Source organism: Thermodesulfovibrio aggregans (assembly GCF_001514535.1).
GTDB classification, from domain to species: Bacteria; Nitrospirota; Thermodesulfovibrionia; order Thermodesulfovibrionales; family Thermodesulfovibrionaceae; genus Thermodesulfovibrio; species Thermodesulfovibrio aggregans.
The window spans coordinates 298583-403720 of sequence record NZ_BCNO01000002.1 but is presented as its reverse complement, the minus strand read 5'-3'; the positions used below and the strand labels follow the sequence as shown (position 1 = coordinate 403720).

Here is a 105138-nt window from a genome sequence, read left to right as displayed (position 1 = left end):
GTTGCGAGCCTACCTATGAGGAATTGAAACCCCGGGCATAAAACCGAACCTGATCCAGAGTTAAGCCAGTTGCGAGCCTACCTATGAGGAATTGAAACAAGAACTCTAAAACAAATTCTGGTAAGCCTTCATTTGTTGCGAGCCTACCTATGAGGAATTGAAACTTGTAGATACGGGGAGAACGGATACAAGTATAGGGGGTTGCGAGCCTACCTATGAGGAATTGAAACATTTAAGATATGCAGACAGCTTAGAAAAAAAGGTATTAGTTGCGAGCCTACCTATGAGGAATTGAAACCTCATATTGGAGTAGAAGGAACTGTAAATTGGCATTGTTGCGAGCCTACCTATGAGGAATTGAAACCGAAATCCATTGCATAACTTTTGTGCATATTGGATAGGTTGCGAGCCTACCTATGAGGAATTGAAACACCTTGAACCAAAACCAGACATAGTTCCATTGTGGAGTTGCGAGCCTACCTATGAGGAATTGAAACCAATAACAGTCACCATTTTTACTCAACTTACCAGAAAAGTTGCGAGCCTACCTATGAGGAATTGAAACTGGCAGCAATGACGAGGCTGATGAGCAGGCAGGAAGTTGCGAGCCTACCTATGAGGAATTGAAACTAACCCTCTTATAATTATTTGAACGCATAAAGTTCTGTTGCGAGCCTACCTATGAGGAATTGAAACCACCATCCCATAGAAGATTTCCCAGAACAATCGCTATGTTGCGAGCCTACCTATGAGGAATTGAAACTCACTTTACCACCAGCCCGAGAAATATACTGTTTTGCACGAGTTGCGAGCCTACCTATGAGGAATTGAAACGCAGAAAGAGATGAAAAGCTCGGCAATGTTCTCAAGTTGCGAGCCTACCTATGAGGAATTGAAACATGAGATGCTTGAGGATTTTGAAGCTCAAAGACTCGGTTGCGAGCCTACCTATGAGGAATTGAAACAGATAAAAAAAGCAACAGTGGAGATGGCAACCTCCATGAACTCATCTTCCGCTTTAACAGCAGAAGGTTCAGCCAGCCTGGCCTGTTGCTTATATATATTATACCACTATACCACATTTTAAGTTGCGAGCCTACCTATGAGGAATTGAAACACAAAGAAGCGTATCAGTATGCACCTGTTGAATTTAAAGTTGCGAGCCTACCTATGAGGAATTGAAACCCCAAAAAACTCCTCCAACACTTCCATAGCTTTCTCGTTGCGAGCCTACCTATGAGGAATTGAAACCTTGAAGGGGGGTCTGAAAAACCTCAAGAATTACTTGTTGCGAGCCTACCTATGAGGAATTGAAACTTTTTCAGTTTGCTTCGCTGTATGCAGTATATATAAGTTGCGAGCCTACCTATGAGGAATTGAAACACACATAAAAATAACACTCATCAGATATACATACAGGTTGCGAGCCTACCTATGAGGAATTGAAACTCCAACTCCGCACCACCTATCGCATCCTCAACCAACGTTGCGAGCCTACCTATGAGGAATTGAAACTTATCTAAAACATATTTTTGCGATATAAATGGTAAAGTTGCGAGCCTACCTATGAGGAATTGAAACTTATTCTAGTGATTCATATTACTGCGATTGTAGTGGGGTTGCGAGCCTACCTATGAGGAATTGAAACCAAGCAGGGTCTATATAAAGTTGATGTTCTTAAGAAGTTGCGAGCCTACCTATGAGGAATTGAAACTGGCTGGACTTCTTTCTGGGGTCCAGCCGTTATTTGCGTTGCGAGCCTACCTATGAGGAATTGAAACAATAAAAAACTTCTTGATATTATAAATAAAGTAATAAGTTGCGAGCCTACCTATGAGGAATTGAAACACTCATCACCAAAAAGCTTATGCTCAATCCTGAACAAGTTGCGAGCCTACCTATGAGGAATTGAAACCGAACTGCAAGCGTTCATTTTTGCATCAACGATATGATGGTTGCGAGCCTACCTATGAGGAATTGAAACTTTTTTGTTCCGTTGGTGCTTTTGGGTATATTTTTGAGTTGCGAGCCTACCTATGAGGAATTGAAACTATTGCACTGAATATTGGCTTTCTGATAGGTTAGCAGTTGCGAGCCTACCTATGAGGAATTGAAACGGAACATCAATTACATCAGGCGCGTAATAATAGAAACAGTTGCGAGCCTACCTATGAGGAATTGAAACGCTTTATACCTGAAGGCAAAACTGGGATAATCGGCGTTGCGAGCCTACCTATGAGGAATTGAAACATTTGATAACGCAAAATGGGGTTGTTCCAGGGTTTTTGTTGCGAGCCTACCTATGAGGAATTGAAACGCAATTATAGTGGGGGTAAAATGAAAAAAATAATAACGTTGCGAGCCTACCTATGAGGAATTGAAACATCAAACTTCAAGTAATACTTTAACTGGTTCTAATCAGTTGCGAGCCTACCTATGAGGAATTGAAACCAATCTGGGTTTCCCTTCTATGACTGCATGCTCTGCAGTTGCGAGCCTACCTATGAGGAATTGAAACAAAGAGTAATGAAAACAAAAAAAGGCAACACTCTTGGTTGCGAGCCTACCTATGAGGAATTGAAACGGGTCACAGGCGAAGCGAGAGCCAATGTTCGGGTTCACGTTGCGAGCCTACCTATGAGGAATTGAAACCTGCTAATCTACGACCCCCTTCTGCCATTGCACCCGTTGCGAGCCTACCTATGAGGATTGAAAATAGCCTATTTAAAGGAGGCTTAAAAAATGCCAAGACCAGATCCAGGAACATTTGTGGATGGGGATTATTTTCAGTCCAAGCGCTTAATGTTTCTTTTTACTCATTTTTATGAACCGCCATGTTTTGAATGCAAGTATTTTGATGAAGAAGCGTGGACATTCTATGACATCAAAAGATGCGATGCTTTTGATGAGATTCCTGATGAGATATGGTCAGATAAAAATGACCACAAAAACTCCTACCCTGGGGATAGGGGGATTAAGTTTGAGGAATACTTATAAGTTAAAAATTTTTCAGGCAAGCTTTCCTGTGAGTAATTAAGAACTAATATACTAAAAAATAAAAGCCAAGCGAGCTTAATTGAACGGAAAAATCCAGAAGCAATTGATAGGAGCTTAAAAAATTTATGTCATAAAATAAAAGCGAAAAAAAGGCAAAAAATCAAAGAGCAAAATAAGGTGACTGGAGAAATTAAAACCATATTTGATTACGATCCCACACCAGAGGAGGCAAGAAGTGATACGAAAGAAGAATATTTTGAAATTCTCTCTCGACTAAAGAATCCTGCCAAAACTGCAACTCTTGATCTTTTTTATTTATTCATGGGAAGGAAGGGTTATATCAGAGCAAAGAGATATCTTAAAAAGGCATTCGATGAAAGAGCTGAACGCCAAGCAATAGTTAGAGATTACTTTGGCGATATAATTCCAAGTGATGAACATTAAGCTGAAATTGATAGAGCCTGCAAAATACTAAGCGACATTCTATAGCCCACCTTTTAGAATCACATTTTAGAAGATTTTGCAACACTCTGAAAACACAAAATGTAAACTTCAAATATCAAGATAGAGTTTGCTAAGACCGTTGAGTGACAATAAAAAATCAAAATCACTGATAAAAAATTTAAAGCTAAAAAACTCTCAAATCTCAAGTACTAATAGTCTCAGGACATCAATTCTCATGACATCAATTCTCATGACATCAATTTTCCGAATCCATGCCGCCATTGGAGTCGAGGGCTTTATTTCGAGAAATTCAAAGTCCAAGATTTTGAGAGTGCTAACTAATATTTGAAAAATTAAAGGCTCAAGTTGTATGGCAACTGTGTTTAAATTATGTTATTCTTAAAGATGCCCTTTATTATCGTTATGTTACTGAGCATTTTAGTCGGGTACGTAATTGGTGGATTGGTATTAATCATAATACCAATAATTACAGCGTGTTTTTTTATTTACTTCTTTGGCAAATCTGCTTTGCAAAAGTACATTAAAAAACATAGAGAAAGAAAAAGGCTTAAAAAACTTCTCAAAGAAAGACTTAGGTATCTTCCATAAATTGTTATAAATACCTATCAAGTGCTTCTGCCTGTAATGAGTCTCGCATTTGTCACTCTTACCAGTGCACTGATTTCATGTTCCCTCGCAACAAATATGGAAATACAAAATAAAATAATCAATCTCATCAAAAATCGCCTCTAAGGGCTTTTACATAGACCTCTCTCAAATGCTCAGGAAGAAGCTCAGCTGGGTAACTTCCGTCAGCAATCTTCTCAAAATGCCACCACCACCTTTTGAGGTCTTCATAATCCCTCTGATGGGGCATATCAGCATCACTTTTTATAGCATTTATGATAGCCTTTTTATCCAGCTCTTTCACTCTTTCGTCCTCATCAAGCCCAAGCTCATGAATCCTATCCCTAACTACGAGCCAGGCTGGTGCAGTATGATAAAAAAACGCATAATCCATGTCTTCTTCTGGGTCTATGGCCCGCTCCCAGTCTCTAAGCAGCTCTTCGTATTCATTTGATTTTGATGATCCCATCTCTTTTATCCCCTTTTATTTTTTGTTCAAAGCTCTTCTCTTGGTCTAATCTGTAAAAGCTTTTTTTGCAAGAACATCATTACCGCTTACCACTATTTTATCATCTTTACTAAACACATTTTAAAAGACCGGCTTAATTTCAGTCTTAAGCCTATTTTTAATAGTGGTAATGTCAATAACTTTGTGTAAATTCATAAATAGGTGTATTCCTCCATTTTTCGTTTAAATGGCTTATCACTGCAAAAACTATTCTTTCAATACTTTCAACATTATTAAAACAACTCATAGTTCTCGTTCTTCGCCTTACTTCCCTAAATGCCCTCTCTATTATGTTTGTTGTCCTTAACTTCTTCCATAATGCCTTAGGTGTCTTGTAAAAAGCTGTCAATTGCTCCCAGTTCTTCCTTATACACTCTGCTGCTTTAGGATAAAGTCTGCCCCACTTGCTCTCCCATAACTGAAAATTTCTCTTCGATGAAATTTCTTTACATCCTCATCAAGACTTTTTGCTATGTTTGATATTGTTTGAGCTGATACTTCTCCAATAAGTGGTTTTAAGGCTTTAGCTGTAAGTCGTGTTGATGCTCCATAAATAAATATCTGCTTTAGTATCTCATCTATCTGGCTTTGCCTTCTTATGTATCTGGGAATTATCTTACTTTGAAAACCTGTCTCTCTTAGTCTGGGCATGTTAATCTGAAGTTTTCCATCTTTCAGGATTATGTATCTCTTCCAGTATCCATTCCTACGGTAAACTCTCTCTGGGGTTCTTTCATATTTTTGAGCCCCTGTAAGTGCTGTTATCTCCTCTTGTAATGCTAATTCAATAAACTTTTTCTTCATTAACTTCATTTTTTGTTCAAATTCTTCCCAGAAGGATTCATTAAAATTACTGTTGAATTCTTTCCATAAATCTGGTAATCTTAAATTAGTTAAAGGTTTTTCTTTCATGGGTGTATTCCTCCTTTCTTTGTTTGATTTTTGGTTAAATTAATGGAGGATACACCCTCTTTTATTGCTCTGTCAATTTTACACATAAAAAATTTTACACTACCTTTAATAGTGTTATTCTTGACTTTCATAAAGATAAGCATATATCATTATTTATGAATAAAAAAATTGCTTTCATATACGATGACATCTTCTTAAAACATGATACTCCTGCAGACCATCCTGAATCAAAAGAAAGACTTATTGCCATAGTCAACAATCTGAAAAAAGAAGAACTTTGGGATAAACTGATTCATATCAAACCAAGAAAAGCAACAGAGAAAGAATTGGCTTTGGTTCACGAACCTCACTATATTGAAAAAATAAAAAAATCTCTTCCCGGCTATTTAGACCCTGACACATATCTTTGTGAACATACTTATGAAGTTGCCTGCTATGCAGTAGGTGCTGTTCTTGATGCTATTGATGGAGTTTTAAATAAAGATTTTGAAGGTGCCTTCTGTGCAGTAAGACCCCCGGGTCATCATGCTGAGATAGATAGTGCAATGGGATTTTGTATTTTTAACAATGTTGCTGTTGGTGCAGCCTATGCAAAGACAAAGGGAATTAAAAAGATTTTTATAGTTGACATTGATGTTCATCATGGTAATGGAACTCAGCATATATTTGAAGATGACTGCTCTGTTTTTTACTTTAGTTCCCATCAATTTCCTTTTTATCCTGGCACAGGTAGAGAACTTGAAATAGGAAGGGGTGCAGGAGAAGGATGTACTTACAATGTACCTTTAAGGTCCGGTTCAGGCACAAAAGAATATTTGACAGTTTTTCAGGATATACTGCCACAGAAAATAAGAGAGACAAAGCCTGAACTAATACTTGTATCAGCAGGCTATGACATGCATAAAGATGATCCCATGAGCTATATAAATGTTACAACCGAAGGAGTAAGAAGTATAATTAGAAGCATTCTCAGGTCTTCCTATGCACCCAAGATATTTGTTCTTGAAGGTGGCTATAATCTTCAGTCTCTTTCAGAATGTGTCAAAGTCACTCTCGAAGAGATGCTAAGTTAGTTTTTCCATAGAAACAGTCCTGTGTCTTCATCAAATCCCCGTTGGAATGAATTACCTTCAAATTCAACAATCTCAAACTCAAAAGCAAAAACCTCTGCCTCATAAAGATGTCCTCCAATGCATGTAAAGTCTTCCTTTGAAAGAACAATGTGTAGATGCAGGAAAGGTTCACCATCTTTTATTGAGATGTTGCCTTTTAGTGAGAGTATTTCCATTGGTTCATTAAATTCCTGAGAAATGTACTTCTTTTCGCTTTGGTTATAATAACCAATTTTGGCTTTTTTTACAGCTCCTATTCCGCTAATTAGCCCGGAAGTTATTGAATTTTCTTTTAAAAACTTTGTAATTGTTGATACGATTTCATCACCTTTGAAAAGTCTGCCCTGAATTATTCTTTTTACAGAAAAAGTTTTATTCATATTTCCTCCTATTTAGCTTTATGGATACCTATTGCTATATTCAAGTCTTTCCCAAGCTTTTCTATATCAGCTGCTGCCTTTGCTGTCTGCTCTACAGTAATTGTAATCTCTTTTATTCCTTCTGCAATGCTTCCAATATCCTGTGTAATATGGTCTGTAACTGAGCTCATTTCCTCTGTTGCTGATGCAATTTGCTGTATCATACCCTGAAGTTCCTGTGCCTTGCTAAATATCTGCCCGAGTATCTCAGCTGATTTGTTGCTAAGCTCAACTCCACTTGCCACCTTCTTTGTTGCATCTTCCATAGAACCTTCTGCCACATCTACCTCTGTCTGTATCCCCCTTATCATCTCTGCTATCTCATCTGTTGCTTTGGCTGTTCGCTCCGCAAGTCTGCGAACTTCATCTGCTACAACTGCAAAGCCTCTTCCCTGTTCACCTGCTCGAGCTGCCTCAATCGCAGCATTCAATGCCAAAAGATTTGTCTGGTCTGCAATGTCTTTTATCACTGTTACAATCTCGCCAATCTGACGGGAACGGTCACCCAAGACATTTATCACCTCTGAAAGTTTCTGTATGGCACCCTCTATAACTTTTATCTCATTAGCTGTGTTCATTGTCATGTCTCTTCCTTCTTTTGCTACATTGGCGGTTGTGACAGATACTTCTGCAATGTTTGATGCATTCTTTGCTATGTCAACAACAGTCTGACTCATTTCCTCTGCAGCAGAGGCAATCTGACTGGCACGCTCTGTCTGTAATTTAAGATTTCTTGATATTTCCTCTGTTGTTGCAGAAAGCTGTTCTGAAGATAATGCAAGAGCTTCTGATATTCTTTTTGATTCTGCAAAGAACTTCCTTCGTTTTAGAATAATATCCTGTAAAATCTGGCAGGCTTCACCAAGTTCATCTCTGCAGTATACATTAATATCCACTGTAAAATCTCCTTTGTTAAGAGTGCCAAGAACTGATTTAAGTTCAATAGCTGATTTTCTGATAGATTTAAAAATAAAAATAGCAAGTGGAAACCCAATTAATATTGCAAAAATTGCTATTGCTGTAATTAAAAGGCAAACGGTTTTTATTGGGACTGAAATTTCTTCATCTTTTAATGATTGTGTTTGAACAAAAGCAAAAACACCTAATATAGCAATTAAAATAAGAAAAAAAATAATGATTCCAAATCCTATCCCAAGTTTTTTACCAATAGTCAGGTTTCTGAACATTATCCCTCCTCACGCTACGTAATGAATCTATTATTTGATTCTTTCTGCAAGTACTTCCAAGGAGTGTTTTACCTCTATCTGAAGACCTTCTTTATCAACACCTCCTCTTATCTGCATTACGCAGCCAGGACAGTCTGTGCATACAAGTTTAGCTTCAGTTTTTTTAATGTTTTCAAGCTTTCTTCTGAGTATTGTTCCTGATATTTCAGGGAATTTCAATGAATAACTTCCACCCATTCCACAGCATGTATCGGATTCAAACATTTCAACAAGTTTAAGCCCTGCAGTGAGAAGGCTTTCTCTCGGCTCCTGAGATATGTTGAGACTTCTGATTAAATGACAGGGGTCATGATAGGTAAATGTTATTTCTGGTGATTCTTTAAATTTTATCTTACCTTCCTTGATTAGACTATTTATGAGTTCAGAGGCATCCTTTACTTTCTCTGAAAGTTTTTCCGCTTTTTTAATTATTTCTTCACCGTAGTTTTGCTCTTTCAGATCTTTAATAAACTGCTTCTTTAGTGCCACAGTACATGTTGGACAGGCAGATACAACATAATCTGCATCCATACTTAAAAGTGCCTCTACATTTTGTTTTGAGTTGTTTGCTGCCACATCCATCACACCTGAGTATCTTGCAGGTGCACCACAACAGGTCTGTTCCTCTGGAAATACTACCTCTATGCCTGCAGCATTAAGCAGTTTAACAAGAGCTTCTCCAATTTCAGGATAGGCGAAATCAATAAGGCAACCTGCAAAAAATACTGCTTTCTTTTGAGATCTGGGTTGCTCAATCTTTTTAAATCTATCTCTAAATGGAACATCAGCAATTGCAGGCAAACTTCTTTCCTGAGTTAACTCAGACAAGAAGAAGGGTAGATGTCTTATAAATCCACTCTTTTCAAAGGGTTTCTGAAGCTTTGATGCTGCCCTGAGTATTGAATGAAATAGTTTTCTATTGTTAACAACAGAGTAAATTGCCTTTGTTGTAAAGCTTAATCCTTCTTCTTTTGCAAGTCTTTTCCTTATTTCAAGAATAAGTTCAGGAATGTTTATCTTACCCGGGCAGACTTTTACGCAGTTTCCACATTGAATGCAAAGACCCTGAATATCTTTAGATGCCTTAAGTCCTTCTGTCCATGCAGTAAGAATCGTTCCAATCCCGCCTGTATAGACTTTTCCAAATACATGTCCACCAATGAGCCTGAATACAGGACATACATTGAGGCATGAAGCGCAACGTATGCATTGTAGAGTTTGTTTGAAAACAGGGTCTTTTGCTATGGCACTGCGGTTATTGTCAAAAAGTATTATATGAAACTCCTTTTGTGAGCCATCTATGTGTATATAGGGTCTTGTTACAAAAGATATGTAACTTGTTATCAGCTGGGCTGTTGCACTTCTTGGAAGAGCTTTTATAATTGGGAATATATCTTCAACTTTAGCAACGAGCTTTTCAACTCCTACAACAGCAACATGAATTTTAGGTAAAGCCATTGTCAAACGGGCATTGCCTTCATTGGTGAATATAACGAGTGTTCCTGTTTCTGCAATAGCTATATTTGCTCCTGTAATACCCATATCGGCAGCAAGAAATTTTCTTCTCAAATGTTTTCTAGCAAATTTAACCATCTGGGCAATATCTGGCTCAACAGGTTCAACTTTTTTAGTAAAAACCTCAGAAACATCGTACCTTGTAAGATGTATTGCAGGAAGTACCATGTGAGAAGGTCTCTGCCCGGCAAGCTGAATTATCCATTCACCAAGGTCTGTTTCATCTACCTCAATTCCCTGTTCTTTGAGATATTTATTTAAATGTATCTCCTCTGTTGCCATTGATTTTGATTTAACAATGCTTTTTACATTGTTTTTCTTTGCCAGTTCAATTATGTAGTTTCTCACTTCATCAGGGCTTTTTGTGTAGAAAACCTTTGCTCCATTTGCCTGAGCTGCCTTTATAAATGTCTGCACAACTTCATCAAGATGCTCAGCAACATAGGCTTTTGCAGAGGCTATTTTTTCTCTTAGCTGTTCAAAATCAAGTCCTTCATAGGCTCGGGCTCTACTTACAGCATAGGCTTCTGAAAACCTCGTTAATGCCCCTCCTAAATTTGCATTTGATAAAGCCTTTTTTATCTCTTCTCTAATCATCTATGACCTCCTAAAAGTTATCAACACAAAGGATAATAACCCTTTCAGGTCCGTGTACTCCGATTGTAAGAACTCTTTCTATGTCAGCGGTTCTGCTAGGTCCGCTTATTACTGTCATGTAAGGAATTTTATTGATTTCTATTTGTCTAAACAATGATTCCATATCAGGTAGAATTTTTCTCATTGGAAGTACTGCTATATGAATTTCAGGTAATGTGGAACAGAGCCTCTTTGAGATATTCTCTGATATTTCAACAAGGCTTCCTGTCTCTGCCACTCCAAAATCCACCTGATTTATCCCAATCTTTGCTGATGCTGCTGAATTGAGATCTATATTAAATTCAATCTGGGGCAGTTCTTTTTGTAATGTATCTTTATCAACTCCTTCAAGGAACTCGGAATCACACCATACAACTCCCTTTGAAATCTTATTCGGAGTATTCTGTTTTATGAAATCCTTTATGAAATCAAGAGCCTCTGCTTTACTGCTAAATTTGTGAACTTCTGCATTTATTGCCTCTGCTTTTTGCTTGAAAAGATCAAACACTTTATCCCTCCTCTTTTTTATATGCTTGTGCAAGTAGATTAACTGTGTGCAAGACTTTACAGTCTCCCTGCCATCTGTGCAATCCCTCAAAAAGCTCCATCATGCAGGCAGGACAGCCTGTGCATACAGCATCTGCTCCTGTTGCCTTTATATCCTCTACTTTAGCTTTTGCAATTTTCAAGGCTGTATCTGCATGAGTCAAGTGATAACTTCCTCCACTACCACAGCATGCGTCGGGTTTTTTCATCTCAACAAGAGTAACTCCAGGAATCATTTTGAGCAACTGTCTTGGTTCATTAAATACTTTCATTGATTTTTTAAGATGACAGGAATCGTGATAGGTAACTTTTAGCTCAACCTTTCCCTTTGGTGGCTCAAATTTGATAACTTTAAGCAGAAATGTTGATATATCATAAACTCTTTCAGCCCATTTTTTTGCTTTTTCTTCATATTCTGTTCCCTCAAGAATAATCGGGTATTCATGCTTTAAAGCGCTTCCACAGGAACCACAGACTGTTACAATGTATTGTCCAGCAGTTTTTTCAAATATGTCAAGATTTTTCTTTGCAAGTTCCCTTGCTGTTTCAATGTCTCCATGAACCATAACAGGCATTCCACAGCAGTTCTGTTGCTTTGGAGTAATTGATTTAACTTTGTTTTTCCTTAAAACAAAGAGTAAATCTTCTCCCACATCAGGATAAAAATAGTTAACAGAGCAACCTGTAAAGAATACTGCAGTTGCCTGAGAATTCTCTACATCTATAACTTCAGAAACTCTATCCCTGAAGCTTTCCTTACTTAGTTCCGGTAAAACAAAGTCTTTATCAAATCTTTTCCCAAACTGTCTCAAAAATCCTCTGGGTGCACGGGCTTTCTCTCCTTCTTTTGTAAGAAAAAATCCCTGCATGGCAGCAAAGGCTTTCATTCCCTTGTCAAAAAGCTCTGGATTTTTCAGCAATCCAAAAAGTGCCTTTTTAACAAAAGGAATACCCTTTTTTCTTGCAATGGCAGCTCTAAGTCCGAGAATGATTCTGTCAAAACGAACTCCAGATGGACATGCCATCATGCACGATTTACATACAAGACAGTTAAAGATAAGTTTTACAAGAATTTCATCATCTATGTTAATTTTATCATCAAGAATAGCTTCTCCAAGTGCAATTTTTCCGCGAGCAACAGAGGACTCTTTTTTTTCAACATTGTAAATTGGACATGCGGACATACAGTTTCCGCATTTCATGCATCTTATCAACTCTCGTTTGAGAGTTTCCACATCATCAAATACTGTTTTTGCTGCAGTAGCAGGCATTTTAGTCCTCCATAGGAACGAGTTTACCAGGATTGAGTATGTTGTCAGGGTCAAGGGCTTGCTTGATTCTGCGCATAGTTTCAATCCCTGAGCGTCCGATTTCATTTTTAAGATACTTGAGCTTTGCCACACCAATTCCGTGCTCTCCAGAAAGTGTTCCACCAAGAGAAAGTGCCACTTCAAAAATTTCATCTACTGCTTTATGTACTCTTTCCATTTCTTCTTTATTCATTGGGTCAACAAGAAGTGTGGGATGAAGGTTTCCGTCACCGGCATGTCCAAAAGTGCCAATCATGAGGTTGTATTTTTTTGCAATATTCTGCACTGCAACAAGCATATCTACAAGCTTTGTTCTTGGAACTGTAGCATCTTCAAGTATTGTTGCAGGTTTTACCTGAGCAAGCGCAGGAAGTGCTGCTCTTCGAGCTGCCCATAGAGAGTCTCTTTCAGCATCAGTTTCTGCGATTTTGTATGTTCCGTTATTTTGTTTTATTATTTCAACGCATTTTTCAGCTTCCCACAATACAGAATCCTGCCCCATCCCATCAACTTCTATGAGTAAGAGAGCTTCTACATCAGTTGGAAGTCCTACTTTTGCATAGTTTTCTACTGTCTGAATGGTAACCTTATCCATTATTTCAAGAGTGGCGGGGATTACATGATTGCGAACAATATCTGTAACGGTTTTACCTGCGTCTTCAAGTTTACTGAAGAACGCTATCATTGATTTACGATATTTTGGAGCTGGAATTAGCTTACAAATTATCTCTGTTACAATACCAAGTGTTCCCTCAGAACCAACAAACAGATGGGTAAAATCATAGGCAGTTACATTCTTTACTGTTTTTCCACCAAATCTGAATATCTCACCGGTAGGCATTACAACTTCCATTCCCATTATGTAATGCTTAGTGACGCCATACTTTAATCCTCTCAGTCCACCTGCATTCTCGGCTACTGTGCCTCCAACTGTAGCTGTTGCCATTGAACCAGGATCTGGTGGATAAAGAAGTCCGTATTTTGCCACAGCATTGTTCAGCTCTGCCACAACCACACCCGGTTGAACTGTAGCTGTAAGATTGTCCGGATCTATCTCAATAATCCTGTTCATTCGCTGAAAACCTATGACAACACCTTTGCTTAGAGGAACAGGACCTCCGCTTAAAGAAGTTCCAGCACCTCTTGGATAAATTGGTGTTTTTGTTTGTCTTGCAAGAATGACAAGTTCCTGCACCTGTTTTGTATTTTCAGGAAAAACAACCACCCCGGGAATTTCCCGAGGAATCCCGGGGGTGGCATCATAACTATATGAGATAAGTTCAGCCTTATCAGTAAGAACATTTTCAGGTCCAAAAATATTCTTACACTTATCTATAAAAGTTTTATCAATCATCTTATAGCTCCCCTACCTACTACTCTTGATAGAATGACTATAAATATGGATACTGCAAAAGTTATTATTAGATAGTTAAGTCCCTCTGTAGAAGGAGTTGCTGCTGCAGGTTTTGCTGCCTGTGCAGCTGCCTGGACAACCTGCTCCCATTGTGGTATCATCCATGTAAATACATACGCCTGAAGCATTGCCAATACACCCATGAGGAAAGTAAGTATTATGGAGTGTTTAAGAGTAAATCTGAAGATATCACCTTCATGTCCGACATAACCTGTTGCTGCAGTTGCTACTGCGATAGACTGGGGAGAAATCATTTTACCAAAAACTCCACCGGAAGAGTTTGTTGCAACAGTTAGCACAGGGTCTATTCCAATCTGACGGGCTGTAACTTCCTGAAGCTTTCCAAACAAAGCATTGGAAGACGTATCTGAACCGGTCATGAAAACACCAAGCCAGCCAAGAAATGCTGCAAAGAATGGGAAAATTACACCAGTTGATGCAAAGGCATAACCAAGTGTAATAGCCATTCCTGAGAAATTATAAAGATAGGCAAATCCAAGAATTGTTCCAATTGTTACAATAGGCCATTTAAGCTGATTTAGGGTTTTCCCTGCAACTCTGAGAGCAGTTCCAATTGATGCTCCCATTACAGGAATTGAGAGTATTCCTGCAAAGAGTATTGCTGTTCCAGCTGCAGAGAGTATGTTAAAAGCATAAACTGCGGCTTTTGGTTTTCCAAGATGATCAATTACTTCCTTGTCAAGCCCTGTGATAGGGAATTTAAAAGTGGCTATCTGGTCAAGATAAGCTTTAACTGGCTTTATACCCCATGCAGCAACGAAAATTGAAAGAAGTATAAATGGTGCCCAAGCTCTGAATACCTGACCAGCAGTATATTCAAGCTTTGCCTTTCCCGTTGCCGCTGCCTCATGTTCAAAGGTCCACGATTCCTTTGGATGCCATATTTTAGCAAATACTACTGTTGCAATAATTGATACAATTGCTGAAAGTATATCTGGCAGGTAAGGACCAATATAGTTTGAAACTAAAAATTGTGTTAACGCAAAAGAACCTCCACTTACTAAAAGAATGGGCCAGATTTCAACAGCTTTTTTCCATCCAGCCATAACAACAGCCATATAAAATGGGACTATTATGCTGAAAAATGGAAGTTGTCTTCCAACCATCTTACTCATTGCCATCATATCAACGCCAGAGACTGCTGAGCCGACAACAATAGGAATTCCAATTGCACCGAAGGCAACAGGTGCCGTATTTGCAATAAGACAGATACCTGCAGCATAAATAGGATTGAATCCCAATCCGGCAAGCATTGCTGCAGAAATTGCAACAGGTGTTCCAAATCCTGCAGCTCCTTCAAGGAATGCACCGAAAGAATAAGCAATAATTACTGCCTGAACTCTTCTGTCATCAGAGATTGCAGCAAGAGAGTTTTTGATAATCTCAAACTGCTTTGTTTCAACAGAAAGATTGTAAATATAAACTGCTGTAACAACAATCCAGCAAACGGGCCACAGACCAAAAAGAAAACCATTAAAAATTGAGAATAAAGAAAGATTCACCGGCATTCCATAGGCAACAATAGAGATTAAAACAGCAATAGCTACCGCTGAAATTGCTGCCCAGTGCCCTTTCATTCTTTTGTAGGCAAGTGCCCAGAAAAGATAAAGAATAGGCACTGCCGCAACCAGAGCACTTAAGGCAAGGCTACCCAATGGATTGATGTCCATTTTCCAGGGCATAGTTTAACCTCCTTGAAAAGTTTTTAATAAATTATCCACAATTTGCAGGGTATTGTAAATCAGAAAAATCCTACATGCTTGTAGGAAAATTCCTACAAGGCAAGAAGAAACTCAAGAATTGCCTTTGAAGTATGAAGTCTGTTTTCTGCCTGCTCTAATACAACGCTCTGAGGTCCGTCAATCACTTCATCGGTTATTTCTTCTCCTCTGTGAGCTGGCAGACAGTGCATCACTATTGCATCAGACTTTGCTCTCTTCAGAAGTTGACTGTTTACCTGAAAATCTTTCAATTTTCTTTTCTTTTCAACGTTTTCCTCTTCACCCATGCTTAGCCATACATCTGTATAAATTACATCTGCCTCTTTAACTGCCTCTTCTGGATTGTTAAAGAGTTTTACTTCAGTATGAGTTTTTGCTTTTTCAATTACTTCTTCTGAAGGCTCATATCCTTCAGGCGTTGCCACATGAATTTTAACTCCTGTTAAAGTGCTTGCTTCAATTAAAGAGTTCGCCACATTGTTTCCATCACCAACATAAGCAAGTTTTATTCCCTCAAGTCTACCCTTTTTCTCCAGAATTGTCATCATATCTGCCAGTGCCTGACAGGGATGGTGTTCATCAGTCAAAGCATTTATAACAGGGACTGTAGAGTATTTTGCAAACTCTTCAACTATTGCATGAGAAAAAGTTCTGATTACAATGCCATCAAGATATCTTGAAAGCACCTGAGCAGTATCTTTTATTGTTTCTCCCCTTGAAAGCTGAAGTTCCTTTGAACTTAAACATAGGGGATGTGCTCCTAACTGATAAATTGCCACTTCAAAGGAAACTCTTGTTCTTGTTGAAGGTTTTTCAAAAATCATACCAATGCTTTTACCAATGAGAGGACACTTTGAAAAATCTTTATTTGATTTAAACTCAATTGCTCTATTTATAAGTGAGATAAATTCATCTTTACTTAAATCAAGCACTCTGAGATAGTCTCGCTTCACTTTATAGCCTCCTTAAGTGCTTTATCAAAAATAGAGACTGCCTCATCCACATCGTCCTTTTCAATTATCAAAGGTGGAGTAAATCTTATCACAGAGCCATCTCCTGCAAGTCCTATTAAAAGTCCCTTTTCCAGACATTTTTCAACAATCGGGACTCCACTGTCTGTAAGCTCTATGCCAATTAAAAGTCCTATACCTCTTATTTCTTTAATTATTTCTGGATATTTTTCCTTCAAGCCATTAAGCTTTTTCATAAAATACTTTGAAATTCTCTGGCAGTAGTCAAGAAGATAACCATCTTCAAGAATTGTCTCAAGAGTTGCCACTGCAGCTGCACAGGCAACAGGATTTCCACCAAATGTGGAAGCATGAGTTTTTGGGGCAAATGCCTGAGCAATTTCTTCCTTTGTAAGAATTGCTCCAATTGGAAGTCCTCCACCAAGACCTTTTGCAAGCGTCATAATGTCCGGTTCAATTCCAAAGTGCTCATAGGCAAAAAGTTTGCCAGTCCTTCCAATTCCTGTCTGAACTTCATCCAAGATAAGAAGAATCTTATATTTGTCGCAGATTTCACGAACCTCTTTAAGATAGTTTTTATCAGGAATGTTAACTCCGCCCTCTGCCTGAATTGGTTCAAGAATTACAGCACAGGTCTTATCTGTAATTGCCTTTTCTATGGCTTCTACATCATTAAAGGGAACAAACTTTACCCCTGGAAGCAATGGTTCAAAGCCATGATGATACTTTTCCTGCCCTGTAACCGAGAGACTTCCGAAACTTCTTCCGTGAAATGAGTTTTCTGCTGCGATAAATTCATGGCGTTGCTCACCAAATTTATTTTTCATGTATATTCTTGAGAGTTTCAACGCACCTTCATTTGCTTCTGTCCCGGAATTACAGAAAAAAACTCTATCTGCAAATGAGTTTTCAATTAAAATTTTAGCGAGTTTTACCTGAGGCTCTGTATAGTAAAGATTTGATACATGAATCAATCTCTGCACCTGTTTTTGCACTTCTAATACCACTTTTCTTGGACAATGTCCAAGCACATTTACCGCAATACCTGCAAGACAATCTATATATTCCTTTCCATTAATGTCCCATACTCTTACACCCCTACCCTTTCTCAAAACAACAGGAAATCTTTTATAAGTTGGGATTAAATATTTTTCACTGAGTTCTATGACCTCTTTTGCTTCCATAAAGCTTTATAATACCATAAAAAAGCCTGTTAATGGTATAATTTTAGATTAATGAAAAAAGAAATTAGAAAAAAAATGCTTGAAATGAGGAATAAAATTGAACAGGAGATAAAAATTAGAAAGGATGAAAAAATTGCTTTAAAATTCATTGATTTCATGAAACAAAGGCATATAAAAACAGTGCTTCTATATGCCTCCTTTGGAAGTGAGGTTGATACATGGAGAATTTTTGAACAATGTAAAAAACTCTCAATAAAAACAGCTTTTCCAAAGGTAAAGGAAAAAACTTTAGAAGTTTACTGGGTAAAAGATATCTCTCAACTGGCAAAAGGATATAAATCAATCCTTGAACCCTTTAACGCTAAGAAAGCTGAACTTGATGAGATTGAGGTTATTGCAGTGCCCGGATTAGCTTTTGATAAAAAATGTTTTAGAATTGGATATGGTGGTGGGTTTTATGATAGGCTTCTTGCCAACAAAAAAGGATTGTCAGTTGGATTAGCCTATGAAGAGCAAATTTTAGATGAGATACCTATAGAAAACCATGATATAAAGGTTGATTTTATAATAACTGATGAAAGGGTGATAAACTGTGTTTGACAGAGAAAAGATTAAAAAAGGTGTAAGACTTATTATTGAGGGAATTGGAGAAAATCCTGAAAGAGAAGGACTTGTTGAAACTCCTGATCGTATTGCAAGAATGTATGAGGAAATTTTTAAAGGACTTGAACCTCCTGAGGAGGAGTTGCTCAAATGCATTGAGGGAGAAACTCACGACGAGATGGTTCTTCTAAGAAATATACCATTTTATTCTGTTTGTGAACACCACTTTTTACCTTTTTTTGGAAATGCACATATTGCCTATATTCCCGATGGCAGAATAGTTGGATTAAGTGAGCTTCCTCGTGCTCTTGATTATCTAGCAAAAAGACCCCAAGTTCAGGAAAGACTTACCAAACAACTGGCGGACTTGATAGTGGAAAAGATAAAACCAAAGGGATGCATGGTAGTTATTGAAGCAGAGCATTTATGCATGAGTATGAGAGGGATAAAAAAACCAGGTGTAAAAACAATTACCTCTGCAGTAAGAGGTATTTTTAGAAAAAGTCAGACAACCAGACAGGAAGCATTAGAATTGATAAATAAGGATAAATAAATGAGCGCAGTAATTATTGATGGCAAAATGCTTGCAAATAAGATTAAAGAGGAACTAAAAAATGAGGTATCTGAACTGAAAAATAAAGGCATTAAGCCATGTCTTGCTGTTTTGCTTGTTGGGGAAAATAAGGCAAGTCAAAAATATGTTTCTTATAAGGAAAAAGCCTGCAATGAACTTGGGATTGAAAGCCAGGTTTACAAACTTCCTGAAAATACAAATGAATCAGTTTTAACTAATATCATCAATGAATTAAATGAAAATCCTAAGGTAAATGGAATACTCGTTCAATTACCACTTCCAAGACATTTAGCTGAGCAGAGAGTTTTACAAAAAATAGATCCATTTAAAGATGTAGATGGTTTTACTCCATACTGTCTTGGAAGACTTTTGATTGATAATCCACTGTTTATTCCGTGCACACCAAAAGGCGTTTTAAGAATGATTGATGAATATAAAATTACTCTTGAAGGGAAAAATGCTGTTGTAATTGGAAGAAGTATTATTGTAGGGAAACCTCTTTCTTTAATTCTATTAAGAAGAAACGCCACGGTTACAATCTGCCACAGTAAAACAAAAGAGATTCAGGAGATAACAAAAAAAGCTGATATTTTATGTGTTGCCATAGGCAAAGAGCGTTTTATCAAGGCTTCAATGGTAAAGGAAGGTGCTGTTGTAATTGACATTGGAATAAATGTTACAGCTTCAGGAAAAGTTGTAGGAGATGTTGATTTTGATGCGGTTAAAGAAAAAGCCTCTTACATTACACCTGTTCCAGGAGGAGTTGGACCAATGACAATAGCTATGCTTATGGAAAATACGATTTATGCGGCAAAGCTTCAGAGAGGACTGCTGTGATTGTAAGTAACAGGAAAGATTTAAAAGAGATTGAAAAATATATTGAAAATCTTGATAAATTCTTTCTTATTGGCTGTTCCGAATGCGCCACTTTATGCGGCACAGGTAATGAGGAAGCGATTTTAAATTTAAAACAATGGCTTGAAGACAATCATAAAAAAGTAACTGGATGGATGATTGCAAAAACAGGCTGTCAGATTCTTGGAACTAAAAGAGAACTCTCTCAATACAAAGAGGCTATTGAGCAAGCTCAATGCATAATGGTTCTTTCCTGTGGTGCAGGAACGCAAACTATTACAGAACTTTTTGAAGAAAAACCAGTTATTCCATTAAATGATACACTTTTTATTGGTAACATGCGGAGATTCAGAGAATTTGAGGAAAGATGTCGTGCCTGCGGTGAATGTTTTCTTGCCATAACAGGAGTGTGCGTTGTAACTCTCTGTCCAAAATCAATGCTCAATGGACCATGCGGAGGATACAAAGAAGGCAGATGCGAAGTTAATCCTCTGAGAAAGTGCGCATGGATAATTGCATATGAAACTTTGGAAAAAAGAGGACTTATGGAAAAATTTTATGAAAATATCCTGGGTCCAAAGGATTGGTCAAAGGCTAATTCACCAAGACAGCTTAAAGCCTCTACAGGCTATTCAAAATCCAAAACAGAAGATCCAAAGGAGAAATAAAATTGAGCAATCTCAAAAAGAAATTAGTTAATGGAGAGTTTGTAGTTACTGCAGAACTTACACCTCCTAAGGGACCTGAAATAAATCAGATGATAGATAAATTAAAGGAATTAAAACCATTAGTTGATGCCGTAAACTTTACTGATAATCCTTCTGGCAAAATGCGTATGTGCTCTCTTGCCGCCTGTAAAATTTCTTTAGATTTAGGTTTTGAACCTGTGCTGCAAATGACCTGCAGAGACCGTAACAGAATTGGTATTCAATCAGATCTTCTTGGTGCTCATGCTTTAGGAATAAGAAATCTTCTCTTAATGACAGGAGACCATCCAATCTTGGGAGACCAAAAAGAAGCAAAACCTGTTTATGACATAGACTCTTCAATACTGATTAGATTGATAAATAATCTTAACAATGGATTAGACATAAATGGAAATAGATTGAATGGAAAAACTGAATTTTTTTATGGAGGCGTGGTAAATCCAAATGCAGAACCACTGATACCTCAACTAAAAAGATTTGAGCAAAAGCTTAAAATGGGTGCAGAGTTTTTTCAAACACAGATGATATTTGAAATTGAAAAACTTGAGAAATTTATGGATTACGCACAAAGGTTTAATACAAAGGTAATTGCAGGTGTTGTTATTATAAGAAGTAAAAAAATGTTACATTATCTTAACAGTAAAGTGCCAGGTGTTAGTGTGCCAAAATGGCTGATAGACAAAATCGAAGGATTCAATGATGAAGATGTAGAAAAGTTTGGGATTGATTTTACAGCAAAATTAATTTTAAATATTATGGAGAAAAAAATCTGCCATGGAATTCATCTAATGGCATTTTCAAAGGTGGAAGAAGTGAAAAATTTGCTAAATTACATTAAAATTTAAATATGGGACTCGTTGGTACAACCTCTTTAGGAGACTATCTTGTAAAGAAAGGTTTAATTACTGAGGAACAGCTTTTTAATGCCATAAGAGTCCAAAAATTAGAAAAAATCAGGATTAGTGAAGCTCTTATAAAGTTAGGATATGTCTCTGAAAATGAAATTTACTCTGCATTAAGCGAAATATATGAATATCCTGTAATAAATCTGACAGAAGAATTAATAGATAAAAAAGCCTTAAAATTAGCGCCAGAGGAATTTATAGTAAAGTATAAATTTATTCCTTTCAGCAAAACAGAAAACACTGTTAAAGTAGCAATCTCTGATGTGGCTAATGTGAATTATATAAAATCCATTTTATCCGGATTTAATATACAAATCTACCTTGTAAAAAATTCTGAGTTAACAAAGCTGATTCATAGCCTGTTCGATACAGAAGTAGAAGAAGACACCCTTGGAACTTTATTAGACATTGCTGTTGCTGAGGCAACTAAAGATGAAGAAATTGAGACAAAGGAAGAACCTGTCGTCAAAATAGAAGGTCCAATAATAAATCTTGCCAATGAGATTATCATAAATGCCTTAAAAAAGAGAGCATCTGATATTCATATTGAACCTCATGAAAAAGGCGTTTTTGTAAGATACAGAATAGATGGGGTACTTCATAATATTTCAAATCTTTCACCTAAAATAAAAAGTCCACTAACGACAAGATTTAAGATAATGGCACACCTTGATATTTCGGAAAGAAGACTCCCTCAGGATGGAAGAATTAGATTAAAATTCTCAGGTAGAGATATTGACTTCAGAGTATCAACTCTTCCAGTCATTCATGGAGAAAAGATTGTTTTAAGAATTCTTGAAAAGGGGTCACTACAGCTTGATTTAACTCGCCTTGGTTTTGAAAAAAGATCATTAGACTTTTTTCTTGAAGCTCTAAATAAACCTTATGGAATGATTCTTGTAACAGGACCTACGGGTTCGGGAAAAACAACAACTCTATACTCTGCTTTGCTAAAACTAAACAAACCAGAAGTTAACATCATGACCGTTGAAGATCCTGTGGAGTACAGTTTCCCGGGAATAAATCAGGTTCAGGTAAAAGAAGAAATTGGGCTTACCTTTGCTTCTGCACTCAGAGCATTTCTCAGACAGGACCCTGACATAATAATGGTTGGTGAGATTAGAGATTTTGAAACTGCAGAGATTGCCGTAAAAGCTGCCCTTACAGGGCATCTAGTCCTAAGTACACTTCATACGAACGATGCACCAAGTACAATCACAAGACTTGTAAACATGGGAATAGAGCCATTTTTGATATCTTCATCTGTAATTTTGATTGTAGCTCAAAGACTTGTAAGAAAACTATGTCCTCATTGTAAAAAAGAAGAATCATATTCGAAAGATTATCTTATTAAAGCTGGCTTTCCAGAGGATAAAATTGACCAGATTAAAATTTATGGACCTAAAGGTTGCAATCAATGTAATAACACAGGTTATTCAGGAAGAGTTGCCCTCTATGAGGTAATGCCTATCAAAAATGAGATAAAAGAGCTCATACTAACGGGTGCTTCTGAAGCAGAGATAAAAAAAGAGGCATTAAAACTCGGTATGATAACCTTAAGACAGAGCGGAATCCATAAAGTTATGCAGGGAATTACTTCTATTGATGAAGTCATGCGAATAACCTTTGAGGACTAATATGTCTGAAACCATATACACAGATTATTTGATTATTGGAAGTGGAGTTGCTGGCTTGAGAGCAGCAATTGAACTTGGGAAAAAAGGAAATGTAATTGTAGCAACAAAGGATTTACCTACAGAAAGCTCAACTGAATATGCTCAGGGTGGCGTGGCAGTTGCTTTAAGCGATGAGGACGAGATAGGGATTCATTTTGAGGATACAATCAAAGCTGGTGATGGATTATGCAATGAAGAAGCAGTTAGAGTACTTGTAAGTGAAGGACCAGAAAGAATTATAGAACTTATTAATTGGGGAGCTGAATTTGACAAAGAAGGCTCCCGTCTAGCTTTTACTCTGGAAGCTGCTCATTCAAGAAAAAGAATTCTTCATGCCCATGGAGACTCTACAGGAAGAGAAATAGAGAGAGTTTTGATAAATAAAGTTTCCACTTTAGACAGAGTCATTAAAGCTTCCTTTACAATGGCAGTTGATTTAATTATTGAAGAAGGAAAATGCATAGGAGCACTACTTCTTAAAGGGGATAAAATCATAAAATGTTTTTCTAAGGCAACTGTGCTCGCCACAGGTGGTGCAGGTCAGGTTTATTCAAGAACAACCAATCCGAAAGTTTGTACCGGTGACGGGATGGCAATGGCATTTCGTGCAGGTGCTTATTTAAAAGATATGGAATTTGTTCAGTTTCATCCTACAGCACTTTATGCTCAGGAGGTTCCTGCCTTTCTTTTAAGTGAGGCTATGCGGGGAGAAGGTGCTCGTTTGAGAAATATTCACGGAGAAGAATTTATGAAAAATTATCATCCCCTTGGAGAGCTTGCACCAAGAGATGTTGTTTCAAGGTCTATAATATCTGAAATGGTAAGAACAAAGGCAACCCATGTATATCTTGATATGACTCATCTTGATGCAGAATTTATTAAAAAACGATTTCCTACAATATATTCCACCTGCCTTAGATTCAATTTTGACATAACAAAACATTGGATTCCTGTTTCTCCAGCAGCCCACTTTATAATGGGAGGAGTTGAAACAGATACCCTGGGCAGAACAAATATTGAAGGATTATTCGCAGCAGGTGAAGTAGCATGCACAGGAGTTCATGGAGCTAACAGGCTTGCAAGCAATAGTCTTCTTGAAGGACTTGTTTATGGATACCGTGCTGCATGCGGAGCAATACAATACGTTGAGGGTTCACAGGATAAATTCAGCTCTTCTATCTTTGAGATTCATATAGATAAACAGGGCATCAATAGAGCAGAAATAAACAAAATGAGAGAAGAACTAAGACAAACAATGTGGGAAAAGGTAGGTGTAATAAGATGTGGTGAGTCCCTCGGTGTAGCAAAAGCTAAAATTATTCCATTTTATGAAAAACTTGCTGGAAGATTTTTTATTGATCCCTATGCTATAGAACTCAAAAATATGGTAATGGTTGGCTTGATAATTACAGAAGCAGCTTTAGAGAGAAAAAACAGTGTTGGTGCCCATTACAGAACTGATTATAAAGAAAAGCTTCCAGGATGGGAAAAACATCTGAGAATTAGAAAAAAAGATACAACAATTGAGGTATTTTAATCTTATGAGAAAAACTAAAATTGTCTGCACAATAGGACCTTCATCTGAGCAGAGAAAAATAATTCATCAGATGATAGAAAATGGAATGGATGTGGCAAGGCTTAATTTTTCCCATGGAAATTATGAATGGTTTGAAAATATTGTAAAAATAATTCGTGAAGAAGCAGGTAAATTAAATAAAGCAGTAGCAATCATAGGGGATCTGCAAGGGATCAAAATTAGAATAAGTGATGTTGAAAATGACGAGGTAGAACTTAAAGAAAAGCAAACAATAGAGATTTATCCTGGCAGTGAACTTTCAAATAATAATAAAATTTTCATCTCCTATCCACTTTTACTTGAAGACATTAAACCTGGTGAAGATATTTTAATAGATGATGGACTTCTGAAAATTAAGATAATTGAAAAACATAAAGATAAACTAATTGGTAAAGTCATAGAAGGAGGAATTCTAAAATCAAGAAAAGGAGTCAATCTTCCATTTACAAGAACTTCAATAAGTTCACTTACTGAAAAAGATAAATCTGACCTTGCCTTTGCAATAAAACTTGATATTGACTATGTTGCGGTATCTTTCGTAAGGAGTGCTCAGGACATTGAATTAATTAAAAAATGGGCAAAGACTCAAAATATTAATCTACCACCATTGATTGCAAAAATAGAAAAGAAAGAAGCACTTGAAAACATATATGAAATTCTTGATGTCACCGATGGAATAATGGTAGCAAGAGGAGACCTTGGAGTTGAATTGCCTCCAGAAGAAGTTCCATTTTATCAAAAGATGCTCATAGATATAGCAAATCAAAGAAAAAAAATTGTTATAACAGCAACCCAGATGCTAGAGTCAATGACTGAACACTCAAGACCAACGAGAGCTGAAGCGAGTGATGTTGCAAATGCTGTAATTGATGGAACAGATGCACTTATGCTTTCTGCAGAAACAGCCACTGGACGCTATCCTGTGCAGGCAGTGAAAACAATGAGTTCAATTATAACTTTTACTGAAAAAAATCTTTCAGACAAAATTATTAGTGCTTTTAAAGTCAGTAAATATTTTCCTGAAGCAATCGCATCGGGAGCGGTTAAGGTAGCCCAGGATATTGAAGCAAAGGCTATAGTAGTATTCACCCATTCAGGATTTTCAGCGCTTCTTATCTCCAAACTAAGACCATCAATGCCTGTGATTGCATTTACACCAGATGAAAAAGTATGGAAGAGACTTTCTCTTGTGTGGGGTATTATTCCAAAACACATACCTCAAAAAATTGATATGATAGACAATTTATTTTTAAATAAAACTGAAAGAGAACTAAAAAAATTAAACCTTGTTAAAGAGGGGGATGCAGTTGTATTTGTAGCAAGCTCACCTTTCTTAGGCAATAGAAATGTAGTGAGACTCCATAAAGTAGGGGATCCTTTATAAAATTAAATCTGAATATGGATAGTTTTTAAGATATGTAATAAATTCCTCAACAGCTGGAGAAAGAATTGTATTTTTAGGTAAAACAATGTAAAAATCTCTTGTTATTCTTCCCTCTTTTAGTTTGAGAACTCTAAGATTGCCACAGGATAATTCTTTACGAATAGCCCATTTTGATACTATTGATAACCCGATCCCTCGTTCTACTGCCTCTTTAATACAACCTGTGCTTCCAAGAATGAGCGATATATGCAAATCAGAAATACTTAGTCCATGTTCTGCTAAAAACTTCTCAATTATAACCCTGGTGCTTGATCCTTCCTCTCTTATTACAAAAGGCTCTTTCACCACATCATATATTGAAACTGATTTCTGGTTACTTAGAGGATGCTCTGAAGAGCAGATTACACATAATTCATCAGATATTATTGGCTCAACAACAAATTTACTTTTACCAGGCATTTCAGAAATTATTCCAAAGTCTATCATGCTTGAACTAAGCATTTCTAAAATTTTTTTTGCATTCCCTATTGATACACTAACTCTAATTTTTGGATGCCTTTTTTTGAAATCAACAGCTACTGCAGGTAAAATGTAGTTACCTACAGTGGTGCCTGCTCCTATTTTTACACATCCCTTTATCAAACCTGTTATTCTGCTAATCTCCTTTGCAGCTTCAGCATAAAGTGTTAGAATCTGCTTTGCATATTTATAAAGTATCTCACCTGCTGGAGTAAGTGTTATACTTCCAGAAGAACGATCGAATAGTTTTGTTTCATACAGCTCTTCCAATGCCTGAATCTGAAGACTGACAGCAGGTTGTGTAAGATGAATAATTTCGGAAGTTTTTGAAAAACTCTTTGTTTCAGCTACTGTGCAGAATACTTTTAACTTATGGTCTTCCATAAACAAGTTAATTTTAACATAAAAAATTTTTATAGGCAAGACAAAATATACCTTGCACTTGACATAATATACATTCTTTATTCTATTATAAAAATAAAATAATAGGGGGGTTAGGTATAATGGAAAAAGATAAAACTAAACTTATTCAGAGATTCAGAAGAATTGAAGGACAGATTAGAGGACTGCAAAGGATGATAGAAAGTGGAAGAGCCTGTGAAGAAATCATAACTCAGTTTGCTTCAATTAATGGAGCTCTGAAAAGTGCTGGATTTTTTATTGTTATGTATTATCTCAATGATTGTTTAACTCGTAAAGCAGACTCAGTTGAAAATATTGAAAAGGAAATTGAAAAGGTTATAAAAACCTATATTTCTTCTATGTAAGGAGGTGTAGGCTGTGCCTATTTATGAGTATAAGTGTAAAGCCTGTAATAGAACTTTTCAAGTATTAAAACCTGTTAACAAAAGAGATGAAAGGGAGAAATGTCTAAGCTGTGGAAGTACTAATACTGAGAGATTGATTTCTCAATTTATGAGTAACACTCTGTCATGTAATTCTCTTAATTATGCAGGTGGTTGAAAAATAAGATAATCGGCAGGTTGCCGTAGGAGGTTAAAGATGAACATATCAAGGAGAGGCTTTTTAGCCTTATCAGGAGCAGTCTGTGGCTCCTTAATTTTAGGGAATGAAGTAGAGGCTCGAGAGGGTAAATATGCAACTTTGATTGACCTTACAAAATGTGATGGCTGCAAAGATGAGCCCATTCCAAGATGTGTAAAAGCCTGCAGAGATTATAACAAAGATAGATTTCCCCAGCCTCAAAAACCCATTCAGCCTTACTGGCCAAGAAAGACCTATGAAGACTGGTCTGAAAAAAGAGACAAAATTGATACTTTAACACCCTATAACTGGATTTTTGTTCAGAAAGTAGACATTGATGGTCAGGAAATTTTTATTCCAAGAAGATGTATGCATTGTGATAATCCACCATGTGTTAGAGAATGTCCATTTGGAGCACTTACAAAGCAACCGGAAGGCAACTCTGTTATCAACGATAAAATTTGCTTTGGTGGTGCAAAATGTAGAGATGTATGCCCCTGGCACATTCCTCAAAGGCAGGCTGGAGTTGGTATATATCTAAAAATTCTTCCCAAGTATGCAGGTGGTGGTGTAATGTATAAATGTGATTTATGTAAAGATAGAATTAAACAGGGACAGGAGCCTGCCTGTGTTATTGCCTGTAGAGAAAGATTAGGGAATCATGCAGTTTTTACCTTTGGTGATAGAAAAACTATTTATGAACTTGCTTACAGGAGAGCTAAAGAAGAAGGACTTTACATTTATGGAGACAACCAAAATGGAGGAACTTCAACTCTTTATCTTTCAAAAGTCCCATTTGAAAAAATAGATAGTGCATTAAAGCAGAATAAAGAGAGATTTCAAATGCCTGTAAATGTGGAAAACAAAATAGAATCGAAATTTAATCCAATTGGAAAACTGGTTCTCGTTTCAGGATTTCTCTCAATGGCTGGTGCTGTAATAGGAGCGATTTTTTCTAAAAAATCAAATAAGGAGGAGACTGATGAAAAATAAAATAAAAAGACACAGTATTATTGAACTCATTGAACACTGGAGCATAGCTTTATCTGGAATAGTCTTACTATTTACAGGACTTGGATGTCTTCCTCTTTATAAAAGATATTACATAACTGAAATTCCCGGATTTGCATGGACCGCTGACTTTTACTATGTCACCACAGTTCATTATGTTGCCTCTGCTGTTTTTGTTGCTGCTGTAGTTTTTCACATTTTCTATCATGGCTTAAGAAAAGATTTTGCTCTCTTACCTAAAAAAGGTGATTTATCTCAAAGTATCAAAGTACTTGCAGCAATGATAGGAATTGGCAAAGAACCTCCGTCAGACAAGTATTTACCAGAACAAAGAATTGCCTATGTTGGCATCGGATTAGTAATTTTAATTTTAACAGTAACAGGCATTATAAAAGTTCTTAAAAATCTTGAATGGCTAATTCTCTCACCTGAGATAGAATCAATTAATACGCTGATTCATACTCTTACTGGATTTTTGTTTATGATTGCCTTAATTATTCATGTTGGAACAGTTGTCCTGTTCAAATCAAACTGGCCCCTTCTTAAAAGCATGTTTACAGGATGGATAGATGAAGACTACGTTAAACACAGACATTCAATATGGTATGAAAAAATTAAGATGCACTGATTTTAGGCAAAGAATAAATTTTTCTGTTTTTATCAGGGGTTTTATGGAAGATTAACAGAGTTTTTAACAAATTTTGTTTAAAACTAAAGAAACCATTAAATAGCAAGGAATTTCTTTTTAATGACCTCTCTGATTTGTTCATCAGAGGGGTCTGGTTCAGATAGAAATAATTCAATTAACCTTACTGAGTTATTTGAAAGACAATTTGGACATCTATCTTGAATATGAATGGCAAAGCAATCCATACAAAAAAGAGCCGACCTAAACGGTATCAGGCATTTGCCAAATTTTTGTTTTATTGTGCATCTCTCTTCTATTTCATAAACTTTTGCTTCCATGACCTATTATATAACATATGTTGCAATAAAGTAACTAAAATTTTTAAAATATATATCATGCGCCTGTAGCTCAGTCGGATAGAGCAACTGCCTTCTAAGCAGTGGGCCGGGGGTTCGAATCCCTCCAGGCGCGCTGGCGGATGTAGCTCAATGGTTAGAGCACTGGACTGTGGCTCCAGGTGCTGCGGGTTCGAGTCCCGTCATCCGCCCCAAAATTTTAAAAGTGGTTTTCAATGATAAAAGTCAAAGAATTAATGAATACCAATCCAGTTACTCTAAATCTTCAAGATAAAATTCAAATAAGGGTGTTCTTAATTGTCGGACCAATTTAAGCAGTTGCAGGACTTTTTGGATTCTTTTATGTTTTGCAATCTGGTGGATGGCAGTGGGGTGAGTCTCTTTCAGCAAAAAGCATTCTTTATATGCATGCAACAACCGCATGCCTTACAGGAATAGTACTTGCACAGGTTGCAAATGGCTTTGTATCACGCTCTTTCAGAGAATCAGTCTTTAGAATAGGAATGTTTTCAAACAAATTCCTCTTAGTTGGAATAGCCTTTGAGATTGTTTTACAGCTCTTCATTGTTTATCATCCATTGGGAAACAGTATATTTTCAACCTACCCGATTCCATTAAATGTATGGCTTATTTTAATACCTTTTGCTTTTGCATTGTTTGCTGCTGAAGAGATAAGAAAACTGAGCAATCTCTCTGCATGATATGTTTCTTTTTCTATCTATTTTTTCTTTATACAGTTTAATAGAATCTTCAACTTCTTTTAACCCTTCAGCATATATGTATCTTAAATATCCTTCTGTTCTATATGAGGTAATAGCTCGCAATCTTTCTTTGAGGGTTAAAAAATAGCAGTAATAGAAGAGGTCTTCGTCTGGAATATAACCGTTTTTATAAATAGCTTCATTTACTCTGTTAAGAAAATAATACTGCTCAGAGGGTGATAACTCATTTAAAAACTTTTTTGCCACTTCTCTGTCAAAAACTTCAGCCATCTTTAACTTATTATATCAAATCAATTGTAAAAATCTTACAGGAAATCCTATTATTAATTCATGCCAGATGAGATAAACATAGTATTCACATCCCATAGAGTTGAATTTTTGCCATCAATGACCAAATTTATGGAGCAGAGTGATTTAATAATTCTTGAAGAAGCCCCAAATAATGGATTTGTGAAAATGCTTAAACGAGAAATATCTATTGAAGAGTATCTTGAAGATGAAATTTTTGAATTTCCCAAATTTAGTTACAGTTTCTATAAAATCCTTCAAGACCTTTACACAAAGGAAAAGGTAATTTTACAAATAGAACCCTACATGGAAAGACTCTTAAAAATTTATGATATGTTTTCAGAGGGTAAAAAACCTGAGGATATAGAGGCAATACCTGAATTAAACGAAGTCTATGAAATTGAAAAGAGGGCTACAAAAGAATTGATAGATTTTTATGAAGCATCAATAAGCAAGTCCTTTATTGAAATCATTGAGATTGTAAAAAGATTTGCCAGAGCTGATGCTCAGAGATTTCGCTTACGAGATAAACTTAGGGCTCATGCAATTATCAGTTTACTGCCCAAAAAGGGTAAAGTTTTCATAGAAGCAGGGGCTATTCATCAGTATTTAAGCAAAGTGCTTTCGAAAAAATTAACCGATTGTTGTAAAGTGAATAAGGTTTTTTCACTGGAAGATAAAGTAAAAGAGTTGACCAATAAAAGATGGCTTTTCCCACCCGGAGACATTCTTACACTTAGATATATTTTTGAGAAAAAGGAAAATGAAGAGGTGGAAAATCTACTTTCAGCAAGGTCATTGATATACATAATGCTCATTGAGAAGGAAGAGATACTTCCAGATGAGCAAAATAAATTTCCCCATCTTTTAGATGAAATTGAAGTTGTAAATTTAGTCAACAAACTCTCATTTAATGATTGCGAGATGCTTTACAGGAAAATAAGATTTAAAAATAAAGATAAAGCCAGAGAGATTGTCAGTAACTTTGTTTTATCAAAACAGCAGCCAGCAAAGCACGGGTAACATCTGCCATGAAAGAAAAATTAAGTTTATCAGGAGTATCCTGTGATGTATGATAATAGGGATTTCTGAACATGGCTGTATCAGTGAGCATCACAGCCTGAAATCCTGCATCCCAGAAAGGCGCATGGTCACTGAATCTTGTTTCCAGAGATAACCAGCCATTCATGGGTGCCTTGTAAGTAATGATATTTAATGAAGGAACTTGATTTTTCGCCTTTTCAAAAACTTCAAGCATAGGCTTGGATTTGCTATTTCCCACAACTCCTATGAAATTTCCCACATCAGGTCCTTTTACAAAGGCTGGAAGTTTCTGAGAATCTTTAATTTCTGAATAGTATCCTACTGATTCAAGAATTATTGCCTTATATCTGTACCCGAGTTTTTTAAATTTTTTTACAAAATGACTGCTTCCGATTATAAATTTCAAATCAAAAGCCTGCGGCTCTTCAAGAGTAAAAGCAACAAATTTTATATCTTCTACCAGTGGAGTTTCTCTTACAATCCTTGCAACTTCAAGCATAACAGCCACTCCACTTGCATTGTCATCTGCTCCCGGACTACCCATTGCAGAGTCATAATGAGCTCCTATTAGTAACCATTCCTTAGAGGAACCGATTCCTTTCAAAGTTGCAACTATATTCTTATAAACCTTACCCTGATAACTAAATTCGTCAATGTCAACTAAATAACCATACTCTTTAAATTTCTCCTCAATGTAGCTTGCTATCATCAAAAGTTCATTGTAGTTATAACAGCCATGTCTTGGAATAGATATTTTTTTAATGATATTTTTAAGATTTTCCTTGTCTAATTTTTGTAGAATCTGCTCAATGTTCATTAGTCTTATGCAAAATCAAAGCTTTTTTGATGTATTATACTCTGTTTATGTTCAAAGACTCTGTCTTTTTCAACAATGTGTAAAACCTTCCAGCCTCTCTCTGAAAGCATCTCAGAAATAAATCTTCTATGACAGCGAAAGAAAAGCTTTTCAGCACAGAAAAATAGAGATAGACTGCTCCTGGCAATTTCTTCAAGCTTTTCAATTCCCTTTTTAAACTCCTCTGTTTTCATGTAAGCCTCATAGCCACCTTTTCTGAACCCGCCAAGTTCTCTGCCAAGATAGATATACTCAAATCCTTCTTTTTTTAAAATCTCATCTAAACTGTCTTTACTGAAGTGGGGAAACCTTTTTGATGCGGGAAAACTTCGCACATCTATTACAGTCTTTATATTGTAAGTTTTTAAAATATCTATGAATTCCTCTACTGAACGATTGCTTGTGCCAGCTGTATAAATAAGCTTTTCAGACAATTTTTATAATAGCTTCATCAAGAGATTTTACTCTCTTAGGTGAAGGAGTCTCATCTGGATAGCCAATTCCTATACAGGAAATTATTCTCAAATTTTCAGGAATATTGAGAATCTCTCTTACATAGTTTTCCCTTTCTCTGTTTTCAGGATGATAAATTGCACCCCAGCAAGCACCCAATCCAAGAGAGTGTGCTTCAAGTAAGAGAGCCATAATCGCACATCCCATATCTTCAAGCCAGTGATTGCTTTTCTTTTCATCAGCAAGTGCCACAACCACATATGGTGCACCTTCAAGAAACTTTGTAAAAGGTTGTGCTTTACTTAGTTTTTTAATTATTTCTTTATCTTTGACGACTATGAATGACCAGGGCTGAGAATTTCTCGCAGAAGGTGCATATAGAGCTGCCTCAATGCATCTCTTTATAAGCTCTTCTGGAGGTGTCTCACTTTTGTATTTCCTGATGCTTCTCCGTGACTTTATTATTTCAAAAATATCCTTCATGGAAAAATTATATCATAACTCATTATGGAAATTTCCATTAATATAGTCAAGGAACAAATCATTTTTAAAAAATCTTTTTTTGAATTGCAATTATTTAATAAACAAATAAAACAGAAATAGGGAGTTGTGTCCTTTGAACATTTCAGCAGAGATATTGAGTGATTGAAGGATTTTCTGATTAGGGGTAAAATTTCTCAACAAACTAAGGTGTATAAACTGCTTCAATACGGGAGCGAGTACCCTGAGGACCTTCTGCTACAGAAATTATCAAGTAAATGTCACCTTTACCACTGTCTTTAGAAGGAGCAACTCCTGGAACTGGAAATCCTGGTGGAGTCTGATAACCCACAAAACATATTTCAATTTTATTTTCAAAGACTCCACTGGTTTCAGAAAGTCTGAATTTTAAAGGTGGTAGATTATCAAGACAATCCCCAGGCTTAAAGCGTCTAGAATCTAAAGAGTTTATTACCATCACAGCATAATTTGCACCACCAGCAGCAGCATCTCTTATAGAGGCATATGTCTTTATAGTTTGAGAACTGCCAAGAAGTTTTGTTAGTGCAAAATAAAGCCCTGCCAGTGCTAACAGTGCAAAAAGCGCAATCATTATTGCAGAGACAAGAGAGACACCTTTATTGTTCATTGATAGTTTCTTAATGGAATGTCCTGCTCTATTACCTTCCATCTATACCACCTCCCTGTATTATTCCACCATGCAGTATCTATAGTCGGACCTCCTCCGCAGTCTGTGCTGAACTGTGGTTGAGCTGAAGAAGTATCCTGCCTTCCACCAACCTGAAGAATAAGACAGATGCGAAACAGTTTAAGATTATGCTTTTCAATATTATCAGAAGAAACACTATCCTGATAACTAATTGAACTTCCGCTCTGAATCCCCGCTCTGACTTTAAAACCATTCGGAAAAACGCAGGAAATAACAGGCTGATTTGCCTGATACCCCGGTTTTCCTTGAGTACCTAAGGTTTTTGCTAAATTGTAAGTTCCTGGAGCACATTCTTTTGGGAGGTTGTCCTGTGTAAGTGAATAAGTAACTATAAAAGATTGAGGATATTGATAGTCGTTCCTTTTGGTTGCATAGAATGCAATTGTATTTTTGTATTGTTCGTCACAATAAATTACATCTATTCCACATTGACAGAGTGAACCTCCCTCACACTTGTTTTTTTTATCTGATGGATTGAGTATAACATACCAGTAATCTTTAGGATTTAAATCACAGTATTCACCCATATAGTTTTTACTTTCTGTATTTTCATCTAAAATTGCACTATGCAATTTATATTTTTCTTCGTCTTTCTCTTTTACCACTGCTGCCCAGCATCCAGACCTTTCTTCTTCTCTTGTAGCAAGAGATGGAAAAACTAAAGTATTATCGATAATTTTTGTCTCTGAATTCAGTGTATCTATATCTATCCCAAATCCAGCAGATTCAACATCCTTTAAAAGCTGATTTATAAGCACGGCAACATCCTGCTCATGCTTGGCAACGAGGTGTCTTGTTACATTTTCTTTTGCAATAAAACGATAGGCAGTCAGTATCCCACCTGCAAGAATTCCCATTATGGCGATAACAATCAAAATTTCAATAATTGAGTAACCTTTTTTCATGTTATCCCTTAATTACTAAATTGGTTATAATTTTAAACTCATTAGTAAAAGGTTCAAAATACCATACCATGACTGATGCTGCTTTACCTGTTTGTGAAAATTTAACAACATTCAAACCAACATAAATTCTTTTACCCGAAAATCCCTCATATGTACAGACAGGAAGAGTATTTGGACAATTACTACCTCTACAATTGCATTGTGCATCTGGATTATCTGCTGATGGATATAGTCTTAAATTTGAAGAGAGGTTACCAATTGGATTTGATGGTGTTGGAGAACCTATGTTATAAAACTCTGTTTCAGTCTCAAAAAAATTGCACGAAGTGGCACTACACTCAACGCTATTCCATGAGGAATTATTTGCGTATAGAATTGATTCATCTTGAGATGGAAGACTCTCAATGTACGCAGTAAACTGTCTTGCTATTTCAGTTGCTCTGTCTTTCATTTTTGCTCTTATAGAAAATTTATTGTATTCAAGAATACCTTTTAAAAGCCCGAGCATAACTATAAGCGTAATGATCATTGCAATCAGTAATTCAATAAGTGTGAAGCCTTTGTTGCTTAACTTTTTATTCAATTCTTGTCCTACCATAGCGGCTTATTTTTATATCTTTTGTATTGTTGTTTGTGTTCTTTAGTGTGATAGTACCTTCTGTGGTTCCCAAAGCACAATTAGCACCTCTTGGATAACCCCTCCTGTCAAAAACAAAAGTTTGGGGCGCTGTTGCGCATGTTATTCCTTCAATAAAATTAACTGTATTAATTATTTCATCTCCATCAGAGTAGCTACAGTTGCCATCAAAATCTTTAAATAAAGTATAGTTATTCAATGTTATTCTAATACCATGAGGTTCTTTTGCTATTGCCTGCGATCTTATCCAGCCTATTTCATCAACAAGCATATTTGCCTGTCTCATCAGTTCCCTGTCTGCTTTGTATTTTGTATAAAATGATACTGACACAGCCATAAATATGGATAGTATGGCAATAACTATTAAAACCTCAAATAAACTGAATCCGTTTATTTTTCTATCCATGAGATAAATCTCCCTGAACCTCCAGTTCCTCCTGACTGGATAATTTCAGGAAGTTTTGCTGTAGAAAGTTGAATAAATTTCTTTATTTCCCCTTCTGGAGTTGCTAATATCTGAAATGGATTGCCAAAAGGTGGAGAACCAGCACCTAATGTTATTTTTGGAAGCATCGTTACAGTCTCGCCAACTGCTATATTACCCTGAACAGCTTGACTTGAATAAACAGCAGGAATTGGATTAGCAGTGCAAGTTTTATAATTTAAAGTTATAAGTTTTGTTATGCCACCTGGTATACATATATCATTTGAGGGCTCAAAGCTCAAGGCATCAAGTATGCCTCCATAGATAAGTGGTTGAGAGAATATGGCTTCTTTTGGATTTGTTAAAGTTATATAACATCCTGTTGGTACTTCCTCATAGTAAGTTAAAGGAGTTGTCTTATAAGCAACATCAACAAGTCCACATGAAGAGGCATTGCACTCACATATTTTTCTAATTTCGGTAATTTTTGCCTGAACTGTGAGATTGGTAGTGTTTGTGAAGTTTCCAACAGTAAATGTTGTGGTACATGAACCATTCCAGCATGGGTCCTTGTATCCTATAAGATAGTTTGTGTATCCGATTGATCTATCTGCATCTGTGAGATATCTGCCTGTACCAAAGAATACCCAGAATTTACCGTTTTCATCTTTTGTAAATGTTGGAGCTGCAAAAATAGGTGCACCAACTGTAACAGCTCTTGATAGGGTTGCATTCGCCAATCCATTTTTTATAACCAATCTATAAAAGTTTCCAGAGTTCATTGTATATGTGCCAAAGTAAATTGCATCATCAGAGTAGTCAAAGTCTGCGTCAGTGGGCATTAAATCTCCTATTGCTGCATTAAGTCCTGATTCTACTATGATAGGTTGTCTTGCATCAGACCCATCATTTAAGTTGAAGAAGTAAAGTTTAGCAGTTGTAAATTGTGTTCCTCTCGGGTCTTTTGGTCCTGTTCCTGCTACCACATACCAGTTATTTCCTATTTTTACAACTGCAGGGAATGAAAGAGTAAGAGTATTATCTGGAAGAGTTCTTTCCCACTTTAATGAGGGATTTGTGGGATCGGTTATATCAAGAACAAAAATGCTTGATGAATACTGGGGATTATTCTCTGGAAGAGCTTTACCACCAAAACCCATAACGCCCAATAGAAGTGTTCTCCATTCTCCATTTACTTTAGCATCAAAGACAAATGTTCTGTAATCAACAGTTGGTACGTGACAGTCTTTGAATTCCTGTTTTCCATACCATGCGAGATAGGGCAAAGCATTTCTTGGAATGAATGCCCACTCTTCTTTGCCAATTTTATCTGTTCCATCATCATCAGGAGCATTCTTCAGTTTTGCAGGTTGAGATAAACTTGGCTGACTTACTATAGTTCCAATTCTGAAAGCATGAAGCATTCCGTCATTTGCACCTACAAAAAGAATTGACGGACGATTTCTGTAATTATCTCCATTGATGAACGCTGCGTAAGAGGTATCACCATATTTTTTATGATATATGTTTACAGGTTGATTTGATACAACTGTAGGACTTGAATGAATGATATCTCCAAGTTTCCATGTTTTTGTTCCTGACATACCAGGACAGATCTGATTAGTTGATAAATTTATCTCACGGGGACGATTAACAAAGGGAAGTCCAGAACAGCCTGAGACACCACTTACATTTTCACCTCTCAAATATCTTATTAAACATGATGCCTTTGTATCACTATCTATAGAACTATCAACAGCCTGCCAGATTGGACGAAGCGAAGATGCTACTGATGTTGTAAAATCTGTCAAGCCAGAACCAGTATTGTATTTTATTGTTCTACTGTCTGGATTAACATTGCAAAGCCAGCAACTGCTATCAAATACTGGTTTTATTTCAGTAAGTTCTTTCGTTGTTTCAAGAGTGCAGGCATTAGAGCCTGACTCAGTTTCTCCCTCTAAAACTGCAACCTTTGTTTCCTGTTCAACTGTTATGAATTTAATTATTTTGTCAAAAGTACTTCCCAGGACATCAAGAATCTTATTTATGACCGTATCTTCTCTTATATTCTGTCTTAGATCAACCCACAGGGAACGTAAAAAACCTAACCAGCCTAACTCCTGTCCTTCACTAGTCTGATATCTTGGATAGTAGTATGGTTGAATCAGAAGTGATGAAAAACCTGTTTGTGAAGAGATAGTAGCAACGGTAGCACCTGAGGATGCCCTGCGGAGAATGTCAGTTAAAGCATTTAATAATGCAGTTCTCAGAGTATTGGCATCATCGGCTTCATAAAAGTTATAAGGCAATCCATCTTTTGTTGTATTGTTGTAAGTATCCCATTCAGCACATTTAGAATTCCAGGAGCCTGAAGGATTACATTGAGGTAAGGGATATGTAATTTTTCTGCTGTTTTGAGGATAATTTGTAAATGGATATGGCCAGCCATTTGCATCACTATCTTCAAAGCCTCCAAAAATGGCTGTAGTAATCATTGCCTGTCTTCCTTCAAGTTTAGTTTGAGCCTCAAGGTCTCCAAAAGCATATATAGCATAAGTATAAACTGTTTGTTTACCCAGTAAATCATCTCTTAAATCATTAAGATGCATAGTTCTTGCAGGCACGACTGGATCAACATTTCCATTCCAGGCTCCATCAGAAAGTAAAAGAACAAAAGACTTTCTGCACCAGACCGGAGTAGCATTATTTCCACTTCCATCATAATAAGGGTCAACATTTCCATTGCCTCGGCTTATATAAGCACTATTTGCTGCATAGGAATGGTCATTGCTTTGTTTAAAATAATCATAGGCTTCCCATAATGCTTCGCCTGTAGGAGTTCCGTAGTAAGGAGTTTCATTATTAATTGCGCTAATTAAATTCGATATTGTTGCATTTTTCCCAACTTTTATTTGTCCCTCTCTATCATCGCTTGCAAAGACCATGAATTCCATAATTAGTTTACATTTTTCATTTATCTGACCATTTAAATCTGTTGTATCACAGAAATCATGAATTATTCCCTTTATTGAGTTTGGGTCTGAAGCTCTAATTTGAATGTTTGCGTTAGATATTGTTTTATTTCCAAGAGGACATTTACCATTATAGTTTTCAATAGTAATATTTCTGTTAGTAGTTACATTTGCTGAAATGGTAAATGTACATTTTAAATTCTCGTCATTAATTGTATATTCAGCTCCTTCGCTGTCAAGAAAAGTGTTCCCTCCAGAACTGCTGGATCTTCCCCCTGTTAAAACCTTTCTTGCAATGTCAATTCTTGTTGTGGTTATCCAGTTTAGAAGATTTCCTGATATACATGAAGAACTTCCTATTTTGTTTGAGCAATCACACTGTTTCTCTGTAAAATTATTTGATGAGTACTCATAACACTTATTAGGCTCAAAATACCCTGAATATGTTTGAGATGGATTATATTTCCAGGTTGTTGATGATGTTGCAGTGCTCGTACCACAATCTGCTACTTTATTAGTATATCCTTTAAAATCACAATTTACATATGTTGGGAATTGCATTGAACCTGAAAAATCCATTACAAATAATACATCTGGTTTAACATCCTGCGATATAGAAGGTGGTGTGTAGCAATAATTGATCATCTGTACATCTCCAGAGGTGGAACCTTTCATAAAAATAAATGTCACTATTAGAAAAAATATGAGAAAATGTAGTTTCTTCATTTTTAATCCCACCACCCTAATACAATGATTTTTACGATATTATTTCCTGAATCCCTTACGATTTCGATAACTCTAGCATATTTTAAATTTTCAATTGGAATTTTTTGCCCTGTTGAAGTTAAAACTTCAATGTTTGTATTTAATATTATTCTTCTATGCTTATTTATTATTAAAGAGTTCCCTTTCACCTCAAAATTGCCTTTATAATCTTCTGCAAAGGCAATATTAAAAAAAATTATTGTTGAGAGAATTATTAATAATTTAATTAGCATATTCATATTAAAATTATAGCAATTTTTTCTTCAACAATCGTGAGAGTTTTGTGAGAGTTTTAATTTGACATTTTAAGTCAAATACTGTGAAAATTTAGTTATGAAGAAGTCAGAAAAACAACTTAAGAAAGAAGAGATTAAACAACTGATTATTGCAGAACTCCCAAAGTTAATGAAAAGAGATGCTCAAACGAGAGAGTTAATTTACAACCTTATGAAGGAGCGTTTTGCTGACAAAAGGCAGACTGAGGACCGCTTTGAAAAGATCTTAAGAGAATTACAAATCCAGAGAGAAGAAAGTGAGAAAAAATGGGCTGAGTGGAACAGAAAATGGGAAGAAAATCAGAAAAAATGGGAGGAAAATGAAAAAAAGTGGGAGGAAAACCAGAAAAGATGGGAAGAAAACCAGAGAAAATGGGAGGAAAATCAAAGAGTGATTAATTCAATCCTGCAGGAAATAAAACTTCTTCATAGAAAACACGACTCTTCAATAGGTGCTCTCGGAGCAAGATGGGGTCTAATTGATGAAGCAACCTTTAGAGAGGCAATGAAAGGAATACTGGAAGAAAATTTCCCAATCAAAGTAACAAGATACTGTAAGAAAGACACAGAAGGCGAAGTATTTGGAAGACCAGACCAAATAGAGCTTGATTTGATAATCAGAGATGGTGAAGTAATTGTAGCAGAGATTAAATCTTCGACAAGTAAAGGCGATGTGGCTACTTTTTTGAGAAAACTAAATTTCTACGAGAAAAATGAAGGGAAAAAAGTACACAGAAAAATCATAATCTCGCCAATGATTGAAAATGCTGCCAAAGAATTTGCCTTATCCTACGGGATTGAAGTTTATGGTTATCCTGAAGAGGTTGAGTTTAAAGAAATGCAGAGTTCTAATTAAATATATCCTTCAAGGGGAATTTTAAACCTTTTATAATCTCAGACTCAATCACATCTTCTTCGTAATAGGTGCGTCTAAGTTCATACTGCCCTGGCTCTCTTAAAACATAGACTTCTATCAATTTATCCTCTGGAGCTACAATCCAGTATTCCTTTACCCCGAATTTTGCATATAATTTCTTTTTTTGAACCAAATCCCTGTAGGTTGATGCTTCAGAGAGTATCTCTATTACAAGGTCTGGTGCTCCCTGAATGTTTTTTTTCTCCTATGATAGAAGCTCTTTCCTTTGATATGAAGAATATGTCAGGCTGAACAACATTTTCATCATCGAGGTAAACATCGCAGGGTGCATCAAAAACCTCACCAAGAGAATTTTCAGTAACATATCTTTCAACTAAAAATTCAATTTTTCTTGAAATTCTCTGATGTTTAATATTCGATGAAGGTGTAATGATTAAATCTCCTTCAATGAGTTCATGTCGTAATTCATCTGGAAGGTTAAGATAATCCTGATAGGTGAATTTTTTCTTTTTTAAGACTGCCTCAGCCATAGTTTAATCTAATATTTAAATGCCTAAAAAATCAAAAGAACTATAAAATGCTCACCCTTTGCTCTGTATTTTAGCTGTAGTTTACTGGTTCTACAGAGATACTCAGCGATCTGTAAACCCAATCCAGAGCCCTTAACAATTTCTGTGAAGTCATTTCTAATCGCAACTGCATTTCTGAAAATTTTTATGTGAATCATTTTTTCTGAATATCTAAATGCATTATCAATCAGCAAAAAAATTATTGTCTCAACCACTTCTGGATTATTATTGAGATAGACTTCTCTTTTACTGAAAAGGAGTTTTTTATCAGTTTCAAATTTTGAAATTACTGTTTTTATCAATTCCTCTAAGTTAATTTGTTGTTTCGATTTAGAGATTTTAGGTAATTTTTTTACTGCTTCAATAGTTTTTTGTATCTCCGCACCAATGGCATTACAACTTTTTTCCATTCTTTCAAGAACTCTGCTTTCTGGCTTTATTTTTAGTATTTCTATGTTTGTATTCATCGTTGAGAGAAAATTACCAATTTTATGGGATAAAACAAAAAAGAGAAATCTCAAAAACTCCTCATGTTCCTTCTCTTTTCTGCTTATTACATTGAGAATCCTGTAGAAAAGATAGCTTAAAACAAGGATTAGTAAAACTTCCCATATAAGTATCGTCTTAGAATACTTATTAAATCTCTCTTTAGCATAACTTTCTTTTAATTGTTCTGGATAGGGGATTTTGGAGAGAATTTCTTCTTCCTGTTGCTGTTCTTTAAAAAAGTTTATCGTTATAAAGTTAATAACAGAGAAAATGAGTACCACAGAAGTTGCGAATATGATGAATATTTTTAATTGAAAACTCAATCCCTTAATTCTCCTTCCAGCTTATATCCTCTTCCTTTATAGGTTTTAATACAGTTATAGGGCAGAATTTTTCTCAGCTCTTTTATATAAGTTCTTACCACTTCATCACCAACTGCCTTTCCACCCCAGACATAGTTCAAAATTGTATCACAGCTAACAATCTCGCCTTTTCTTTTTATCAACAAAGTTAATAAATCCCAGGCTGTCTTCGAAATCTTTATTTCCCTGTTATTTTTAAGTATTATTTTTGCATCAATATTGATAGTAATATCTCCAATGGTAAATACAGTCTCTCTTTGAACTCTTTTACTTAATGCCCTGACTCTGAGCAGCAACTCCTTTGGTTCAAAAGGTTTTGTAAGATAGTCATCGGCTCCCCGAAGGAAACACTCCTCTTTGCTGGTAAACTCGGTTTTAGCTGTAAGAATTAAAATTGGCGTGTTTACTCTGTTGTCTCTAAGAAATGTAATTAAATCCTCTCCACGAGTGAAATTTAACATAAGGTCAAGAATAATTACATCAAATTCATAAACCTTAATTATATTGGGAAGTTTTCTTTCATCATAAATCCATAATGTATCAATACCATTAAGTCTGAAATAATCCTCTATGCTTTCACCGAGGACTTTATCATCTTCAATCAGAAGAACTTTCATCAAATGAATATTACAACAAATCAAAAGCTTTTTCAATAAAAAAGGGGCAGACATTCTCATGCCTGCCCCTCTGGAGAATCCGTAAATATTAGTACATATCAGGTGATGGCATTGGAGGTTTCTTTTCTTCCTCTGGAATTTCAGCTACAAGCACTTCTGTTGTAAGCATTAATCCTGCAACAGATGCAGCATTCTGAAGAGCTGTTCTTGTAACTTTTGTTGGATCAATAATACCTGCTTCCATCATATCAACAAATTTTTCCTGATATGCATCGTATCCAAAGTTAATGTTGGTGTTTTCCTTTACTTTTTCAACAATGAGTGTTGCCTCTACACCAGCATTTGATATAATCTGCTTTATTGGCTCTTCAAGAGCTTTCTTGACAATCTCAATACCAAGCTGCTGATCGTGATTTTCAGCTTTTAAATTCTCAAGAGCTTTCTGGCATCTCAGCAATGCTACTCCACCACCGGGTACAATTCCCTCTTCAACTGCAGCTCTGGTTGCATTCAGTGCATCCTCTACTCTTGCTTTCTTTTCTTTCATTTCTGCTTCAGTTGCAGCACCTACATTGATTCTTGCAACTCCACCTGCGAGTTTTGCAAGTCTCTCCTGAAGTTTTTCACGATCATAGTCAGAAGTTGTCTCTTCAATCTGAACCTTTATCTGTTTAATTCTTCCCTGAATCTTCTGAGGATCTCCTGCTCCCTCTACGATTGTGGTATTGTCTTTATCAACAATGATTTTCTTTGCTCTTCCGAGATCATCAATCTTTACGTTTTCAAGCTTTATTCCAAGGTCCTCTGAAATTACTGTTCCACCTGTGAGGATAGCAATATCCTCAAGCATTGCCTTTCTTCTCTCTCCAAATCCAGGTGCTTTGACTGCACAAACCTGAAGCACTCCTCTGAGTTTGTTTACAACCAATGTTGCAAGAGCTTCGCCCTCTACATCTTCAGCAATAATTAAAAGAGGTTTGCCCATTCTTGCGATCTGCTCAAGAATTGGGAGCAAATCTTTCATGCTGGAAATCTTTTTGTCGTGAATTAAAATGAAGGCATCCTCAAGAACACACTCAAGGCGCTCAGGATCAGTTATAAAGTATGGGGAAATATATCCACGGTCAAACTGCATTCCTTCAACTATATCAAGGGTTGTAGCCATTCCCTTTGCTTCTTCAACAGTGATAACACCGTCTTTTCCAACCTTGTCCATTGCCTCAGCAATAAGTTCACCAATTGAAGCATCATTGTTTGCTGAAATAGTTCCTACCTGTGCAATCTCTTTTTTATCTGCAACAGGTTTAGAAATCTTTTTGAGTTCTTCAACTACTGCCTCAACAGCTTTGTCAATTCCTCTTTTGAGATCCATTGAATTGGCACCGGCTGAAACATACTTGAGACCTTCTTTGTAAATCGCATAGGCTAATACAGTTGCAGTTGTCGTTCCATCACCTGCCACATCAGAGGTCTTGGAGGCAACTTCTCTGACAAGCTGTGCACCCATGTTCTCAAAAGGATCTTTGAGGTCTATCTCTTTAGCAACTGTAACTCCATCTTTTGTTACATTGGGAGAACCAAACTTCCTCTCAATTACTACATTTCTTCCTCTTGGTCCCAATGTTGCTTTTACAGCATCAGTAAGAATTGTAACACCTTTAAGAATAGCCTGTCTTGCTGCATCACCAAATATTAACTGCTTTGCTGCCATATCATCCCCTCCTTTTTTTTATTTTTCTACTATTCCAAGTATTTCTTCTTCTTTGATAATTAAGTACTCAACATCGTCAATCTTGATTTTTGTGCCTGCATATTTGTCAAAAAGAACAGTATCACCAACTTTTACTTCTTTTACCTCAGAGCCAACCTCAAGAACTGTACCCTTCTGGGGCTTTTCTTTCGCCACATCAGGTACATAAATTCCTCCAGGTGTCTTTTCAAGTTCTTCTGATGCGAATTTTACAACTACTCTGTCTTTTAGTGGCTTAATCTTCATATCCTCCCTCCTTTATTATTATTTTAGTGAGTTATTAGCAACTAACCTTACCGAGTGCTAATATAACCTGAAATTGAATCTCCAATCAAGGCTAAATAAGACAATTTATAAGCAATTTTTGATTAATTTTTCGTAATATCGCTATTTTTTATCAATTTTCGTTATATTTCTTTGAAATATTAATGAATTTTAAACAACATAAAATTCCCCTATCAGAAAGTTTTAGCATTTATCCATGTTATAATAGTTTTAATCGGATGGACTTTTTCAAAATTAAAAAAACATACTACTCTGCAAAAAGGTTTCAAGAGATAGTCAATGTCTTTATAAAACATGGATTCGGTCAGATAATTGACCAGATTCATCTTGGTAGATTCATAGCTCTAAAGAAAAGAATAAAAACCTTTGGAAGATGGCCCTATTACAAAATCACTGCTCCGGAGAGATTAAGAATAGCTTTTGAAGAGTTAGGCCCAACTTTTATAAAACTTGGACAACTTCTTTCATCTCGTCCAGACCTTGTGACCATTGCCTATGCACAGGAATTTAAAAAACTTCAGGATAGAGTCGCTCCATTTGAGTCAGAAAAAATCTATGAAGTAATTGAAAAAGAGCTTGGAGTAAGTATTGAAAAAGTCTTTCACAGTATTAATCCTGAACCAATTGGCTCTGCATCTATTGCCCAGGTTCATGAAGCTGTTTTGAAAGATGGGAAAGAAGTTATTGTAAAGGTAAGACGTCCTGGAATAAAGCAACAGATTATGCTTGATCTTACAATACTTCATAATCTTGCAAAACTCATTGAAAAATACATTCCTGAAAGTAAAATTTTTGATCCTATCGGTATTGTTGAAGAATTTTCGCGGGCTATTACAAAAGAGATAGACTTTAGAAGAGAAGCATCCAATGCAATAGTTTTCAGAGAGAATTTCAAAGACAGCCCGAATGTTTATATTCCCTATGTGTTTAAAGAGTTTACTACTGAAAAAATTCTTGTTATGGAAAAAGTGAAAGGAGTCAGAATAGACGATGTAGAATCACTTAATAAAAAGGGATTTAACATTGAAAGACTCTTAAATAATTTGATAGAGATGTATTTCAAACAAATTTTTGATCACGGCTTTTTCCATGCTGATCCTCATCCTGGTAATATTCTTGTGATGGACAACTCATCTATAGCTTTAATTGATTTTGGTATAGTTCAAAGGATTGATGAGGAATTTAAGGAAATTTATGCAAATATCGCTCTGGCAATAATAAATCAGAACACTGATAAATTAATCAACGAGTATCTTAAGCTTGGCATTATTCCAGAAGAAATTGACAAGGAAAAACTCAAAAGAGAACTAAAAGAAGACCTGGAAGATCTTCTTTTCCCACTCTACACGTACAAAATCGAAGAAATCAGGATATCAGAACTAATTGAATCAATCATGAAAGTAGCTCTAAAGCATAGATTGAGATTTCTTCCTGAACTTTTATTAATTGATAAAGTTTTAATTATGCTTGAAGGATTAACAAGGGAACTCTGTCCCAAAATATCAATTATTGAATTGCTAAAGCCTTATGCAAAAAAAATTATATCAAAGAGACTACAACCTGATTTCTATCTCAAAAAAACTCTTAAAGCACTGAATGAATTTAAGGAAGCTGCTGTAAATATCCCTTTTCAGCTTAAAACTCTTCTAAGGAAAGCTGTAAAGGATGAGATAACAATCCGCATGTATCATGTGAATCTTCCCGAATTTATAAAGGATATTGATAAAGCAAGCAATAAAATCTCCTTTGCTCTTATTGTAAGTGCTATGATTCTTAGTTCTGCAATTATGCATGCAGCAGAGGTTAAACCACTTGTACATGGAATTTCAGTTTTTGGTTTAATTACAGGAATTTTTGCTTTCTTTCTTGGATTATGGCTTATCATATCAATAATCAGATCTGGAAAACTGTAGTTGTTTGCTATTAAGGAGATTTTTTGATATAATTTAACATGTTTAATTTCTTATCAATTCTATTATTTTTCTTTTTTTTCATCGGCTCTGCTTTTGCTGATAGAATTTGTGTTCAGATCATTGATGGTCAAAGAGTTTATACAAATCTCTGTGAAAACTTAAAAAAGTCATACAAACCTCAAAAGATTCATCAGTATAAGACAGTTTCAGGGATATCAAGACAGGAACTTGAAAAAATCGTTGAGGAAAAATCAAGGTTTTATGGAGTAGATCCTAAGTTAATAAAAGAGATGATAAGGGAAGAAAGTGGATGGAATCCTAATGCAGTATCTCCAAAAGGTGCCATAGGAATTATGCAACTTATGCCAGGCACAGCAATTCTGATGGGTGTTAAAGATCCCTTTGATCCTGTTCAAAACATAGATGGTGGAATAAGATATATGAAGTATCTTCTTGAAAAATTTAATGGTAACTTTCAACTTGCTCTTGCTGCCTATAATGCTGGACCAAGTCTTGTGGAAAGTCTTGGAAGAATCCCTAACATTGCAGAAACACAAAACTATGTAAGAAAAATATCTTTAAGATACTCAGGAAGTTCACCCCATTATAAAATTGGAAAACCAATTAAAGCTGTAGTGCTCTCTGATGGAACAGTAGTATACACTAACAGGGAGGATCTTTATATATGGATAAAACAATAGTAGAAGAAATAAAAAAACTTAAAAAACAAAGGAATGCCATAATTCTTGCTCACAACTATCAGCGTGAGGAAATACAGGATATTGCCGATTTTGTTGGAGACTCTCTTGAATTAAGTAAAAAGGCAACTCAAGTTCAATGTGATGTTATTGTGTTCTGTGGAGTTCACTTTATGGCTGAAACTGCTGCAATTCTTAATCCTGATAAAACAGTACTTCTTCCCGAAATTGAAGCTGGATGCCCCATGGCAGATACGGTAAATATTAGAGAACTTAAAGAATGGATAAAGAAATATCCTAACTCACCTGTTATTTCCTATGTTAATACCACTGCCGAAGTAAAATCATTAAGCTATGCCTGCTGTACATCTGCCAATGCTCCCCAGATTGTAAAGGCAGTTCCTTTCGATTCAATCATTTTTGTTCCTGATAAAAATCTTGCTGACTGGGCAAAAAAGCAGGTTCCTGAAAAAGAGATTATCCCATGGAATGGCTTTTGTCCAACTCATCACATGATAAAAAAGGATGATGTTATTCGTGCAAAAAATATTTACCCAGATGCTTTAGTTGTGGTTCATCCTGAGTGTCGTCCTGAAGTTATTGAGCTTGCAGATCATGTTGCCTCTACAAGTGGAATGGTAAGGTTTGCAAAATCATCTCAAGCTAAAGAATTTATAATTGGCACAGAAATTGGACTTCTTTACAGATTGAGAAAAGAAAACCCAGATAAAAAGTTTTATCCTCTCAAAACTAACATGATATGTCCAAATATGAAAATAACTACCCTTGAAAGTGTTCTTAGAGCATTAAAAGAAAATAAGTACATTATTCAAGTTCCTGAGGATATAAGATTAAAGGCTTACGAAGCAGTTCAAAGAATGTTCAATCTTATGTCTTGATGCTTAAAGAGATAATTATTGAGAAAATAAAAAACCATGGACCAATCCCCTTTGATGAATTCATGGAAATTGCTCTTTATTATCCTGACCTTGGCTATTATACAAAGCCTGATACGAAAATTGGCAGACAGGGAGATTTTTTTACAGCATCCCATTTATGTTCAACATTTGGTTTTCTTTTAAGCAAACAGATAGAAAATTTTTATCACAAACTTAAATGTTTTGAAGATTTTACGATTACTGAAATAGGTCCTGGCATGGGATATCTTGCAAAGGATATTCTTGAAACTCTCTCTATTTCAGTAAAATATAATCTCGTAGAGATAAATCCTTCATTGATAGAGATTCAAAAACAAAATTTAAATCACTATCTTGATAAAACCAATTGGTACAAATCAATTGATAAACTATCTCCCTTTGTCGGGGTGTTTATATGTAATGAAGTTTTTGATGCTTTACCTGTAAGAGTTTTTGAGATCAATACCTCAACAGAGATGATGGAAGTCTATGTAGATTTTAAAAATGATGAATTAACTGAAACTCTTCTGCCATGTAGAGATGAAACTCGTGAGTATATTGAAGAGTTTGCACCATGGATTTTAAAAATAAAGGGTTATCGTTCAGAAGTAAACTTAAAAATGAAATCTTTAATTGAAACTCTGAGTGAAAAATTTGAAAAAGGTTATGTTTTAATTTTTGATTATGGATACTTAGCGGAAGAATACTACTGTTCTGAAAGAAAAAGAGGAACGCTTCTTTGCTATTATAAGCACACAATTAATGAAAATCCATACACTAACATAGGTAGCCAGGATATTACAGCCCATGTTAATTTTACAGCCCTAAAAAAATGGGCAGAGGACTCAGGATTTGAATGTGTTGGATATTTTTCTCAGAGCAACTATCTGATCTCACTTTGTGATGAAAAAGTTTTAGGTGAAATCTATCAAAAAAATCTAATACAGCATTTTAAAAGACTTGTACTCCCCCAGGGAATGGGGGAGTCCCATAGAGTTATGATTTTATCCAAAACTTAAATCAATAGGGTCTCTTACCTTTAACATTACCTGCTGGATTATAGTTACAAACCCAGATTTCTTCTCCGCTACTACAAAGCGCTCTTCCACATCCTAACTGTCTGGTTTCACTCCACACCAGTTGTGTATAGTGACCACATTGTCTGCCTTGTTTACATGTATTAGATGCATAGTCATAATAAAATCTTTCATCTGCCCAGTAATCAACAACGTATTTTGCACTGACAGCATAGTTTGCCCAGAAAATATTTTCTCCCAGTTTGTTACTGCTATGAATCATTCTACATCCGTAGTTTTTAGCGAGCTTATATGCCCAGTCCTTAGCAATTTCTTCAAGTTCTGTTGACCAGATTAAATCAGGCACTCCAACTTGATTTCTCCATTTATTATGCTCTGCGAGTAACTCTCTCTTTTCTTCCAGAGTAAGCTCTGCTGAATGTCTGTAATAGGCAGGGTATTGCCTAATACCTGTACAGTTAATCAGAATTAATAGAGAAAGTAACAGGGTAAAACCTATAACATATATTCGCAATTTTATATTCTCCTTTTTGTCTAAATCCCTGCTTTTGTAAGTTCTTTTATAATTGCCTGCCCTATTACATTTCTCTGAATCTGATTGGTTCCTTCATAAATCTGAAGAATTTTTGCGTCTCTCATCATCTTTTCAACAGGATAATCCTTCATGTATCCTGAACCACCCATAATCTGAACTGCATCAACTGTTACTTTCATTGCTACATCTGTTGCAAATGTCTTTGCCATTGCAGAAGCTTTTGTAATATCTTTTGCTCCAGAATCAATGTATCTTGCAACAGAGTAAACAAGTGCTCTTGCAGCTTCGATCTGAATTGCCATATCAGCAAGCATGTGCTGAACTGCCTGAAAGCTTATTACTGGCTGACCAAATTGTATTCTCTGTTTGGCAAACTTTGCAGCTTCCTCAAAAGCACCCTGAGCAACTCCAACTCCCTGAGCTCCCACACCAACCCTACTCTGGTCAAGTGTTTTCATTGCAACAATAAATCCCATACCTTCTCTGCCAAGCATGTTTTCTTTCGGAACTCTACAGTCTTCAAATATCAATTCCCTTGTAGCAGATGCTCTTATTCCCATTTTGTTTTCTTTTTTTCCAAAACTGAAACCAGGAGTCCCTTTTTCAACAATGAATGCTGACGCACCTCTTGGACCCTTAGTTTTATCTGTCAGTGCAATAACTGTATAAATCTCTGCTTCACCACCATTTGTTATCCACTGTTTTCTTCCATTAAGAATATAGTAATCTCCATCCTTTGTAGCAGTTGTTTGAATTCCTCCTGCATCGCTTCCAGCATTTGGCTCTGTAAGGGCAAAAGCAACCAGTCTTTTTCCATCAGCTATATCGGGCAAATATTTTTTCTTCTGTTCTTCAGTTCCAAAAAGAAGAATAGGATATGTTCCCAAAGCATTTGCAGCATAGGTTGTAGAAACACCGAGGCAGACACGGGATAGTTCCTCTACCACGAGACAGAGTTCAAGAGCTCCTGTGCCCAGCCCTCCATATTCCTCTGGAATGAATACTCTGAACATGTCTGCCTGAGCCAAAATTTTCATAATCTCCCAGGGAAACTCACCTGTCTCATCAAGTTCTGCTCTAACTGGTTTAACATGCTCCTCAGCGATTTGTCTTGCAAGGTCTTTTATCATCCTCTGTTCTTCAGTTAAAAAGTAATCCACCTATAACCTCCTTTAACCAGATATATCTGCACCCTCAACAAGGAGGGTTGGTGAGCCTATATTTCCAAAGAATTTTAAATCATTACCTACTGCTTTAATGTTTTTAAAAAGTTCCAGAACATTTCCAGAATATACTGCCTCCTTTACAGGATGTTTTAACTCTCCATTTTCTATATAGATACCTGAAATTCCTACTGAAAATTCTCCACTAACAGGATTAGCTGTATGCATACCCATAACTTCTAAAATATAAATTCCTCTGTCAACCTCTTTTATAATATCTTCTATAGTAGTTTCTACTGACTGAAGATATAAATTTGTAGGACCTACTGATAATCCTCTTTCTGTCCTTACAGCATTTCCAGTAGACAAAGTTCCTGAGCGCTTTGCTGTATATGTATTGTGTAAAAGTGAAATTAAAACCCCATTTTTTATCAAAAACTTTTCCTGTGAAGGAACTCCTTCAGCATCAAAGGGAGTCGAACCAAATCTCTCAGGAATTAATCCATTATCAATAATATTCAGTTTTTCATTTATAACAGTCTTGCCAAGTTTTTCTGCAAATAAAGATTTACCCATTAAATAGTTTTCTGCTGAAAGGGATTGACTTATAAGTTCAAGAAACTCAGAAGAAACAGATGGGTCTAACACTGCAAATCCTTTAAAAGGTTTAATTTTCTGGGGATTAAGAAGCATTAAAGCTTTTTGCGCTGCTTCTCTTGCAACTTCTTCAAAATTAAGATTTTTTAAAAATCTTTCTGCCCTAAAAGCCCATCCCATCTGGGATTCTGAATCCTCAGCAATTGCGATTATGTGTGCTGTAATTGAGGTAAATGGCTGATAAACAGAAAGTCCTTTTGAATTTACTATACCTTTTTCATCAACTGTTATATTTATCTCTGCATTTCTGAGTTTTTTTATTTTTCGGTCAAAAAAAGCCGATTTTTGCATATTAATCAATATACGAGGCAAACTTTCTTTCAACCTTATTAATTGTTCATCAAAGACCTCTACCTGTTTTATCTGTTCAGGGATAGGAAGGTCCAAAAACTCGTCTGGTTCAGATATATTGGCAATTTCAATTGCCCGTTGAAAAGCTTCAGGAACTTTCTCTATTTCAGAACAACTTGTAAATCCTGCTTTTTTATCCTTTATTACTCTTATTGAAAAAAAATCCCTTATTGCTTCCTTTTTTTTATCAATATCTAAATCCTTGCCTTCTACTGAATAAACTTTTCTCTTAAAAAAATAAATCTCCCACTCAAATTGAACTTTAGGGATTTTGCTTAAAATTTCATTCAAAATAAGTGGCTGAAGCATAATCTGACTCCCACACAGTCACACTATGAAGTCTTACTGGAGTTGTGCTTAATCTATCTTTCAAAGACATATATATCCACCTTGCTATATTTTCACTTGAAGGATTTATTTCGTTAAATGGGTGGACTTGATTTATAAAGGAATGATCAAGCTCAGAAATAACATCTTCTGTAATTTTCCTTAATTCTTTAAAATCAATTGCAATGCCTATTTCATTAAGATTTTCAGCAAATACCTCTACTTCAACTTTCCAGTTATGCCCATGAATGTTCTCACATTTGCCCTTGTAACCCCTTAACTGATGAGCAGCATCAAAACCTGTGATTATTTTTAATTTGTACATTATTTAACTTCTTTCTTGAATATCGTTATATAAGGAAGATTTCTGAACATTTCTTGATAGTCAAGTCCATACCCTACCACGAATTTGTTAGGGATTTTAAAACCAATATAATCAACAGGAACATCAACAACTCTTCTTTCAGCTTTATCAAGAAAAACACATATTTTCAATGAAGAGGGATTTAAAGACAGAATTTTTTCTCTAATGATTTTTAAAGAAATTCCCGTATCAATAATATCATCAACAAGAAGTATATCCTTCCCTTGAATTTCTTCTCTTGGAAAGTAATGAATCTTTACTTCACCTGAAGATTTATCTTTTATATAACTCGACGCAACAATGAAATCCACCCTTAATGGTGATTTAATCCATCTTATAAGATCTGAAAAAAACATGAAAGAACCCTTTAAAATACCTATTGCAAGAAGATCCTTGTCGGCATAATCAAGGGAAATTTTATGAGCAAGCTCTTTAACTTTTTTCTGAATCTGCTCTTCTGAAATAAGCGGTGTTCCTATAAACATAGTTAATTATTATACCAAAAAATAAAAACTTTTGAAACCTTAAATGACTTCTAAAAACTTTATATTCAAAATATTATGCTAACAGGCAAAGCAAAAAGATTTTCATCAATTTTATTAATTATCATTTAATTGCTAATAGAAGCGAGAGAGCTTTATATGCCAGGATATTTGATGAGCCTGTTAAAAGATAGTTCCCATTAATCCTGTTTCTGTCCACATCAATCTTGATTGCCCTTAACAGTTCAGGAATTTTTTGTATCTCATCTATAACAACTGGTTTTTTAATACTCTCAATAAATAGTTGAGGATCTGCCTTTGCACTTGAATAAACAGTAATATCGTCAATGGTTATATAATTATCCATTAATAATAGGGCAAGAGTTGATTTGCCAACTTGCCTCGCACCGGTTATAAGTACAACAAAAAAATGTCTCGATGAATCTTGAATTTGAGATAGAATAATTCGTGGCTAAAGCATATATACTCCAAAATATTTTAGGACTATGATACCATAATTTAAAAGATTATGTAATAAACCGTGTTATTCCTTGACATTGCCTACTTTCCAGTACTCAATACTTGCATCTATATCCAGCAATCCTAACTCCTGCATTGCCTCTAACAGAAAAAAGGTGCAAAACAACAGTAGCATGGCAATACCTAAAAATTTTTGCCCTTTCGTCCGAGAATTACGCAAGGCGATGATACTAGGCAGAATCCCAAAAAGAGTTACAACGCCAAAACCACCTGCGATGTCGATTGCCTTGAGAAATATATCTGGATAGATTAATGCGATCAAAAGTGGTGGGATAAATGAGAGAGCACGGCTTAAAAGGGGATTGACAATTCTGAAGTGCTGGTTGGTAAGGTCGTCCATGAATCCTATTAGTCCCATACCATTTGCCAAATAACCAGTAGTGATAGAAACCACACCAAAAAAGCTTGCAATCAGTAAAAATGTTGATGACTGAATGACCTCTGCCATGGGGATGGTAGCTGGCAAATTTTTATGAAAAGCATTTATCAATCCGATTGGGCTATTATCAAGCGGTAGCACGCCAATCCCCACCAGCAGCCAAATGAAGTATATCAGAAAACAAAACGCCATACCAACCAGCATGGTAAGATTGATTACCCGACGATCCCACTGCAGACTCTTGCAGATTGCTGGAATAATGTTGTGAAAATGAAAGGCAGTCAACATAACGGGGATTACACAAAAAAATAGTGACCAATTGGCATGTGCAAGGTTTTCTGCTCTGACATGGGTACCAGCTATGCCAGAAATCACGGCAAAGGCTACGCACTTAACCACTACCAGCATTGAGACATACTTCATAATTGTGTAAACTGAAGCCAGCGATATAATTGAGGTTATGGCAAAGAACCCCAACATCAGCCAGGCGGGTGATAACTTAAAATTGAACAGACTGCAAATGATAGTGGCGATACCAGTCATGTAGGCAGTCAAATAACCGTAAAGGATTACTAAGTTTGCAGCCACTGCTAACCATTTGCCCGTTGCCCCTAAGTAGGTTCTATAAAGACTTGGATAGTTAAAGGTGTCTTCCCGACGCTTGGACGCTTCACCCCCAAGTATAACTGCAGAATAATACATTGCAGCACTTGTGACAAAGAGCCCAATCACTGATGGTATGAAACCAGCAAGCCCTGTGTTGATTGGCAAGGCAAGTATACCAATGCCGATTATATTGCCTACAATCAGAAACTCAATGCTTATTATGCGAAGTAAAGAATGCGTAGGAGTTTGCATAGTTGGTATCCTCTCAACAAACTTTGGCAAGACCGCCCATGGCGGTTTCGCGATATTCAACCTTCATATCGCGTCCAGTCTGAAGCATTGCCTCAATAGCCTTATCTAACCCCACTTTATGCCACTCAGGCAGGCTCTCCTTGGCAATCAAATAAGCTGTCCAAGCCTTAACTGCTCCCATAGCATTACGCTCAATACAAGGGATCTGTACATATCCTTTCACTGGATCACAGGTCATGCCAAGGTGATGTTCTAAGGCTATCTCTGCTGCATTTAAGGCAATTCTTTCATCACAGCCATAAGCTAAAGCAATGAGAGCCGCAGCCATACTAGAGGCAACGCCAATCTCTCCCTGACAGCCCACTTCGGCACCAGAAATGCTTGCGTTATGTTTGGCAATAAAGCCAATGGCAGAGGCACCTAAAAGCGCACGGCGTACCACATCACGGGAGAGCTTTTGGTGCTTTAGCAACACCTGTATCACTGCTGGAATCACTCCAGCTGATCCACAGGTAGGAGCAGTTACCACAATATGACCAGATGCATTCTCTTCAGCTACAGCAAAGGCATAGGCGCAGAGAAACACCAACATCCGGTCAATGGAGCGAGGCATTGCCTTTGCCCGCTGATACAACAAAGCTGCTTTGCGATGTAGACCAATAGGACCGGGTAAAAAACCTTCAGTCACAATACCCCGCTCTACCGACTGTTGCATAACCTTGATGATATGATCTAATTTTTCCTTAATTTGCCTTTTAGAACATCCTGTAATGGCAATTTCATTGGCAAGCATCAGTTCATCTATCCGCAGGCGATGTTTTCTCAGTTGTTTCAAAAGCTGTTCTGCATTGGCATAGGGATAGCGGGGAACGCCCTGCTTTGGCTCTTGCCATCCCTTCCATTGTAGAAAACCACCTCCAACCGAATAATACTCCTTTTCCAGCAATATGTTGTCTTTGCTGTAAAGCCGCATTACTATGGTATTACTGAATGGATAGTTATGTTGTTGATTATCCCATATCATGTCAGTGGGCTTAAAGAGCAATTTTAGCCTGCCCAATGGCAACAAAATACCTTCAGGATTATCAGGATTGATGCCGTCTAAAATAGCAGGGGAACATGATTCAGGCTGATATCCCAAAAGCCCTGCCAGTACTGCCCGATCAGTACCATGTCCTTTACCTGTTGAAGCAAGGGAACCAAATAGATATACCTTCAACTCAGTTGCTTTTTCCTGTTGCTCCTGTGGTAACTGCTGCATAAGGCAGTGAAAATCATAGCCAGCCTTCATAGGTCCGATAGTGTGAGAACTGGAAGGTCCTGGACCTATCTTCAAAAGTTCAAAGACGGAAGTGTTTATGGCTGTCATCATAGCTCTCCTTTGACGACTATGAAATCCATGCAAAAATTTGAAGTTGGACCATTATTTTCTATCAAAAAGGTGCTTAATTTCATTTCTTTAAATCCTTCTTCAAGTCAGCTATAAACTTATCAACAGTCTTTTCAGTTTCGTGTTGCATAATTACATCGTGGGCTAAAGGTCCTCCCAATCTCTCATCGTATTCAGGGGCAAGGTCCCACTTCTTCATTATCCAGTCACTTGGTCTTTTGAAGAAAACAGTGTTAGACATGGGATTTAACCAGGCTGGATAATTCATTTCATCAAGCCTTTTCTTGAGATACTGGGCTACTGACAGGATATGCTCTGCCTGTCTCTTATATTCTTTTTCACCGTTTTTCACCAAATGCCACCAGAATTTCAATGCCCCTAAGGCAGACCTGGAGCATGTTATTGTCGGTACCGCATCATTGAGATAGTTAACCTTAAAGGGGTTTTGATTATTAAACACCTCCATAGTGGTAATGAATAGACCAAGTGGCTCATCAAAGCCAAAGAACTTATGCCCACTCACTGCAATGGAATCAAAATTCATTTTTTCTCTGTTGACTATATCCCTATATTTTGTAAAAGGCAAAAAACCTCCAAATAATGCTGCATCATACATAGTATATACTGCCATAGGCTTGACCTTGTTTACAATCTCTGCAATCTTTGGGTGGTCATCAATGGCACCTTTAAATGTGGTTCCAATGGCAATTACTATTAATGCAGGCTTTGTTGGATCAAGGGCTTTTTCAAAGGCAGATACATCCATCTGCCCCATAGGTAAGGTTGGAATTAACTTTAGCTCAAGGTTCATCACATCAGCCAATCTCTTTATAGAATAGTGAGCCTCTTCTGATACATACACTATAGGTAACTGCTTTGTCTTTGCTTGTAAATATTTTACGCCAAAATACATACCGTGCATATTACCGTCTGTCCCGCTATGGGTAACAATACCCCAGTATTCTCCTTTTTTAAAGCCAAAGAAAGGAGCAAAATACTCGATTACCTCCCTTTCAAACTCGTGGGAATTTATTAAGGCACCAGAGGGCTTCCATGGATTGCCTACATTGTTCATGTGAATATTGCAAAGTCCACTTTCAACATACCACTTGTAAAAATCCTTTGTGTTTATGTTTTGATTATTTGGGTATCCTATAACATACCTACTCCTCTTTACACACTCCTTTGCAAAGGCATTCATCCTTGCCATTGGGATAGTGGCTGCTTCTGCCTCTTTTACCAGCAACTCCAAGGGTTCCATCTTCATCAACTCTGTGAGGGTGTATCCTCCAGTTGTGGCTACTGTGATTGCTCCTGCTAATTTCATAAAATCTCTGCGATTCATGATTAAATACCTCCTTTTTTATGCATCTCCCTTATCCAGCAAGGGATTAAGGCTATTTATCTTTTCAACTCTTCGGCTACAAATTCACCCTCACTAAAAAACTTTATTTAGCTCTTTATAAGTCTTGCCTTTGATAGTACCAAGGTCAGTGTGCTTTATCTTGACCTCTTTATGATAGTTAGCACCAATGAGACCGTAGTAGATGCTGCCGTATTTTTGAATTTTTAGGCATGTTTTTGGCTGTGTCTTATTTTTCATTGTTGTCAAGAATAAGCAATTGCAATTGCTATTTTGCCGAGCTCTGAATTTTTCTTCTTAAGATTTCTTATTGTTATCCAATCTTCCATGCTTATCACCCTTTCCTTTCCCCCTGTTTTAGGAATTATTTTAATAAAAGGGTGGGTCAATTTTCAGTGAGAATTTTCACTCATGATTACGAACACGGGCTCTCTTCTGTCATTGCGAGGAGCGTAAGCGACGAAGCAATCTCTACAGTCAGTCATTGCTAACGCCTTTTTTTATCATTGCAAGAAGCGTCCTCCTCTGTCATAGCGGGCTTTTCCCCTGTCATTGCGAGTAACTTTTTTCTGTCATTGCGAGTAACTTTTTTCTGTCATTGCGAGCCGAAGGCGAAGCAATCTCTTCGTTACAACTCTGGAAAAAATGGGAAGACTGCTTCGGGTGGAATGCCACCCTCGCAGTGACGAATATGGTTTCTATTACTCACTTCTCTGCTTCAAGTTACAGATCCCATTGCAATTTTACAAAAAAGTCATTACCGTAACAACAGGTTATGATTATATCCTGAAAATGCCGATATGAACAGATAAACACTATGCCAACGGCTATTTCGTGCTTCCTAAAGTAAGTATGTGGAAAAACAAGATTGATTTAACACGTAATGTCAGAACAAAATCGTTACCAGCTTGATATGGTTTGTTCGGCTGATTTAATTTTACAATTCTAACACACACATTTTGGTATAATTTAAAGAAAAAACGGAGGCTCTCATGAAAACAATTGGGGTTTTTACAGTAGGTGGTAGTCCTGCACCAATTGTTAATGCCATTAAAGAGACCAACTTTGACTTCATCTACTTTATCTGCTCTTCAGGAAAATCAGAGGTGGCATCAGAGAGAATTGTTGATGGAGAGAAGTTAAAAGACAATGAAATAATTATTGTAAGAGAATGTAATCTTACATCTGAACAATATGAAAAAATACTTCTTCCAGTGGACATAATTGACGACCTTAACGAAACATTTAAAGAAATAGAAAAACAGCTGATTAGTAGAATCAACGAAAGATTTCCTGAGAAAAAAACTATAAAAGTAATTGCCAACTACACTGGTGGTACAAAAACCATGAGTGTTGCATTGGTGCTTGTCAGTATCTTTCAAGAAGGTTGGGAACTTTGTTTTAATGCCGGTCAGAGAACCAATCTAACTAAAATTGACAGCGGAGACTTCCCAGTTGCCATTAACAAAATGAATCTCCTTTATAGAATTGACAAAACCTATTTCGATTCATTGATGAAAGGCTACTACTACGAGGAAATTATTGAAAAAACAAAAACTTATCTTAAATATCCTCTGAATCACGAAACACGAAATGAAATAATGCTGATAAGGAACATACTTTATGCCTTTGTTTTATGGGATAAATTTCAGCATGAGGGTGCCTATGAGGAGTTTGAAAGAATACTGAAAGCAATTACAAAAGACAGTCCAGTTCAAAAATCGGTAGTAAAGTATTATCTCTGGCTCAAGCAAATTCTTGGAAAGAAAGAGCCATTTCATGGATATGAGAGAGTAATTGACCTGATGATGAATGCTGAACGAAGGGCTGAACAGGAAAGATACGACGATGCCGTTGCGAGATACTACAGAGCTATAGAGATGATTGCTCAGTTACGACTAAAGCTTTCCTATGGAATAGATAACTCCAAGATAAACTGCGACGAACTTAAAATAGATGTTCAAAATTCAAAGTTCAATGTTCAAACTGAAAAAGCAATAGAGTTTCTAAGAGAAGAATGCAAGAAAAATAGTGAAGACGGAATTCTGAAACTTGCCCTTACAAAGAGCTATGAATTACTTGGAAGTATGGATGATCCTGTGGGAAAACTCTATCTTGAGAGAAAAAATAAGCTTCTTGACTGCCTGAAATCAAGAAATAACTCCATACTTGCTCATGGATTAACGCCAATACTAAAAGAAGAGTTTAGAGAAATAAAAGACCAATTTCACAACTTCTTAACTGATGCACTTAAAGCAGCAGGAGTAAAAGACTTTGCCCAGGCTTTACAGTTTCCACAAGCTCTAAAAGACATAGGATTTTAGCTATATTTATTGAGCTGGTGTGTGGTATTGCAGTCTTGTTAATCTTTTTTCATAGTTAGTTAAATATGATATCATATACTATGCAATAACTCTTGGAGGTTTTAAATGCCTGTATTGGAAGAAAGAGTAAGTAAACTTGAAGAAGTTTTAGAAGAGTTCATCAGAAGTGTCGGAATTGAATTTAACAAACTTTACAACTCTCAGATGAGGACTGAAGCAGAACTTCGTGCATTCAAAGAGGAGATGAGAGAGTTCAAAAATGAAATGAGAGAGTTCAAAAATGAAATGAGAGAATTCAAAAATGAAATGCTCGAATTCAAAAAGAGGCAGGAAGAGGAAAACAGGCGTAAAAATCAGGAGTGGAGCAATCTTGCCAAAAAAATGGGAACCATTGTTGAAGACCTTGTAGCACCAGCCTTGCGTCCTGTGTTGAAAAAATACTTCAACTGTGAGGTTACTCTTGAAGGGCAGCGAATGTTCAGAAGAAAAAACGGAGAGGACTATGAAATAGATGCTATAGCAGCCTGTGAAGACAAAGTCTTCATGATTGAAGTTCGTTCAACTCCCCGAGTTCAGGATGTAGACGCCATAAAAGAGAAGTCGCGAAGATTTTTCGAGTTTTTCCCTGAGTTTGCTCAAGGAAGACAACTGATAATTATATTTGGCAGTATAACTTTTCCTGACAATGTAATAAAGTATGCGACCCGTTCAGGTATATATGTAATGGGATGGAGAGAGTGGGAATACATGGACATACTGAACTTCGAAGAAATCGGTTAAATATCTTATTAAGACTATGTCTGTGCATTTTTAGTTTCTTGAAAAAATATACTGTACTTTCAATATCGCAAAAAGTCCAAGCAACGAAGTAATCCCTCATTTTACCGACAGAGGCAGTTAGAGATTCCTCAGGGCATCGAACCCTTCGGAATGACAGAAGAAGGTATCGAGTCCATCCCGTTTAAGAAAAAGGCATTGAGTCCTGCATGATGAGAGAAAAACGAGTCATTGCGAAGGTGCGTTAGCGCCTGAAGCAATCTCGCCTTTTCATTATTGTATGAACTCAGAGACTGCTTCGGGACATTTAATCCCTCGGAATGACTAAAAAGGTGCATTGTAGTGGGATCAGAGATTCCTCAGGGCATCGAGTCCCTCTGAATGACAGGAAAAAGAGACATCGGGACATCCACTTTGACAGTTAAAAATTTAAAATTTCCTTTTATACCGCACCCACACAAAATTACCCCCCTTGACAGTGAACGAAAGTTCAATTATAATATTCTCATGAAAAGAGATGATAAACTAAAGGAAAGAATCACCCGTCTCATGCTTTTCTATAGGGAAAACGGCAGAATGCCATCTTACTCTGAGATTTCACAGTTACTTGGATTCAGCTCAAAAAATGCAGCTTTCAAATTCGTTGAAAAACTAATTAAACTCAATATCGTAGAGAAAGACTTAAAGGGTAGACTTATTCCAAAAACTCTCACAAATCCCATAAAAGTCTTAGGCTTAGTTGAGGCAGGTTTTCCCTCTCCTGCAGAGGAAGAACTTATTGATACAATCTCCCTTGACCGATGGTTAATCAACAATCCCTTATCTACTTTCATGCTAAAAGTAACAGGAGACTCTATGATTGAAGCAGGAATAATGCCCGATGACTATGTTCTTGTGGACAGGTCTCTTCTACCAAAAAGTGGAGACATAGTTATTGCACAGGTTGATGGACAGTGGACAATGAAGTATCTAAGGCGAGTTGGAAAAGAGGTAATCCTTGAGCCTGCTAATCCCAGCTATAAACCTATAAAACCAAAGAAAGAGTTAAACATAGCAGGCGTTGTTGTTGCAGTAATAAGGAAGTTAAAATGACTGAAAGACCATTAATGATTCATGATTGGATTAAAGCTATCCTTCACATAGATGCCGATGGCTTTTTTGCCTCTGTTGAGCAGGCAGTAAATCCCTTACTTAAGGGAAAGCCTGTAATAGTTGGAGCAGAAAGAGGAATGGCAACAGCAGTAAGCTATGAAGCAAAGGCAAAGGGAATAAAAAGAGGCATGCTAATTCATGAGATAAAAAAACTCTGCCCCGATGCAGTTTTCATCAACTCAGATTATGAAAAATACTCTCTCTTTTCAGTAAGAATGTTTGAGATACTGAGAAGATTTTCTCCGCAGGTAGAGGAATACTCTATAGATGAGGCATTTGTTGACCTTACAGGGCTTCGTAGAGTTTATCACTGTTCCTACGATGAGATTGGAATGAGAATAAAAGAAACGATAAAGAAAGAGCTTGGCATTACAGTATCAGTTGGGATAAGCCTTACAAAGGTGCTTGCAAAGGTAGCATCAAAACATAAAAAACCTGACGGACTAACAGTAATACCGGGAAGACAGATACATCTTTATTTACAGGACCTTCCCATTGAAAAAATATGGGGAATAGGTCACAATACAGCCGCATACTGCGAAAAACTCGGCATAAAGACAGCACTTCAGTTTGCAACTAAATCTGAAAGCTTTATAAAAAAGCATTTTTCAAAACCATTTTATGAAATATGGCATGAGCTTAATGGAAGAAGCATATATCCAGTAAATCCTGAACCAAAGAAGGAATACAGATCAATAAGCAAAGCAAAGACATTTACACCGACAAAAGAAAAAGAGGAAGTTTATGCCCATCTTGTAGAAAACCTTGAAAATGCCTGTTTCAAAGCAAGAAGATATGGATTATGTACAAAGAAAATCATAATATTTATAAAAACACAGGATTTCAGAGACAGAGCCTGTGAAATAAGGCTTAATTCAGAGACAGCCTATCCTGAAGATATATTTCCCTTTATGAAAAGAGCTTTTGAAACAATCTATGAGAAAGGAGAGACATACAGACAGACAGGAGTTGTACTGGTTGAACTCACATCAATGAAGATGAGACAGGGCAGTCTCTTTGAAAATCAAGTAAAGTTAGACAAAATTGAAAAACTCTACAATACTCTCGATGAGTTGAAGATAAGGTTTGGAAGAGATATTTTAGTGCATGGTGCGGTTTTAAATAAAAAGGAAAAAGTGAAGAGGCAGCAGAGGATGAAAATCCCTTTTATTAATTTGAAAATTTAAATATTGACAAAATGCATGAACTATGTATTAACTTAAACTCTACCCATTAAAGAGAGGAAAACTGAGGACAAATTTACGCTGGAACATGAAAAAAATCTTCATATCTAATAAATTTTTTCTGTTTGTTCTCCTTACTCTGCCATTATTCTTCATATCATACCCAATAGAAAAGACCTTTGCTTCCCAATCCATTATAAACTCTATTGAACAATGTAACTCCCGTATACTTAATTGTGAAAAGATAAAAACTCTATACAGAGCCTTAGACTTTGAGCCCGTATGGAATGAAAAGAGGATAAATGACCTGAAAGTCCTCATTGAAAAATCAAAATTTGAAGGATTAGACCCTTCCCACTATAAAGTCGATTTTTCAGGAACAAAGGATGAAAATGAGCTGAGAATTACGAATACTCTCATAAAAATTGCATATCATGCCTATTATGGTTTTATAAATCCAGCTAAGGTTTTTGAAAGATGGGACTTTCCCAAAAAGAGAGATATAGTGTTGGAAACCCTCATAGAATTGATTAAAGATGACAGACTCTTATCTCTCTTTGACAGGCTCTCACCAAAATACGAAAACTACAGACTTTTAAAGGAGTATCTCATAAAATATTACAATCTTTTGGATAGAGAAAAATTCAACAAAATAGATCTCAAAGGAAAGATAAAACCCGGACAAATGCATCCAGCCGTGGCAGAGATAAGAAAGAGACTTTATCTTCTTGGATTTATCGATAATTCTTCAGAATCTCCTTTTTTTGATGAAAAATTAAAAGAGGCTATAGTCAAATTTCAGAAATTACATAATCTTGAAACAGATGCAATCATTGGAAAAAATACTGTCAAGACTTTAAATCTTTCAATCAAAGATAGAATCAATCAAATAAGGATAAATCTCGAAAAATTTAGATGGCTTCCTGAAAGTTTTGGCGAAAAATACATATTGGTAAATATTCCCTCCTTTGAAGCCTATTTTTATGACAAGGGACAACTTCTTCTCTATAGTCGCATAATAGCAGGTAAGGATTTTCAAGAGGACTTTAGACCTACACCTCTACTTTACAGCAAAATAACTCGTATAATCATCAATCCTGATTGGTACGTACCACATAAAATAGCATTAAAAGACATCCTACCGAAGATATTAAAAAATCCCCAATACATAACCAGTGAAAATATAAAAGTCTATAAAGAAGGAGAGGAAATTGACCCATCTACAATAGATTGGAAGAACATAGATGAAAAAAACTTTAATTTCAAATTGATTCAGAAAGCAGGAAAGAATAATGCTTTAGGAAAGATAAAGTTTCACATGCCAAATAATTTTGATGTATATTTACATGACACCCCCGACAAAAAACTTTTTACAAGGAATAAAAGAGCCTTTAGTTCAGGCTGTATAAGAGTTGAACAAGCTTTACCTTTAGCTTTAATGTTGATTGAAAACAATAACTCAATGAACTGGGATGGGAATAAATTTAAGGAAGCACTTAAAAGCGAGAAAACATTTTATATCAATCTAAAAAATCCTGTACCCATATATATTCTCTATTTTACAAATCTTGTAAAAGATGGAGAACTCTATTTTTTTGATGATATTTATGGCTATGACAGCATTATCGCTAAACATTTACTAAAAAATTAGAGTATCATTTCCTCATAAGTTTCCGAATTATCCAGTTAAAATTTCTGATTGCTGAACCTGTAAGCCTGAACCCCAATGATACAATGCTCAAGATAAAAAGTGTCTTTGGTATAAATTTCATTTTTATCCTCTGGGCTGTTTTTATACCTTAACTCAAATCAAGCAAAGACATCTATTATTTTACCCTGAGACTCCTCATTCTGTTTATTCATGTTAAGCTCAAACTGAGCTTTCATCTTTTTAATTGCTGCCACCTGGGCAACCTTTATGTCCTGTGGAGAAGGATCAGAAGGTGCAAGAGCAGCAGCCTCTATGATTTCCATTTTTTTGATTGTCTCCTCCGGTGAACGCTTTTCTGATACATCAAGAGAAACTTCACCGCCTGTTACATACATTCTTCCATCAGGTCCCTTTGTATATGTATAACTTACAGATTTTGCATATCTGCCTGCTACTGATTTATGTGCCAATTCATGGGCTATCACCCGATTTTCAATGTTTCTAAGTTTTTGTATTATTTGATTAATTTTCTGCTGTTCAATTGTATTTATTATCTGAACGGATGAGTATTGATTATCTACCTTCATGTTGAAATCTTATTAAAAATCAAAAGACTAAATCAATAATTTTTCACGCTGAATTTAAAAAGTGGAACAATGAGATTCTCTCATAAAAAATGAATAAATACAGCGAACGCCCAAATACTTAACACAGGGAGTTTTTAGAGCGTGATATACTGGGGATAAGAGATTTTTTTAGAAGTCGGGGTAATAGGGTTGAGAGAGATTGTTTATATGGGAGAAGTCAAGGCTGTAGAAGAATATGAGAAGGGGGTCATTTTGGGAGATAAGTTTTGCGATTTGGAACTCTGCGAAAGTGGTTTTACAGGTCAAATCATAGGAGACCTCATGGGTGGTGTATTTAGGAAATATGATAACTGAATCGAGGTAAAAGGAAGAGCTCTAAACCATAAAAATGTAAAATATAAGAAATTGCAGAATATTGAACAACCTAAAATAGACTTACAGGAGGTAAAGACCATGGAAAAAGAAATCGACGAATTGAAAATACGAGAACTTCCTGGAGATTTAAAAAAGGATGTTTTAGATTATATAGAATTTCTCCTATTTTTTTAAGGGACAAAATGTAAGTGTTTGCTTTCAATTTTCGTCCATCTTTTGAGAGTCCATACTTGTCAAAGATCGTTGATACTGTAGTTAAAGGTCAAGTTGAGGATAATCCCCCAAAACCTCGAGTTTTATGTTTATTTAACAAATCATCATGTGCCGTCAAATAAGTTTTTAAAACGTCAAGTAAGTTTTTAAAAACGGTTGTGTAAATTTTTTTATGTACAAAAATGACAGAGCAATAAAAAACACAAATTTCTACTAAAACTGCCAAAAACAATTTAAATACTGAACACTACGACTTCTCCGCTTCACTTATGTGTCCTTAAGGATGGTTCGTAGGTAAGACACAGTTTTTCTAATTACATGCCCTTTTACTTGTAATTGTGGACTTTTACCCTCTCATTGCGAGGAATGTCAGCGACGAAGCAATCTCTACAGTCCATCATTACAACCGCCCTTTTTTATCATCGCAAGAAGCGTTCTCTTCTGCCATTGTGTGCTTTTTCTGTCATTGCGAGTTGTTTTTCACTTTGTCATTGCGAGGAGTGTCAGCGACAAAGCAATCTCGCCTCTCTCTCGTCATTGTGACTCCGAGCACAGCGAGGGAGAAGCAATCTCTTCGTTTCAACTCTGTAGGAATGGAGAGACTGCTTCAGGTGGAATGCCACCCTCGCAGTGACAAGTATGGTAGCTCAACACTGAAAGTCGCAATCCCTTTTAGATGAGGTCAAGTTTCCAAGTGTAAATTTTCATGAAAATTGGCCCGGGTTTTTTCACGAAATTTGACCCACCCTATATAGTATCATTTTTTATTCTTTTTTCACCCCTTTCTCAAATAATTCTTTCATCCTGTAGCTTTTCCCTGTTATAAAAAAGGGATAACAATGATGAAGAAGTCTGTCAAGTATTGCTGCTGCTATTACTTCATCTCCAAATATCTCATTCCACTCTTCAAATGGCTTGTTCGTTGTTATTATTGTTGAGGTCTTTTCATATCTCTTTGATATGAGTTTAAAAAATAAAGCTGCTGATGCCTTGCTTATCTCAAGATATCCAACTTCATCTATTATCAGCAGCTCTATTCTGCTCAGACTTTCTATATATTGTGGCAATGTTTTTGAATAAGGCTTGGATTTGAAATTTTTTACCATCACAAGAAATGGCGATATATCAGTCACTGTAGCTCTTTCTCTTTTATTAATAGTTCAATCTCTTTCCATGCATCCTTTCCAAAAAATTCCAATGCCATGTACTCTGTTTTTTTAATTTCCTCGTCATTCATCACTCTTAGAAGTTGTATTAAATCCTCATTGTCTTTATCTCTACCAGAATCGTACTTAAATTGCACTAACCACATTGGTCTTAAAACTGCAACATTAACTCCTTCCCACTTTACCCACTCTCTCCAATTATCAAAAAATAATCCATCTTTAACTATCAATACATCAACCTTTATACCACCTCTTTTCCCAGAAATAAAGAATCTTTCGATTAAGCCTCCTGTTATTACACCTCCGCCACTGGTCACACTCCAATCTCTATCGTATAAAAACTTAACTATATCTTCAAAATGCCCTTCCTCAATAACAATGTCTATATCACCCTTAGTGGCAGTACGACCAATAACCCAATAAGCTACCGCAACTCCGCCAGCAACTGCATAAGCCACATCATCTGCATACAGTAAACTGAATAGTTCTATCAAATCCTTTCTCTGTTCCCTGGAGAATGCTTCATTTAAAATCTCATCTAACTTTCTCATCTTCCATTTTTCTCCCAATCAAAATTTAATGTTAAAAAAAGAAAAAGCTGAAATTAATACAGCTTTTGTGGCTTTAAAAATATAACATACTTAGTATAACTCTCTAATGGTAGTTTCAGATTAAATCTGGACCAATGCAGTTTAATGGCAAAATTTATCCTACAAAATAGAGAGTGATAGGTCATAATTTGTAAAATGAGATATAATCCAAAATGTCAGAATAATTATTGATTAATCCAAGTTCAACTCTTTCTTTGCCGAACTCTTCTTTTCTTGATTTCTTCTTTTATGAACTCAATTAGATTTTTCTCAGTTACCGTAAATTTAAGTCTCGACTCAAAAAATTCAAACCTTTTCAACTTCATTTTCTTAATTGGTCTCTGGGAAAGAGACCACAGATTAAATAGATAGACGAGCCTGCAATCCTTTGACTGATGGTCATCAATGTCTACACAGTCATTATATATATCATCGAAATCTATTGAGTAAAACTTATGGGCTATGTATTCATCCTCATTTATCTCTCTCTCTACAGCCTCTTTTGCCATATTGAACAATTCTAAAATGAGTTCATGGTCTGTAATTTTATCGAAATTAACCTTAGCATCATTAAATATCTGCTTTATTTTTTCCTTTTCGAGTTCATTTTTGTTGTCTATCAGGCTTTCAACAATGTTAGAAAAAACATGATAGTCTGTAATTTCTATATCCCCTTGATTCTCCTCTTCAAATATTTGTTCCTCAAAAATTTCTTCTGTTAATTCTTCATCATCCAAATTGTCTTTTTCTTTAAAATACTTATCCAATAATCCTTTTGGTTCTTTCTGTGAAAAAAGTACTTCTATTCCCTCTCTAAATTTTTTTGTCCTTTCAAGAGCTTCCTGAGTAGGATTGAAGATTCCCTGATAAAGGGTTTCAACAAATTTTCTAATCTCTCTTTCTCTTATTAGCTTAAATCCTAACTCAAATGCCTCATTAAACCGAAAAGTCAGGTCATCTACAGCAAGAAACAGAAATTCTTGAAGTATCAGTAAATTGTCAATTCTAAAATTTGTTTTTAAGTCTTTTTGTGCAATTGAATTTAATTTTTTAAGTTCATAATCTGACCAATTTTTAAGGTATTTAATCAGCATACGCTTTAATTGATTTTTACTGTATTTTCCAAAAGAAAATCCTTTTCTAAAGAGTTCCTCAAGTATCATTTCACCATTCAGGCTATTTTCTTTATCTTCATCTAAAATGTCATAGACTGCCTCTTCAATTTTTCTTAACTCCTTCTCTGTAAAATAAACACGCTCTTTCATTTGTTGCCCCTTTTTATCTGCAAACTATTTCATGGAGACTCTCAATAACTACACTGTTTCTGTAAACTGAAGTGTAGGTTTTTAATTCAGGATTTGTTGGAGAGTCCTCAACCCATTTACCTTTTCTCTTTGAGAGTATGTAGATGAGATCAAGAGGTGAATTCCTGCTGCCGCAATTTACTGATAGGTCTGCGATAATAATCTCATTTCCTTTTTCAACCAGCTTTGTTGTAATAAAGACACTTCCACCAACAGATGGAGCAACAGAATCTTTATCATAGAACAGTTCAAGCACATTATCTTTTGAACTTGCGAATTTAACCCAGTTTCTATTTTTAAATTCATCCTTTTCCTTCTTTTTTAATTTTTTGACATACTTACCATCCATAATTCCATTTAGTCCACAATAAATCGAACAGTTCTGTGTTTTTAAATCAATCTGATTATTTTTAAATGTGAAGGTAATAAGGCATCCCTCTTCATCTCTGAAAATTGCTCTATTTTTCTCTATAAATGTAGCTACGCCTTCAACATTACAGGTATACCAACCACCTGTAACTGTGTTAAGTTCAAATTCAAATTTATCCTTTTCCTTTGCTTTAATTTCAATTCCTCCATCAACTCCTTTAAGTTTAATCATGTACTCTCCAGAGATATCAGAGAATGCAAAAGCTAATTTACTGAAAAGCAAAAATAAGATTAAAAATAAACATACAATTTTATTCATTTTTAACCTCCTTCAGCTATTCTGAAATCCTACTTTATCATGTTTAATTTCTGATTTAAAAGAGCCATAAAGCCTGTTGATAGCTGAAAGCACTGCCTCTGGCTCGTATCTTATATTCCTGAATCTTTCTCTGCTTAAATACTTAACCAGTGTTACAAGAAATGCTCCTGTTACCTTCAAGGAAGAAAGACGCTTTAGTATTCTTTCATCTTTGAATACTTCTGCAAGTCTATCATCTCTGGATTCTCTCATTACAAGGGTACTGTAAAATTCTGCCTCAAGACAACCAAACTCAATTATAAGATCAAACCTACCAGGTCTTCTTAAGGCAAAGTCAACAAGGTATCTGTCGTTAGTGGTGGCAATCAGAAAAATATTGTCCTTTGTTATGAACCCATCAAGAGCCTGAAGTGCTGTTGAAAGTTCGTCTCTTTTGAGAGTGCGATCCCTTGAACCAACCAGCAGGTCAATGTCATCGATACATACCAGAACAGGTCTGAAAATCTCGGCAAATTCAAAGACAACTTCAAGAGAAACTCCACATCCAGCATCAACTACAAAAATTGTAAGATTCTCTCTTATTTTTTTGCATTCAGAAATAATTGCTCTGATTGTATCAGTTTTTCCTGTTCCAGGTTCGCCAATGAAAAGATATCTTAATGAGCTACCACCAATCCTGACAGAGTCAACAAAGTCTTCCAGATCAGTTTTATCAATCAAATATATGTCTTCAAGAGTGATGTCAGGTGGAGGAATTATCTTAAAAGTTAACTTATCGTTTGCTGAATCATAGACTAATCTTAAAATCTTACCTGAATATCCTGAGTTTAAAACAGCTTCCTTAAGTATTGTCTCAGCAAGGTCAGCGGGTCTGAAATCACCTGTTATCTCTCCTGAAATGACGAGGCAATAAATCTTTCCAACTCTGTCCTCAAATGAAGTGCACGAGATAAAATATCTCTCACGCCTGAATCTGATTACACCAAGAATAGAGGGCTCACTTGACATTACATTCTCAAAAAGATCAAAACCCATTATGTTAGGAAGGGAAAATATACCTGGTTGGGTAAATGAGAAAAGATCGACAAGTTCAAAACTATCAGTTGAGACCAAGCCCATATGGATTTTAAGCAGATATGACTTTATTGATTGATATATTTCATAATTAACCATTCTGATAAAAGAAGATATTGGCAGTGTTAAGTTTTGACGAAATCTACCTATTTTTCTCATAAAAAACTCCTTTTTGATTTTTTGTATTTAAGTTATAAATTTGAAAAGATTTAAGGAAGGTTAAATCTGGTGAGGTGAAAAGCCGTCGTTTTCAAGTCCAAGATTATTCACTATATAAATATTATACTATGAACAATTTATATCAGTCAAATATAATAGAACGGAACGATATAATAGAACGGAACGAGGTACTGTTCATCTTGCCAAGAGAAAAAAAAGATGGGTTATACTTCAAGAAAAAAGATGTGAAAGCCAAAATATCGGAAGACCAAGTTTTGACTAATACAACTTAATAAAGGGGGAATACTATGGCAAAGGCTCCTTATGAATTTAACAGCAGAGATGAATTGATAGAATATCTTCGTTCAGAAAAAACTCGGATAAGGGCTAATGATTTCTTTTCTAAGAGAATTCCAAATATCGAAAGTGTTGTAAGAGAAGGGGTTTCGGGAAATACCTTTCGTGCTTTTCGAAAGCTCCCGAAGAAGCCTTCCGTTGTATTCAGAGAATGGGGCACAAAGTGGATAACAGGGGCTATGGAAAGACTCCAAACAATCAATACAGAAGATGAATATGAGATATTTGTTCTTGAGTCGACTGATAATCTACGTTTAGAATGGCTTAAGATAATGAGCTCAGAACTGGGTTTTGGGATTGCCTCAAAGCTGTGCAATCTTGTACTTAAGAAACTGCCTTGTCTTTTAAATCTTGATGAGGATTTTAAACAAAGATTGATTCGTTTACTCCATGTTCCCCTTGATCACTACTCTATAGTTGGATTGAGAAGGCTTATTACTAATCCCAAGATACCATCTAATGCAACAATGAATTTTATTAAAAAACCAGAGGAATATCTACTACTTCAGAGATACATAGCGGATGTAGCTAAAGAAGCAGGTGTCCCTGCAATTTACTATGATATCCTGGCCTGGGATATGGCACATTAGAAGAGGATAAAAATCAGCTTTAAGAGCTTTCTTTACAGTGTTTCTTGATACCCCAACAAGCTTAGCAATTGCTCTTGTGCCAAGCTCTGGATTTTTCTTCTTAAGATTCCTTATTTTTACCCAATCTTCCATGCTTATCACCCTTTCCTTTCCCCCTGTTTTAGGGGTTATTTTAATAGAAGGGTGGGTTAATTTTCATGAGAAAAGTGGGGCAATTTTCAGTGAGAATTTTCAGGAAGAACTTTTAAGCAAGCCCTCATTAATCACAGCCTCTATCAAGAGAGGTGGCAGGAAATACATAAAGCCACTGAGTACCGTGGAGTATCAGATAGACCAGGAAACTACAAAACAGGATGAAGCCTTTGATGGATATTTTGGGATACAGACCTCTGAAGAAGGATTCACAGCCACAGAAGTACTTAACAGTTATCATGAGCTATGGAGAATAGAGGAAAGTTTCAGGTGTATGAAGAGCAATCTTGAAGTTAGACCAATATTTCACTGGACAGAGAGAAGAATAAGGGGGCACTTTGTGATGTGTTTCATAGCCTTTTTACTTGAGCGAGCCCTTGAGATAGAGATAAAGAGAGCTGGAGAGAGCATCTCTCAAGACAAAATCAGAGAAGCCATAAATAGGATGAATTATGTAGAGATTGAAGTAGATGGTAGAAAAGTGTATATAAAGACCAAACTTACCCCAGAAGGTAGAAAAATCCTTAAAGCAATAGGGATGAAAGCACCCTCCAATATAATTTCAGAAGAAGAACAAGCTTAAGTAAACCATTGACAGTCAAAGCTTTAGAGGCAGTTGTAGTGGTAAAAATTTTCTTTAATATTGTAAAAATCTTTTATTTTCAATAATTTTCAAAATTTAACTGACAAAGTCAAGTAGTGATTATATTATAGAAAAAAAGAAGAAGTAAAACCACATTTCCTGAAACTTCAGTAAAAAGAGGCTAAAAAAATTTTTTTGAAGATATAATGTAATAAAAGAATAGTAAAATTCCTTTTAAAAGTAAGATTCTTCGCCTGTCTGTCACAGGCGAAGAATCTCTCAAAATTTCTACATAATCTTACTTCTTTCTCACAACCATTACAGGTCTGGCAATTGTTCCAATAACTCTGTCTGTGACACTTCCCATAAAGAACTTTTCAATTCCTGTTTTACCATAGGTCCCCATCACTACAAGTCCAACTGAATTTTTGTTTGCCGTATCAACAATCTGTTCAAAGGGTTCCCCCTTTGCAACAATCGTTTGAATCTTAAGGCCTTCCCTTTCAGCAACCTCTTTTACTGCTTTTACGGCTTCCTCAGCATAAACAACATCACTGTCTCTTTTGGCAACTGACACAGCAATTAGCTCACTACCAAATCTTTTTGCTGCTCCTATTGCTTCCTGTGCAGCTACATTGCTGTAAACAGAACCATCGGTTGCAAGCAGAATCTTATCAAAATTCAAAGTTGCACCAACCGGAACTACCAGAACTTTGCAAGGTGCATTTCCTATTACTTTTTTGCCAACTGCACCGAGCATTACACCTTTTTTGCCAAGGATAATCAAATCAACACTATTTTTAATTGCCTCGTCAATTATGTACTTGTATGGTTCTGGTCCTGTATAGCTTATTGTTTCGCACTTTACACCTGCTTTGTCAGCAATTGTCTTTACCTCATCAAGAGCCTGATTTGCTCTTTTTTCTAAAGTATCTATTAACTGGGGCAGTGTTTCCACAAACTCTGCTGCAAAAATTGGCACTTCAGCAACGCATATTGCATAAACTGTGCTGCTACAGGGTTTTGCAAGGTCAACTGCTGCCTGTGCTGCAAACTTTGCTGCTTCTGAGCCATCGGTTGCTACTAAGATTTTATCTAATTTTGTTAAAGGGCATGCTCCAATTGCCATTTTATACCTCCTTCTTTACCTTTGCTTTCTTTGTGGAAAGTCCTAAACCTTCAAATAGATAAAGAACTCCAAAGCCGTACCAGATTGTATAGATAACATAGAAAACAAGAAGACCTGTTGCCACACCTGCTTTTTCTGAAATTTTAACTGCCTGAATTCCATAAAAGTTATATGCAGGCTCAATTGCCTTTGTTATAACAGTTTTAACAAAATTGGCATCCTCAGCCTTCTTATCAAGTATTAATTTCTTATTAACAAGACTTAAAGCATTATGCCACTGTCTGAACATCTGTTTCATCTTTTCATCATCGGTAACATCGTATTTTTTCTTAATGTAGTCTCCATTGTTGTGATACATCTGGTCAGCATCTTCAATAGCTGAAGCCATAATTGCACCAAAATCTCCAGTAATATGAACTTTTGAACCCTGCACCTCTGCCTTTGCACCATTTATTGTGAATACCTTAGCTATTCTCTCAGCTCTTTTTTCTGCATCACCAGGTTTGTCTCCTTCTTTCTTTGCATCAATCACCACATCAAGAACTTTACCTTTATATTTTTCTACATCTTTTTTCAACTTCGGAATCTGATAAGCTGAGCCTTTTGCAAGCTTGTTAAAAAGGTCATCACTGTATTCAAGTCCGTTCATCCCCTGTCCATAGATTGGTGCGAATATAAGTATCAGCACACCTACAAAGCTTCCAAGTAAAATCAATCCCCATGCTAAATGTTTTTTGTCAGCAGCCATCTTATCCCTCCTCTCTAAAAGACTTTAAATTCTTAAAGAAACTTCCTAAAACCCAAATTGCAAAACCACCAACTGCTGCCCAGAATACAATGTTTCCTATGAGAATTATTATGTCACAGACTTCCTTAGAAATTGACCAAATTTCAAGGCTTCTTAATTTATCGGGAACAACACTTGCTCTGTTTGCAAAGCCAGCTAAAATTGTCAAAACCCAGAAACCTCTTATTACCATACCGGGAACAACCTTTGTTGTAAGAGCACCGATCTGAATTCCTATAAGTGAGCCAAGAAGAAGTCCCATAGCAAGTGTGTAGAAAACATATCCGTATATTGCATACTGAGTAATAGATGAGTAACCGGCAGTAAATATTATCTGAAGTATATCAGTTCCTACAGTTGTTGGGGTTGATACACCAAGAACATAGACAAAAAGAGGAAATGTTACAAATCCACCACCAACACCCATGACTGCTGCAAGAAGTCCGACAAGAAAACCACACATTGTAACAAACAGCCATGAAATTCTTCTTCCACCAAAGTCTTCGTCAAAACTAATCATTGGAGGTATATTAATCTTCTGAATGTTTAATGCAAGCTTTGTTGTTGTCATTGGTCCACCATGGGCATCACCGTGAGCATCACCGCCTGTCTGAGCACCTTTTTTACGAGCTTTGCTGAGCTTTATGTAGTCTCTCAATCCATAAAATCCAAGAAAACCAAGTATTACAGCATAAATGACACTTATAAAGGCTTCACTTGCTACAGGATCCCAGTTATAAATGCTTCTCTGAATGTAACCACCTGTTGTAGCACCCAACACTGAGCCAATAACAAAGGCAACTGCAAGACCTACACAGACATTGCCAAGTTTCTTGTGGATGACTGTTCCCATTATTGCCTTTGCAAAGATGTGAAACTGGTCAGTTCCAACTGCAAGAATTCCTTTAACACCTGCTGCCATAAGTGCTGGTGCAATTATAAATCCTCCTCCTGCACCTATACATCCAGTAATCAGACCTGCTGCAAGTCCAACTGCAATGGATGCAATGAAAACTGTTGTTGTGTAGTGAGATGGAGCATAAGCTGATTTTCCACCCAAAAAGTCTGCTGCACCAAGAAAAGATACAAGAAGAATGGGAGATAGCAGAGCGATTAAAATTAACAGCCTCTTTTTGTTCTTCAGGATGTTGTCAGACATCTGCTTTTCCCAGCGGGCTTGATATATTGCACCCGCCATCATAAGTTCGTATAATTTCCTTAACTTACTCATTCCACAGCCTCCTCCTTTTTAGTTTTTGATTTTTAATAAAAAATCATTACATTAAACAAAACACTTTAAAATCTTTCTTTTTTCACCTCCCTTCTTTTTTGGTTTTTCCTTTTTACAAAGCCTGTCAAACTCCTTGGGCTTTGAAAAAGTAATTGATACAAGCAAATCCTTCATTTTTTTCCAGACCTTTTTCATTATCAATTAGAAGTGCAATAAATATGCCAGATATGAAAATAATGAATATCAACGCTTTTAGATTAATAAAAATTCTCTATTGCAACAAAATATTGCACTTTGTTAAGTTTTAAAAATTTCTTAGCCTTAAAATTAGAGGTCTATTGCAACAAAATATTGCAGGTAAAAATTAAGTAGCAATTTTGAATTGTTTCAGTTTTCTCTGAAGTTGCTGACGGTGGATTCCAAGAAGTTCTGCAGCCTTGGAAATATTACCTCTACTTTTCTGCAAAGCTGACCATATGAGTTCTTTTTCAAAATTTTCAACAGCCTCCCTTAAATTGCCATGTAAGGTTTTTTTAGGATTGGAAGTCTTTAATAAGTACGTGGGCAGATCTTTAACTGTTATCTCTGTAGAATTTGTAAACGCAATAGCTCTTTCTATGATGTTTTCAAGCTCACGAACATTACCGGGAAAAGAATAATTCATCAATGTATCAAGAGCTTCCTCTGTAATCCCTCTAATATGAATATCCTTTCTTTTAGAGGAGTGCTTTTTTATAAAGAATTCTACAAGAAATGGGATGTCTTCCTTTCTGCTCCTTAGAGGAGGAAGTTCTAAGTGAATTACATTTAGTCTGTAAAAAAGGTCTTCTCTAAAAGAGCCTTCTTTACATGCCTTGATTAAGTCTTTGTTTGTAGCTGCTATAAATCTTACATCTACCTTTATTGAATGAGGTCCGCCAATTTTTATAAATTCTCCTTCTTGAATAACCCTTAATATCTTAGTCTGAAACAGAGGTGAAACATCGCCAATTTCATCAAAAAAAACAGTGCCTTGATTAGCCCATTCAATAAGACCTTTTTTGGTGTAATTTGCTCCAGTAAAAGCACCCTTTTCAAAGCCAAAAAGTTCGGATTCAAGTAGACTATCCGGTATGGCTGTGCAGTTTATGACGATAAATGGATTTTCCTTTCTCTCACTTAAATTGTGAATTGCTCTTGCAACAAGCTCTTTCCCCGTGCCAGACTCACCTGTAATCAGAACATTACTATCTGTAAGAGCTGCTTTTCTTATATTGCAGTAAACATCTTTCATAATTTTGCTTATTCCGATTAATCCGGGTATCTCAACTTCTGGTTTTTCTTGAAATTTCTGAAAAATTTCTAAAACTGCTTCATTTTTTAAAGGTTTCTGTAAAAAATCAATTGCACCAAGCTTCATTGATTCAACTGCTTTTTTAATCTCTGGTTTACCAAAAGCAACTACAGGCATGTATTGTTTAAGTTCCATCAGTCTTTTTTCCCATCCTTCTGCATCAATATCAAGGAAAGCAATGTCATAGAGAGAGAAATTGGCTGATTTGACATTTTTTGTTCCTGTAGATTTTCTTAAGGTAATACCTATTGAATCGAAAATATTATAAAGTTTATCTGCTTCTTCAGAAATAACAAGAACACTGAAAGATCTTAAGAAAACCATGATGAATTAAAATAGAATATTTAATGTATGGCTGTCAATACTGTATAATAATTAGATGAATTCCATGGAAATCTCTCAGGAAAACTTCACTCCACTTATGAGACAATACTTCAGAATAAAAGAACAGTATAAGGATGCTATTGTTTTTTTCAGACTTGGAGACTTTTATGAAATGTTTGGAGATGATGCAAAGATTGCATCAAATATTTTGGGATTAACACTTACATCAAGAGACAAATCAAAGGAAAATCCTATATCAATGTGTGGAATTCCATATTTTGCTGCTAATTCATACATTGAAAAACTTCTTCGTGAAGGCTATAAAATAGCTATCTGTGAACAAATCGGAGACCCAAAAACATCAAAAGGTATAGTTGAAAGAGAAGTTGTAAAAGTTTTAACACCGGGTACCTTTCTTCCAGAAGGAACCAAAGAAAATGTTTACATAATGGCAGTATATCCACAAAAAACATCAAATGAACAGGGAAGAATGGGAATTGCTTTAGCAGATATTACCACAGCTGAATTCATTGTCTATGAAACTGAGAAAAATCTTTTTGATGAAATTGTGAGATTTGAACCAAAAGAAATTATTGTTCCAAAGTCTCTTGAGGACTTACTAAAATTTGAAAATCTAATCAATCAAAGAATGTTTACCCTTTTTGATGATTGGAAATTTGACTATATGCTTGCCTATAAAAGTCTTATTGAACACTTTAAAGTGTCTTCCCTTAAAAGTTTTGGATTGGAGGATTTTCATCCTGCCATACAGGCAGCAGGAGCTCTCCTCAGATATCTTGAAGAAAATAAACAGGAAACTCAATTCAAACAACTGAAAGTTCTGAATCTTTCAGATTTTATGCTTCTTGATGGAACAACTAAAAAAAATCTTGAAATTTTATCATCTCTGGATGGACAGAAGGAAGGCTCACTTTTGTGGGTTTTAGATGAAACAAACACTCCAATGGGAACTCGTTTCCTAAGAAATGCCTTATCATGTCCTCTTTTAAATAAAGCTGAAATAGAAGAAAGACTGGACGGCGTTGAGGTATTCTTTAAAGACTTTGTTTTAAGAGAAAATGTTGATAGAGTTTTGAATGACTTTCCAGATATTGAAAGGCTGGGCTTAAAAATTAAAAAAGAAAACATCTCTCCTAGAGAACTTAAGGCATTGAAAGAGGCTTTACAAAGAATTCCAGAACTTAAAAAGACATTACAACTTAATAACTCTCCAGTTATTCAAAATTTGTTAAACAGTCTTTATGAACTCAATGAGGTAGTATCACTGATAGATAATGCCCTTGCAGACAATCCTCCAAACACAATAAACGAAGGAGGAATTTTCCGAGATGGTTACAATTCAATAGTAGACGAGCTGAGAACTTTAAAAAATCAAAGTAAAGACTATATTCTAAAGATGGAAACTGAAGAAAGAATTAAGACAGGGATAAATTCCCTTAAGATTGGCTATAATAGGGTTTTTGGTTACTATATTGAGATTACAAAGCCCAATTTAAAGCTTGTTCCCTCTCACTACATTAGAAAACAAACCCTTGCAAATGCCGAGAGATTTGAAACAAAAGAGCTTAAGGAACTTGAACAAAAAATACTCAGTGCAGAGGAAAGATTAAAAATCGTTGAGGAAGAATTATTCAGAAGCTTAATTAAAGAAATATCAAAAAATACAGAGCAGATATTTAAAAGCGCAGAAACTATTGGATATATTGATTTTCTCTGCTGTCTGGCAAAAGTTGCATCAAAATACAAATATACAAGACCTGAAATTACTGAAGAAGAAGTGATAGAAATTGTTGAGGGAAGACATCCTGTGATTGAAAGGCTCATTCAGCTCGGGAAATTACCTGAGCAGAGATTTATTCCTAATGACTTATCCATTGGCTCAAAGGATCAGAGAATTATCATTCTTACAGGACCAAATATGGCTGGTAAATCAACATACATGAGACAAAATGCCCTGATTATACTTATGGCACAAATTGGCTCATTTGTTCCTGCTAAAGAGGCAAAAATCGGGATCGTTGACAGAATTTTTACTCGTATTGGAGCATCTGACTATCTTGGAAAAGGACAGAGCACATTTATGGTTGAAATGATAGAAGTAGCCAATATTTTAAATAACGCCACAGAAAAAAGTTTTATAATCCTTGATGAAGTTGGAAGAGGAACAAGTACTTTTGATGGAATAAGCATTGCATGGGCAGTTGTTGAGTACATCGCGGAAAAGATCATGGCAAGAACACTTTTCGCTACTCATTATCACGAACTAACAGACCTTGCCTTCAGTTATGACTGCATAAAAAATTACACAGTAGTAGTTAAAGAATGGGGAGATGAAATAATATTTTTAAGAAAAATACAAAAGGGAGGAGCTGATAAAAGCTATGGAATTCAGGTTGCCCGACTTGCAGGACTTCCACAGCAGATTATTTTAAGAGCAAAGGAGATATTAAAAAAGCTTGAAAAAAAAGAATTTCAGACCTTTCAATCAAAAGCCAAACAGCTTGATTTATTTTTTCAAGGGGATCCAGTTCTTGCTGAATTGGCAAAAATAGATGTAGAAAATATTACACCGCAGAAGGCATTAAAAAAACTTAAAGAACTCAAGGAGATGATCAGAAATGATTAAAGTCGGACTTACAGGAAACTTTGGAATGGGTAAAACTACAGTAGCTGAACTCTTCCGTAGTCTTGGTGCCTATGTAATTAATACTGACAAAATCGTCGAGGAATTACTAAATGATAATTCAGTAATGAATGAGATTAAAAAACTTTTTGGAGAGGAAGCTTTTTTAGAAGGTAAAATTAACAAAAAATACATATCTCAGATAGTCTTTGAAAATCCACTTATGAGGATATATCTTGAAAATATTCTTCATCCAAAAGTGTTTGAAAAAATTGATGAAATAATAAAAAATATTCCTACTCGAGGAGAGCCAAAAATAGTGATTATTGAAGCACCTGTTATTTTTGAGAGAGGCTATCAAAATAGATTTGATATAATTATAACTGTATATACTACTGAAGAGATAGCAATAGAGCGACTTCAGAAAAAAGGAATTCCCAGGGACGAAGCAATTAAAAGACTTAAAGCACAGTTTCCCATTGAGATGAAAAAATCAAAGTCAGATTATGTAATAGATAACTCAGAAAGTATAGAAAAAACAAAAGCACAGGTTGAAGAAATATTTCAAAAATTAACTTTACTGGAGCGCAGATATGCAGGTAATTAGAAATATTGAAAAAATTGATTATCCAAATCCTGTTATAACAATAGGAAATTTTGATGGAGTCCATATGGGACATCAGAAAATCTTTGATTTTGTAAAAAGAAAAGCAAAAGAAATTAAGGGAACCTCAGTTGTTATAACTTTTAACCCCCATCCAATTAAAGTGCTATACAAAGAGCACCCTTTAAAACTTATTACAACCAATGAAGACAAAATCAAACTGATTGAAAAATGTGGCATAGACATTACGATTTGCATACCTTTCACCCTTGAATTTGCTCAGATAGAGGCAGAAGACTTTATAAAAAACATTCTTGTTGAAAAATTCCATGTAAAATGGATTGTTGTTGGTTATGATTACAGATTTGGAAAGGCACGAAAAGGAGACAAAGAGTTACTGAAAAAATTGAGTGAAAAATATGGATTTAGGGTTACTGTGCTTAAAGCTTATAGGAAAAAAGGAAAAATATTAAGTAGCACTGCTGTACGAAATGCTCTTTTTGAAGGTAATATTAAAGAAGCAAACCAATTTCTCGGAAGAGCCTATCACATAGATGGTGAAGTTATAAAAGGTATGGGAAGAGGCTCATCAATTCTCGGATATCCCACAGCAAACTTTGTTCCTAAACAGGAAATTGTACCAAAAATAGGAGTATATGCAGTTAAAGTTACAACCCCTGATCTAAAAACTTACAGAGGAGTTGCAAATATTGGTAAAAATCCAACTTTTGGTGATATAGATATGAGCTATGAAGTTCATATTCTTAATTTTAGAGAAAATCTGCTTGGTAAAACCTTAAGAATACACTTCATTGATAGAATTCGCGATGAAAAGAAATTTAATTCACCGGAAGAACTTAAAGGAAACATTGCTAAAGACATTGAAGAGGCAAAGAGGATTTTTAAAAAAGACAGGACAAAGCTATTTTTAGATTTTTAAATTTACAGGATCTACTTCAACTTTAAAGGAAATACCCTTAAAGGTATTTAGTTCTATAACAGCCTTATTAAGCTCATCAATAAGCTTTTTTTTATCTCTTGATCTAAGAATAAAAACAAATTCATCTTCATTTTTTAAAGGTCCAAGAAGTTCACCGCTTACTTTTGATTTTAAAAAATTCTTAATTTTATCTATTGAAACAACGGAAGCTGTTTTTTTGAGTTTTACTGCTAACTTAATTAGTCTTGTAAATGGAGGAAAACCTGTTTCCTGTCTGTGTTTTAACTCATAAAGGTAAAAATCTCTAAAGTTGTATGAGCGAATAAATTTAAAAAATTCATTGCCAGGATTTCTTGTCTGTATGAACATAGTTCCATTTTCTTTTATCATCTGGCTTAGCAATAAAACTTTTGCAAAAGCCTTTTCAAGAATTCTGTAATCTGGGATAAAAAAGAAAAAATCAAAGTCAACAACAACAACTCCTTTAAATACTGATAAAATCCCTTTCTTTGCCCTTTCTGGTTTACCTACCCAGATTCCCTGAAATTCCTCAGTTTCAATTTCTATATCTTTAATCTCTGTCTGTTTATCTGAAAAGATATTCTTAAGTTCCTCTTTAACTCTTTCAATACCAACTCCAACTGGATAAACACTTACTCCAGAACAATTTGGGCATAGTTCAGGAACTGTCATACTAAAACCGCACCTAAAACATTCCATTTTTTTTGTAGATTTTTGGAAAGTCATGCTTATACCGCATTTCTCACACTTAATAACTTCTCCACAATCACCACATCTGAGAAGACTATACCCACTTCTCGGACAACTAATAAGAATACCTTCCTTGTGATAAAGCTTTAAATATAGTAGTGTTTCTGGATGAAAAATATATTGATAGGGCTGTCTTAAAATTTTTATTTCAGGATGTTTCAATCTATTGAAGTCATCTATAAATTCATATTTACCTATGAGCGTATTAAAATAAGAAGTTGTTGATGGCATAAAATCAGTGAGTATAACCGGACATCCTTCAATAAAACCTCTCATTACAGCACAGTCTCGAGCATGATATCTTGGTGATTGTTCTTCTTTATAGACCCATTGAGATTCCTGTGATACCATGATTAATGAGAGTTTTTTTACAGGGGCAAACACAGCAAATCTTGTTCCCACAATAATTTTTACTCTGTTTTCAATTATTTCCTTTATAGAATACAAAATCTCCGAACGAGGCATCTCACTATGAAGAAGCACAACTCTGGAGTCAAGTTCTTTTATACTGCTATAAAGTCTTTGAGCATCTCTTTTTTCAGGTACTATTAAAAGAACTGCTCCATCTAAAGATGAAACTCCTTTGACAGTTTCAACCATTAATTTCATCTCATAAAGAAAATTAGGACAATGAACAAGAAATGTTTTGAAAATTCCTTTAGTTGCAATCTCAATTATTTTTGAAAGAGTTTCATTATTCAGAGAGTAATCCTTCAGTTGAAATGGGATAGACTCCTTAATTTTCCTTGATGATTTTTTAATTTTTATTTCCTTGAGTATTTTCATTATTTCCTCAAAAAAAGTGGCTCTTAATACTGAGCCAATCTCAGAGACGTAATGGAAACTCATCCACTTAAGAAAATCTATAAATTTTTCTTCATAGGCTTTACCAATTATTTGCTGAATTTCTCTTATTTGCACCAGATTTTCAGGCTTTTCAGTTTTGTTTATAACAATACCTTCAACAACTTTATTTTTAAGAGGCACCTTAACAGCATATCCTTTGAGATCTATATCTTCGTCATAGCAATATGTGAGAGTTTTAAGTTTGAGAGGAATTGATACATCAAAATAAGGCATGAAGTAATTATAACCATTTTGTGGTATAATTTACATAATGTTTCTAAGACTGTTAATTGCAAGCTTTCTTATAATAACAGGCTGTAGCATGCCACAAATTGTTGTTTTAAATGATCCTTTAACTGCAGAGGAACATCTTCAATTGGGACTAAGCTATGAAAAAAAAGGTCTTATTGATGATGCAAAAAAACACTATGAAGAAGCTTCAAAATCCGATGCAAGGGGATATTTATTTTTAGGGAATTTATACTTTAATCAAAAAAAGTATGATATGGCAGAGGAATGTTATAAAAAGGCTATACATAAAAACGATAAGCTCTCTGATGCTTATAATAATTTAGCATGGCTTTATTATATAAAAGGAGAAAGACTGGAAGAGGCTGAAGAATTAGTTAAAAAAGCCTTAGAGCTTGAAAAAAACAATCCAGATAAAGTTAAAATTTATCTGGATACATTTGAAAAAATTAAAATAAAAAAACAGGAGTAATAAAATGGCTACAACTCCGATTGAAGTCATTGTAGAATGAATTATTTAATATGTTGCTTTTGAATTAAATATCTTAGGGAGGTGTGTTTATGGTAAAAAAACTTCTTAGTATTTACTTGATCGTTGCCATCTTAGTAATTGGAACAGTTCAATCATTAGGCGCTGAAGTTATTCCTTCAGAAATGACTCTTAATACCACCAGCAACGATCTCGAAAAAGTTCAGAAATTTCTTGAGATGAAAATTGTTTCTCAGAGACTCAAAGATTTTGGTTACTCTGACAAGGAAATTATGGATAAACTCTCAACTCTTGATGAGCAAACACTGCACAAGCTTGCACTGAAAATTGATGAGATGAAAATTGCTGGAGATGCAGGTGCAGCAATAATTTTAGCTCTTGTAATCATAGCACTTGTAGTACTAATAATAAACCTTACAGGTCACAGAGTAGTTGTTAAATAAAAAATTACAAAGGGGTTGACAAAAAGAGAGAACCAATGGTAAAAAAATAAAGTCAAAGGGATTTCAGTTTTTAGCTCAAAATTCTAATAGGAAAGGAGGTGACTAAATAAGATGAAAAAAGTATTAGCATTAGTACTTTCATTAATTCTCATGGTATCCTTTAGCTTTGCTTTAGGATGCAAAAAGGCTGAGGAACCAAAGAAACCTGAAGCACCAGCACCTGCACCTGCACCAGCACCTGCACCAGCACCTGAAAAACCAGCTGAGGCTCCAAAGGCTCCTGAGGCTCCAAAGGCTCCTGAAGCTCCAAAAGCTCCTGAAAAGCCAGCTGAGAAAAAATAAGCTTAATAGTTTTTCACAAGCAACACCGGGATTATTTCCTGGTGTTGCTTTAAAAGCCTTAAAAATGTTAAACTTTTCAAAAGAGTGGGTTTCCCCACTCTTTTATTTTGATTGAGTTGAGGAAATCAATGAATATAAAAGAACTCAAAGAAAAAATAACAGAGTATGCACAGGAAGTTAGTGAACAAGAAGGTTGTGAACTTCTTGAGGTAGAAATACATCCTGGTGGCAGAGGATTAATTTTAAGGCTCTTTATTGACAAAGAAGGAGGAGTGACTATTAAAGATTGCGAAAATTTCTCAAGAGCATTGGAAGCGATTCTTGATGTTGAAGATCCTATAAAAGGCTCTTATGTTCTTGAAGTTTCTTCTCCAGGAATTGATAGACCTCTTAAGGAAAAAAAGGACTTTTTAAGAAATATAGGAAGAAATGTAAAAATCACTACAAAGGACAAAATTGCTGATCGCACTTTCTTTATAGGAAAAGTTATTGATGCAGGCGATGATTGGGTAAGAATAGAGATTAAGGAGGCAAAAAAGAAAGGGTCAAAAAAAGAAGAAAAATCAGAACTCCTATTCATACCTTTTAATAAAATTTTAAAAGCACAGGTGCATATAGGATAAAGGCTATGGGAAAAGAGCTTAAATTTTTAGCAGAACAGATAATGAGAGAAAAGGGAATCACTAAGGATGATGTTATTGAACTTCTTGAAACTGCTCTTATTTCAGCCATCAGGAAAAAATATGGCAATAAATCCTCAATAAGAATTAAGATTGAACCTCAGACTTTTGATATTAATATTTTTGAAATTAAGAAAGTTGTAGAAGAAGTAAAAGATCCGTCTGCTGAAATATCTATAGAAGAGGTAAAGCAAAAATATGTGGACAAAGGTATCGGAGATACAGTTGAAGTTCCCTTGTCCATACAGGATTTTGGAAGGATAGCTGTTCAAACGGCAAAACATGTGCTTTTTCAAAAGATAAGAGATATTGAAAGATCTCAGATTTTTGAAGAATTTAAAGATAAAGTTGGTAATATAGTAAGCGGAACAGTGCTAAGAAAAGAAAAAGGAAACTTTTATATCCTTGTAGGAAAGGCAGAAGCTATTTTACCGGAGAAAGAAGTATTACCACAGGATAATCTGAAAAGAGGAGATATTGTAAAAGCATACATATTTGAAGTTAGACAAACATCAAAAGAACCTATAATAAAGCTTTCAAGAACTCATCCCAATTTTGTAGTTGGATTATTTACTCTTGAAGTACCAGAAATTCAAGATGGAATAGTAAAGATAAAGAGCATAGCAAGGGATCCTGGTGAGAGAACTAAGATAGCTGTTGAATCAAAGGATCCATCGGTAGATCCAGTAGGAGCCTGCGTTGGTATGAAAGGAACAAGAGTTCAGGCTGTTGTGAGAGAACTAAAAGGTGAAAGAATTGACATAATTCCTTACAGCGAAGATATCAGCTTTTTTATTGCAAAAGCTCTTACTCCTGCCACTGTGCTAAAGGTTGGTATAAATGAAAAAGATAAGACAGCAGTTGTTGTTGTTGAAAATGATCAACTCTCTTTAGCAATTGGTAAAAAAGGACAAAATGTAAGACTTGCTTCAAGACTGACAGGCTGGAATATTGATGTTTTGAGTGAATCAGAGTATGCTCAAATGAAACTCAAAGAAAATGCACAGAGTTAATGAATGGATTAAATCTTCCCATTCAGTATCTAAAGGGAGTAGGTCCTAAAAAAGCCAATCTTTTAAAAAAATTAGGGATTCAAACAGTTAAGGATGCTTTATACTACCTGCCATCTCAGTATGAAGATAGAAGAAATAAAAAAAATATTTTTGATATCAAACCCGGAGAAATTGTTACTGTAGAAGGGCATATAGTTCAGATTAATGAAATAAAAACAAAAACAAACCTATCAATTATTGAAGCAATTATCTCAGATGCAACAGGCTATCTTATGGCAAAATGGTTCAATCAGCTTTACTTAAAAAAAATTCTTAAGACAAAACAAAAAATAAAAATTTTTGGTAAGGCTCAAATTGACTGGAGTGGAAATTACATAGAAATTGTCAATCCAGAGTATGAAATTGTAGAAAACTCAAACCATCAAAATCATGAGATTGTTCCAGTATATAGAGTAACTCAGGGTCTATCTCAGAGGCAAATACAGTCAATAATGAAAGTTGCAGTTGAGTTTGCTATTCCCTTTATAGAAGAGTATTTACCTGAAAAAATATTGAAAAAACTCAACTTACCATATTTAAATGAATCTTTAAAATCTATCCATTTTCCACCAAAAGACAGTGATGTAAAAAGTCTAAATGAGAAAAATTCCCTGTTCCATAAAAGAATAATTTTTGACGAACTTTTTTTGCTTCAACTTGGAATTCTTATGATGAAACAAAGCAGACTCATTGAAAAGGGCATATCTTTCAATCCAGAGGGAAAACTCTTAAGAAAATTTCTTGAAAATCTTCCTTTCAAACTAACCAATGCTCAGCAAAGAGTAATAACAGAGATTCTACAGGACATGAAAAAACCTACACCGATGAATAGATTACTTCAAGGAGATGTTGGATCAGGTAAAACTGTAGTGGCTTTGGCAGCAATGCTTGCGGCTATAGAGTGTGGATATCAGGCAGCTCTTATGGCACCCACAGAAATACTTGCAGAACAACATTATTTAAATATCTATTCAATGCTAAAAGGATTACCTGTTAATGTTCTAATCTATACTTCCACCCATAATAAACATGCAAATCTCATAGCTTCAGGCGATGCAAATCTTGTAGTAGGAACTCACGCCTTAATTCAAGAAGATGTCCATTTTAAAAACTTAGGATTTGTTGTCATAGACGAACAACATAGATTTGGAGTAATTCAAAGAGCAATGCTAAAAAAGAAGGGTCTGAATCCTGATACTCTTGTTATGACAGCAACTCCTATTCCAAGAACAATGGCACTTACTGTTTACGGAGACCTTGATTACTCTGTGCTTGATGAACTTCCAAAAGGGAGAAAGCCGATTTTAACAAAGGTTATTGAACCCCAGAATAAAAAAATCATTTACAAAATGATAGAAGAAGAGATTAAATCAGGAGGACAGGTTTATGTAGTTTATCCTTTAATTGAAGAATCTGAAGCAATGGATCTAAAATCAGCAACTCAGGGATATGAAGGTTTACAAAAGCTTTTTCCTCAATACAGAGTTGGACTTCTTCATGGTAAAATGCCATCAAGACAGAGAGAAGATATAATGAAAGAATTTAGAAATGGCAGGATTAATATTCTTGTTGCCACAACAGTTATTGAAGTTGGCGTGGATGTTCCAAATGCCACATTAATGATAATAACCCATGCAGAGAGATTTGGACTTGCTCAACTGCATCAACTAAGAGGAAGAGTGGGAAGAGGAGACAGACCATCAAAATGTATTCTTCTGCCTTATAAATTAACAGAGGAGGCAAAGCTGAGGCTTAAAGCAATTGTGAACTACTCAGATGGATTCAGAATAGCAGAAGAAGACATGAAAATAAGAGGACCTGGAGAACTCTTCGGAGTTAAACAATCAGGAATGCCTGATTTAAAGGTTGCTGATTTAATAAGAGATCAAAGTCTTCTTGAGATAGCAAGAAAAGAAGCAGAATCTCTTTTAAAAGAAAACAGCGCCCTAAATTCACATCCAAAAATAAGAATACTGCTGGAAGAATTCTGGAAAGACAGAACCGAAATATTTATGACAGCTTAATTCCTTCATTAATATATTTTGAAGCAATCTCAATCTTATTTTTACCTGTTCTTTTTGCCTGAAGAAGTGCCATATCAGCTCTATTTATAGCCTCCTGTAAAGTATCGTTGTTTTCAATCTCTGCTATACCAATGCTTACTGTTATAAAAAGTTTTTCATTCCCTATTTTGACTGGTCTTTTAGCTATATTTTCTCTTACCCTTTCAAGTGCCATGAATGCTTTTATCTCATCTGTTTCTGGAAGTATTATTAAAAACTCTTCTCCTCCGTATCTTGAAACAACATCATCTATTCTCAATAAACTCTTAATCTGTAAAGCAACATAATTTAAAACCCTATCTCCTGCAAGATGTCCGTAATTATCATTTATGGATTTAAAATTATCTATGTCAACCATTGCTACTGACAGTGGTTTGAGATGCCTTCTTGCTCTTGCCATTTCTTCCATTAATCTGTTCATTCCTGTGGCTCTGTTGTAAACTGATGTCAACTCATCAAAATAGAGCTGATTTTCAATTTTTTCAAAGGAATTATGTATAATCTTTTCCATCTTTCTTCTAACTATCTTAGCAACCAATAGATTCAATGTTAATGAGCCTATTGCTGCTGAAGAAGTAAGCAGTACAAATTCTTTTTTGTCATAAACTCCTATTACAAAAACAACAGTTAAAAACATCATCAAAGCAGCAAAATTTATAAGAAAAAGTTTATTTATGTCTTTTGTTATGTTCAACACCAGTATTTTTGGATTCATCCTGCCCTCCTGAATTTTTTATGATATAAGTAACAAAATCCATGCCACAGTAAAAATTATTCTAAATCAAGCATTTTAATAGAGTTATATGTCAAAAAAATAGGCAAGTTTTACCTTCAGGGGTCAAAAATTCCAACAGATGTAATATAATATTTTTTAATGAAAGCATGGGTCATAGAAAAAATAACTGAAATCAAAAATCAAAATCCTCTTACTCTAATTGAGATGGAAAATCCTGTTCCTAATGAGAAGGAGATACTTATAAGAGTTCATGCCTGTGGAGTATGTCATACTGAAATTGATGAAATAGAAGGAAGAGCAACTCCTTCATTTTTCCCCATAGTTCCAGGGCACCAGATAGTGGGAGAAGTTGTAGAAGTCGGAAGAGAGGCAAAAAAATTCAAAGTTGGTGACAGAGTTGGTGCCGGATGGATTTATTCAGCCTGTTGCAGGTGTGAGTACTGTCTAAAAGGATTGGAAAATTTATGTAAAGAATTCAAAGCAACAGGTAAGGATGCTCATGGTGGATATGCAGAGTATTTTAAAATCCATGAAGACTTTGCTTTTCTCATACCTGAAAATCTTAGTTTTGAAGAAACTGCTCCTCTTTTTTGTGCAGGTGCAATTGGTTACAGAAGTTTAAAGCTTGCACATCCTGAAAACGCTAATAGTATAGGTCTTGTCGGCTTTGGTGCATCAGGACATCTTGTTTTAAAAATGATAAAGTTTTTATATCCTCAGGTAAAAGTTTTCGTATTTTCAAGAACTCCTTCAGAAAGACAACTGGCAGTTGAACTTGGTGCATGCTGGAGTGGAAATTTTGATGAAACTCCTCCTGAAAAACTTAACTCTGCAATTGATACAACTCCTGTATGGAAACCACCTCTAACTGTGCTTAAACATCTAAAACCTGGAGGAAGGCTCGTAATAAACGCAATAAGAAAGGAAGAAATTGATAAAGATGAATTTTTAAATATTGACTATCCAAGAGATTTATGGCTTGAAAAGGAAATTAAAACAGTAGCTAATGTGACAAGAAAAGACATTGAAGAATTTCTTAAAATCGCCTCTGAACTTCCAATAAAACCTGAGATAGAGATATATCCTTTCTCTGAGGCAAATAAAGCCATTCAGGACATAAAACAAAGAAAAATAAGAGGAGCAAAAGTCCTAAAAATTGGAGGATAAAATGGATAATAAAGAAAAAGTCTTAGAAATAATTAGGAGACTTGATGAACGATATCCAAATGTAAAAACAGCACTCAACTTTAATACTGCCCTTGACTTACTTGTGGCAACAATACTTTCAGCTCAAACTACTGATGTTAATGTAAACAAAGTTACTGAAAACCTGTTTAAAAAATACAGGACAGCACATGACTATGCAAATGCTCCTATTGAGGAGCTTGAAAATGACATAAAAAGCATTAATTTTTATAAAAACAAAGCAAAATACATAAAAAACCTTGCAATAAAATTAGTTGAAAAATTTAACGGAGAAGTGCCAAAAACAATGGACGAACTTGTCACACTTCCAGGAGTTGGAAGAAAAACAGCAAACATTGTTCTTTGGAATGCTTTCGGAATAAATGAAGGAGTGGCTGTTGATACCCATGTAAAAAGGATTTCAAAGCTTTTAGGTCTTACCCAACATACAGAGCCTGATAAAATTGAACAGGATTTAATGAAAATAACACCACGTGAATACTGGGGAAAACTATCTCATTTACTGATAATGCTTGGAAGAGAAATCTGCAAAGCAAGGGCACCACAACATAAAATCTGTCCATTGAATGATATCTGCCCAAGTAGTAAACTCTAAAGAATTATTCTTTCAGGGTTACTGTAGATGTTAAATCTATTTCCTCTTAAAAAACCAATTAAAGTTAAGTTTGCCTTTTGAGCTAATTCAACTGCCAGAGTAGTTGGTGCTGTTCTACTTACAATAATCGGAATTTTCCATTTTGCAGTTTTTAATGCCATCTCTGAAGAAATTCTTCCACTTACAAGTATTATCTTACCTTTTAAATCCACTCTATTTAAGAGCGCCCATCCAATTACTTTGTCCACTGCATTGTGTCTACCCACATCTTCTGCGATATACAAAATCTCATTTTCATCTGCCAGTGCTGCTGCATGAATGCACCCTGTTGTTCTATATAGAGTTGATCTTTGCTGAAATTCTTTAAATAGTCTGAATATACTATTTTGGCTAATCTTCAAGTTGTCATTTATAGTAACTTTTACATCGCTTAGAAAGCTCACAGAACTCATACATCCTGAGGTAATAGTTTTTCCCTCAAAAGAAACATGACCTTCAAGTTCAACTCTTGCTTTAATATCCTTTCCGTCTTCATCAATGGTTATTTTTTCAGGACACCAGTCTCCTTTTAAAATATCCTCGGTCATAAGAAAACCTACAACAAGTTCTTTAATCTGAACAGGAGAAGCAGATAGAGAGACAACTTCCTCATTATTTACATAAACTTTTATTTTTTTCTCTACAGCCAAACTATCATCAAGCTCTATTGCCTCATTCTGCTTAACTCTAACTATTTTTTTATTTTCAAGCGGTTGCATAGTTCTATTTTATTCAATTAAATTTTTTTCTTGCAAATTATTTTAAAAAACTGCTATTCTGAAGTTAGAAAAATTTTTTAGGAGGTAGATGTGTTTAGTATCAGTTCAAAGGCAGCCGAAAAGGCAAAAATGATCCTCAAGCAGGAGGGTAAAGAAGGTTGGGGCTTAAGAATCTTCTCAGCAGAAGGATATTGTAGCCCTTCATTTGGTCTTGATATTGATGAAAATGCTCAAGAAGGAGACGAAGTTGTTGAAAAAGATGGGTTAAAGGTCTTTATAGATAAACAGACCTTTGATCTTCTTAATGAACTTGAGCTTGATTACTATGAAGATGAGGAACAGGAAGGATTCATTCTAAAAGGACCAATGCCTTCCTGTGGACCAGGCTGTGGAGGTAGTTGCGGCGTATAAGCGATGTTTCCAGTTCATCGCCCAAGAAGATTAAGAAAAACTGAAATCCTGAGGAAAATGGTGAGGGAAACAACCCTCACCCCTCAGGATTTTATTTATCCTATGTTTGTTGTCCCAGGGAAAGGAGTTAAAAATCCTATTTCTTCAATGCCAGATTGTTTTCAGGAAAGTGTTGACAATGCAGTAAAAACTGCTAAAGAAGTTTTCTCCCTTGGCATTCCTGCCATAATTCTATTTGGAATTCCTGAAAATAAGGATGAAAAGGCAACATCTGCCTACGATGAAAATGGAATTGTTCAGACAGCAGTAAAAGCAATAAAAGATGCTTTACCGGATTTGGTCATTATAACCGATGTATGTCTATGTGAATACACATCACACGGTCACTGTGGAATTATAAAAAACGGAAAAATAGACAACGACTCTACTTTAGAAGTGCTTGCCCTTGAAGCATTATCACATGCTCGTGCAGGTGCAGATATTGTTGCACCTTCTGACATGATGGATGGAAGAGTTGGGAAAATTCGCAAAGTGCTTGATGATGAAGGATTTACTGATGTTGTTATTTTGTCCTATGCAGCAAAGTATGCATCAGCTTTTTATGGACCTTTTAGAGAAGCTGCACAGAGTGCTCCAGCCTTTGGTGATAGACGCTCCTATCAGATGGATCCGGCAAATCGCAGAGAAGCTCTCAGAGAAGTTGCACTTGACATAGAAGAAGGTGCTGATATTGTAATGGTAAAGCCTGCACTGGCTTATCTTGATATAATTTCAGATGTGAAAAAAAGTTTTCATGTTCCTGTGGCTGCATACAATGTAAGTGGAGAATACTCAATGGTAAAAGCAGCAGCCCAGCTTGGCTGGCTTAATGAAGAAGCTGTCATGATGGAAATTCTCACTTCCATAAAAAGAGCAGGAGCAGACCTTATTCTCACCTACTTTGCAAAAAAGGCAGCGAAATTACTTAAAAGCTAAATCTACATAGATGAATAAATTTATACTTCATACTTCCTTTAAACCAAAGGGAGACCAGCCAAAGGCAATAAAAGAGCTTGTTGAAGGAATTAAAAAAGGATATAAACATCAGGTTCTGCTTGGTGTTACAGGCTCTGGAAAAACCTTTACAATTGCAAATGTCATTGCAAAGATAAACAAGCCTACACTTGTAATTGCCCATAATAAAACACTTGCAGCACAGCTTTATGGAGAGCTTAAAGAGCTTTTCCCACACAATGCCGTTGAGTACTATGTGAGTTACTACGATTACTATCAACCTGAAGCATACATTCCTGAAACAGACACCTATATTGAAAAGGATGCCCTGATAAATGATGACATTGACAGAATGAGACACTCTGCAACTCTGTCTGTTCTTACTCGTAGAGATGTTATAGTAGTTGCCTCTGTATCATGTATTTACGGAATCGGCTCTCCCGATGATTATCTTGCAATGCACATAAACATTGAAGAAGGAATGATTACTGAAAGAGATGCTTTACTTAGAAAACTCGTTGAAATTCTATATACAAGAGCAGAAGATGAATTCCGAAGAGGTAGTTTTCGTGTAAGAGGTGATGTGGTTGATATTTATGCTTCCCACTGTCTTGATAGAGCTTACAGAGTTGAATTTTTTGACAACGAGATTGATGCAATCTATGAGATAGACCCTCTCACAGGAGCACGCTTGAAAAGACTCCAAAGAATACTTATTCCACCAAACAGCCACTGGGTAACGCCTGAGCCAAGACTTATGAGAGCATTAAAAACAATCGAAGAGGAACTTATAGAACGAATTAAGTACTTTAAACAGAGAGGAGAGGATCTATTTGCAGAGCGAATTGAGAGAAGAACCCGTTTTGATCTTGAAATGCTTAGTCAGTTTGGTCACTGTCATGGAATTGAAAACTACTCAAGACATCTGAGTGGCAGACTTCCTGGAGAGCCACCATTTACTCTAATTGATTATATCTATGCAGGTCCATCAAAGGGAGATTTTCTCACAGTAATTGATGAAAGCCATGTTACAGTGCCACAGATTGGAGGAATGTATGAAGGAGACCGTTCCCGTAAACAAACACTTGTTGATTACGGATTCAGGCTTCCAAGTGCCCTTGATAATCGTCCATTAAAGTTTGAAGAATTCGAACATAGAATGAACTACGTAATCTATGTTTCAGCAACCCCAGGGGACTACGAAATTGAAAAATCAAAAGGCAGAGTTGTCGAACAGATAATAAGACCTACAGGGCTTGTTGACCCAAAAATTGAGGTTCGTCCTGCTACAAATCAGGTGGAAGACCTTCTTGACGAAATACAAAAAAGAGTAAGCAGAGGCGAAAGGGTTTTGGTAACAACACTTACTAAAAAGATGGCTGAGGACTTAACTGACTACTATACAACCCTGGGAATTAAGGCGAAGTATCTTCACTCGGATATTGACACACTTGAGAGAGTTGAGATTTTAAGAGATCTGAGACTTGGCAAATTTGATGTTTTAATTGGTGTTAATCTTCTAAGAGAGGGTCTTGACCTGCCAGAGGTTTCCCTTGTTGCCATATTTGATGCAGACAAAGAAGGATTTCTTCGCTCAGAACGCTCCCTTATTCAGACAGCTGGTAGAGCCTCAAGGAATGTAAACGGCACTGTAATCCTTTATGCAGATACAATCACAGAGTCAATGAAAAAAGCAATTGAAGAGACTGAAAGACGTAGAAAGATTCAACTTGAATACAATAAAAAAATGGGCATTGTTCCTGAAACAGTAAAAAGCAAAATTAAGGATATTTTATCATCAATTTATGAAAGAGATTACTTCACTCCTGATGTTGTTCAGGAAGAAGTGGAAGAATATGAACCAAGTGAAGAGACCCTAAAAAAACTTGAAGCAGAAATGAAACATGCAGCAGAAAATCTTGAATTTGAAAGAGCTGCAAAAATAAGAGATAAAATATTCAAAATTAAAGAAAAAATTTTAAAATTAGGACTTAAAACTTAGTTCTTAATCTTTATACTTGCCATCTCCCTTATACCCTCAATTATTCTTGGACTGAGATGGTATATTTTATCGCTTATAAAGTAAATGTTTCCTTTTTTAACTGCATTTGTTTCTTTAAGCTTTGAAAGAAGTTTTTCAGGAACTGTTTTGTGACCGGCACCGAAAAATATTACATCAGGATTTAATTTTATAACTATTTCTAAACTTATTGATGAAGACTCCGCAATGTTTCTTAATCCCAGAAGATTCATAATCTCATTTATATGAGATGACTTCCCTGCCACTACTAAGGGTTCAGCCCAGACTACAAACAATGCTTTTTGACCATTGAAAGCTTTTTTTACTTTTTTTATATCTTTTCGGAATTGGCTGGCAACATCTTTTGCCTCCCTTTCCCTGCCAATAGCGATTCCAAGTTTTATTAGTTCATCAGGCATATGTTTGAGACTCTCTGGAGCATAAACATGAACTTTCATGCCAAGCTCTGTAAGTCTGATGTAAACCTCCTTTGGAGTGACATCCTTTGAGATTACTACAAGGTCTGGGTTTAATGCTAAGATTTTTTCATAGGATGGATTCATCATGCCTCCAACCTTTGGTTTAGTCTTGATCTGTTCAGGCCATTTACAGTAATCTGATACACCGACGAGCCTGTCAATCGCGCCAAGATAATAAATTGCCTCTGTAACTGATGGTGCAAGCGAGATAATTCTCTGAGGTTGAGCAAAACTCAATAATGGAAAAATTAAAAATACTATAAAAATTAAGAGGGCTTTTTTCACTTTATTCTGATACCTCTTCCAGCAACCATGAAGTAAGCTTTATCGCACAAATCCATGATCCTCTGATTAACAACTCCTGCAATATCAATAAATTTTCTTGCAAGCTCACTTTCAGGAATTATCCCAAGTCCCACCTCATTTGCTACGATGAATAGGTTAATTCTCTGGCTAACTTTTTTTAGAGAGTCTATTAGTGAATCAACAAAAAATTGATGGTCATGTCCCTCAACAATAAGATTTGTAAGCCATGTGGTAAGACAGTCAATTACTACAGAAGAGTTATCAGGAATTTTTATTAAAACTTCACCTAAAGTTACAGGCTCTTCTATGGTAATCCAGTGACTGCCTCTCTCTTTTTTATGTTTTTCAATGCGTTCTTTCATCTCTTTATCAATGGGTTTTGCAGTTGCAATGTAGTAAAAATTCTTATTTCCTGTATTTTCTCCTTCTTTAAGTGCAAATCTTGTTTTTCCGCTTTTTATCCCACCGATAATAAATGTAATCATTCTAAAATCCCTAAAAACTTTTTCAACTCTCTAAAAAATCTCTCATTCTCGGTGCTGGTTTTTACAGAGACTCTTATAAAGCTTTCATTGAGTCCATAAAAATCTGAACAGTTCCTTATAAGAATTCCTTTTTCAAGCATAAACTGAAAAATACCTTTCTTTTGTATTTCAATGAGATAGAAATTTGCTACAGATGGGAAATAGTTGAGTTTAAGTTCATTAAGTGAGTACTCAAAAAAATCCTTCTGTCTCTTGAAATATTCTAAACTCTTATTTTTAAAATCCTCATCTCTTATTATATCTTCTGCTATCCATTGGGCAAGACTGTTTATGCTCCAGGGATATCTATAGGTTTTGATTTTTTTAATAATTTCAGATTTTCCTACAGCATAACCGAATCTCAATCCAGCAAGTCCATAAAATTTTGTAAGAGAACGCAAAACTACTATATTTGATGATACTGACTCTCTGATAAGACTCTGATCAGGGACAAAATCAATAAAAGCTTCATCTATTAAAAAAATGCTATTTTTATTATTAGAAGCGAGCTTAAGTATTTCCCTTTTATCTAAAATCCACCCCGTTGGATTGTTAGGGTTGCAGATAAAAACCATATCAAATCTTGTTTTTTCAATTTCTTTCTTGAGTTTTTTAAAAATTTCATCCTGATTAATTGTAAAAACTCTTTTAACACTCTTTATCTCATTTATTCTACAGGCTCTTTCATATTCTGTAAATGTTGGCTCTAAGATTAAAACAGACTCAGGCTTTAATGCTCTGACTATAAGATAAATCAGCTCTGTCGAACCATTTCCGCATACAATATTTTCAAAAGGAACGCTATAAAGTTCAGATAGAGTTTTTCTAAAAGCTCGTGCTTCAGTGTCAGGATATTTGTGAAGAAGTGGAATATTTTCAATAATCTTTCTTTTTATTTTTTCAGGCAAAGGAAGAGGATTAACAGAAGAGCTCATATCTATTATCTCGTAGAGGGACTTCTTTATAAACTCTGAAGCAGTATAAATATCACCTCCGTGTTTCATAGAATGCTCCTCAGAATTATTGATGTTGATAGAAATAAAAAGCTACTAAGAATAACAATTTTAATGCTCAAATTAACAAGCTCTGAATTAACAGTTTTTAAATCATCTCCAATATATGGTTTTTCAACAGGTACTCCTCCATAGTAGTTGGGCCCTCCCATTCTTACTCCAAGTGCTCCAGCCATAGCAGCTTCAGGTATTCCACTGTTTGGACTGGTATGTTTCTTTCCGTCTCTGAACATAATTTTTAAAGATTTTTTAAAGGCTGAAAAACCAAGCAGAACAAATGAGCTTAACACTATGAAAATTCCTGTTATTCTCGCAGGAATATAGTTAAAAACATCATCTATCTTCGCTGAAAACCATCCAAACTTGATGTATCTTTCATTTTTATAGCCAACCATTGAATCAAGTGTATTAACAGTTTTATACAGGACTAAAAATGGAAAACCGCCAATTAAAAAGTAAAATAAAGGAGCAATGACCCCGTCAGAGAGATTTTCTGAGAGACTCTCAATCACAGCAATTCTAATTTTTTCAGGTGGAAGATTTTCAGTATCCCTTCCAACAAGAGCTTTCAGAGAAATTCTTGCCTGAGCAAGATTTCCTTCATCCAGAAGCCTATTTACTTTCCTGGCTTCATTAACAAGACCTCTTAAGGCAATAAAGAGGCTGCCTGCTACTGCAACAAATACAGATGAAAAAAACTGTCCATACCATGATTGACTTAGCTCACTCAATAGATGTACAAACAGAACTGAAAATAAAAAAATCGGGGCTGTTACTGAGAAAAAAAGCAATACTCCACCAAATCTGCCTGTGAGTTTTCTGTTTCTTAAAAATTTTTCAATTATTTCAATAAGTTTACCAATTGCTGCGACAGGATGGTATTTTTTAGGATCTCCAATCAAAAAATCAATTAAAAAAGCCAAAACTACTATCCAGCTTTCAACATAAAATATCTTTATAAACCAGCTATTTTCCATATTTTATCCATGTCAAGATATCTCTCAACGGTCTCTGTTAAGTTATCAATAAAGGAGTTTTTAAGTTTCTCCCAGGAAAAAGTATAATAAACTGGATTTAATCCCCTTTTAACTCTGTGTCTGTTTATTAACCATCTTCTAAAGCTGTCACTTTCAAATACTCCATGAATGTATGTTCCCCAAACATTTTGCAAGATTACTCCATCAGCAAATGTTTCACCTGTTGTCTTTCTTCGTATTTTAAAAAGATTCATATCTCCATAACTTATTCCCTTATGAATTTCATAACCTCTTACTTTTACTGAAGGCTCTGAACAAAGATAACCCTCAACCTGAGTGGTTATTTTTTCGGAATAGAAAACCGTTCTAATCGGTAGGAAACCCAATCCCTCAAATTCCCTGAGAGGGCTTTCAACCATATCAGAGTCTGTCAATTTTTCACCGAGCATCTGAAATCCACCACATATGCCAATTACTTCAACTTCGTTTTTTATAAGTTCTTTCATCGTTTCATCGATTTTCAGTTCCCTTAAAAGCTTTAAATCCTCAAAAGTTTTCTTTGAACCAGGAATGATTATTATATCTGCATTAATTAGGTCTTCTTTTCTCAATGAGTAAATCAATTCCGCATCTGGCTCAAATCTTAACGGATCAAAGTCACTGAAGTTTGATATATGTCTTAGTCTTAAAACAACTATTTTTACTGCTGTATCTGATTTTAAGTTTGACAAGTTTGAAAGCTTCACTGAAACTCCATCTTCATCAGATATTCCAGTTTCATCTAAGTAAGGAATCACACCAAGACATGGTTTTTTTATCATATCTTCAAGTTTTTTTATTCCTGGGGAAAGAATATCAGTATAACCTCTGAATTTGTTGATTATAAAACCTTTGATTAGACTTTCATATTTATCAAGAAGCTTTACAGTTCCATAAAGTGAGGCAAAAACTCCACCCCTGTCAATGTCTCCCACAATTATAACAGGTGCTTTAAGATATTCCGCTACAGCCATATTTACAATGTCATTTTCAAGAAGATTTATCTCAGCAGGGCTTCCAGCACCTTCAATAATCAAAAGTTCATATTCCTTGCACATGTAATCAAGGGATTCTTTTACAGCATCCCATAGCTTTCCCTTTTCACTATGAAAATCATCGGCTTTCAATGTCTTATAAAGCTTTCCACGAACAACTACCTGAATACCCTGCTCACCTGCAGGTTTAAGTAAAACCGGATTCATATGAAAAGATGGGATAATCCCGGATGCCTCTGCCTGAATTGCCTGAGCAAGTCCTATCTCTCCTCCTTCTTCCGTAACAAAACTCTGCAGACTCATATTCTGCGCTTTAAAAGGTGCAACTTTAATGCCCCTGTTTTTTGCAATCCTGCATAGAGCTGTAACAATCAGGCTCTTCCCGCAACCTGAAGATGTCCCCTGTATCATCAATAATTTAGCCATAGCTTTTCAAACAGTAAAAAACAAAAAATAAAAACAACTTCTATTATTTCAATGGAAGCTCCAAGATTGTCTCCTGTTACACCACTGAATTTGCTTTCAAAAAGATTTTTTAAAATAAAAATAACGATAAGGAGAAAAAGCACAATCAAAGGCAGAAAAATAAAACTTTTTAATGTAAAGTATAAAAGCAAAAATGCAGGCAAAACTGAAGATAAAATAAAATTTAATTTGCTAATTCTGCCAATAAACATAGCTCCAAGCCCAGTATTTTTTGCAGGTCTACTGTAATACATTAACGGAATTACTGACCACCTTGAAAATGTAAACATAAAAGTAAATATCATAACTTGCCCAATATCAATACACTCTTTAAACAAAACAAATTTACAAATAATATTCATTACCACAGCCACTACCCCTGCTACCCCAACAGTGCTATCCTTCATTATTTCAAGTCTTCTCAGTTTATCGCTTGCACTATCTCCTGTTTCTTTATAAAAGAGAGCATCAAATGTATCTGAAAGTCCGTCAAGGTGAAAAATTCCTCTTATGGAAAACAAAAATACAAGTAAAACAGTTGCAATAACTGCAGATGAGAACATAGGATTCAATCCTTTCACAAGAACCAAAAAAAATACTCCCTCCAAAAATCCTACCAAAGGGAAGAATACAACCGAGCCCAGAATATCTTTTTCGCTGACTTTCTTTAATTTCAAAGGTATAACAGTTAAAAATGAAACCGCTGTAAGAAATCTATTTATCACTTTTACTCACGCCTGCTTCATCAAAAGTCGCCATCTCTCTATAAATTTTTAAACCAGCCTCAATAATTGTCATTGCAAGAGCTGCACCAGTTCCCTCACCAAGTCTGAGATTCAAATCTAACAAGGGCTTAAGTCCCATAAAATCAAGTGCTCTCTTATGTCCTTTTTCAACCGAGTTGTGTGATGCAAAAATATAGTCTTTTACCGCAGGATTTATACAGTAAGCAATTAGAGCCCCTGCTGTTGAGATAAATCCATCAACTACAACTGGTATTCTTAATGAAGCACAGCATAGAACAACTCCTGATATTGCTCCAATCTCAGGACCTCCAACTTTTGAAAGAACATCAACAGGATCGGAAGCATCTGGTTTATTTATCTCAATTGCTCGTTTAATTACCTCAACTTTTCTTTTAAAAGTCTCCTCATCAATACCTGTTCCTCTTCCTGTAACTTCCTCAACTGGCGAATTTGTAAGAACACTCACAACTGCAGAAGAAGGCGTTGTATTGCCAATTCCCATTTCTCCCGTTGCGAACAGATTATAACCTTTGCTGTGATACTCTTTTACAACTTCAATGCCAATTTCTATACATTTCATTGCATCACCACGGGTAAGTGCTGGACCTTTTGCGATATTTCCTGTGCCTTTTACAACCTTTTTTGATATTAATCCATTAACTTTCTCAAAATCATAATCAACTCCGACATCTACAACCACTACCTCTGCTCCTGCATGTCTTGCTAAAACATTTATTCCTGCTCCACCTCTCAAAAAATTAAAAACCATCTGAGCAGTAACTTCTTTTGGATAGGCAGAAACACCCTCTTGTGTAACTCCGTGATCAGAGGCAAAAACAAGCACAGCCTTTTTCTTTATCTCAGGCATCGGGTTTTCATAAATAGCCACAAGTTTTGCTGCAATTTCTTCAAGTTTTCCAAGACTTCCCTGAGGCTTTGTAAGATTATTAAGCCTTTTCCATGCAATGTCAAAAAACTCTTTTTTTACGGGTTGAATTTCAAGATTTAGCATCTCTTAACCTCAAGAAATAGATTTCTATCTCTTTGTATCCACTTTCCCGAAAAAAATCTTACAGGTGCTTTAAAAATAGGTCCATCATAAACAAATGTGTGATACTCTCCTTTTTCACCGCATAGGTCAATATTTTCTAAGGCTTTTAAATCTTTAATGAAATCAAAATCAATTTCTCTTCCAAGCCATTCACTGCCAAGAAAAGAAGAGTTTGTTGCACATACTATGGCTTTAAAACCAGAGTTTATAAAATCCACAAGAAGCCTCTCTCTTTCCTCATTCCATAAAGGCAGGATTGCTTTTATTCCGGTCTCGCTACAAATTCTTTCAACCCAGTCTCTGTGCTCCTGTAGATCAATATCTCCAAATACTCCTGCCTCAACACCCTGTTTTTTTAACTCCATGAGCGTTTTTTTAAACTCCTCTTCATAGCTTTCCCATGTTGTTTTTCTTTGAACAATCGGAATTCCAATTGCCTCTGCCTGAGCTTTGATTAATTCAGAACTTATTCCATGAGAACGGGAATAATCTCCCTGTTCTGAAAGCATATTAACAAGACAAAAAATTTTTATACCATTCCTCATTGCTCTGTAGCAGGCTAATGAGCTGTCTTTTCCTCCGCTCCACGAAACAAAGGCTTTTAAAATAGCCATTTAACCCCTCCAGTAATTGTTCTTCTTGGCATTGGATAATACTGAACATACTCATAGGCTCTGTCAAAGAGGTTTTCTACAGATAGTGTGAGCTCAAGATTTTTTAATGCTCTGTATGAGCCTTTAAGATTTACCACAGTAAAATCGCTTTTATCAACAACTTTTCCATAATTTTTAGATGAAGGATTCCAATCAGTAACTTTTTCATCTCCTGTGTAGTTTGCGATTAACCTTAAATCCCATTTATCCTTTTCTGCCATGATTCCAAATGAAGCAGTGCATTTTGGTGTGTATTGAAGGGTTTTTCCATATCTTTGGATCTCTACCTCATCCTTACTTGAGTATCTCGTATTATAGGTAAAGTTGATAAAAGGCTTAAGCGAAAAATTTAGCCCTATACCCAGGCCAATATCGTATGAAAGGCTTCCTTCTATACCCTGAATAGTTGCTCCTTCAACATTTCTAAAGGTCTGAGCATTAAGAACGCTGTCATAATAGCTCAGAATTTTATCCTTGAATTCAGAATGAAAAAATGTAAGCTCAGCATTGAAGAAATCTTTTGCATAAGAAACTCCCATATCATAGGACTTACTTTTTTCTGGTTTTAAATCTGGATTTCCTATGTAATGAGTTCCCCATGAAGAAACATAATCAGATGCGAGCTCATCAGGTGCAGGTGCTCTGAAAGCAGTGCCAGCATTTGCTTTTATTGAAAAATTATCCGTAATTCTGTATAAAATGCCTCCTCTTATGGTTAAATGGTCAAGATTTTCTTTTCTCGGTTTTAGATTTGTAATGCCTTCTGTTGGCAGTATTTCATTTTCAAAATAGTCATAACGGATTCCTGCATTTAACAGTAGTTTTTTATTGAAAAGACTTAATCTTCCCTCAGTAAACAAACCGTAGCTGTCATACTCTGAGTTGGGATTGTAAGGAGCACCTGTGCTTGTTGAGCTTTTAACTTCTATTCTGTCCCACTGCCCTCCAATAATAATTCTGTGTTCATCTATTGAAAATATCTTCTGAATACTTGCTCCCTGAGTGGTTGTCTTTTTTAAAGTAATGTTTGAATTTCCTCTTGCAGTTCCTTCGTGATATTCATTTCTTTCCCTGTTAAAATAATATCCAGCTTTCAATGTTTCTGTTTTATACTCTAAATCAAATCTGTTTCTTTCAATGTCATTGTAATCATCAGGGTCCGGTGAGTATCTTGCTCCAGGTGAGCCAATATCCCATCCTTTCCAGTGCTGAAATCCAAAAGATATATGTTGTTTATCAAAAAAACTGTACCCAAAACGGGCTGAGACAGATTCATCATTGTAACCAGTGTTTTCTATTTTCCCATAATTTTTTGCAGAATAATCATCAATTGCAGAACGGCTGGCTGAAATATAAAAATCAAAATCTCCTTTTTTGCCATTTAATTCGCCTCCTGTTTTCCAGAACTGCCATGAACCAGCTTGCCCTTCAGCTGAACCATGTATGCCTTCTGAGCCCTGCTTTGTGATTATGTTGATTACACCACCCATTGCTGAAGAACCGTAAAGAACTGATGCAGGTCCTTTAAGTATTTCAATCCTCTCTATATCATCAACAGGTATTGTTGCAAGATTTACTGTTCCTGCACGATTTCCATTTATAAGAACAAGGACCCTGCTTTTAAGGTCATCAAAAAGGTCTGTCCTGAAGCCTCTTAATCCGATACTCCTTGTTGATAATCCCGGATATTTATGAACATGACCGATTGCCGCTTCTGTAATCAGGTCTCCAGCATTCTTTGCAGTAGAATTTTTAATATCTTCCTGAGTTATAACCTGAACAGAGTAAGTAACATCCTTTTTTGGTTCTTCAATTCTTGAGGCTGTTACAACGAGCTCTTCAAGTTGTTTGTCCTCTGCTAAGATTGGTTGACAAAAAAGAAAGACAATAAAAAGGATAAAAAGGAAAATCATGACAAATCCCTCCCTCGAGGAATTGGAAGCTCAACGAGCTTCCAGCTGGACAGGTCTTCCGGCTTAGGGCTCAGTGCCTACTTGCCCGCCTTCCCGGAGATTTATCTCCAGTGGCTTAAGGCAGCATGGCTGCCTTATGGGGCTTTCGTTCCCAACACGGCTGCGGGGCAGCGGAGGATTCTCACCCCTCTTCCCTTAATCCAGCCTAAAAAGTATACAAAATTTATTAAAACATGGTCAAATACCTTGACATCACGGGTAGTGTAAAATTTTTTATGTGTAAAATTGACAGAGCAATAAAAGAGGGTGTATCCTCCATTAAATTACCCAAAAATCAAACAAAGAAAGGAGGAATACACCCATGAAAGAAAAACCTTTAACTAATTTAAGGTTACCAGATTTATGGAAAGAATTCAACAGAAATTTTAATGAATCTTTCTGGGAAGAACTTGAACAAAGAATGAAGTTAATGAAGAAAAAGTTTATTGAATTAGCATTACAAGAGGAGATAACAGCACTTACAGGGGCTCAAAAATATGAAAGAACCCC

Annotated in this window: 106 protein-coding genes, 2 tRNA genes, 1 pseudogene, 2 CRISPR repeat arrays and 1 riboswitch; of the genes and pseudogenes, 48 read left to right on the top strand and 61 right to left on the bottom strand. The window is 35.7% G+C overall.

Translation table 11 applies throughout. The annotated features are described in order from the left end of the window. Positions 1–965: direct repeats of the CRISPR family, unit length 30 nt; unit sequence GTTGCGAGCCTACCTATGAGGAATTGAAAC. 121 nt (positions 966–1086) lie between these two features. Further along, positions 1087–2717: a CRISPR direct-repeat array (repeat unit 30 nt; unit sequence GTTGCGAGCCTACCTATGAGGAATTGAAAC). A 25-nt stretch (positions 2718–2742) separates the two neighbouring features. The 3 genes from TAGGR_RS10765 to TAGGR_RS10515 all read left to right on the top strand — a co-directional run bounded on the left by TAGGR_RS10765 (position 2743) and on the right by TAGGR_RS10515 (position 4050). Beyond that, complete coding sequence (locus TAGGR_RS10765) at positions 2743–2997, top strand: hypothetical protein (protein ID WP_059176942.1); 255 nt, start codon at positions 2743–2745, stop codon at positions 2995–2997. Positions 2998–3174: 177 nt separating this feature from the next. Then, positions 3175–3441 carry a hypothetical protein gene (locus TAGGR_RS08535; RefSeq protein ID WP_059176941.1) on the top strand — a complete coding sequence of 89 codons (267 nt, stop codon included), beginning with the start codon at positions 3175–3177 and terminating at the stop codon, positions 3439–3441. 405 nt (positions 3442–3846) lie between these two features. Then, entirely contained in the window at positions 3847–4050 is a 204-nt protein-coding gene (locus TAGGR_RS10515) for a hypothetical protein (RefSeq protein WP_153000508.1), read from the top strand. Positions 4051–4177: 127 nt separating this feature from the next. Here the strand turns inward: TAGGR_RS10515 and TAGGR_RS08530 are convergent, their stop codons facing one another. From TAGGR_RS08530 to TAGGR_RS08525, 3 genes are all read right to left on the bottom strand, one after another. Beyond that, a complete protein-coding gene (locus TAGGR_RS08530) occupies positions 4178–4537 on the bottom strand; it encodes a hypothetical protein (protein ID WP_059176940.1) in 360 nt (119 codons plus the stop codon). A gap of 172 nt (positions 4538–4709) precedes the next feature. Then, positions 4710–5018 carry a transposase gene (locus tag TAGGR_RS11195; protein ID WP_082673626.1) on the bottom strand — a complete coding sequence of 103 codons (309 nt, stop codon included), beginning with the start codon at positions 5016–5018 and terminating at the stop codon, positions 4710–4712. Continuing rightward, complete coding sequence (locus tag TAGGR_RS08525; protein ID WP_059176939.1) at positions 4943–5488, bottom strand: transposase; 546 nt, start codon at positions 5486–5488, stop codon at positions 4943–4945. Before TAGGR_RS08525 ends, TAGGR_RS11195 begins: the two co-directional genes overlap by 76 nt. A 155-nt stretch (positions 5489–5643) precedes the next feature. On the opposite strand from TAGGR_RS08525, the gene TAGGR_RS08520 reads away from it, so the two are divergent. After that, entirely contained in the window at positions 5644–6561 is a 918-nt protein-coding gene (locus tag TAGGR_RS08520; protein ID WP_059176938.1) for a histone deacetylase family protein, read from the top strand. On the opposite strand, the gene TAGGR_RS08515 is transcribed toward TAGGR_RS08520, so the two are convergent. The 9 genes from TAGGR_RS08515 to TAGGR_RS08475 form a co-directional block, all read right to left on the bottom strand. Then, positions 6558–6980, bottom strand: a complete 423-nt coding sequence (locus TAGGR_RS08515) for a PPC domain-containing DNA-binding protein (protein WP_059176937.1) — start codon at positions 6978–6980, stop codon at positions 6558–6560. The two genes, TAGGR_RS08520 and TAGGR_RS08515, sit on opposite strands and share 4 nt — an antisense overlap. Before the next feature lie 8 nt (positions 6981–6988). Continuing rightward, the gene (locus TAGGR_RS08510; RefSeq protein ID WP_059176936.1) at positions 6989–8206 is read right to left on the bottom strand and encodes a methyl-accepting chemotaxis protein; all 1218 of its coding nucleotides are present in this window, start codon (positions 8204–8206) and stop codon (positions 6989–6991) included. A 30-nt stretch (positions 8207–8236) separates the two neighbouring features. Next, positions 8237–10357, bottom strand: a complete 2121-nt coding sequence (gene ldhH / locus TAGGR_RS08505) for an L-lactate dehydrogenase (quinone) large subunit LdhH (protein ID WP_059176935.1) — start codon at positions 10355–10357, stop codon at positions 8237–8239. A gap of 10 nt (positions 10358–10367) precedes the next feature. After that, the gene (locus TAGGR_RS08500) at positions 10368–10904 is read right to left on the bottom strand and encodes a LutC/YkgG family protein (RefSeq protein WP_059176934.1); all 537 of its coding nucleotides are present in this window, start codon (positions 10902–10904) and stop codon (positions 10368–10370) included. A gap of 1 nt (position 10905) precedes the next feature. Beyond that, positions 10906–12213: a (Fe-S)-binding protein gene (locus TAGGR_RS08495; RefSeq protein WP_059176933.1), complete on the bottom strand. Its 1308-nt coding sequence runs from the start codon at positions 12211–12213 to the stop codon at positions 10906–10908. A gap of 1 nt (position 12214) precedes the next feature. Then, on the bottom strand, positions 12215–13606 hold the full coding sequence (locus TAGGR_RS08490; RefSeq protein WP_059176932.1) for an FAD-binding oxidoreductase: 1392 nt from the start codon (positions 13604–13606) through the stop codon (positions 12215–12217). Further along, on the bottom strand, positions 13603–15369 hold the full coding sequence (locus TAGGR_RS08485) for an L-lactate permease (protein ID WP_059176931.1): 1767 nt from the start codon (positions 15367–15369) through the stop codon (positions 13603–13605). The genes TAGGR_RS08490 and TAGGR_RS08485 overlap by 4 nt, the downstream gene beginning before the upstream one ends. 92 nt (positions 15370–15461) lie before the next feature. Further along, complete coding sequence (gene argF / locus TAGGR_RS08480) at positions 15462–16361, bottom strand: ornithine carbamoyltransferase (protein ID WP_059176930.1); 900 nt, start codon at positions 16359–16361, stop codon at positions 15462–15464. Then, entirely contained in the window at positions 16358–17563 is a 1206-nt protein-coding gene (locus TAGGR_RS08475) for an acetylornithine transaminase (protein ID WP_059176929.1), read from the bottom strand. The genes argF and TAGGR_RS08475 overlap by 4 nt, the downstream gene beginning before the upstream one ends. A gap of 51 nt (positions 17564–17614) precedes the next feature. Between TAGGR_RS08475 and TAGGR_RS08470 the strand changes: the two genes are divergently transcribed. The 8 genes from TAGGR_RS08470 to pyk are packed head-to-tail and all read left to right on the top strand — an operon-like array spanning position 17615 to position 25843. Continuing rightward, the gene (locus TAGGR_RS08470; protein ID WP_059176928.1) at positions 17615–18163 is read left to right on the top strand and encodes a 5-formyltetrahydrofolate cyclo-ligase; all 549 of its coding nucleotides are present in this window, start codon (positions 17615–17617) and stop codon (positions 18161–18163) included. Next, entirely contained in the window at positions 18156–18719 is a 564-nt protein-coding gene (gene folE, locus TAGGR_RS08465) for a GTP cyclohydrolase I FolE (protein WP_059176927.1), read from the top strand. The genes TAGGR_RS08470 and folE overlap by 8 nt, the downstream gene beginning before the upstream one ends. After that, positions 18720–19577, top strand: coding sequence for a bifunctional methylenetetrahydrofolate dehydrogenase/methenyltetrahydrofolate cyclohydrolase FolD (folD, locus tag TAGGR_RS08460; protein ID WP_059176926.1), 858 nt, complete (start codon positions 18720–18722; stop codon positions 19575–19577). It abuts the gene before it with no gap. Then, positions 19574–20263 (top strand): methylenetetrahydrofolate reductase C-terminal domain-containing protein, encoded by a 690-nt coding sequence (locus tag TAGGR_RS08455; RefSeq protein ID WP_059176925.1) that lies wholly within the window; start codon positions 19574–19576, stop codon positions 20261–20263. Before folD ends, TAGGR_RS08455 begins: the two co-directional genes overlap by 4 nt. A gap of 2 nt (positions 20264–20265) precedes the next feature. Next, the gene (locus TAGGR_RS08450; RefSeq protein WP_059176924.1) at positions 20266–21147 is read left to right on the top strand and encodes a methylenetetrahydrofolate reductase; all 882 of its coding nucleotides are present in this window, start codon (positions 20266–20268) and stop codon (positions 21145–21147) included. Positions 21148–21149: 2 nt separating this feature from the next. After that, positions 21150–22844, top strand: coding sequence for a type IV-A pilus assembly ATPase PilB (gene pilB, locus TAGGR_RS08445; RefSeq protein ID WP_059176923.1), 1695 nt, complete (start codon positions 21150–21152; stop codon positions 22842–22844). 1 nt (position 22845) lies between these two features. Continuing rightward, a complete protein-coding gene (nadB, locus tag TAGGR_RS08440) occupies positions 22846–24420 on the top strand; it encodes an L-aspartate oxidase (protein ID WP_059176922.1) in 1575 nt (524 codons plus the stop codon). Between the two features lie 4 nt (positions 24421–24424). Continuing rightward, positions 24425–25843 (top strand): pyruvate kinase, encoded by a 1419-nt coding sequence (gene pyk, locus TAGGR_RS08435; protein ID WP_059176921.1) that lies wholly within the window; start codon positions 24425–24427, stop codon positions 25841–25843. Here pyk and TAGGR_RS08430 read toward each other — a convergent pair. Continuing rightward, a complete protein-coding gene (locus TAGGR_RS08430; protein WP_153000507.1) occupies positions 25838–26746 on the bottom strand; it encodes a selenium metabolism-associated LysR family transcriptional regulator in 909 nt (302 codons plus the stop codon). The two genes, pyk and TAGGR_RS08430, sit on opposite strands and share 6 nt — an antisense overlap. A gap of 119 nt (positions 26747–26865) precedes the next feature. Between TAGGR_RS08430 and TAGGR_RS08425 the strand changes: the two genes are divergently transcribed. From TAGGR_RS08425 to TAGGR_RS10295, 7 genes are all read left to right on the top strand, one after another. Continuing rightward, complete coding sequence (locus tag TAGGR_RS08425; RefSeq protein WP_059176919.1) at positions 26866–27129, top strand: metal-sensitive transcriptional regulator; 264 nt, start codon at positions 26866–26868, stop codon at positions 27127–27129. A 13-nt stretch (positions 27130–27142) separates the two neighbouring features. Then, positions 27143–27325 (top strand): FmdB family zinc ribbon protein, encoded by a 183-nt coding sequence (locus tag TAGGR_RS11190; protein ID WP_059176918.1) that lies wholly within the window; start codon positions 27143–27145, stop codon positions 27323–27325. Between the two features lie 39 nt (positions 27326–27364). Further along, positions 27365–28339, top strand: coding sequence for a 4Fe-4S dicluster domain-containing protein (locus TAGGR_RS08415; protein ID WP_059176917.1), 975 nt, complete (start codon positions 27365–27367; stop codon positions 28337–28339). Beyond that, on the top strand, positions 28329–28985 hold the full coding sequence (locus tag TAGGR_RS08410) for a formate dehydrogenase subunit gamma (protein ID WP_059176916.1): 657 nt from the start codon (positions 28329–28331) through the stop codon (positions 28983–28985). The genes TAGGR_RS08415 and TAGGR_RS08410 overlap by 11 nt, the downstream gene beginning before the upstream one ends. Positions 28986–29382: 397 nt before the next feature. Further along, a tRNA-Arg gene (locus TAGGR_RS08400) sits at positions 29383–29456 on the top strand. A gap of 3 nt (positions 29457–29459) precedes the next feature. Further along, positions 29460–29535 (top strand) — tRNA-His (locus tag TAGGR_RS08395). 153 nt (positions 29536–29688) lie between these two features. Next, positions 29689–30042, top strand: coding sequence for a cation transporting ATPase C-terminal domain-containing protein (locus TAGGR_RS10295; RefSeq protein ID WP_062337654.1), 354 nt, complete (start codon positions 29689–29691; stop codon positions 30040–30042). Here the strand turns inward: TAGGR_RS10295 and TAGGR_RS08390 are convergent. Further along, positions 29974–30333, bottom strand: coding sequence for a hypothetical protein (locus tag TAGGR_RS08390; protein ID WP_059176914.1), 360 nt, complete (start codon positions 30331–30333; stop codon positions 29974–29976). The genes TAGGR_RS10295 and TAGGR_RS08390 overlap by 69 nt on opposite strands. Positions 30334–30393: 60 nt before the next feature. Here TAGGR_RS08390 and TAGGR_RS08385 point away from each other — a divergent pair, with 60 nt between their 5' ends. Next, positions 30394–31374, top strand: coding sequence for a hypothetical protein (locus TAGGR_RS08385; protein ID WP_059176913.1), 981 nt, complete (start codon positions 30394–30396; stop codon positions 31372–31374). On the opposite strand, the gene TAGGR_RS08380 is transcribed toward TAGGR_RS08385, so the two are convergent. The 9 genes from TAGGR_RS08380 to TAGGR_RS08340 form a co-directional block, all read right to left on the bottom strand. Then, on the bottom strand, positions 31328–32212 hold the full coding sequence (locus TAGGR_RS08380) for a M28 family peptidase (protein WP_059176912.1): 885 nt from the start codon (positions 32210–32212) through the stop codon (positions 31328–31330). The two genes, TAGGR_RS08385 and TAGGR_RS08380, sit on opposite strands and share 47 nt — an antisense overlap. A 5-nt stretch (positions 32213–32217) precedes the next feature. After that, a complete protein-coding gene (locus TAGGR_RS08375) occupies positions 32218–32685 on the bottom strand; it encodes a DUF488 domain-containing protein (protein WP_059176911.1) in 468 nt (155 codons plus the stop codon). Beyond that, complete coding sequence (locus TAGGR_RS08370) at positions 32678–33187, bottom strand: nitroreductase family protein (RefSeq protein WP_059176910.1); 510 nt, start codon at positions 33185–33187, stop codon at positions 32678–32680. The genes TAGGR_RS08375 and TAGGR_RS08370 overlap by 8 nt, the downstream gene beginning before the upstream one ends. Before the next feature lie 202 nt (positions 33188–33389). Beyond that, positions 33390–33875, bottom strand: coding sequence for a hypothetical protein (locus TAGGR_RS08365; protein ID WP_153000506.1), 486 nt, complete (start codon positions 33873–33875; stop codon positions 33390–33392). Further along, entirely contained in the window at positions 33830–34819 is a 990-nt protein-coding gene (locus TAGGR_RS08360) for a prepilin-type N-terminal cleavage/methylation domain-containing protein (RefSeq protein WP_059176908.1), read from the bottom strand. The genes TAGGR_RS08365 and TAGGR_RS08360 overlap by 46 nt, the downstream gene beginning before the upstream one ends. Before the next feature lies 1 nt (position 34820). Continuing rightward, complete coding sequence (locus TAGGR_RS08355; protein WP_059176907.1) at positions 34821–35402, bottom strand: type IV pilus modification PilV family protein; 582 nt, start codon at positions 35400–35402, stop codon at positions 34821–34823. After that, positions 35395–35862, bottom strand: coding sequence for a pilus assembly FimT family protein (locus TAGGR_RS08350; protein ID WP_059176906.1), 468 nt, complete (start codon positions 35860–35862; stop codon positions 35395–35397). Before TAGGR_RS08350 ends, TAGGR_RS08355 begins: the two co-directional genes overlap by 8 nt. Further along, a complete protein-coding gene (locus TAGGR_RS08345) occupies positions 35847–39578 on the bottom strand; it encodes a pilus assembly protein (protein ID WP_059176905.1) in 3732 nt (1243 codons plus the stop codon). Before TAGGR_RS08345 ends, TAGGR_RS08350 begins: the two co-directional genes overlap by 16 nt. Before the next feature lie 2 nt (positions 39579–39580). Next, on the bottom strand, positions 39581–39856 hold the full coding sequence (locus TAGGR_RS08340; RefSeq protein ID WP_059176904.1) for a hypothetical protein: 276 nt from the start codon (positions 39854–39856) through the stop codon (positions 39581–39583). Positions 39857–39950: 94 nt separating this feature from the next. On the opposite strand from TAGGR_RS08340, the gene TAGGR_RS08335 reads away from it, so the two are divergent. Continuing rightward, positions 39951–40748 (top strand): PD-(D/E)XK nuclease family protein, encoded by a 798-nt coding sequence (locus tag TAGGR_RS08335; protein WP_059176903.1) that lies wholly within the window; start codon positions 39951–39953, stop codon positions 40746–40748. Here the strand turns inward: TAGGR_RS08335 and TAGGR_RS11050 are convergent. The 6 genes from TAGGR_RS11050 to TAGGR_RS08305 all read right to left on the bottom strand — a co-directional run bounded on the left by TAGGR_RS11050 (position 40741) and on the right by TAGGR_RS08305 (position 44802). After that, positions 40741–40971 (bottom strand): Uma2 family endonuclease, encoded by a 231-nt coding sequence (locus TAGGR_RS11050; RefSeq protein WP_369688461.1) that lies wholly within the window; start codon positions 40969–40971, stop codon positions 40741–40743. The two genes, TAGGR_RS08335 and TAGGR_RS11050, sit on opposite strands and share 8 nt — an antisense overlap. Continuing rightward, complete coding sequence (locus TAGGR_RS11045; RefSeq protein WP_059176901.1) at positions 40961–41299, bottom strand: Uma2 family endonuclease; 339 nt, start codon at positions 41297–41299, stop codon at positions 40961–40963. Before TAGGR_RS11045 ends, TAGGR_RS11050 begins: the two co-directional genes overlap by 11 nt. Before the next feature lie 23 nt (positions 41300–41322). Next, the gene (locus TAGGR_RS08320) at positions 41323–42150 is read right to left on the bottom strand and encodes a histidine kinase (protein ID WP_059176900.1); all 828 of its coding nucleotides are present in this window, start codon (positions 42148–42150) and stop codon (positions 41323–41325) included. Then, positions 42147–42806: a response regulator transcription factor gene (locus TAGGR_RS08315; RefSeq protein ID WP_059176971.1), complete on the bottom strand. Its 660-nt coding sequence runs from the start codon at positions 42804–42806 to the stop codon at positions 42147–42149. The genes TAGGR_RS08320 and TAGGR_RS08315 overlap by 4 nt, the downstream gene beginning before the upstream one ends. 88 nt (positions 42807–42894) lie before the next feature. After that, positions 42895–44517 carry a chaperonin GroEL gene (groL, locus tag TAGGR_RS08310; RefSeq protein ID WP_059176899.1) on the bottom strand — a complete coding sequence of 541 codons (1623 nt, stop codon included), beginning with the start codon at positions 44515–44517 and terminating at the stop codon, positions 42895–42897. Between the two features lie 18 nt (positions 44518–44535). After that, the gene (locus tag TAGGR_RS08305; protein ID WP_059176898.1) at positions 44536–44802 is read right to left on the bottom strand and encodes a co-chaperone GroES; all 267 of its coding nucleotides are present in this window, start codon (positions 44800–44802) and stop codon (positions 44536–44538) included. Positions 44803–45059: 257 nt separating this feature from the next. Here TAGGR_RS08305 and TAGGR_RS08300 point away from each other — a divergent pair, with 257 nt between their 5' ends. Genes TAGGR_RS08300 through TAGGR_RS08285 form a run of 4 tightly spaced genes read left to right on the top strand, consistent with a single transcriptional unit; the run spans position 45060 to position 49388 of the window. Further along, positions 45060–46754: an ABC1 kinase family protein gene (locus TAGGR_RS08300; protein WP_059176897.1), complete on the top strand. Its 1695-nt coding sequence runs from the start codon at positions 45060–45062 to the stop codon at positions 46752–46754. Positions 46755–46792: 38 nt separating this feature from the next. Then, positions 46793–47455: a lytic transglycosylase domain-containing protein gene (locus TAGGR_RS08295; protein WP_059176896.1), complete on the top strand. Its 663-nt coding sequence runs from the start codon at positions 46793–46795 to the stop codon at positions 47453–47455. Continuing rightward, positions 47440–48351 (top strand): quinolinate synthase NadA, encoded by a 912-nt coding sequence (nadA, locus tag TAGGR_RS08290; protein WP_059176895.1) that lies wholly within the window; start codon positions 47440–47442, stop codon positions 48349–48351. The genes TAGGR_RS08295 and nadA overlap by 16 nt, the downstream gene beginning before the upstream one ends. Next, the gene (locus TAGGR_RS08285) at positions 48351–49388 is read left to right on the top strand and encodes a class I SAM-dependent methyltransferase (protein WP_059176894.1); all 1038 of its coding nucleotides are present in this window, start codon (positions 48351–48353) and stop codon (positions 49386–49388) included. Before nadA ends, TAGGR_RS08285 begins: the two co-directional genes overlap by 1 nt. A 1-nt stretch (position 49389) precedes the next feature. On the opposite strand, the gene TAGGR_RS08280 is transcribed toward TAGGR_RS08285, so the two are convergent. From TAGGR_RS08280 to TAGGR_RS10705, 10 genes are all read right to left on the bottom strand, one after another. Then, positions 49390–49920, bottom strand: coding sequence for a CAP domain-containing protein (locus TAGGR_RS08280; protein WP_059176893.1), 531 nt, complete (start codon positions 49918–49920; stop codon positions 49390–49392). A 20-nt stretch (positions 49921–49940) separates the two neighbouring features. Next, on the bottom strand, positions 49941–51101 hold the full coding sequence (locus TAGGR_RS08275; protein ID WP_059176892.1) for an acyl-CoA dehydrogenase family protein: 1161 nt from the start codon (positions 51099–51101) through the stop codon (positions 49941–49943). A gap of 12 nt (positions 51102–51113) precedes the next feature. Next, a complete protein-coding gene (locus TAGGR_RS08270) occupies positions 51114–52421 on the bottom strand; it encodes a TldD/PmbA family protein (protein ID WP_059176891.1) in 1308 nt (435 codons plus the stop codon). Beyond that, the gene (queD, locus tag TAGGR_RS08265; protein ID WP_059176890.1) at positions 52396–52764 is read right to left on the bottom strand and encodes a 6-carboxytetrahydropterin synthase QueD; all 369 of its coding nucleotides are present in this window, start codon (positions 52762–52764) and stop codon (positions 52396–52398) included. The genes TAGGR_RS08270 and queD overlap by 26 nt, the downstream gene beginning before the upstream one ends. Then, a complete protein-coding gene (hpt, locus tag TAGGR_RS08260) occupies positions 52764–53288 on the bottom strand; it encodes a hypoxanthine phosphoribosyltransferase (RefSeq protein WP_059176889.1) in 525 nt (174 codons plus the stop codon). Before hpt ends, queD begins: the two co-directional genes overlap by 1 nt. Before the next feature lie 121 nt (positions 53289–53409). Next, positions 53410–53700 (bottom strand): AAA family ATPase, encoded by a 291-nt coding sequence (locus tag TAGGR_RS08255; RefSeq protein WP_269083331.1) that lies wholly within the window; start codon positions 53698–53700, stop codon positions 53410–53412. Positions 53701–53829: 129 nt separating this feature from the next. After that, a complete protein-coding gene (locus tag TAGGR_RS08250) occupies positions 53830–55062 on the bottom strand; it encodes an aromatic amino acid transport family protein (RefSeq protein WP_059176887.1) in 1233 nt (410 codons plus the stop codon). Between the two features lie 13 nt (positions 55063–55075). Next, the gene (locus TAGGR_RS08245) at positions 55076–56431 is read right to left on the bottom strand and encodes an L-serine ammonia-lyase (protein ID WP_059176886.1); all 1356 of its coding nucleotides are present in this window, start codon (positions 56429–56431) and stop codon (positions 55076–55078) included. Positions 56432–56513: 82 nt separating this feature from the next. Next, positions 56514–57797, bottom strand: coding sequence for an aminotransferase class V-fold PLP-dependent enzyme (locus TAGGR_RS08240; protein ID WP_059176885.1), 1284 nt, complete (start codon positions 57795–57797; stop codon positions 56514–56516). 93 nt (positions 57798–57890) lie between these two features. Continuing rightward, on the bottom strand, positions 57891–58055 hold the full coding sequence (locus TAGGR_RS10705) for a hypothetical protein (RefSeq protein ID WP_161936203.1): 165 nt from the start codon (positions 58053–58055) through the stop codon (positions 57891–57893). Positions 58056–58807: 752 nt separating this feature from the next. Between TAGGR_RS10705 and TAGGR_RS08235 the strand changes: the two genes are divergently transcribed. The 5 genes from TAGGR_RS08235 to TAGGR_RS08215 all read left to right on the top strand — a co-directional run bounded on the left by TAGGR_RS08235 (position 58808) and on the right by TAGGR_RS08215 (position 64903). Next, on the top strand, positions 58808–60139 hold the full coding sequence (locus TAGGR_RS08235) for a TIGR02710 family CRISPR-associated CARF protein (protein ID WP_059176884.1): 1332 nt from the start codon (positions 58808–58810) through the stop codon (positions 60137–60139). Between the two features lie 105 nt (positions 60140–60244). Further along, positions 60245–60919 (top strand): hypothetical protein, encoded by a 675-nt coding sequence (locus TAGGR_RS08230; RefSeq protein ID WP_059176883.1) that lies wholly within the window; start codon positions 60245–60247, stop codon positions 60917–60919. 504 nt (positions 60920–61423) lie between these two features. Then, positions 61424–62008: a transcriptional repressor LexA gene (gene lexA, locus TAGGR_RS08225; RefSeq protein ID WP_062338502.1), complete on the top strand. Its 585-nt coding sequence runs from the start codon at positions 61424–61426 to the stop codon at positions 62006–62008. Continuing rightward, positions 62005–63255 (top strand): DNA polymerase Y family protein, encoded by a 1251-nt coding sequence (locus TAGGR_RS08220; protein WP_059176881.1) that lies wholly within the window; start codon positions 62005–62007, stop codon positions 63253–63255. Before lexA ends, TAGGR_RS08220 begins: the two co-directional genes overlap by 4 nt. 85 nt (positions 63256–63340) lie before the next feature. After that, complete coding sequence (locus TAGGR_RS08215; RefSeq protein ID WP_059176880.1) at positions 63341–64903, top strand: L,D-transpeptidase family protein; 1563 nt, start codon at positions 63341–63343, stop codon at positions 64901–64903. A 158-nt stretch (positions 64904–65061) separates the two neighbouring features. Here the strand turns inward: TAGGR_RS08215 and TAGGR_RS08210 are convergent, their stop codons facing one another. After that, entirely contained in the window at positions 65062–65490 is a 429-nt protein-coding gene (locus TAGGR_RS08210) for a putative metalloprotease CJM1_0395 family protein (protein ID WP_059176879.1), read from the bottom strand. A 189-nt stretch (positions 65491–65679) separates the two neighbouring features. On the opposite strand from TAGGR_RS08210, the gene TAGGR_RS10700 reads away from it, so the two are divergent. Beyond that, the gene (locus TAGGR_RS10700) at positions 65680–65844 is read left to right on the top strand and encodes a hypothetical protein (protein ID WP_161936202.1); all 165 of its coding nucleotides are present in this window, start codon (positions 65680–65682) and stop codon (positions 65842–65844) included. Positions 65845–66842: 998 nt separating this feature from the next. On the opposite strand, the gene TAGGR_RS08205 is transcribed toward TAGGR_RS10700, so the two are convergent. The 5 genes from TAGGR_RS08205 to TAGGR_RS08185 form a co-directional block, all read right to left on the bottom strand. After that, complete coding sequence (locus TAGGR_RS08205; RefSeq protein WP_201783836.1) at positions 66843–67211, bottom strand: ATP-binding protein; 369 nt, start codon at positions 67209–67211, stop codon at positions 66843–66845. Then, positions 67208–67795 (bottom strand): hypothetical protein, encoded by a 588-nt coding sequence (locus TAGGR_RS08200; RefSeq protein ID WP_059176878.1) that lies wholly within the window; start codon positions 67793–67795, stop codon positions 67208–67210. The genes TAGGR_RS08205 and TAGGR_RS08200 overlap by 4 nt, the downstream gene beginning before the upstream one ends. Before the next feature lie 242 nt (positions 67796–68037). Further along, positions 68038–69099: a hypothetical protein gene (locus TAGGR_RS08195; protein ID WP_059176877.1), complete on the bottom strand. Its 1062-nt coding sequence runs from the start codon at positions 69097–69099 to the stop codon at positions 68038–68040. A gap of 13 nt (positions 69100–69112) precedes the next feature. Beyond that, the gene (locus tag TAGGR_RS08190) at positions 69113–69826 is read right to left on the bottom strand and encodes a hypothetical protein (protein WP_059176876.1); all 714 of its coding nucleotides are present in this window, start codon (positions 69824–69826) and stop codon (positions 69113–69115) included. A 12-nt stretch (positions 69827–69838) separates the two neighbouring features. Further along, positions 69839–71059 (bottom strand): ATP-binding protein, encoded by a 1221-nt coding sequence (locus TAGGR_RS08185; protein WP_059176875.1) that lies wholly within the window; start codon positions 71057–71059, stop codon positions 69839–69841. Between the two features lie 308 nt (positions 71060–71367). Here TAGGR_RS08185 and TAGGR_RS08175 point away from each other — a divergent pair, with 308 nt between their 5' ends. Then, positions 71368–72006, top strand: coding sequence for a hypothetical protein (locus TAGGR_RS08175; protein ID WP_059176873.1), 639 nt, complete (start codon positions 71368–71370; stop codon positions 72004–72006). Between the two features lie 235 nt (positions 72007–72241). After that, a pseudogene (locus TAGGR_RS08170) lies at positions 72242–72781 on the top strand (IS1634 family transposase); the annotation flags it as partial. Positions 72782–73079: 298 nt separating this feature from the next. Here the strand turns inward: TAGGR_RS08170 and TAGGR_RS08165 are convergent. The 4 genes from TAGGR_RS08165 to TAGGR_RS08150 form a co-directional block, all read right to left on the bottom strand. Continuing rightward, positions 73080–73910 carry a universal stress protein gene (locus TAGGR_RS08165; protein WP_059176871.1) on the bottom strand — a complete coding sequence of 277 codons (831 nt, stop codon included), beginning with the start codon at positions 73908–73910 and terminating at the stop codon, positions 73080–73082. A 1-nt stretch (position 73911) separates the two neighbouring features. Further along, the gene (locus TAGGR_RS08160) at positions 73912–74658 is read right to left on the bottom strand and encodes a hypothetical protein (protein WP_059176870.1); all 747 of its coding nucleotides are present in this window, start codon (positions 74656–74658) and stop codon (positions 73912–73914) included. 1 nt (position 74659) lies between these two features. Next, positions 74660–75928: a sulfite exporter TauE/SafE family protein gene (locus tag TAGGR_RS08155; protein WP_059176869.1), complete on the bottom strand. Its 1269-nt coding sequence runs from the start codon at positions 75926–75928 to the stop codon at positions 74660–74662. A gap of 364 nt (positions 75929–76292) precedes the next feature. Further along, positions 76293–77585, bottom strand: a complete 1293-nt coding sequence (locus TAGGR_RS08150; RefSeq protein WP_059176868.1) for a sigma-54 dependent transcriptional regulator — start codon at positions 77583–77585, stop codon at positions 76293–76295. Positions 77586–77640: 55 nt separating this feature from the next. On the opposite strand from TAGGR_RS08150, the gene mutS reads away from it, so the two are divergent. Genes mutS through TAGGR_RS08135 form a run of 3 tightly spaced genes read left to right on the top strand, consistent with a single transcriptional unit; the run spans position 77641 to position 81773 of the window. After that, positions 77641–80232, top strand: coding sequence for a DNA mismatch repair protein MutS (gene mutS / locus TAGGR_RS08145; protein WP_201783835.1), 2592 nt, complete (start codon positions 77641–77643; stop codon positions 80230–80232). Beyond that, entirely contained in the window at positions 80225–80836 is a 612-nt protein-coding gene (gene coaE / locus TAGGR_RS08140; RefSeq protein ID WP_059176866.1) for a dephospho-CoA kinase, read from the top strand. Before mutS ends, coaE begins: the two co-directional genes overlap by 8 nt. Then, positions 80823–81773, top strand: coding sequence for a bifunctional riboflavin kinase/FAD synthetase (locus TAGGR_RS08135; RefSeq protein ID WP_059176865.1), 951 nt, complete (start codon positions 80823–80825; stop codon positions 81771–81773). Before coaE ends, TAGGR_RS08135 begins: the two co-directional genes overlap by 14 nt. Here TAGGR_RS08135 and TAGGR_RS08130 read toward each other — a convergent pair. Continuing rightward, positions 81762–83624 (bottom strand): primosomal protein N' family DNA-binding protein, encoded by a 1863-nt coding sequence (locus tag TAGGR_RS08130; RefSeq protein ID WP_059176864.1) that lies wholly within the window; start codon positions 83622–83624, stop codon positions 81762–81764. The two genes, TAGGR_RS08135 and TAGGR_RS08130, sit on opposite strands and share 12 nt — an antisense overlap. Positions 83625–83661: 37 nt before the next feature. Between TAGGR_RS08130 and TAGGR_RS08125 the strand changes: the two genes are divergently transcribed. The 6 genes from TAGGR_RS08125 (at position 83662) to recG (ending at position 88670) form a co-directional block, all read left to right on the top strand. Continuing rightward, the gene (locus TAGGR_RS08125; protein WP_059176863.1) at positions 83662–84111 is read left to right on the top strand and encodes a tetratricopeptide repeat protein; all 450 of its coding nucleotides are present in this window, start codon (positions 83662–83664) and stop codon (positions 84109–84111) included. A gap of 89 nt (positions 84112–84200) precedes the next feature. Then, on the top strand, positions 84201–84572 hold the full coding sequence (locus TAGGR_RS08120) for a PA2779 family protein (protein WP_059176862.1): 372 nt from the start codon (positions 84201–84203) through the stop codon (positions 84570–84572). Between the two features lie 111 nt (positions 84573–84683). Next, positions 84684–84914: a hypothetical protein gene (locus TAGGR_RS08115; protein WP_059176861.1), complete on the top strand. Its 231-nt coding sequence runs from the start codon at positions 84684–84686 to the stop codon at positions 84912–84914. Positions 84915–85042: 128 nt separating this feature from the next. Next, positions 85043–85537, top strand: coding sequence for a ribosome maturation factor RimP (rimP, locus tag TAGGR_RS11040; protein ID WP_059176860.1), 495 nt, complete (start codon positions 85043–85045; stop codon positions 85535–85537). Between the two features lie 5 nt (positions 85538–85542). Continuing rightward, positions 85543–86607, top strand: a complete 1065-nt coding sequence (gene nusA, locus TAGGR_RS08105) for a transcription termination factor NusA (RefSeq protein ID WP_059176859.1) — start codon at positions 85543–85545, stop codon at positions 86605–86607. Continuing rightward, on the top strand, positions 86607–88670 hold the full coding sequence (gene recG / locus TAGGR_RS08100) for an ATP-dependent DNA helicase RecG (protein WP_059176858.1): 2064 nt from the start codon (positions 86607–86609) through the stop codon (positions 88668–88670). Before nusA ends, recG begins: the two co-directional genes overlap by 1 nt. Here recG and TAGGR_RS08095 read toward each other — a convergent pair. Next, complete coding sequence (locus tag TAGGR_RS08095) at positions 88657–89424, bottom strand: GGDEF domain-containing protein (protein WP_059176857.1); 768 nt, start codon at positions 89422–89424, stop codon at positions 88657–88659. The two genes, recG and TAGGR_RS08095, sit on opposite strands and share 14 nt — an antisense overlap. A gap of 159 nt (positions 89425–89583) precedes the next feature. On the opposite strand from TAGGR_RS08095, the gene TAGGR_RS08090 reads away from it, so the two are divergent. Together TAGGR_RS08090 and nth are read left to right on the top strand one after the other, a co-directional pair. After that, positions 89584–90612 carry a zinc-dependent alcohol dehydrogenase family protein gene (locus TAGGR_RS08090; protein WP_059176856.1) on the top strand — a complete coding sequence of 343 codons (1029 nt, stop codon included), beginning with the start codon at positions 89584–89586 and terminating at the stop codon, positions 90610–90612. 1 nt (position 90613) lies between these two features. After that, positions 90614–91246 carry an endonuclease III gene (gene nth, locus TAGGR_RS08085; protein WP_059176855.1) on the top strand — a complete coding sequence of 211 codons (633 nt, stop codon included), beginning with the start codon at positions 90614–90616 and terminating at the stop codon, positions 91244–91246. Here the strand turns inward: nth and fdhD are convergent. Beyond that, a complete protein-coding gene (fdhD, locus tag TAGGR_RS08080; protein WP_059176854.1) occupies positions 91243–92004 on the bottom strand; it encodes a formate dehydrogenase accessory sulfurtransferase FdhD in 762 nt (253 codons plus the stop codon). The two genes, nth and fdhD, sit on opposite strands and share 4 nt — an antisense overlap. Positions 92005–92094: 90 nt before the next feature. Between fdhD and TAGGR_RS08075 the strand changes: the two genes are divergently transcribed. The 3 genes from TAGGR_RS08075 to uvrB are packed head-to-tail and all read left to right on the top strand — an operon-like array spanning position 92095 to position 95410. Then, entirely contained in the window at positions 92095–92415 is a 321-nt protein-coding gene (locus TAGGR_RS08075; protein WP_059176853.1) for a HesB/IscA family protein, read from the top strand. Positions 92416–92418: 3 nt separating this feature from the next. Continuing rightward, positions 92419–93390, top strand: a complete 972-nt coding sequence (gene hemB / locus TAGGR_RS08070; RefSeq protein WP_059176852.1) for a porphobilinogen synthase — start codon at positions 92419–92421, stop codon at positions 93388–93390. Positions 93391–93400: 10 nt separating this feature from the next. Continuing rightward, positions 93401–95410, top strand: a complete 2010-nt coding sequence (gene uvrB, locus TAGGR_RS08065) for an excinuclease ABC subunit UvrB (protein WP_059176851.1) — start codon at positions 93401–93403, stop codon at positions 95408–95410. On the opposite strand, the gene TAGGR_RS08060 is transcribed toward uvrB, so the two are convergent. From TAGGR_RS08060 to TAGGR_RS08020, 9 genes are read right to left on the bottom strand one after another with little or no spacing between them, the layout of a single operon-like run. After that, the gene (locus TAGGR_RS08060) at positions 95407–96192 is read right to left on the bottom strand and encodes an ABC transporter substrate-binding protein (RefSeq protein ID WP_059176850.1); all 786 of its coding nucleotides are present in this window, start codon (positions 96190–96192) and stop codon (positions 95407–95409) included. The genes uvrB and TAGGR_RS08060 overlap by 4 nt on opposite strands. Beyond that, complete coding sequence (gene cobU, locus TAGGR_RS08055) at positions 96189–96698, bottom strand: bifunctional adenosylcobinamide kinase/adenosylcobinamide-phosphate guanylyltransferase (RefSeq protein ID WP_059176849.1); 510 nt, start codon at positions 96696–96698, stop codon at positions 96189–96191. Before cobU ends, TAGGR_RS08060 begins: the two co-directional genes overlap by 4 nt. Continuing rightward, a complete protein-coding gene (gene cobD / locus TAGGR_RS08050; protein WP_059176848.1) occupies positions 96695–97741 on the bottom strand; it encodes a threonine-phosphate decarboxylase CobD in 1047 nt (348 codons plus the stop codon). Before cobD ends, cobU begins: the two co-directional genes overlap by 4 nt. Continuing rightward, the gene (cbiB, locus tag TAGGR_RS08045; RefSeq protein ID WP_059176847.1) at positions 97738–98727 is read right to left on the bottom strand and encodes an adenosylcobinamide-phosphate synthase CbiB; all 990 of its coding nucleotides are present in this window, start codon (positions 98725–98727) and stop codon (positions 97738–97740) included. The genes cobD and cbiB overlap by 4 nt, the downstream gene beginning before the upstream one ends. Continuing rightward, positions 98706–100187, bottom strand: a complete 1482-nt coding sequence (locus TAGGR_RS08040; protein WP_059176846.1) for a cobyric acid synthase — start codon at positions 100185–100187, stop codon at positions 98706–98708. The genes cbiB and TAGGR_RS08040 overlap by 22 nt, the downstream gene beginning before the upstream one ends. Then, positions 100172–100951, bottom strand: a complete 780-nt coding sequence (gene cobS / locus TAGGR_RS08035; protein WP_059176845.1) for an adenosylcobinamide-GDP ribazoletransferase — start codon at positions 100949–100951, stop codon at positions 100172–100174. The genes TAGGR_RS08040 and cobS overlap by 16 nt, the downstream gene beginning before the upstream one ends. Further along, complete coding sequence (cobT, locus tag TAGGR_RS08030; RefSeq protein ID WP_059176844.1) at positions 100941–101984, bottom strand: nicotinate-nucleotide--dimethylbenzimidazole phosphoribosyltransferase; 1044 nt, start codon at positions 101982–101984, stop codon at positions 100941–100943. Before cobT ends, cobS begins: the two co-directional genes overlap by 11 nt. Continuing rightward, entirely contained in the window at positions 101978–102637 is a 660-nt protein-coding gene (locus TAGGR_RS08025) for a Dph6-related ATP pyrophosphatase (protein WP_059176843.1), read from the bottom strand. Before TAGGR_RS08025 ends, cobT begins: the two co-directional genes overlap by 7 nt. Beyond that, positions 102625–104589 (bottom strand): TonB-dependent receptor plug domain-containing protein, encoded by a 1965-nt coding sequence (locus TAGGR_RS08020; protein WP_059176842.1) that lies wholly within the window; start codon positions 104587–104589, stop codon positions 102625–102627. Before TAGGR_RS08020 ends, TAGGR_RS08025 begins: the two co-directional genes overlap by 13 nt. Positions 104590–104620: 31 nt before the next feature. Beyond that, positions 104621–104808, bottom strand: a riboswitch (cobalamin riboswitch). A gap of 142 nt (positions 104809–104950) precedes the next feature. Here TAGGR_RS08020 and TAGGR_RS10695 point away from each other — a divergent pair. After that, on the top strand, positions 104951–105138 hold a 188-nt coding region (locus TAGGR_RS10695), incomplete at its 3' end, for a hypothetical protein (RefSeq protein ID WP_153000493.1).

What these genes read in the sequence shown, in the direction of transcription:
- TAGGR_RS08340 (WP_059176904.1), bottom strand. Translation starts at nt 39,856, where the DNA reads ATGAATATGCTAATTAAATTATTAATAATTCTCTCAACAATAATTTTT.
- TAGGR_RS08115 (WP_059176861.1), top strand. Translation starts at nt 84,684, where the DNA reads ATGAAAAAAGTATTAGCATTAGTACTTTCATTAATTCTCATGGTATCC.
- TAGGR_RS08305 (WP_059176898.1), bottom strand. Translation starts at nt 44,802, where the DNA reads ATGAAGATTAAGCCACTAAAAGACAGAGTAGTTGTAAAATTCGCATCA.
- TAGGR_RS08165 (WP_059176871.1), bottom strand. Translation starts at nt 73,910, where the DNA reads ATGGCAATTGGAGCATGCCCTTTAACAAAATTAGATAAAATCTTAGTA.
- TAGGR_RS08270 (WP_059176891.1), bottom strand. Translation starts at nt 52,421, where the DNA reads ATGCTTCAGCCACTTATTTTGAATGAAATTTTAAGCAAAATCCCTAAA.
- TAGGR_RS08380 (WP_059176912.1), bottom strand. Translation starts at nt 32,212, where the DNA reads ATGAACATTGAGCAGATTCTACAAAAATTAGACAAGGAAAATCTTAAA.
- hpt (WP_059176889.1), bottom strand. Translation starts at nt 53,288, where the DNA reads ATGTTTATAGGAACACCGCTTATTTCAGAAGAGCAGATTCAGAAAAAA.
- cobD (WP_059176848.1), bottom strand. Translation starts at nt 97,741, where the DNA reads ATGAAACACGGAGGTGATATTTATACTGCTTCAGAGTTTATAAAGAAG.
- recG (WP_059176858.1), top strand. Translation starts at nt 86,607, where the DNA reads ATGAATGGATTAAATCTTCCCATTCAGTATCTAAAGGGAGTAGGTCCT.
- TAGGR_RS08135 (WP_059176865.1), top strand. Translation starts at nt 80,823, where the DNA reads ATGCAGGTAATTAGAAATATTGAAAAAATTGATTATCCAAATCCTGTT.
- TAGGR_RS08155 (WP_059176869.1), bottom strand. Translation starts at nt 75,928, where the DNA reads ATGAGTAAGTTAAGGAAATTATACGAACTTATGATGGCGGGTGCAATA.
- nth (WP_059176855.1), top strand. Translation starts at nt 90,614, where the DNA reads ATGGATAATAAAGAAAAAGTCTTAGAAATAATTAGGAGACTTGATGAA.
- TAGGR_RS08245 (WP_059176886.1), bottom strand. Translation starts at nt 56,431, where the DNA reads ATGACAGCCATAAACACTTCCGTCTTTGAACTTTTGAAGATAGGTCCA.
- TAGGR_RS08185 (WP_059176875.1), bottom strand. Translation starts at nt 71,059, where the DNA reads ATGAGAAAAATAGGTAGATTTCGTCAAAACTTAACACTGCCAATATCT.
- mutS (WP_201783835.1), top strand. Translation starts at nt 77,641, where the DNA reads ATGAATTCCATGGAAATCTCTCAGGAAAACTTCACTCCACTTATGAGA.
- TAGGR_RS08385 (WP_059176913.1), top strand. Translation starts at nt 30,394, where the DNA reads ATGCCAGATGAGATAAACATAGTATTCACATCCCATAGAGTTGAATTT.
- TAGGR_RS08510 (WP_059176936.1), bottom strand. Translation starts at nt 8,206, where the DNA reads ATGTTCAGAAACCTGACTATTGGTAAAAAACTTGGGATAGGATTTGGA.
- TAGGR_RS08190 (WP_059176876.1), bottom strand. Translation starts at nt 69,826, where the DNA reads ATGAATAAAATTGTATGTTTATTTTTAATCTTATTTTTGCTTTTCAGT.
- cbiB (WP_059176847.1), bottom strand. Translation starts at nt 98,727, where the DNA reads ATGGAAAATAGCTGGTTTATAAAGATATTTTATGTTGAAAGCTGGATA.
- rimP (WP_059176860.1), top strand. Translation starts at nt 85,043, where the DNA reads ATGAATATAAAAGAACTCAAAGAAAAAATAACAGAGTATGCACAGGAA.
- coaE (WP_059176866.1), top strand. Translation starts at nt 80,225, where the DNA reads ATGATTAAAGTCGGACTTACAGGAAACTTTGGAATGGGTAAAACTACA.
- TAGGR_RS08415 (WP_059176917.1), top strand. Translation starts at nt 27,365, where the DNA reads ATGAACATATCAAGGAGAGGCTTTTTAGCCTTATCAGGAGCAGTCTGT.
- TAGGR_RS08160 (WP_059176870.1), bottom strand. Translation starts at nt 74,658, where the DNA reads ATGGCTGCTGACAAAAAACATTTAGCATGGGGATTGATTTTACTTGGA.
- cobT (WP_059176844.1), bottom strand. Translation starts at nt 101,984, where the DNA reads ATGCTAAATCTTGAAATTCAACCCGTAAAAAAAGAGTTTTTTGACATT.
- TAGGR_RS11045 (WP_059176901.1), bottom strand. Translation starts at nt 41,299, where the DNA reads ATGGCTGAGGCAGTCTTAAAAAAGAAAAAATTCACCTATCAGGATTAT.
- TAGGR_RS08230 (WP_059176883.1), top strand. Translation starts at nt 60,245, where the DNA reads ATGCCTGTATTGGAAGAAAGAGTAAGTAAACTTGAAGAAGTTTTAGAA.
- TAGGR_RS08215 (WP_059176880.1), top strand. Translation starts at nt 63,341, where the DNA reads ATGAAAAAAATCTTCATATCTAATAAATTTTTTCTGTTTGTTCTCCTT.
- hemB (WP_059176852.1), top strand. Translation starts at nt 92,419, where the DNA reads ATGTTTCCAGTTCATCGCCCAAGAAGATTAAGAAAAACTGAAATCCTG.
- TAGGR_RS10705 (WP_161936203.1), bottom strand. Translation starts at nt 58,055, where the DNA reads ATGAAAAATAAGACACAGCCAAAAACATGCCTAAAAATTCAAAAATAC.
- TAGGR_RS08360 (WP_059176908.1), bottom strand. Translation starts at nt 34,819, where the DNA reads ATGAAAAAAGGTTACTCAATTATTGAAATTTTGATTGTTATCGCCATA.
- TAGGR_RS08120 (WP_059176862.1), top strand. Translation starts at nt 84,201, where the DNA reads ATGGTAAAAAAACTTCTTAGTATTTACTTGATCGTTGCCATCTTAGTA.
- TAGGR_RS08150 (WP_059176868.1), bottom strand. Translation starts at nt 77,585, where the DNA reads ATGGTTTTCTTAAGATCTTTCAGTGTTCTTGTTATTTCTGAAGAAGCA.
- TAGGR_RS08175 (WP_059176873.1), top strand. Translation starts at nt 71,368, where the DNA reads ATGGCAAAGGCTCCTTATGAATTTAACAGCAGAGATGAATTGATAGAA.
- TAGGR_RS08200 (WP_059176878.1), bottom strand. Translation starts at nt 67,795, where the DNA reads ATGAGAAAGTTAGATGAGATTTTAAATGAAGCATTCTCCAGGGAACAG.
- TAGGR_RS08490 (WP_059176932.1), bottom strand. Translation starts at nt 13,606, where the DNA reads ATGATTGATAAAACTTTTATAGATAAGTGTAAGAATATTTTTGGACCT.
- TAGGR_RS08195 (WP_059176877.1), bottom strand. Translation starts at nt 69,099, where the DNA reads ATGAAAGAGCGTGTTTATTTTACAGAGAAGGAGTTAAGAAAAATTGAA.
- pyk (WP_059176921.1), top strand. Translation starts at nt 24,425, where the DNA reads ATGAGAAAAACTAAAATTGTCTGCACAATAGGACCTTCATCTGAGCAG.
- TAGGR_RS08295 (WP_059176896.1), top strand. Translation starts at nt 46,793, where the DNA reads ATGTTTAATTTCTTATCAATTCTATTATTTTTCTTTTTTTTCATCGGC.
- TAGGR_RS08300 (WP_059176897.1), top strand. Translation starts at nt 45,060, where the DNA reads ATGGACTTTTTCAAAATTAAAAAAACATACTACTCTGCAAAAAGGTTT.
- lexA (WP_062338502.1), top strand. Translation starts at nt 61,424, where the DNA reads ATGAAAAGAGATGATAAACTAAAGGAAAGAATCACCCGTCTCATGCTT.
- TAGGR_RS08470 (WP_059176928.1), top strand. Translation starts at nt 17,615, where the DNA reads ATGAAAAAAGAAATTAGAAAAAAAATGCTTGAAATGAGGAATAAAATT.
- TAGGR_RS08040 (WP_059176846.1), bottom strand. Translation starts at nt 100,187, where the DNA reads ATGGCTAAATTATTGATGATACAGGGGACATCTTCAGGTTGCGGGAAG.
- TAGGR_RS08495 (WP_059176933.1), bottom strand. Translation starts at nt 12,213, where the DNA reads ATGCCTGCTACTGCAGCAAAAACAGTATTTGATGATGTGGAAACTCTC.
- TAGGR_RS08345 (WP_059176905.1), bottom strand. Translation starts at nt 39,578, where the DNA reads ATGAAGAAACTACATTTTCTCATATTTTTTCTAATAGTGACATTTATT.
- queD (WP_059176890.1), bottom strand. Translation starts at nt 52,764, where the DNA reads ATGTACAAATTAAAAATAATCACAGGTTTTGATGCTGCTCATCAGTTA.
- TAGGR_RS10515 (WP_153000508.1), top strand. Translation starts at nt 3,847, where the DNA reads ATGCCCTTTATTATCGTTATGTTACTGAGCATTTTAGTCGGGTACGTA.
- uvrB (WP_059176851.1), top strand. Translation starts at nt 93,401, where the DNA reads ATGAATAAATTTATACTTCATACTTCCTTTAAACCAAAGGGAGACCAG.
- TAGGR_RS08485 (WP_059176931.1), bottom strand. Translation starts at nt 15,369, where the DNA reads ATGCCCTGGAAAATGGACATCAATCCATTGGGTAGCCTTGCCTTAAGT.
- cobU (WP_059176849.1), bottom strand. Translation starts at nt 96,698, where the DNA reads ATGATTACATTTATTATCGGTGGGATAAAAAGCGGAAAAACAAGATTT.
- TAGGR_RS08425 (WP_059176919.1), top strand. Translation starts at nt 26,866, where the DNA reads ATGGAAAAAGATAAAACTAAACTTATTCAGAGATTCAGAAGAATTGAA.
- ldhH (WP_059176935.1), bottom strand. Translation starts at nt 10,357, where the DNA reads ATGATTAGAGAAGAGATAAAAAAGGCTTTATCAAATGCAAATTTAGGA.
- pilB (WP_059176923.1), top strand. Translation starts at nt 21,150, where the DNA reads ATGGGACTCGTTGGTACAACCTCTTTAGGAGACTATCTTGTAAAGAAA.
- nadA (WP_059176895.1), top strand. Translation starts at nt 47,440, where the DNA reads ATGGATAAAACAATAGTAGAAGAAATAAAAAAACTTAAAAAACAAAGG.
- TAGGR_RS08350 (WP_059176906.1), bottom strand. Translation starts at nt 35,862, where the DNA reads ATGGATAGAAAAATAAACGGATTCAGTTTATTTGAGGTTTTAATAGTT.
- TAGGR_RS08515 (WP_059176937.1), bottom strand. Translation starts at nt 6,980, where the DNA reads ATGAATAAAACTTTTTCTGTAAAAAGAATAATTCAGGGCAGACTTTTC.
- TAGGR_RS08475 (WP_059176929.1), bottom strand. Translation starts at nt 17,563, where the DNA reads ATGGAAGCAAAAGAGGTCATAGAACTCAGTGAAAAATATTTAATCCCA.
- TAGGR_RS08125 (WP_059176863.1), top strand. Translation starts at nt 83,662, where the DNA reads ATGTTTCTAAGACTGTTAATTGCAAGCTTTCTTATAATAACAGGCTGT.
- TAGGR_RS08090 (WP_059176856.1), top strand. Translation starts at nt 89,584, where the DNA reads ATGAAAGCATGGGTCATAGAAAAAATAACTGAAATCAAAAATCAAAAT.
- TAGGR_RS08430 (WP_153000507.1), bottom strand. Translation starts at nt 26,746, where the DNA reads ATGGAAGACCATAAGTTAAAAGTATTCTGCACAGTAGCTGAAACAAAG.
- TAGGR_RS08020 (WP_059176842.1), bottom strand. Translation starts at nt 104,589, where the DNA reads ATGATTTTCCTTTTTATCCTTTTTATTGTCTTTCTTTTTTGTCAACCA.
- TAGGR_RS08130 (WP_059176864.1), bottom strand. Translation starts at nt 83,624, where the DNA reads ATGCCTTATTTTGATGTATCAATTCCTCTCAAACTTAAAACTCTCACA.
- TAGGR_RS08235 (WP_059176884.1), top strand. Translation starts at nt 58,808, where the DNA reads ATGAAAACAATTGGGGTTTTTACAGTAGGTGGTAGTCCTGCACCAATT.
- nadB (WP_059176922.1), top strand. Translation starts at nt 22,846, where the DNA reads ATGTCTGAAACCATATACACAGATTATTTGATTATTGGAAGTGGAGTT.
- folD (WP_059176926.1), top strand. Translation starts at nt 18,720, where the DNA reads ATGAGCGCAGTAATTATTGATGGCAAAATGCTTGCAAATAAGATTAAA.
- fdhD (WP_059176854.1), bottom strand. Translation starts at nt 92,004, where the DNA reads ATGCAACCGCTTGAAAATAAAAAAATAGTTAGAGTTAAGCAGAATGAG.
- TAGGR_RS08210 (WP_059176879.1), bottom strand. Translation starts at nt 65,490, where the DNA reads ATGAAGGTAGATAATCAATACTCATCCGTTCAGATAATAAATACAATT.
- nusA (WP_059176859.1), top strand. Translation starts at nt 85,543, where the DNA reads ATGGGAAAAGAGCTTAAATTTTTAGCAGAACAGATAATGAGAGAAAAG.
- TAGGR_RS08520 (WP_059176938.1), top strand. Translation starts at nt 5,644, where the DNA reads ATGAATAAAAAAATTGCTTTCATATACGATGACATCTTCTTAAAACAT.
- TAGGR_RS08240 (WP_059176885.1), bottom strand. Translation starts at nt 57,797, where the DNA reads ATGAATCGCAGAGATTTTATGAAATTAGCAGGAGCAATCACAGTAGCC.
- groL (WP_059176899.1), bottom strand. Translation starts at nt 44,517, where the DNA reads ATGGCAGCAAAGCAGTTAATATTTGGTGATGCAGCAAGACAGGCTATT.
- TAGGR_RS08335 (WP_059176903.1), top strand. Translation starts at nt 39,951, where the DNA reads ATGAAGAAGTCAGAAAAACAACTTAAGAAAGAAGAGATTAAACAACTG.
- TAGGR_RS08370 (WP_059176910.1), bottom strand. Translation starts at nt 33,187, where the DNA reads ATGAAGGATATTTTTGAAATAATAAAGTCACGGAGAAGCATCAGGAAA.
- TAGGR_RS08250 (WP_059176887.1), bottom strand. Translation starts at nt 55,062, where the DNA reads ATGCAAACTCCTACGCATTCTTTACTTCGCATAATAAGCATTGAGTTT.
- TAGGR_RS08410 (WP_059176916.1), top strand. Translation starts at nt 28,329, where the DNA reads ATGAAAAATAAAATAAAAAGACACAGTATTATTGAACTCATTGAACAC.
- TAGGR_RS08525 (WP_059176939.1), bottom strand. Translation starts at nt 5,488, where the DNA reads ATGAAAGAAAAACCTTTAACTAATTTAAGATTACCAGATTTATGGAAA.
- TAGGR_RS08530 (WP_059176940.1), bottom strand. Translation starts at nt 4,537, where the DNA reads ATGGGATCATCAAAATCAAATGAATACGAAGAGCTGCTTAGAGACTGG.
- TAGGR_RS08220 (WP_059176881.1), top strand. Translation starts at nt 62,005, where the DNA reads ATGACTGAAAGACCATTAATGATTCATGATTGGATTAAAGCTATCCTT.
- TAGGR_RS10765 (WP_059176942.1), top strand. Translation starts at nt 2,743, where the DNA reads ATGCCAAGACCAGATCCAGGAACATTTGTGGATGGGGATTATTTTCAG.
- TAGGR_RS08285 (WP_059176894.1), top strand. Translation starts at nt 48,351, where the DNA reads ATGCTTAAAGAGATAATTATTGAGAAAATAAAAAACCATGGACCAATC.
- TAGGR_RS08315 (WP_059176971.1), bottom strand. Translation starts at nt 42,806, where the DNA reads ATGAAAGTTCTTCTGATTGAAGATGATAAAGTCCTCGGTGAAAGCATA.
- TAGGR_RS08365 (WP_153000506.1), bottom strand. Translation starts at nt 33,875, where the DNA reads ATGGAAGGTAATAGAGCAGGACATTCCATTAAGAAACTATCAATGAAC.
- TAGGR_RS08025 (WP_059176843.1), bottom strand. Translation starts at nt 102,637, where the DNA reads ATGGCTATTTTAAAAGCCTTTGTTTCGTGGAGCGGAGGAAAAGACAGC.
- TAGGR_RS08095 (WP_059176857.1), bottom strand. Translation starts at nt 89,424, where the DNA reads ATGAATCCAAAAATACTGGTGTTGAACATAACAAAAGACATAAATAAA.
- TAGGR_RS08390 (WP_059176914.1), bottom strand. Translation starts at nt 30,333, where the DNA reads ATGGCTGAAGTTTTTGACAGAGAAGTGGCAAAAAAGTTTTTAAATGAG.